The organism is Leisingera sp. G5_S3_59_S7 (assembly GCF_054968485.1).
Genome location: NZ_JBQKUH010000006.1, coordinates 1 through 108,551 on the forward strand (window position 1 = coordinate 1; position 108,551 = coordinate 108,551).

The window sequence follows — 108,551 nt, forward strand, 5'->3', positions numbered from 1 at the left end:
CCCCTCCTCCCGCAGTCAACGGTTGCGTCTGGGGAGGCTCTCGTTGGCGGTCCAGTCGTAAGTGCCCTGATCCCGCTCCTGCACCGCTTGCTTCCAGCCCGCCTCTTCCGCCCTGGCCTTGAAGTTCAGCCCTTCCGGCGAGTGCCGGGTGATGCCGTCAAAGATCGTCGCCAGCCGCTGGGTCTGCATCAACCCGGTCTGCTCAATCGCCTGGTTGATCACAAGTTTCTGCATTGCCAGCTGATTGACCGGCACCGTCGCCATCCGCGCAGCCATCTCCTCGACCGCATCGTCCAGCTGCGCCGCAGGCACAGCCTTCAGAACCAGCCCCATCTCCGCCGCCTCCTTGCCGCTGATCCGGTCGCCGGTGAACAGCATCCGCTTGGCCCGCTCCGCGCCCAGCCGGTAGACCCACATCGCCGTCGTCGGACAGCCCCAGACGCGCGCGGGCATGTAGCCGATCTCCGCATCCTCCGCCATGATCGTTAAGTCCGCGCACAGGGCAATATCCGACCCGCCCGCAACCGCAAAGCCATGAACCTTGCAGATCACCGGCTTGGCCGCCCGCCACAGGGACATGAACGCCTGAGTGTTCTCCCACATAAAGCGGTAGTCTTTGATGGGGTCCCAAGGCATCGGCTGGGTTACCTCGCCGCTGCCGTTGCCCTCGGCGTAATAGGTCAGATCATAGCCCGCGCAGAACCCTTTGCCCGCGCCGGACAGGACCATCACATGCACCTGCGGGTCCGCGTCCGCCTGCGCCACCGCTGCGGCCAGATCCCGCGGCATCTCGTCATTGATGGCATTCATCACGTCAGGCCGGTTCAGCGTGATCCGCGCGATCCGGCCGTCTCTCTCATACAGTACCGTGGACATGGGCTCCTCCTCCGCTGCGCAAAGGAGACCACAGGCAGCGTCCCCCGCATAGACGGGCCGACGCAGCGTTAGATTGCCTGGCTGCTGATGCCTAGTACGGCAGCCCGACGTAATTCTCCGCCAGCGACGCCTGCGCCGCATCCGATGAGAACAGATAGTCCAAATCCGCCCGCTGCAGCCGCAGGTCGGTCTCGCTGCCCTCCGGCGCGCGGTGCAGCAGATTGGTCATCCACCAGCTGAAGCGCTCCGCCTTCCAGACCCGCGCCAGCGCCTTTTCCGAATAGCCGTCAAGCCCCGCGCTGTCGCCTTTCAGATAATGATCCAGGAACCCGTGGTAGAGATAATGGATGTCCGAAGCCGCCAGGTTCAGCCCCTTGGCGCCGGTGGGCGGCACGATGTGGGCTGCGTCCCCCGCCAGGAACAGGTTGCCATAGCGCATCGGCTCCGCCACGAAGCTGCGCAAGGGGGCGATGGATTTCTCGATCGACGGGCCGGTCTGCAGGCCTGCCGCGACCTTCTCCGGCAGACGGCGCTTCAGCTCTTGCCAGAAGGCCGCATCGCTCCAGTCCTCCACCCGGTCTGTTAGCGGCACCTGGATGTAATAGCGGCTCAGCACCCGGCTGCGCAGCGAGCACAGGGCAAAGCCGCGTTCATGGCGGGCGTAGATCAGCTCTTCCGCCACCGGCGGCGTTTCCGACAGAACCCCAAGCCAGCCAAAGGGATAGACCTTCTCGTATTCCTTCAGAACATCTGACGGGATCGACTTGCGGCTGACCCCATGGAAGCCATCGGCGCCGACGATGAAGTCGCACTCGGCCCGCTGCGCCTCTCCATTCTGCTCCCAGGTCACAAAGGGATGCACGTCCCTCAGCGCATGAGGCTGCACGTTCTGCGCCTCGTGGATCACCGTCCCGCCCATTGCATCCCGCGCCTCATAGAGGTCGCGGGTCACTTCGGTCTGGCCGTAAACCATCACCGTGTCGCCGCCGGTGTGCTTTGCCAGGTCGATCCGGTCCAGCTGGCCCTGATGGGCGATATGGAAGCCTTCGTGGATCTCGCCCTCCCGGTCCATCCGCGCACCGCAGCCCGCCTCCCGCATCAGATTGACGAAACCATGCTCCAGCACGCCTGCCCGGATGCGGCCCAGCACGTGCTCCCGCGTGTGCTTTTCCAGCACGATGGAGCTGATCCCCTTGCGGTGCAAAAGCTGCGACAGCAGCAGCCCCGAAGGCCCGCCGCCGATGATGACAACCTGCGTCTGATGCGTGGACATGCGCGTTCCCCATGATTGCTCGGTGTATTCGTGCACGGGAATTATGCGCCGCATGCCAAGTTTTGCGAATGGACCAAGCGCGCCAGTTCTTGTATATTTCGCACATGTCACAGTCAGCCCGCATCGACAGCTACAACCTGTTTGGCGAAACCGCCGAACTGGCCGATGTTCTGCATGTGGAGACTATTCGCGCCAGATCAGAGCTGCACGATTGGGAATTGCGGCCCCACCGGCACGCCAGGCTGCATCAGCTTCTGGTACTGATCAGTGGGGACGGAGCGGCGGATCTTGACGGAAACAGACATAGCCTCCCCCCGCCCTGCCTGATCAACGTGCCCCGCGGCGTGGTGCATGGTTTCCGGTTTGGCAGCGGCACCGGCGGCTGGGTGATCACCCTGACCTCCGACCTGCTGGACCAGAACCTGACACCGGGCGAAGGGGTGCGCGCGCCGCTGGATCTGCCCGCTGTTCTGCCGCTGCCCCAAGGGATGCAGGATCTGGCGGAAAGACTGTTCCATGAATACCGCGCCAAGGCATTCGGACGGGCACAGATGCTGCGCGGACTGGCGCTCAGCCTCACAGCCTTGGCAGCCCGTACCGTGGCTGCAGGGCAGGACACCGGCGTACAGTCGCAGGGCAGCACGCTGTATGCCCGGTTCGAAGCGCTGGTCGAGCGCGACTTCCGCCTGCGCCGCCCGCTGGCGGAGTACGCAGATGAGCTGGCAGTATCACCGACCCATCTGAACCGGATCGCCCATCAGGCCACCGGCCAGCCGGCCTCGGCGCTGGTCAATGCGCGGGTGCTGCGGGAGGCGCGGCGGCTGCTGATCTACACCAATCTGACCGCGGCGCAGATCGCCTATGAGCTGGGCTTCAACGACCCGGCCCATTTCAGCCGCGTCTTTGCCAAAGGCACGGGAATGCCGCCACGGAAATTCCGCCAGCAGCTTGCCGGAAGCGGCTGAGACGGAGCAGACTGCCAGTGGCAGGACATTGCAAGGAAAGCGCCGCATGCTGCAAGGGATCCGCATTCTAGAAGTCGAGGGCCTGGGGCCAGGCCCATTTGCCGCGATGACACTGGCTGACCTCGGGGCGGAGGTGATCTGCGTGCACCGCCCGTACACCGGGCGTACACCAGGGATGCCGGAAAACTCGCTGTTGGACCGGGGCAAGCGGTCGGTCACGCTGGACCTTAAGGACCCGGAGGACGCCGAAACCTTCCTGAAACTTGCCAAAACCGCACATGGGCTGATCGAAGGGTTCCGCCCCGGCGTTATGGAGCGGCTTGGGCTGGGGCCCGAAGACTGCCACGCGGTGAACCCAGGCCTGGTCTATGGCCGGATGACCGGCTGGGGGCAGGACAGCCCGCTGGCCCATGCGGCGGGGCATGACCTCAATTACATCTCGCTGTCGGGCGCCCTGTGGTACGCCTCCGCCCCAGGCGATACGCCGCTGACGCCCGCAACACTGGTCGGTGATATCGGCGGCGGCGCGATGTATCTGGTTGCCGGCATGCTGGCGGGCATTCTGAAGGCCGGGACCACCGGCGAGGGATGTGTGGTGGATGCGGCGATCTATGACGGCTCGGCCCATATGATGAACCTGCTGATGAGCATCCGCCAGGCCGGAAACTTTGGCGTCACACGTGGAGCAAACCTGCTCGACGGGCCGCACTGGAGCCGCGCTTACGCCTGCGCCGATGGCGGCTATGTCTCTGTGCAATGTCTGGAGCCGAAGTTCTATGCGCTGTTTTTGGAGAAACTGGGGCTGGCGGAAGACGCGGAATTTCAGCGGCAGTTTGAAAAAACCAAGTGGCCCGCCCTGACCGGCCGCCTTGCCGGGATTTTTGCCAGCCAGCCGCGTGATCACTGGGCGGCGCTGTTCGAGGCATCGGACGCTTGCGTCGCCCCGGTGCTAAACCCGGAGGAGGCTTTGGCGCATGCGATGAACGCGCGCGGCACATGGGTTGAAGATCAAGGCGTGCTGCAAGCCGCCCCTGCCCCGCGGTTTTCCGGCCAACCCGACTGGCAGCCGCCGGAAATCCCGCATCGCGGCCAGCACACAAGGGAAATCCTGGCGGAACTGGGCCGGAAATAGGGTCAGTCTTCTTTCTTGGCCTTGTCGGCGGCAGCTTTCATCCGCTTAAGCAGATCGCTTTTGTCCGCTTGTTTGCCAAAGGGGTTTTTCTTGGTGCCCTTGGCGTTGTGTTCGGCGTGACGTGGCTTATTCTTGCCCATCTTGGGTACTCCAGATTTACCGTAATCCACCGTTATGTCCTCATTCGCGGCGCTTTCTACTGCGCTGATGCCTGAAACCGCCACCCGGCACAAGGCCGGGCGGCGCACAGCAGGTCAGCTGCCCCTGACCGTGTCGATCATCAGTTGCACATTGTCCGGGTCCGCATCCGGGGTGATGCCGTGGCCCAGGTTGAAGATATGCGGGCCATTCCTGAAGGCTTCGACGATGCGGCGCGTGTCGTCCACCAGATCCTGCCCGCCGGTCACCATGTGGCGCGAGGCCAGGTTGCCCTGCACGCAGCCGTCCACCTGCACATTAGCGGCAGCCCATTCCGGATCCACCGAGTTGTCCAGCGCCACACAATCCACGCCGGTTGCCTTGGCAAATCCCACATAATTTTCACCAGCCTCCCGCGGGAAACCGATCACGGGGGTGCCCGGGTGCCGTTCTTTCAGCGCCTGGGTAATCTGGCGGCAGGGCTCAAGCGCGTATTTCTGGAACGCCTCGCCCTTGAGCGACCCGGCCCAGCTGTCGAAGATCTTGACGACTTCGGCGCCAGCCTCAATCTGTTTGGACAGGTAATCAATGGTCGCCTCGGTGATCCGCGCCAAGAGAGCCTCGAACAGGGCGGTGTTTTCCTCGCGCAGCGCGTGCGCGGGCCCCTGGTCCGGAGTGCCGCGGCCCGCGATCATATAGGTTGCAACGGTCCAGGGCGCGCCGGCAAAACCGATCAGCGTGGTTTCCGCGGGCAGTTCGCGCGACAGGATGCGGACGGTTTCATAGATCGGGTTCAGCGTCTCGTGGATATCGGACGCCGGGCCCAGCTTGGCAAAATCCGCCTCGGTGGTGATGGTCGACAGCCGCGGGCCTTCGCCGGTCACGAACCACAGGTCGGCGCCCAGCGCCTGCGGCACCAAGAGGATATCGGCAAACAGGATTGCTGCGTCAAAGCCATAGCGGCGGATCGGCTGCAGCGTCACCTCGGCGGCCAGATCGGAGTTGTAGCAAAGCGACAGGAAATCCCCGGCCTCGGCCCGCGTGGCGCGGTATTCCGGCAGGTAGCGGCCCGCCTGGCGCATCATCCAGATCGGGGGCACATCCTGTTTTTCACCCGCCAATGCGCGCAGCAGCTTCTTTTGTCCGGCCATGATTTTCCTCGCTATCATTCGCCCACGTAGGTCGCCCTCTGAGGTCACGCCTGCGAGGGCGAATGTCAAGGGCAGGGGCGATCTGCCGCGCCGGGGCTTTGCGCGCCTTGTCCTATATCAAAGCCTGTGCGCGGCGCCCGTGGAACATGCGCAAAAACCGGTTTCCACCGGCACGCAATCTGATTTATGGCTTCTTCCATGACACTGACCCTGCCCTCCCCCGCTTCGCCCCTGAAAATCGGCACCCGCGGATCGCCGCTGGCGCTGGCCCAGGCGTATGAAACCCGTTCCCGCCTCGCCGCTGCCTTCGACCTGCCGCCCGAGGCGTTCGAGATCGTGGTGATCAAAACCACCGGCGACAATCAGGCGCTGATCGCGGCGGACAAGCCGCTGAAGGAATTGGGCGGCAAGGGGCTGTTCACCAAGGAGATCGAAGAGGACCTGCTGTCGGGCGCCATCGATATCGCGGTGCATTCAATGAAGGACATGCCGGTCGCGCAGCCGGAAGGGCTGGCGCTGGACACCTATCTGCCGCGGGAAGACGTGCGCGATGCCTTCATCTCGCCGTCTCTGACGTCGCTGCACGATCTGGCGGAGGGCGCGGTCGTCGGCACCTCTTCCCTGCGCCGCCGGGCGCAGCTCTTGAACCGCCGCCCGGACCTGAACGTGGTGGAGTTCCGCGGCAACGTGCAAACCCGCCTGCGCAAGCTGTCCGAGGGCGTGGCGGACTGCACTTTCCTGGCGATGGCGGGCCTGAACCGGCTGGCGATGTCCGATGTGCCCGCCAATCCGATCGAGACCAGCGACATGCTGCCCGCGGTGGCCCAGGGCGCAATCGGCATCGAGCGACGCGCAGATGACAACCGCGCGGCGGAGATGCTGGCGGCGATCCATGACCATGAGACCGGTTTGCGGCTGGCGGCGGAACGCGCATTTCTGGCGGCGTTGGACGGTTCCTGCGAGACCCCGATCGCCGGTCTTGCGGAGCTGAATGGCACCACCCTGCGCCTGCGCGGCGAGGTGCTGCGCCCGGACGGGTCCGAGGCGATCAGAGATGATCAGTCGTGCCCGGTCGAAGACGGTGCGGAACTGGGCCGGGAGATGGCGGCCAAGCTGCTGGGGAAGGCCGGCGAGGGCTTCTTTGACTGGAAGGCCTAAGCGAGGCTCTGCCTCCCGCTCCGGGATATTTGGGGCCAGATGAATAGAGGATCCCATCTTCATCTGGCTGGAAATATCCTGGGGGTGAGCGCCCGTGGCGCGAGGGGGGCAAAGCCCCCTTTTTCTTCTCTGCTAGATCGGCCCGGACCACCTGAGCCAGCTTTCCGGGCTGCCGCGGAAAGTGTTGAGGTCGACGTCGCCCGCCACCCCCGGCACTTGGCCCGTGCCGGAATACTGCCAGAAACTCCAGTTCCTGCCCGGGTAGACCTTCTGCGGGTGGCCCGCGACGGAGCGCAGCCAGAACTCGGTGCCGCTCAGCCGTCCGATGCCGGTGTCACGGTAGAAATCCACTGTTGTGTAGACTACCGGGCGCTTGCCGTAGTGGCGTTCCAGGATGTTCAGGAACTTGCGCGCCTCGGCCCGCACCGTGGCGCCGTCAGGCCGCGTGCGGCAGGTGCGGGAGCGGTGGTTCCACTCCATGTCCAGCACCGGCGGCAGGGCATTCGGATCCTTTGGCACATTGCGGATGAACCAGCGCGCCTGTTCGGCTGCCGGGCGGCAGAAGTAGTAATAGTGATAGGCGCCGCGTTTGAGGCCCGCCGCACGCGCCCCACGCCAGTTGTCGCGGAACTTGGCGTCGGTGTGATCACCGCCCTCGGTTGCCTTGACGTAGGCAAAGGAGACGCCGGAGCGGCGCACCTTGCGCCAGTCGATGTCGCCCTGATAGCGCGAGACGTCGATGCCGTGCACCGGGTAGGACCAGGGCTTGCGCCCCTCCCAGTCATGCGGATCGCGGTCGCCGAACCTCGGATAGGTGGAGAGCCCTGCCAGACGGGCATTGGCAGGTTCGGTGCGGGTCACCTCCGGTGCGCTGACGCCCCTTTCGGGCGGCCTGCCGCAGCCTGATGCCAGTGCCAATGCCAATGCCATTACTCCCAGAACCAGTCTGCGCATGTGATGTGCTCCCTGCCTCGCCTCGTGAATAACTGCTCTTTTCTTTTCCTGTTGTTTTTCACCTTAGCGCAGGCAGGCGCAAAGTCGCGCGCCCGGGAAGGTTGTCAGCAGAAATCCGCCAAAAAAACGCGCCGCGTCAGGAGCGGCGCGCTGGCAGTGTCACATGTGCGGCGGGTTCAGACCCACTTCGCCAGGGGCGGCAGGCTCATCAGCACCGCGTTGGCGTCGTGGCCGGTTTCCAACCCGAACTTGGTGCCGCGGTCATAGACCAGATTGTATTCGGCATAGAGGCCGCGGTGGATCAGCTGGGCGTCCTTGTCGGCTTCATCGAAGTCCTGCACGCGGCGCTTTTCGACCAGCGGCACGAAGGCCGGCAGAAAGGCGCGGCCGATGTCCTGAGTCAGCGCAAAATCCGCGGCCCAGCCGCCGGAATTCTGGTCGTCCATGAAGATGCCGCCGACGCCGCGGGCGCGCTTGCGGTGGGGGATATAAAAATACTCATCCGCCCAGACCTTGAGCCGCGGGTATTGGTCCTCGCCGTGCGGATCCAGGTGCTGTTTTTGGGTGGCATGGAAATGCGCGGTGTCCTCATCGTATTCAATGCAAGGATTGAGGTCCGAGCCGCCGCCGAACCACCAGGCATGCGGGGTCCAGAACATGCGGGTGTTCATGTGCACGGCCGGCACATGCGGGTTGCGCATATGAGCGACCAGCGAGATACCGGAGGCCCAAAATCGCGGATCATCCTTCATGCCCGGAATGCCCTTGCGCGCCGCCATTGCGGCTTGCGCGCGTTCACCCAGGGTGCCGTAGACCTCGGAGATGTTGACGCCGACCTTCTCGAACACCCGGCCGCCGCGCATTACGCTCATCAAGCCGCCGCCCGCGTCGGAGCCATCGTCCGAGGTGCGTTTGGTTTCGGTTATCTCGAACCGTCCAGGCTCCATATCCGAAAACGGGCCTTCGCTGTGGCTGTCCTCAAGCGCCTCAAAGGCTGCAACGATCTGGTCGCGCAGCTCCCGGAACCAGGCGGCGGCCTGGGCTTTTTCTTCTTTCATCTCAGCTGTCATGCGAAGTCTTTCCAGTCAGTGCATCGGTGCGGACACCGGGTCCAGCAGGGTGCGGCCGCCGTCAAGTGTCACCACTTGCCCGGTCATGAACCCGGAGGCATCCGAAGCCAGATACTGCGCGGTTTCGGTCAGCTCGGTCGGCGAAGCGACCCGGCCCAGAGGCGTGTGCGCCTCGATATCCTGACGGAAACTGCGGTTTTCCTTGAGCGTGTCCCGCATCGACGCGCTCATCACCGACCCGAAAGCGATGGAGTTCACCCGGATCCGGTGCGGTGCCAGCGCAACGGCCAGCGAGCGGGTCGCCTGGTCCAGCGCGGCAGAGGCGACCGAATAGGCCATCAGCTCCGGATGGGTGCGGCGCGCGGCGATTGAGGACAGGTTGATGATGCTGCCAAGCGGGCCGTCGCCCTCGCGCTCCTCGCCCTGTTTGATCATGCGCCGGGCCACCTGCTGCGACAGACGCACCGCCGGCAGCAAGCTTTGGTTCAGCAGCTTCTCCAGGGTTTCGTCCTGCGCATCCAGCGCATCGGTTGCCACCACCTGGCGGGCGCCGTTGACCAGGATGTCGATGTCATCGAAGGCGTCGATGGTGGCCGACAGCAGGTTGGCGATGGTCAGCCGCTCCCGCAGGTCGCCCGCGAAATAGCGGATGTTGCTTTCGTCGGCCTGCTCGCCCAGCTCGGCAACCAGCTGCGCCTCCTGCGTGTCGGCAAACATGACATTGGCGCCGGCATCGGCGAATTGCTTGCCGATCGCCAGGCCGATGCCGCTGGCGGCGCCGGTCACGATGGCAGTCTTGCCGGAAATGGAAAAGGACATGCGAGGTCACTCCCTGGGCCGTTTGGCAGGCACGTTAGACCGCCCCTGCCGGTTTGGAAACCGGCATTGCGCCCGGCGCGCGGTTACTTGCGGCCGCGCCTCGGTTTGGCCGCATGCAGGATCTTGAAGCGGTTATCGCCGCCTTCTTCGCGCACCTGGGCAAAGCGTTCTGCCAGTACGGTCTCATACGGCAGATGGCGGTTGGCCACCATCCACAGGCTGCCATTGGACGCCAGCACCGAGGCCGCGGCGGCGATGAAGGCATGCCCCAGCGACGGCTCCGCTGCGCGGCCGGTGTGGAACGGCGGGTTCATCACCACGGTGTTTACCGGGCCCGGCGCCTTCCAGCTGCGGGCATCGGCCCAGTGAAACTGCGTCCGCGGGTCCGCTGCATTCAGACGGGCGCAGGCCAGCGCGGCATGGTCCGCCTCAACCAAGTGAAGTTCCTCGACGCCCTCGTGTTTCAGCACCTGCGCCGAGAGGTAGCCCCAGCCTCCGCCCAGGTCGGCCACGCAGCGGCCCAGTTTCTTGGGCAGCGCCGCCGCCAGCAGGCGGGAGGCCGGGTCGATGCCGTCCGCGGAAAACACTCCGGGTGCGGTGATGAAGCCCTCAACCTGCTGCGGCCCTTCGGGCAGCCATTCGGACAGATCGGTGCCGCCTTCGATCCAGAACACCTTGCCATGTGCTTTGGACACAGGCGCCGAAGGCTCGCAGCGCTTGCGCAGATCCTTCAGGATCGAATCAATGCCTTCCGTCTTGGCGCCGTCGATCAGCACCTGGCCTTCTGTGGCCGCGGCGGCCTGCGCCACCAGCATCCGCGCCAGCGCCTTGGCCCGCGGCAGGAAGACCACGGCGGCAGCAAACGCGGCGCCCGCCTCAGGTGCCGGGACGCAGTTGTACCCCTGTCCGGCGAAATGATCGTGGTCGGGGCGGAACGGCTGCACGACCAGCAACTGCTCCTTGGGCAACGCCGACAGGTCGTGTTCGGCGCGCGGGAGGAACACGGCGATGCGGCCCTCGGACGGCACAGCAAAGCCGCCCGATTGGGCGGCCAGGGACAGGCGTACAGACATATAAGGGCCTCTTCAGTCTTCTTTTTCCATCGTGCACTGCAGCGGATGCTGGTGGCGGCGGGCGAAATCCATCACTTGCCCCACCTTGGTCTCAGCCACCTCATGGCTGAAAACGCCAACCACCGCCACGCCTTTTTTATGCACCGTCAGCATGATCTCAAACGCCTGCGCGTGGGTCATGCCAAAGAACCTCTCCAGCACCATCACCACGAATTCCATCGGGGTGTAGTCGTCATTCAGCAGCAGCACTTTGTAGCGCGGCGGACGCTTGGTTTTCGGGCGCGTCTTGGTCAGGACGCCAGCGTCCGTGTCGTCGTCTGAATGATCCGTCATCATGATGGGCTGCAGCGGCATAAGCAATTTGATCCAGTGATGCATGGAATTTCCTGTGTCGCTTATATAGCCTCTTAGCTGTTCAGGAAAAGAGACTGAGACCCGCAGATTGACACGTAATTTGACAACAATCGGCTTTGATGCCGACGATACCCTTTGGCACAACGAACGGTTCTTCCGCGTGACGCAAGACAGATTCGCCGAATTGCTGATGGATCACACACCGGACGACATCGGCCCCGGCCAGCTGGAGCGGCGGCTGCTGAACGCCGAGAAACGCAATCTGGGGCGCTATGGCTACGGGGTGAAAGGCTTTACCCTGTCGATGATTGAAACCGCAATAGACGTGACAGAGGAACGGGTGCCAGGCTCAGTGATCAAGGAGCTGATCACCGCCGGGCAGATGATGCTGTCCTACCCGATCGAGCTGCTGCCCCATGCGCGCGAGGCGGTGGAGGCGGTGGCGGGCCGCTACAAAGTGGTGCTGATCACCAAGGGCGATCTGCTGGACCAGGAGCGCAAGCTGGCGCAATCCGGCCTGGGCGAGCTGTTTGACGGGGTTGAGGTGGTCTCGGAAAAGACGCCGGAAGTCTATCTGGATATCTTTGCCCGCCACGGCGATGGCGCCGCGCGGGCTATGATGGTCGGCAACTCGATGCGCTCGGACGTGGTGCCGGTGATCGAGGCCGGCGGCTGGGGCACCTATGTGCCGCACGGGCTGGTCTGGGAGGTGGAGCACGCCGAAGCGCCGGAGCACAGCCCGCGCTATACCGAGATTGCCGATCTCGGCGGGCTGGCGGATCTGGTGGAGGGCCTCGGCTGACCGCCCCGCCCGGCGGGTGCTGGACGTCCCCGCCGGAGGCCGCTATCCCTTTGCCAAACCGCAAGGGAGACCCGGGGACATGCCGCACGCCGAGCTGAAATACTCCAGCGATCTGGAGATCGACGCGCCGTCCATCCTCACCGCAATCGAGGCAGTTATCCTGGAGCACGACGCCAGTGCCGGTGCTTGCAAGGGGCGGGCTTATCCAACGGATCAGTTCCACCATACGCATATCGCCATCAGCGTCGCCCTGCTCAGCAAGCCGCACCGGGGCGAGTCGTTTTCCAGGGCGCTGCTGGCGGATCTCGAATCCCGTATCAAGGCGCAGCTGTGCCAGCCTTGCGAATTTTCGCTCGGCCTCAGCTACTCCACGCCCTTTTATTTAACGCATTTTCACCCCGGCTTAGGCCCGTGCTGCCCCCGCAGACCGCTATAATGGCCGCCCCGGGCCGCTTCAGACCGCCTGTTTGCAAGTTTTTTTTAGTAACCCTTTATTAGCACATCCTGCATCTAGCGGCCCGGCAGGCTCAGCCCACTAGATGCCGGCACTGCTTAACGGCTGCGCCGGACTTGCCCGTTTCGCCGCTGTTTATTCCTCGTAAACCCTGTGTTACGCTTTTTCCAACAGGCAGAAACGTCAGCCGGACAACCGGCGGCACGAGGCAAACATGGCAGTGATCACGCAGGCTGGACCGGCGCAAGGTCGGCATTTCTCAACCCGTCTCTTGTGGGCAGCGGCGGGTTTCCTTCTGGCAATTCTGGTACTGGGGCTGGCGCCCCAGCGGGCTCAGGCAGCGCCATATGCGGCGATGGTTATCGACGCCAGGACCGGCGAGGTGCTGCATTCGCGCAATGCCGACACCCGGCTGCATCCGGCCTCGCTGACCAAGATGATGACGCTCTACATCGCCTTTGAGGCGGTGCGGAACGGCGAGATCACCCTGGACACCAAGGTCAAAATCAGCCGCAATGCCGCGGCGGAGCCGCCCTCGAAACTGGGGCTGAGATCCGGGCAGCGAATTGCATTCCGCTATCTGATCCGGGCGGCAGCGGTGAAATCCGCCAATGACGCCGCCACCGCCATCGGCGAGACGCTGTCGGGCTCCGAGGCCGCCTTTACCCGCCGGATGAACCGCACCGCCAAGGCGCTGGGGATGACCCGCACCACCTTCAAGAACGCTCATGGCTTGACCGCCAGCGGGCACCTGTCGACCGCCAGCGACATGACCACGCTGGGGCGGCATCTGCTGTATGACTATCCGGAGTATTACAACCTGTTCTCGCGCCGCTCGACCCATGCGGGCATCCGCGAGGTTCCCAACACCAACCGCCGCCTGCTGGCCGCCTATCGCGGCGCCGACGGGATCAAAACCGGCTACACACGCGCGGCGGGCTTTAACCTGGTGGCCTCGGCCAAGCGCGGCAATGAACGGATCATCGCGACCGTCTTCGGCGGCAAGTCCTCCACTTCGCGCAATGCCAAGGTGGCGGAACTGCTGGACCTCGGCTTCCGCCGGGCGCCCTCGCGCGCAGCGCTGCGCAAGCCGCAGCGGCCGGCCTATCAAGGTGCCGGCAATGTGGTGATTGCCGACGCCGGCAACGGCCCCTCGCACGGGGTTGCGGGTAAGACCATCCGGGTGAGCGGCCAGGTGCAGACCAGCCTGCGCCCCAAGACCCGCCCGGGTGCCAGCGAGTCGCCGGTGCTGGTGGCGGCGCTGGAGGAGGCACTGCAGACTCCGCCCGCAGAAGCCGCGGCTGCCGAATCGGAAACCGCCGGCGAGCAGATCGAAAACCTGCAGTCCGTCAGTGCGGAAGGCGCCCTGACCCGGGATGCAGTGCGCGAGAGCATCGCCGTGGCCCTGGCCGAAGCGGAGGCCGAACCGAAGCCCGCGGCCTTGGACACAACCGCCGCCGCGACAGTCATCGCTGCCGTGCAGAAGATGCCCTTTACCGGCCTCCGGCCCGTTGCCCGCCCGGCCAGCCTGGCGCTGGCAGAGGCCTCGCAGGCGCCGGAACCGGTTGTTGTCACCCGCCTGTCCACTTCCGGCGGGCGCTACTGGGGCATCAACGTCGGTCTTTATACCAGCCGCTACCAGGCAGAGAAGGTGCTGTTGCGTACCGCGATGTCGGAGCTGGAGACGCTGGACGGCTCCTTGCGCAAGGTGGCCAAGACCCGCCGCGGGTTCGAGGCGAACTTCCTTGGCATGAGCCAGGAGCAGGCGGAACTGGCCTGCCGCCGCCTGAACGCCCGTAACGTGACCTGCAACCCGATCGGCCCATCCTGACCGGCACAGCTTCAGACCAGCAGCAAAGAGGCGCCCGCACGGCGCCTTTTTTTATGCCTTGCACCTCCTGGAAGCGAACAGCGTCTCCCGCCCGTCGTCAGGCTTTTCCGGCGAAAAGCCCAACGCAGCCAAGGAGCTCTGGTCTCAGCCAGGGCACCTGCGGGGGCGGGAGTTTTTGGAATGCTGCAACCCGCTCAGGGCTTGGGCTTGTCGTCCCACTCGTCGCTCAGGATGCGGCGGGCGTCGCCTTCGGGGTCGTCATACTGGTTGCTGCGCACTGTGTAGATGAAGGCCGCCAGCCCCACCGCGCCGAGGATCAAAGAAATCGGGATCAGGTAGGTAAGGACGCTCATGGGATCAGTTCCGTGATTGCAGGCGCGCCCTCAGCGCAAACGCAGCGCGTTGAGGGAGACTGTAATAGACGAGGTAGACATCGCCAGCGCCGCAATCAAGGGCGTGGCCAGGCCGGCAACCGCCAGAGGCACCGCGATGACATTGTAGAGCGTGGCAATGCGGAAGTTCTCGCGGATCCGGCGGGTCGCCTTCTGCGCCACACCGCAAGCCTCGGCGATCGGGCTCAGGTCCTGGCCCAAGAGCACGATGTCGGACGCCACCCGCGCCGCATCCAGCGCCGAGGCCGGGGAGAGCGACACGTGCGCCGCGGCCAGCGCCGCGGTATCGTTGAGGCCGTCACCGACCATCAGCACCTTCTTACCCTCATCCGCCAGCATCTGCACCCGGGCGGACTTGTCCGCGGGCAGCGCCTCTGCCACCCATTTGGCGATGCCCAGGCGGCCAGCCAGATCCTCGACCGCACCGGTGGTGTCGCCGGAGATCAGCAGCACGTCCTTGCCCGCCTCCTTCAGCGCCTGCACAGCCTCCGCCGCGCCGGGGCGCAGCGCGTCGGTGAACAGGAAAGATTTGGCCGCCCCTGCCCCACTGTCGAGCCAGGCGGCCGTCTGGCTGCCCTGCTTGGCGCCGACCCAGGCCGCGCGGCCCAGCCGGACGCGGGCGCCGCGGTACAGGCCCTCGGCACCATAGCCCGGAACCTCGGTGATGTCCTGCACGCTGGCCGGCTTGACCCCGGCCTCCCGCGCCGCGCGGCTCAGAGCCACCGACAGGGGGTGGGAGGAGCCTTCGGCCAGCGCCAGCGCAATCTCCAGATCCGCGCGGGCGTGTTCGCCCAGATTGGTGACTTCCGGAGTGCCTGCAGTCAGCGTTCCGGTCTTGTCGAACACAACGGTGTCAACCTCTGCCAGCCGCTCCAGCGCAGTGGCGTGTTTGATCAGCATGCCCTTCTTGAACAGCCGGCCTGAGGCGGCGGTGGTGACAGCAGGCACCGCAAGGCCCAGCGCGCAAGGGCAAGTGATGATCAGCACCGCAGCCGCAATGTTCAGTGCTGTGCGGATGTCGAAGGTGTAGAGATACCAGCCCGCAAAGGCGAGCGCCGACAGGATGTGCACGCCGGGCGCATAGAGCTTGGCCGCGCTGTCTGCCAGAGAGGTGTAGCGGGAGCGGCCCGACTCGGCGATCGCGACCAGATCGGTCATGCGGTGCAGCGAGGTGTCCTCGCCCACCGCCGTGGCCCGGATCGTCAGCGGACCGGTCAGGTTCACTTCTCCAGCTGAAACCGCCAGGTCCGGTGCGGCAAACACCGGCAGCGTCTCCCCGGTCAGCAGCGAGCGGTCCAGTTCCGACTGGCCTTCTACGATTTCGCCATCCACCGGCATCCGCCCGCCGGGACGCACCAGGATCAGGTCGCCAATGGCCAGATCAGCCACCGGCACCTCATATTCATCGCCGTCCAGCAGGCGGACCGCGCGGGGCACCTCCAGTGCTGCCAGTTCCTCAGCCGCAGAGCGCGCCACCGCGCGGGTGCGATAGTCCAGATAGCGGCCCGCCAGCAGGAAGAAGGTCAGGGTCAGGGCAGCGTCGAAATAGGCGTGCTCGCCGGACAGAAAGGTCTCCCACAGCGAGGTCACCAGCGCCAGCACCAGCGCCAGCACGATCGGCACATCCATGTTGAGCCGCCGGACCCGCAGCGCGCTCCAGGCATTGGCAAAGAACGGCTGTGCCGAGAATATGATCGCCGGAAAGGTGATCGCGGCAGAGATCCAGTGGAACATGTCCCGCGTCGCGTCCGAGGCGCCGGACCAGACCGACACAGACAGCAGCATCACGTTCATCGAGGCAAAGCCCGCCACCGCCAGCCGCATCAGCAGATCGCGGCCCGCCTTGTCGTTCTGAGTGGCGGCCAGCGCCGCCAGATCCAGCTCATGCGCCTCATATCCGATGCGCTCCAGCACCGAGATCAGGTCGGCGGCGCGCACGTCCGGATCCGCCTCGATCAGGGCGCGCTTCAGGGTCAGGTTCACCCGCGCCGAATGAACTCCGGGATGGGCGTTCAACTCCCGCTCCACCGCCGAGATGCAGGCCTGGCAGTGAATGCCCGGCAGCGACAGCGCCAGCCGCGCCTCAGTTGGGGCCTGGTCTGCACTGTCGTGCGGGGCGGCAATACAGGCCGGGCAGGCCGCGAGCGAGGGGCGGAGCTGGGCGGTCATGGCGGTCAGCCTTTCACATGCAGAATCACGCGCTGGGTGAATTCGGTGCCGTTTTTGGACCGCGCCACCATGCGGATGTTCCAGTTCCCCGGGCCCAGATCGGCAGGTGCCACATAAGCCTGGCCATCAAAGGCGAACTCCGGCTGCTGGTCGTCCTGCACATGGGTCGCCCGGCCCAGGGTGGCGCTCAGCTTGGCCACCTCCACCGGGTTGCCATCGGCGTCGGTGATCTCCAGCTTGACCGTATCACCCTGCGAGGAGGCATAGACCGACCAGCCCAGCGCCTCCTGTGCAGACCGGCGCTGGTCGAATTCCTGGCTGGCGACATAGGAGTTCTTCACCTCCAGCCCCGGAAAAGTCTTCACCGCGTTCACAGCCAAGGCGATGTTTACCCCGATAATCACCGCAAAGGCGCCGCCGAACAGCATCAATGCATGCTTTCCGGTGAATTCCCGTTCGCGCTTGGCCATGGTTCAGTTCCCCTTGCCGTTAAAGGTGGTGTCCTTGTGGGCGCGTTCCCCGTTTATCAGATCCTCGACCCAGATGCGAACCGGGGTGGCGTCCGTCTGCGCGGGCGCGGACCCCTTGGCTGCGACAATATAAACCCGCTGCAGCAGCGCGGTATCCGCAGGCACGTTCACCGAGTGATAGACCGTGCCTTCCAGCTGCAGCCGCATCGCCGGATCGCCCTTGATCGACAGTTTGAACACCCGGTCCTCGCCATGCTTGTTGCGCAGGCGCACGTCATAGGTGTTGCGGATCGACCCGTCCGACAGCGTCACATAGGTCGGGTTGCGTTCCGGTGCCACGGTGAGTTCGATGTCGGAGCGGATGAACAAGGCAAACAGCAGCCCCAGACCGACCAGCGACCACAGGCTGGTGTACATGATGGTGCGCGGGCGCAGGATGTGCTTCCAGATGTTCTTGGGCGGCTTGCCCGCGCGCTCCTGCGTCTCGTCCGACAGCGCCATATAGTCGATCAGGCCGCGCGGCTTGCCGATCTTGGCCATCACGTCGTCGCAAGCGTCGATGCACAGCGCGCAGGTGATGCATTCCATCTGCTGGCCGTCGCGGATGTCGATCCCCATCGGGCAGACGTTGACGCAAGCCATGCAGTCGATGCAGTCGCCGGGCCCGGCGGCCTCGGCTGCGCCGGTTGCCGCGGTGGGGTCCGCATCCGGAGAAAGCCCCGGATACGGGGTGCCGGCGTAAGCCGCCTGGCCGGGGCCCGCCGCCTGCGCTGCCTGTTCTGCCGCTTCCGCCTCAGCCTTGCTGCGGCGGCGGACGTTGCCCTTGCCCCGAGGCTCGCCCCGCCATTCGCGGTAGCCAACGGTCAGCGTGTCCTCATCCATCATCGCCGCCTGAATGCGTGGCCAGGGGCAGGCGTAGATGCAGATCTGCTCGCGCGCAAAACCGCCGAACAGGAAGGTGGTCGCTGTCAGCACCAGCATGGTTGTATAGGCAACCGGATGCGCGTTCAGCGTCACCAGATCATAGGCCAGCGTCGGCGCATCGGCGAAATAGAACACCCAGGCACCGCCGGTGGCCAGCCCGATCAGGAACCAGGCTACCCATTTGGTCACCCGCAGGCGGGCCTTGCGGAAATCCATCTTCTTTTGCCGGTGCAGACGCAAACGGGCGTTTCGGTCGCCCTCGATCCATCGCTCCACCAGGATGAACAGATCGGTCCAGACGGTCTGCGGGCAGGCATAGCCGCACCAGACCCGGCCCAAGGCGGAGGTGAACAGGAACAGCCCCAGTCCCGCCATGATCAGCAGGCCCGCGACGAAGTAGAATTCGTGCGGCCAGATCTCGATCCAGAAAAAGTAGAACCGGCGGTTCGCCAGATCCAGCAGCACCGCCTGATCCGGCAAAGAGGGCCCGCGGTCCCAGCGAATCCAGGGGGTCAGGTAGTAGATCCCCAGCGTCACCGCCATGATGTACCACTTCAGATTCCGGAAGGGTCCGGAGACGCGCCGGGGAAAAATCGGTTCCCTGGCGGCATACAGGCTCGGGGCTGGGTTGGAATCGCTCACGGACTCTCTCCGTCTTGTGGCTGTCTGGCGCCCTTGTCACAGATGCAAAGTGCCAGAACTTTGACGTGGATCAAAAAGCGCATCACACAATCATGTTTTCGCGCCCGGCACAGCGCCTTGTGAAGGCAAAAGGCCACCTATGCCTGCGTGCGGCGCCCCGCCAGAGGCAAGTTGCCGCAGCGCAGCAGCCGCGGCAGTTTGCAGCCGCTTTCCGGTGGTGAAACGATGGCCTCAGAGCGCCTGCCGCTGCCGCCTGAGCCAAGCGATGAACTTGCGTGCCTCCGGGCGCAGAACGCCCGGGCGGGTGGCGATGTGGTAGCCGCGGCCCTCGCCTTCGGTGAAAAGCGCCAGCAGACGGCCCTCTGCCAGATCCTCCTCGACAAAGGCACGGACGCTGACCGCGACCCCCTGCCCCGCTTTTACCGCCTGCATCAGCAGGTTCCCCGGCAGCCGGGTGCGCGGGCCGCGCAGGCCTTGGCTGACACCGCGCGACTGCAGCCAGTGGCTGGCCTCCGAGGTGCCCAGCTCCTCCAGCCAGGGCAGATCCAGCAGATCCTCCGGCGCCGTCACGCTTCGTCCGTCCAGCAGCCCCGGCGCGGCAATCACCACCATTGGCGAGGCCAGCAGCTTTTCCGTTTCAAGCCCCTGCCAGTTGCCATCTCCATAGCGCAGCGCAATGTCGATGCCGCCGGGCTTCAGCTCGACAAGGCCGCCCGTGGGGTCCAGCACCAAGTCAATGCCGGGATTGTCCGCCTGGAACCCCGGCAGCCGCGGCATCAGCCAATGGGCGGCAAACATCGGCGTGCAGGTGACATGCAGCGGCCGGGCGGCACCAGCCTGGGCGATCTCCTGCACAGCCGTCTGGATCGCGCCGAAGCCCAGTTGCAATGCCCGCGCCAGATGCGCGCCTTCTGCGGTCAGCGCCAGCGCCCGCCCGCTGCGGTCCAGCAACGCCGCGCCCAGATGCGCCTCCAGCGCCCTCAGCTGCTGACTTATGGCAGCGTGGCTGACATTCAGCGCCGCACCCGCTTGGACCACGCTCCCCGTTTCGGCGAAGGACGTAAAAGCCCGCAGCGCGGCCAGCGGTGGCATATGCAACCAATCCATATGTAATTGCACCTTACACGATGTGATTTTTCTTAACTCACAGGAATCGCCCGTTCGCGCAAGCATCGGAGACAGACAGCAGGATAGGAGGCTGACCCATGCTGACCGATATCTACGCCCGCTCGATCCTGACCGCGACGCGGCAGGACTGTGTGAAGCTGCGCGAGCTTCCCGCTGCCAAAACGCTGCCCCGCGCCTACGAGGCGCCGCCACGCGGCAAGGGGCTGCTGAACCGGCTGGTTCTTTGGCTGCGCCGCCGCCCAACCAAGACGCGCTGCATACACCCGCGGAATATTTGAGGGTTTGATCCAAGGGAGAGAAAGAAAAAGCGCCGGTTTTCCAGGAAACGCGCGAACAGATCGGAAAACCGGCGCATGACCCGTTCGGCCTGCACGTCGGCCTTGCGGGATATCTTGCTGCGCTGGAGGGGATGTCTGCCAGGCAGCATTGTCTTTCACCTGCGTGTGTAGCGCGGTTCGCAGCGGTGCGGTTTGACACGGATCAAACAGGCGTAAAAATTTGCCCGCCAGCCGCAAAAAACTACCCTCATTCCATGGCCAAGGGAGAGAACGGACAGGCAGACGCCGGGAATCGCGCTCCGCTGTCGGCGGCCGAGGTCGGCGCTCTGGCGCATTTATACCGCGGCGAGGTCTATCGCAGCGTGATGTGGCGCACCCGGCTGGACATCACCACCAATTGGGCGGTGGTGACGCTTGGGGTTGCGCTGTCGATCTCCTATTCCTCGCCCGAAGCCTCGCCGCTGCCGCTGATCCTGGTCGGCATCCTGATCATTTTCTTTCTGATGCTGGAGGCGCGGCGCTACCGGTTTTACAACGTGTTCCGCGCCCGCGCGCGCTGGCTGGAGAAGCATTTCTACGCGCCGATGCTGCATGACGGCGACCTTCATCTGGAGGAAAACTGGCAGAAGGTGCTGGCACAGGATTACAACCGGCCGGACTATCATATCAACCTGCTGCAATCGATCGGGCGCCGGATCAAGCGTAACTACCTGTGGGTGCTGCTGATCCAATCGCTGGCCTATGCCGGCAAGATCGCGGTGCACCCCCGGCCCATCGTGTCCTTTGATCAGGCGCTGGAGCGGGCCGAGATCGGCCCGCTGCCGGGCAGCGTGGTGATCGCAGCGGGTGTTCTATATGTCGTGAGCTGGAGCTGCATTGCCATCTGGAGCACCCTTTACGACCAGCAGGGTCTAGGCATCCGCCCGCCGGCTGCGGGGCGCAAGCCCAAAACCCTGGCCGATTCGGCGGCGGCTCAGGCCGCCGGCCAAAGCCACCGGAGATAAGCCGCACAGCCTGCCGGCAGCATGGCACCCGCGCGCCGCGACACCCGCAGCCCAGTCCAGGCCAGTGCCAGAAAGCCAAACGCCACCAGCACCATACCGGATAGTCACAGCCCGCCCAGAAGCGGCGGCCAGAAACCGAACACGTGAGACTTTTCTGGAATGCACCCTTGGCTTCCGCAAGCGACGTGCAGTCATTGCCGGTATGCCGCCCCGGCCCTGTCCACTGCACCAGGAATTCAGCAGGCGTCACGCGCGAACGTGCGTTGCGGCGGCGCCGGTTTCAAATGGCCGCGGCGCTCAGTGTTATTGCCGCGCCGACTTGTTCCAGGCCGCAGTGCTGCACGCTGATTGTCAAGGTCCGGTGCCGGAAGCTGGCATCTGCAGGTGCAGGATGGCCCGCAGGCGGCCTGCCGTACGCAGGCGGAAGGCCGTGTACAACAGCCATTAACCGGGCGCGCGTTCCAGCTGCGGCCGCTCACCGGCGGCGCTGCACAGGCGCAGCGGCTTCCGGACTTGAACGCCGGCGCTGACACGCGGGGCCGGGCGAAATTTACGTTTCCTTATCAGCGATCGTGTATCGGTTCTTGGCATCACGCCTCTCCCATTGGCCGTGCAACCGACGAAAAATTGTTACTTGCGCGTGCTGCAGCCCGCGCCGGATAGAAAGTCAGATAAAGCTCATGGCAATACTGGATTGGGTAAAGGACCTTATCGCCAGCAAGAAAGGCACGGCAGGCGACGACCTGGTGGATGGGACCACCGGCGACGACACCATTGACGCCGGCGATGGCCAGGACACCGTCGCCGGTGAAGAAGGCCACGACATCATCGATTCCGGCGCGGGCGATGACATCGTTTACGGGGATATGGGCGACGGGTTCGAACAGGGGCTGGACGCCTCGCCGCTGGTGCTGGACATCAACAACATCCAAACGGTTTCGCACGACGGCTACACCGGATCTGAGGGTGATTACGCCGTCTTCAGCGATATCGCTGTTCTGGAAGACGGCACCAGTGTCTGGGGCAGACTTGTGCTGGTCGAAAAGTCCAACGATTACATGTCGGTGCAATTCGGGTACGAGGCTGGCGCGGAAATCCTGCTGAACGGCGACTCCCCCGGCGATCAGGCCACCTTCCGGCTGGAGTTTTTCGATCCTGTCACCGGCGAGCCGGTCTATTTGAACTCAACCGCCACCTTCAACGATATTGATGACAACAGCACCTATGGCGATGCCGAGGCCGTCATCATCGACGGCAACAGCTTCACCAGCTTCGGGGTGGCCGAGAACACGTCGCTTGGCACTGCAATCGACGGCAGCATGGTCACGGCCACCGGGTCGGAGTTGAATGACTACACGGATCAGGACGCCTGGTTCTCCGCCGGGTTCGAAGACCGGTCCTCGATCGAGTTCACGCTGCAGACGCGCGACGGCCTGGCCGGTTTCACACTGTCCGGCGATGTGATCGAAGACGCTGTTGTCACGCCCATCGAACAAGGCAACGACACCGTTCTGGCGGGGGATGGCAACGATGTGGTCTACGGCCAGGGGGGCAACGACGTCCTGTCCGGAGAAGCAGGCAATGACAGCATGGAGGGCGGCGACGGTGACGACGTGCTGGACGGCGGCGCCGGCGCTGACACGCTGATTGGCGGGGACGGCGGCGACACGCTCTCCGGCGGGGACGGCGACGACTACATCGAAGGCGGCGCCGGCAATGACAGCCTGACCACGGGCCTTGGCAATGACACGCTGATCGGCGGCGAGGGCGACGACACCCTCAGGAACTCTGCCGGCGACGACAGCCTGGTCGGCGGTGTTGGCAATGACAGCATCGTCGCGACCGACGGCAACGACACGCTGGAAGGCGGCGACGGCGACGACACCATGTACGGCGGCAACCACGACGACCTGCTGGTTGGCGGCGCGGGCGCTGACCTGATGTATGGCGAAGCCGATGCCGACACCTTCAAGATGTCGGACGGGTTCGGCAATGATACGCTGGAAGGCGGGGAAACGGGGAACGACTACGACACCGTCAACCTGTCCGATGTGACCACCGGCGTGACCGTTACCTATACCGGGGATGAGGCAGGCACGATCACCGACGGCACCGACACGATCACCTTTTCCGAGATCGAATTGCTGAACCTGACGGATCAGGGCGACATCGTGGATGCCTCTGCTGACAGTGCCGGGGTGACGATAGACGCCGGCAAGGGGGACGACACTGTCACAATGGGTGCCGGCGACGACCTGATTACAGGCGGCGAAGGCTATGACCAGCTGATCTTGACCGGCGGGGGCGGCACCGACACCGTCAGCGATTTCAGTGTCGGCGACGACGACGCCGACGGCTTTTACAACGACCAGCTGGATGTGTCCGGGCTGACCGGCGGCACCGGCCCCGGCGGCGCTGTCCGCGCCTGGGACGTCTCCGTCACCGACGATGGCTTCGGCAATGCGCTGCTGACCTTCCCCACAGGCGAGAAGCTGGTTCTGCAGGGGGTTGCGCCAGCGCAGCTCTCGACTGCGCCGCAGCTTTATTCCGCGGGCATCCCCTGCTTCACGCCCAATGTGCTGCTGGCCACACGGCGCGGTGCAGTGCCTGCCGGGCAGATCCGGGTGGGCGACATGCTGCAGACCGCCGACAATGGGTTTCAGCCAGTCATCTGGACCGGCAAGCGCACGCTCAGCCCGGCGGAACTGGCGCTGCGCCCTCATCTGCAACCCTATTGCGTCCGCCCTGGCGGCCTGCTGCGCCCGGAGCGGCCGATGCTGCTGTCCCCCCAGCACCGCCTGCTGACGGGGCCTCAGGCGTTTGACCGGGACACACCCTTCGGTGAAAGCTTCCTGTCCGCGAAACTGCTGGCGGAGATCGACCGCAGCTGCACCCTGCAGCCGGTTGCAAACAGCCCGGTCACTTATGTGCATCTGATGACGGAGCGGCACGAGGTGATCTTTGCCGAAGGCATCGCAACGGAAACCTTCTGGCCCGGCCCCGAGGCGATGCGCGGGTTGTGCGCTGCAGACAAACGGGAGCTGTTCGATCTGTTCCCCGAACTGGCGGCGGTACACGGCCTGACAGGCGAACAGGGCCGGGAACAGGTGCGCGGTGTCTATGGCGGCCTTGCCCGCCTCCCGCTTAAGCGGCGCGACCTGAAGGATCTGCGGGCCGCCTGATCCAAAGCCTTCCGGAGTGCTTCGCACCCTGCCGGGGCCGGAGCACTCTGCCTGGGCCAGAGCGCTGCGCCGCGCCCGGCCCTTTTGCCCCCTGCCCCGCTCGCTGACCCTGCCCCGGTTACCAATGATGCCGGCGCCTGCATGATGACCGCCTCTGCGATGGTCCAGCGCGGCTGCTGCGCGGCTTTTCCTTGCAAACAGTCCTTCCGAAAAAGGAAAAGGGCCGCCCGCTGGGCAGCCCTTCCCCTGTTCTGCTGAAATCCTGTCCGGCTTATTCACCGCCGCCCAGCTGGTGCACATAGGCCGACACGGCGCGGATCTGCGCTTCGGTCAGGCGGGTGTTCCAGGCCGGCATCACGCCATAGCGCGAGTTGGTCACGGTCTCGGTCAGGGTGGCGTAGTCGCCGCCATAAAGCCAGATCGCGTCGGCCAAGTTCGGCGCGCCTTGCGAGCGATCACCGGTGCCGTCTTCCATGTGGCAGGAGGCGCAGTTGTCGGCAAAGACAACCGACCCGGCCTCAACCTTGGAGGCGTCCTGCGGCTCGCCCGACAGCGACATCACGTAGTTGACCACCTGGCTGATCTCTTCTTTCTCAAGAAGCTCATCCCGGCCGAAGGCAGGCATCTCGGAATAACGCGCGTCGTCGCTGTCCTCGTTGCGGATGCCGTGGGTGATGGTGGCGTGGATGTCCTCCACCGAACCGCCCCAGAGCCAGTCGTCATCCAAGAGGTTCGGATAGCCCTTGGCACCTGCAGCACCGGAGCCGTGGCACTGCGCGCACCAGGTCTTGAACACGGCGGAGCCAGCCGAGACAGCATAGGTGTTCAGCTCCGTGTCGCCCGCGATGGCAACCAGCTCAGCCGCTTCCAGCTTGGCGTTGACCGGAGCGTTGGCCTCCTCGACTGCGGTGATCTCCGCCGCCACGTCGCCGCGGGTCGACCAGCCCAGGATGCCTGCAGTGGCCGAGTTGACCAGCGGCCAAGCCGGATAAGCGATGGTGTAGAGAACACCCCAGATGATGGTGGCGTAGAAAGTCCACAGCCACCAGCGCGGCATTGGGTTGTCGAATTCCTCGATCCCGTCCCACTCGTGGCCGGTGGTTTTCGGATCGCCCTCGAACTTTTGCGATTTCTTGCTCATGCCCTCGCCTCCTTAGTCGCGGCGGGTTTGTCGCCCCGGCGGGGCGCAGCTGCATCACTGCCCTTGCCGGGCGCAGGTGCATCAACGTGGCGGAACGGGATGTTTGCGGTATCCTCGTAGGCCTTGGTGCTGCCCGGGCGGAACGCCCAGACAATTATGCCGATGAAGACGGTGAACAGGAACAGCAGCATCCAGCTGTCTGCAAATTCCCGCAGGAGCGTATAGAGTTCCATCCTATCCTCCTTTACCGGCTTGCATCCGGGGTGAAGGTCGAGAAGTCGACCAGCGTGCCCAGCATCTGCAGATAGGCGATCAGCGCATCGGCTTCCGAGACTCCCGGCTGACCATCGAAGTTGCGCACGTTGACCTTTTCGCCATAGCGCTCCAGCAGCCCGTCATAGTCGCTGTCCGGATCCGCCTGGGCGCGGAAATCGGCCTGTGCGGTCTCGATCATGTCCTCGCTGTAGGGGGTGCCCAGCAGCGCGTTGGTGGCCATGATGTCGCCGATGTATTTGCCGTCGATCTTCTTCTCTTCGAGGAAGCCGTATTTCGGCATCACCGATTCCGGCACCACCGCCTGCGGGTCGCGCAGGTGGTCGACGTGCCACTCATCCGAGTAACGGCCGCCCACCCGGGCCAGGTCCGGCCCGGTCCGCTTGGAGCCCCACTGGAACGGGCGGTCGTACATCGACTCCGCCGCCAGCGAGTAGTGGCCGTAGCGTTCGACCTCGTCGCGCATCGGACGGATCATCTGGCTGTGGCAGACATAGCAGCCTTCCCGGATATAGACCTCGCGGCCCGCCAGTTCGAGCGGGGTGTAGGGACGCATGCCCTCCACCTCCTCGATGGTGTTTTCCAGGTAGAACAGCGGTGCGATCTGCACCAGTCCGCCGATGGTCACGACCAGGAAACTGCAGATCAGCAGGAGGGTCGCGTTGGTCTCGAGGATCTTGTGTTTGTCGAGAATTGCCATTGCTCCGGCCCTCCTTATTCAGCCGGGACCTGAACCGACAGGCTGGCCTCTTTGGCCGGGGCCCGGCGGACGGTCATCCACAGGTTGTAGCACATGATGATGGACCCCGCGAGGAACATGACCCCGCCCAGACCGCGCACCACATACATCGGGAACTTCGCTGCCACGGTGTCGGCAAAGGAGTTCACCAGGAAGCCGTTAGCGTCCACTTCGCGCCACATCAGGCCTTCCATAATACCGGTCACCCACATTGACGCGGCATAGAGAACGATGCCGATGGTGGCGAGCCAGAAGTGCCAGGACACCAGGCTGAGCGAGTACAGGCGCTCACGCTTCCAAAGCACCGGCACCAGGTAGTACAGCGCGCCAAAGGTGATCATGCCGTTCCAGCCGAGCGCACCGGAGTGCACGTGGCCAATGGTCCAGTCGGTGTAGTGCGACAGCGAGTTCACCGCGCGGATCGACATCATCGGGCCCTCAAAGGTGGACATGCCGTAGAAGCCGACGGAGATCACCATCATCCGGATCACCGGGTCGGTGCGCAGCTTGTCCCAGGCGCCCGAGAGCGTCATCAGGCCGTTGATCATGCCGCCCCACGAGGGCATCCACAGGATCACCGAGAACACCATGCCCAGGGTCGAGGCCCAGTCAGGCAGCGCGGTGTAGTGCAGGTGGTGCGGACCGGCCCAGATGTACAGGAAGATCAGCGCCCAGAAGTGGATGATCGACAGCTTGTAAGAGAAGACGGGACGTTCGGCCTGCTTCGGAATGAAGTAGTACATCATGCCCAGGAAGCCCGCGGTCAGGAAGAAGCCCACAGCGTTGTGGCCGTACCACCACTGCACCATGGCATCCTGCACGCCCGGCCAGACGATCACGGACTTGGAGCCCCAGATCGACACCGGAATGGTCGCGTTGTTGACCAGGTGCAGCATGGCCACGGTGACGATGAAGGACAGGTAGAACCAGTTCGCCACGTAGATGTGCGGCTCCTTGCGCTTGATGATGGTTCCCAGGAACACGGCCAGATAGGCGACCCAGACGATGGTCAGCCACAGATCAACGTACCATTCCGGCTCCGCGTATTCTTTGGACTGGGTGCCGCCCAGCAGGTAGCCGGTTGCCGCCAGCACGATGAACAGCTGGTAGCCCCAGAACACGAACCACGCGAGGTTGCCGCCCCACAGACGCGCCGCGGAGGTCCGCTGCACCACATAGAAGGAGGTTGCGATCAGCGCGTTGCCGCCAAATGCAAAAATCACTGCAGAAGTGTGCAGCGGGCGCAGGCGGCCGAAATTGGCAAACCCTTGCGCCCAATCGAAATTCAGCGCCGGAAAGGCCAGCTGGAACGCAATGAAGGTCCCGGCCAGAAACCCGACCACGCCCCAGAAGGCGGTTGCAATTGCACCAGCGCGCACAACGCTGTCGAAATACTCATTTTCCACACCTGCAACGGCCTTTTTCGGCTCATTGGTGTGGCGCAAAGTATAGAGGAACAGGCCGCCAGCCACGATCATCACGATGACCGCATGCACCTGGTAAGCCAGATCCCGCGCGTAATTGGTACCGATCATCGCAAACAGCGTGACCAGACCAAGCGCTATCAGCTTGATATAGTTAGACATCTTGCGTCCCTTTGCCGTGCCCCCGCGAATCCTGCGGATACGGGGACGTTAATAGACCGCGCTCTTCTTGCAAAACGCGCCTCCCTCCTGCCTTGATCTGCATCAAGACACTTCCGGGCAACATGTGACACTTCTTCCCGTGCAGTGAAAATCCCCGCGCCGGGGCCATGGGGGCCCGCGGCGCAGACCCCGCCGGGAGGTGTCATGTCCTACAAGTCCTTGCTTACTGTCCTTACGGCTGCGGAAACCGCAGCGGCGCCTCTGGCGCAAATTGCGGCCTTGGCAGAAGAATTCGGCGCCCATGCCGATGCTCTCTGCCTTGGTGTCGACCGCACCCAGACGGGCTATTACTACGCAGGCGCCAATGCGATGGTGCTGCAGGAAACCCTGGCCCGCGCGCAGGAAGAGGCCGAAGCGGTCCAGGCCGGTGCCGAGGAGGCGCTGCAGCGGGCAGGCGTGCCCTTTGCCACCGACAGCGGTGTCGCCCAAATCGCCGACCTTGGCCGCCATGTGGCGCGCCACGCGCGGTTCTCCGACCTGGTGGTGCTGGGCAAGCCCTACGGCAAGGACAAGCGCGCCGAGGCTGAGCCGATTGTCGAATCGGCCCTGTTCGAGGGCCGCGCGCCGGTGCTGGTGGTGCCGGACAAGGGCGAGCCCCTGCGTCGGCCCAAGACCGTTCTGGTAGCCTGGAACGAAAGCATCGAGGCGATGACCGCGATCCGCAGGTCGCTGCCCTTCCTGACCGGTGCCGATCTGGTGCGCATTGCGGTGATCGACCCGCCGCAGCACGGGCCGGAGCGCTCCGATCCGGGCGGCATGCTGGCGCAGATGCTGTCCCGCCACGGGGTTACCTGCGAAATCGACGTGCTCAGCAAGACGCTGACCCGGGTGTCCGACATCCTGAATCGCCACGCGGCGGATACCGCCACCGACCTGATCGTGATGGGGGCTTACGGCCATTCCCGCTTTCGCGAGGCTATCCTCGGCGGAGCCACCCGCAACATGCTGGAGCAGGCAACGGTCCCGGTGCTGATGGCGCATTGAAGCCCGGGCCTGGCCGGCCGTCCGTCCGCAAAGAAAATTAAGGCGCCCCTGCAGGGCGCCTTTTGCGGTCCGGGCCGCCAGCGGCCTAACCCGCCTTGCGGATGAGACCGATCAGGAACAGCAGGATAACCGCCCCGATCGTGGCGTGGATCAGCGACCAGAAGAAGCCGCCCCCTGCCGCAAAGCCCAGCGCCGGAAAGATCATCCCGGCCAGAAACGCGCCGACCACGCCGACGATGATATTGCCCAAAAGGCCAAATCCGCGCCCCTGCATGATCTTGCCCGACAGCCATCCGGCCAAGGCTCCGATGATCAGCATCCCGATCAGGCTTCCAAACTGCATTACTGCCTCCGCTTTTTGATACCGCCAGTAGACCACACTCTTTTTACCGGGTCACGCCCGGGCTTCAGTGCGCCCTTCAAAGAAATTTCCGCCAAACCGCCCCGTGGCTCTCCCGCCCGTCGTCCGCCCTTCCAGGCGGATGGGCTTCCTCCCGTTGGGCATGGCACCGCTGCGCGGTGCCATGCCCAAGGCCGTCAGCGGGTCCGGCGCAGCCGGGCACGCGCGGGCGCGGGAGCTCCTCGCCTGCCCTCTTGCGTCAAACGGATTTGGTCACGCGGGATTGGCCGCAGCGCAGGCCCGCGCAGGCGGGTCGCCCATAACCGGGGGCACGTGAAGCAGGGAATGACCAGACTGCCGCCTGTGCGCTTAGCCCAAGAAGCCGCCGTCGCTGTCGTCACCGGCCTCTTCCATCAGGCGGCGCATGTCGGGCACGGTCACATGCCGTTTGCCCTCCAGCTGGATGATGCCGTCCTTCTTGAGCGCCGAGATCTGGCGGCTCACGGTTTCCAGTGTCAGGCCCAGGTAATCAGCCATCGCCTCGCGGGTCAGCGGCAGATCGAATACCATCCGGTTGGTGGCACCGCCAGGCGTCAGCGTGGCATCGCGGCGGGCGATGATGGCCAGCAGGCTCGCGATCTTTTCGCGAGCGGTCTTGCGGCCGAGGACCAGCATCCATTCGCGCGCCGCGTCCAGCTCGTCCAGCGTCATCTCCAGCAGCCGGTGGGCGATATGCGGGGTGCGCTCCATCAGTTCTTCGAAGGGCTTCTTGCGGAAGCAGCACATCACCACATCGGTGGTCGCCGCCACATCATAGGCCGCGCCTTCGCGGCCAGGGCGGCCGACGAAATCGCTGGGCAGCAGCAGCCCCACCATCTGGGTGCGGCCATCCTCCATCGTCTGGGTCAGAGAGGCGATGCCGGAAACCACCGAGCCCACGAAATTCATCACGTCGCCCGACCAGATGATCGGCTGCCCCGCTTCATAGGTGCGGTAGTATTTGATGGCGTCCAGCTCCTCCAGCTCATCCGCATTGCAGCGTGCGCAGACGGCACGGTGGCGGATCGGGCAGTCCCCGCATCTGGACTGTGACAGGATAGGAGCGTTCATTTGGGGGTCCGGTTGATCTGGGTCAAGGCTTGGGCTCGCACGTTCCCTTAACGGTAATGGAATGGATCAGAAAGCTCAATTGGCCAAACTCGGTTTGTTTGACGCCAGAGTGCCGCGCTATACCAGTTACCCGACGGCGCCGCACTTTGGCAAAGCAACCGATTCCGCACAATTTTCCAGTTGGACATCCAGCATTCGCGCGGGCAGCAGCATCTCTTTGTATGTGCATGTGCCGTTCTGCCGCAGATTGTGCTGGTTCTGCGCCTGCCGCACCCAAGGCACCCAATCGGACGCACCGGTGGCGGCCTATGTTGAGGTTCTGAAGGCGGAAATCGCCCTGCTCCGCCAGCAGTTGCCCGGCGGCATCACCCTGTCGCGCCTGCACTGGGGCGGCGGCACCCCCACGCTGCTGAGCGCAGAGCAGATCCGGGACTTGGCCGCAGCGGTCACCGAAGCGTTTCCGCTGGCGCCTTATGCGGAGTTCTCGGTGGAGATCGACCCGAACGAGGTCGGCGACCGGCGCCTGGATGCGCTTGCCGAGGCGGGCATGAACCGCGCCTCTGTCGGGGTGCAGGATTTCGACAGCACCATTCAGCAGGCAATTGGCCGGATCCAGAGTTTCGAGACCACAAAGCAGGCCATCGATATGCTGCGGTCGCACGGGATCAGCAGCCTGAATGCCGATATCCTGTTCGGACTGCCGTATCAAACGCCGGAGCGGATGACCGAAAGCGTTCAGAAGCTGCTGTCGCTTACGCCGGACCGGGTGGCCGTCTACGGCTATGCCCATGTGCCCTGGATGGCCGGGCGGCAAAGCATGATCCGCTCCGACACGCTGCCGACGCCGGAAGCCCGGCTGGAGCTGTTTGAAACCGCGCGCCAGTTGTTTCTGTGGGATGGCTACCGGGAAATCGGCATTGACCATTTCTCGCGGCCCGAGGACGGGCTGGCCATTGCCCAGCGCAGCGGCCGGCTGCGGCGCAATTTTCAGGGCTATACCGACGATCCCTCGGCCGTGCTGATAGGCATCGGCGCCTCGGCCATTTCGCGGTTTCCGCAAGGTTATGCGCAGAACGCTCCCGGCACCTCGGATTACATCCGGTCCATCCGCGCAGGCAAGTTTGCCACCGCCCGCGGTCACGCCTTCCAGGGCGAGGATCTGCTGCGGGCGCGGCTGATCGAAGCGCTGATGTGCGATTTCCGGATTTGCCGCCGGGAGATCCTGTCCCGGTTCGACGTGTCCCCTGCCCGTCTCGACACCCTGCTGCGCGGCACCGCGGAGGCGTTTCCCGGCATGCTGGATCTGTCGTCTGCGGGTCTTGCCATCAAGCCGGAGGCCCGGCCCCTGACCCGGATGATCGCCCGCAGCCTTGATGCATATGAGCTGAGCAAAGCAGGGCACAGCCCGGCGATCTGATCCCCCGGCCAGCGGCGGCCATATCGGTATCGATAGCTGGCGCAGGCCCATTTCTGATTGCATAATTTGTTAGCGCTTTGGGGTTCCCCATCGCTGCACAGGCACAGGCCTTTCCTTTCTGCGTCTGCGCACGTTGTTCCTCCCGGAGCGCTGCGGGGCTGCAGCTGCAGCACACCGAAACGGGGTCTTCTCCCCCCCGACCTGGTACTCGGGCAAGAGACGGCGCCGCGATTTGAGCACCCAACCATTTGAGAAAGGCCGGGATGCCAATCCCGGCCTTTTCAAAAGTCCAGCAAGCCAGCCCTGACGGCAATTGCCAGCGCCTCCTCGCGTGTCTTTGCGCCAAGTTTGCGGCGTGCAGACAACAGCGTCTTGCGGACGGTCACCTCGGCGACTCCCAGCTCGTGCGCAATGCGGGTGTTCAGGTAACCGGCGGCCAGCAAAGCCAGCATCTGTTTTTCCCGGCCGGACAACACTTTCCCCGGCTCCTGATCCGGGAAATCGAGATACTCCTCGCCTTGGCCCGGCACGCAGATAAACGCAGCGACAGCTGTCCCCGCCTGCCGGATCTTCTCAAACTGCTCTGCCGTGAACTCCGACGCCTTTTCGCCCGCACAGAACACCACTGTCTTGCTGGTGCCCGGACAGGATCCTGCAAACCGCATCGCATATGCCAACGTGTAACCCATATCCCAGGCCGTCCAATTGAAGTCCAAATGCCGGCGGCTTGGCGCTGTCGCGCGCTCCAAGGTGCCCGTTACGTGCAAGGACGGGTAAAACGGCAGAGCAATCCCGGCAACGAACTGGTCCACTTCGTAGAATTTCTGCTGTGCGTATTCGGACAGGAATTCCCGGGTCATGCTGCTTCTCATCCAAAGAAGCTTGCGGGTTTTAATCTCAATTTCCGCCACGTTCAGGGCGATAGCTCCCAGCGAAGCCATCACCTCATTTGCAATACGCCACCGGTCAGCGCTGGTCCGTGCCGACATGAATCTTTCGTAAAGATCCATTCCCCCTTTTTGCATGGCAATATTTTCGCATAATTTTATGCTATTTAAAACTGATTAAATCTTATGCACTTTATGCGCGCAGCGTTGGCAGGATTTATGTCCGCAACCTCAAGAGGTTATCCCGCTGCAGCCAAAAGCCTTCTGGTATAGTCCTGCTGCGGACTGCGGAATAACGCATCAGCGGGCCCTGCTTCGACCACGTCGCCCTGATTCATCACCAGCACGTTGTGCGACATTGCCCGCACCACATTCAGATCGTGGCTGATGAACAGGTAGGCCAGCCCGTAACGCGCCTGCAGATCCCTCAGCAGCTCGACGATCTGCACCTGCACCGTCATGTCCAGTGCCGAGGTCGGCTCGTCCAGCACCACCAGCTTGGGCCGCAGCACCATGGCGCGGGCAATGGCGATGCGCTGGCGCTGGCCGCCGGAGAACTCATGCGGGTAACGGTCCATTGCAGCGGGGTCCAGCCCCACCTCGCGCATGACCTCGGCCACCAGTTCGCGGGTATCGCGGTGCTGGTCCACCTTGTGGATCGCCAGCCCCTCCGCGATGATCTGGGCGCAGGTCATCCGCGGGCTGAGCGAGCCGAAAGGGTCCTGGAACACGATCTGCATGTCCTTGCGCAGTTTGCGCAGGTCGCGGGTCGACCATTTGCGCAGGTCCTGGCCCTGAAAGCTGACCGCGCCTTCCGACGCAATCAGCCGCATGATCGCCAGTGCCAGCGTTGTCTTGCCGGAGCCGCTTTCACCCACAATGCCCAGCGTTTCGCCCGCCTTGACAGAGACCGTCACCGGGTTCACCGCCTTCACATGGCCCACGGTACGCTTCAGCAGCCCCCGCTGGATCGGGAACCAAACCTTGAGATCACGAGTGGCAACCAGCTCCCGGGCGCCTTGCGGCACCGGCGGCGGGGTGCCGGAGGGTTCTGCCGCCAGCAGTTTCTGCGTATAGGGATGCTGCGGATTGGCAAAGATGTCCGCTGCCGGGCCTTCCTCGACAATCACGCCGTCTTTCATCACGCAGACCCGATCGGCGATGCGGCGCACGATGCCAAGGTCATGGGTGATGAACAAAAGCCCCATGCCCTCGCTTTCCTTTAGCTCCGCCAGGAGGTCGAGGATCTGCGCCTGGATGGTCACGTCCAGCGCCGTTGTGGGCTCATCCGCGATCAGGATGTCGGGCTTGTTGGCCAGCGCCATAGCGATCATCACCCGCTGGCGCTGCCCGCCTGACAGCTGATGCGGATATGCGCTGAGCCGGCTTTCCGCATCGCGGATGCCGACCTTCTCCATCAGCTCCAGAATGCGCGCCCGCGCCGCCTTGCCGGTCAGCCCCTGGTGCAGCGCCAGCGACTCCTCCAACTGGCGCTCGATCGTGTGCAGCGGATTGAGCGAGGTCATCGGCTCCTGGAAGATGAAGCTGATGTCATTGCCGCGCACCTGCATCAGGTGCTTTTCGCTGGCGCCGACCATTTCGGTGCCGTCGTAGGTGACAGAGCCCTCGACCATCGCGCTGTCGCCCAGCAGCGACACTGTGGAAAGCGCCGAGACCGATTTGCCGGAGCCGGATTCGCCCACCAGCGCCACGGTCTCGCCGCGGCCGACGGAGAAGGAGACGCCGCGCACGGCCTGGGTGATCTTGCCGTCCTGACGGAAGGAGACGCGGAGGTTTTTGACTTCAAGGAGGTGAGCGCTCGAATTACCCATTTAGTCTGCGCCTCCGATAGCCCGATTGCCGCCCGGGTCGCTTGCGGCCCTAGTGTTCTGCATGATCATGAAAACGTCTTTCTGGGATCGAAGGCATCACGCACGCCCTCGAAGATGAACACCAGCAGCGACAGCATGATGGCGAAGGTGAAGAAGGCGGTGAAGGCGAGCCAGGGGGCCTCCAGGTTCTGCTTGGCCTGAAGGGTCAGCTCACCCAAGCTGGGCGCCGAGGACGGCAGGCCGAAGCCGAGGAAATCCAGTCCCGCCAGCGCCGAGATGGTGCCGGTCACGATGAAGGGCAGCATGGTCAGCGTCGCCACCATCGCATTCGGCAGCATGTGGCGGAACATGATGGTCATGTTGCCAACCCCCAGCGCCTTGGCGGCGCGGACATACTCCAGATTGCGGGCACGCAGAAACTCAGCTCTGACCACTCCCACCAGCGCGGTCCAGCCGAACAGAACCATCAGGAACACCAGGAGCCAGAAACTGCGTCCCAGGATCGCAAACATGATGATGATCACATAGAGCGTCGGCGTGGAGCTCCAGATCTCGATGATGCGCTGGAACACCAGGTCCAGCCAGCCGCCGAAATAGCCCTGCACCGCGCCCGCCAGGATGCCCAGCACCGTCGCGGCGCCGGTCACGATCAGGGTGAACAGGATCGACAGGCGGAAACCGTGGATCACCCGCGCCAGCACGTCGCGCTTGGTGTCATCAGTGCCCAGGAGGTTCTGGCCGTTGGGCGGCAGCGGCGCGGCACCCGGGCGGTCCACGGTGGTGTTGAAGCTGTAGGGGATCGGCGGCCAAAGGGTCCAGCCCTCCTTGAAGCCGTCCGCGGCAAAGGTGCCTGCGGAGATCTCCTCCAGGATCGCCTCAGGCTCGTCAAAGCAATCCTCGATCCCGCCGGAGCGGATCAGGCATTCCACCTCAGGGTCGCTGTAAATCGCCTCCGTCCGGAAGTCGCCGCCGAACTGGGTCTCCGGGTAGAACTTGAACACCGGCGTGTAGAGCTCGCCGCGATAGCTCACCAGGATCGGCTTGTCGTTGGCGATGAACTCGGCAAACAGCGACAGTGTGAACAGCACGGAGAAGATGATCAGCGACCAGAAGGCGCGCTTGTTCTTGCGGAAGTTGTTCCAGCGGCGCTGGTTCAAGGGGGAGAGTGCCATGGCTCAGCCCTCCCGCTTTTCAAAGTCGATTCGCGGATCCACCAGCACGTACATCAGGTCGGAAATGATGCCGACCACCAGGCTCATCAGGCCGAAGATGAACAATGTGCCGAAAATCACCGGGTAATCACGCGCCACCGCGGCCTCAAACCCCAGCCTGCCGAGGCCGTCCAGCGAGAAGATCGTTTCGATAATAAGCGAGCCGGAAAAGAAAATGCCGATAAACACCGACGGAAAGCCCGCGATCACGATCAGCATCGCGTTGCGGAACACGTGGCCATACAGAACCCGGTTCTCGCTCAACCCCTTGGCACGGGCCGTCATCACATAGTGTTTCTTGATCTCATCGAGGAAAGAGTTTTTGGTCAGCAGCGTCAGCGTCGCAAAGGCGCCGATGGTCGAGGCCAGAACCGGCAGCGCGATATGCCAGAAGTAGTCGCCGATCTTGCCCAAGAGGCTTAGCTCATGCCAATTGTCCGAGGTCAGCCCGCGCAGCGGGAATATCTGCCAGTAGGAGCCGCCGGCGAACAGCACCAGCAGCATGATGGCGAACAGGAAGGACGGGATCGCATAGGCGGCGATGATCACGCCGCTGGTCCAGGTATCAAACCGCGAGCCATCGCCCAGCGCCTTGCGAATACCCATCGGGATCGAGATCAGATAGGCGATCACGGTCGACCACAGGCCCAGCGAAATCGACACCGGCATCTTCTCCAGCACCAGGTCTGTTACCTCGATCTTGCGGAAATAGCTCTCGCCGAAGTCGAACTGAACATAGTTCCAAAGCATCGTCAGAAACCGCTCCAGCGGCGGCTTGTCCAGGCCGAACTGCTGTTCCAGCTCCTTGATCAGCTCCGGCGGCAGGCCCTGGCGGCCCGCGTAGTTTTCATTGGCGCTGATCGCCTCGGTGCCGGTGTCACCGCCGCCGCCGGCAAAACCCTCGAACACGTCGCCACCGCCTTCCAGCTGAGCGATGATCTGTTCAACGGGGCCGCCGGGCACAAACTGCACCAGGGCAAAGTTCACCAGCAGGATGCCGAACAGGGTCGGGATCACCAGAAGCAGGCGTCGGAAGATATAGGCTGCCATGTCTGTGTCTTACCGCAGTGCGCCGGCGGCTTTGAGCTCCGCCTCGCGGGACGCATCAATCCACCACAGGTCCAGCAGGCCGGTGTCATACGGCGGCAGGTTTTCCGGATGGCGGTACATGTCCCAATAGGCAATCCAGTTCACGTCCAGATACCAGGTTGGCACCATGAACCGCTTGGCGCGCAGCACCCGGTCCAGCGCACGGGCGTTGGCGCGCAGCTCTTCCTGGGTCTTCGCGTTAACAACATTGCCAATCAGTGCATCCACCGCCGGATCGGCCAGGCCAGCCGGGTTAAAAACGGAATACTCATGCGCCTCTGAGCCGAAATACTGATACAGTCCGGTCGAAGGCTCCAGCGACATCGGATAGGCATGGGAGATCATGTCGAACTCCTTTTCCCGGCGGCGGCTGGTGTACTGGGCGTAATCGACCCGGTTCAGCACCGCATCCACCCCCATGGTGCGCAGGTTGCTGATATAGGGCTGCACGATGCGCTCGATCGTCGGGCTGTCGGCAAGGAATTCGACCTTGAGCACCTCGCCATCGGCATTGCGGCGCACCCCGTCGTCACCGACGGCCCAGCCAGCCTCATCCAGCAACTTCATCGCCCGGCGCAGGTTCTTGCGGTCGCCGGGGCGCGAGGCCTTGGAGCTATGCGCCATCACCGGCTCCGAGATCAGTATGGACGGGTCGATCTGATCGCCCAACGCTTCCAAAACCTCTTTCTCGCGGCCCTCGGGCAGGCCTTTTGCCTCAAGCGGCGAGTCCTGCCAGAAGGAGGAACGGTGGCGGAACAGGCCGTATTGCAGGCTCTCGTTGGTCCATTCGAAATTGAACGCCAGCTGCAGCGCCTCGCGCACGCGGATGTCCTGGAACTTGGGCTTCAACAGGTTCATCACAAAGCCATTGGCGGCAGGCACATTGCCGTCCGGGACTTCACCCTTGATCACTTGGCCTTTATCCACGGCGGCAAAGTCATAGGCCGTGGCCCAGCTCTTGGAGTTGTTCTCGGGGCGCAGGGTATAAACCCCCGCCTTGAACCCCTCCATCGCGGCAATTGCATCGCCGAAATACTCCACCCGGATGCTGTCGTAGTTGTGGCGGCCCGCGTTCACGTTCAGATCCGCGCCCCAGTAATCCGGGTTGCGCTTGTAGACGATCCGCTGGTTCACCTCTGCGCTTTCCAGCATGTAGGGGCCGGAGCCAATGCCCGGATCCAGCCGTGGCTCATCCAGACGGCGGTTTTCCGGATCGGCTTCGAACCAGGCCTTGGAGAACACCGGCGTTCCGCCCACCTGGGTGATCATCGCCCGGCGCGGAAAGTCAGGGCTGAAATAGAACTTAACCTGGTGCGGACCCAATGCCTCAGCCTTGGGAATGCGCTTGCGCACGGCCTCGGCATAAGACTTCAGCCCCTGGTCCAGCAGGATGTTGTGGGAGAACACCACATCGTCAGCGGTGACCGGGGTGCCGTCCGAAAACGTCGCCTCCGGCCGCAAGTTGAAAATCACCCAATCCTGGCTCTCGGGGTACTCCAGGCTCTCGGCGATCAGCCCGTAGTAGGAGCCGGGCTCATCATAGGATTCCACCAGCAGGCTTTCAAAATGGTCCGACGACAGCGCCCCTGCCCGCCCCTTGCGGGTGAAGGGGTTCATGCTGTCGAAGGTGCCGACGGCAGAGATCGACAGCTCGCCGCCCTTGGGCGCGTCCGGGTTCACATAGTCGAAATGGGCAAAGCCTTCCGGGTATTTCAGCTCACCGAATTCGGCAAAGCCGTGGCTCTTGATGATGGTCTCTTCCGCCTTGGCCAGCGTCGCCGCCGCCAGTGCCAGAATTAAACCCAAGGCCAGCGCCGCCGCGGCCTGCAGCGGGTTCGACCTGTCCTTCACGCGCACGCGTGCCGCAGCTCGAGCGGTTTTCATCTGCCATGACCTCCTTTGCCCGGAACTTCGGCCCGGATTTCCGCCCTCAAGCTAATGTCCGGGGCCGGTAACATTCAAGTTGAGATTGGGTGATATCCCCCGTTCATTGGGCGCAAAGCAGCCGAAAACCGCGCCTTGGCAAGGCTGCGCTTGCGCGCAATAAAATTGCCTGCCAGCCTCAGATCACGATTGCGTTATAAAACGAGGGAGTCTGCCGATGCTGAAGTCAATGAAATTTGCCGCTCTTGCGATTGCCGGCGCCGCCGCGCTCAGTGCCTGCGCCCAGCAGGAAGAGGAAGTGGTCTACACCAGCCCGGAAGAGGCCTTTTGCGTGCAGACCGGCGGCCAGTACGTGCTGCGCAGCGGCAAGGCCGGCACCATCGGCGTCTGCATCCTGCCCGACGGCCAGGAGCGCGATGCGCTGGCCTATTACCGGGAAAACAACCCGGCCTGAGCGGGCCCGCACCCATGAGGCCATAAAAAAGCCGCTGCACATCGCAGCGGCTTTTTCATTGGATAGCTGGGACAGCGGTCCGGATCAGTCGTCCAGGCTGTCCAGATATGCAATGAGGTTCACCCGGTCCTTCTGCTTTTTCAGGCCGGAGAACGACATGGAGGTGCCGGAGGCATAGGCCGACGGCTTGGCCAGGAAGGCGTCCAGCTCTTCCGGGGTCCAGCTGCCGGGCAGGCCGGCCAGAGCGCCGGAATAGCCAAAGTCCGGAACGGCGGCGATTTCGCGGCCGACAACACCGTACAGATACGGGCCGGTGGCGTTGGCGCCATCTGCCAGCTTGTGGCAAGCGGAGCATTTCTTGAACACCTTGGCGCCTTTGGCGGCATCAGCGGAGGCCAGCAGCTCTTCGAAGCTGACTTCCGGCTCGTCGCTGCCCGCATCCTCGGCGGTGGCAACTTCGATCACATAGGAAGCCTCACCGTGGCTGTCCATGTGATACAGTACTTCTGCGCCCCATTTGCCCAGAAGGAATACCAGGAACGCGCCGCAGACGCCTGCGGTCGCTTTGGTGAGGGTCATCGTGTCAAACATGATCGCGAGTCCATTTAGCTGTCTGCAGGGGTGTCTAAGGCTTCCCCTCCCAAGTGGCAAGGTATAGACAGCGCGACGAAACGCCCAAATGTTGAAGTTTTGCACCGGAAACACACCCATGACCCGCAAGATCGCCATTCAGGGGGAGCTGGGCTCCTACAGCCACGAGGCCTGCCGCAACGCCCGCCACGACATGGAGGTGCTGCCCTGCCGCACCTTCGAGGACGCCATTGCAGCAGTGAAAAGCGGTGAAGCCGATCAGGCGATGCTGCCGGTGGAAAACTCCACCTACGGGCGGGTGGCCGACATTCACCGGCTGCTGCCGCACAGCGGGCTGCACATCATTGATGAGGCATTTGTCCGCGTCCATATCAACGTGCTGGGGGTGCCGGGGGCGAAACTGGAAGATATCCGCGAAGCGCGATCGCATCTGGTGCTGCTGCCGCAATGCGGCACCTTCCTGCGCGAGCATAACATCACCGGCCGGGTCAGCCCTGACAACGCGCGCGCAGCGCGCGACGTGGCACAGGCCGACGACAAGCATGTGGCGGCACTGGCCAGCGAGCTGGCGGGCGAGATTTACGGGCTGGAGGTGCTGGCCCGCCATATCGAGGACAATGGCGACAACACCACCCGTTTCCTGATCATGTCGCCGGAGCCGAACTACACCCGCCGCGGCGCCCACAACATGATCACCAGCTTCGTGTTCCAGGTGCGTAACATTCCGGCGGCGCTCTACAAGGCGATGGGCGGCTTTGCCACCAATGGCATCAACATGACCAAGCTGGAAAGCTATATGGTCGACGGCTCCTTTACCGCCACTCAGTTCTATGCCGATATCGAAGGCCACCCGGATGATGCCAATGTGCAGCTGGCAATGGATGAGCTGAGCTATTTCACAACCAATGTGGAAATCCTGGGCGTCTACCCGGCAGACAACGGCCGGTTCTGAGAGCAAAACGGCGGAGGGGCTTTACCCCTCTTGGCCTCACGGCCAATTCACCCCAGGATATTTTCAGCCAGATGAAGCAGCGGAACCCGCCGCGCGGCAGCGCAGCGCCGGACCCAACGGCGGCGATGCAATCGTTGATTGCACCGAAGCGGGCGGTAGGCATCCCGTTCTGCATTTTGTGCGGGGAAATAAGGTGAGAGGCTGGACATCGACCCAAGCGGGGCTCGTTGTGGCTGCTTCCTTCCGGACCTGACCAGGTTGGCGAGGCGCTTGCCCGCGCCAACCTCTCGAATCCCGATATAAGGACCGCCGCCGGAATTGGCAAGGGCCGTGCCCGGTCTGCTTTCAAAGGCTCACAAGTGCAGTTCGATCTGCCAGAATCCGCCGCTGCTGAAGCCGCGCGGCTCTGCCAGACCGGCGGGCAGTTCGTCCAGATGCGCGGCCGCCCCCGGCCCGGTCACAGCCACCGCGCTGGTGCCGGGCATCGGCGCAAGGCGCCAGGGGTACGGCGCCTCCGCCAATGGGTCCGCTGGCAGCTGCCCGGCGATATAGTCGCGCACGGCCTGGCGGATCCGCATCGGCGCCAGCGGCAGTTCATCCGCCTCGCGCAGCATCCGGAAACTGCCGCCGCCGCTGACCCGGTAACTGTTGGCGGCAACTGCAAAGCGCTGCTCCGGCGCCACCGGCCGGCCGTCCCACCTGAGGTCCACGATCCGTTGCGCCGAGGGGTTGATGCACTCTCCGGTGGCGGAATAGCGCGGCGGCTGCGACAGGCAGATCTGATAGGTCAGCCCGAAGATCACATCAAAATGATGCCCCGCCCGCTGCGGATCGGCCAGCAATGTGCCGCGGCTGCCGGGCGCGATGCGGTTGAACAGCCCCGCCGACATTTCCAGCCACTCCTGCAGCTGCGTGCCGGTGACCGCGACCACCCGCAGCTCATTGGGAAAGACCTGCAGATCGGCGATATTGCGGGCGCACAGCTCCCCGGCCGCAATGTCGGTATAGAAATGCGGACCGGATCGGCCGCCGAATTTGCACGGAGCCGCGGCAGACAGCAGCGGCAGGCCTTGCGCCGCGGTGCCTTGCAACAGCGGCCGCACCGCTGCCGCCTGGGCGCCGGCAACCAGCGCGAGGCCGCGGTCAGGCGCGAAAAAGGTAAAATAGGAATGCATTGCCACCGGGCTGTAGCCCGCAGGCTGCCGCATCCGCTCCAGGGTGCGGGCATGATCCGCCGCCAGCGCCCGGGTGAACCCGGCCGCCTCCTCCGCCAGCGGCACGGATGCGCCGGTATCGCCGTGCTGCGCCACCGGCTGCAGGCTGGCGGTGCCGCCAGCGGGCTGCCAGCCTGCAGCGCTATGCTCCAGCTCCAGGCTGATCACGCCCAGATGCGATCCATGCGCGCCCGGCATCACCACCGGCTTGGCAAAGGGATGACCCGGGTGCGGCAGCGTCAGATGGGTATGCCCCCCCACCACCGCGTCAATTTCAGGCAGTGCCGCCAGCTGCTCAAGCGCGTTCTCGCTGCGGTCCGCCCCGGTTCTGGCAGCAACCCCGGTGTGGGCCAGTGCCAGCACCACATCGCAGCCCTGCTCCTTCAACCGGCGGGACTGGGCCTCCGCGGTTTCCACGATACCCGCCGCGGCCAGCTGATCCTCCAGCGCCTTGCCGCACCAGATCAGCGTCTGCGGCGGCAGTACCGACAGCAGGCCTATCCGGACCGGCGGCAAGCCGGGACAGCCCGGGATCTGCCGCTCCAGCACCGCCGTCTGCGTGAACGGCAGGTCAATCCCCGGTTTCGCAGCAGTCAGGTTGGAGCACAAAACCGGGCACCGCACGTCTCCGAGCACCTCCGACAGCGCCTCCACTCCGAAATCGAAATCGTGATTTCCCAGGCCGACCGCATCATATTCCAGCACCTGAAAGGCACGCGCCAGAGGATGCGGCCCATTGGAACCGGGCACAATATCGCCCAGTGGCGACCCCTGCAGGCCATCGCCATTGTCGACCAGAATACAGGCCGCGCCCTGCTCAGCCGCGTCAGCACGCGCCCGGGCGATCAGGCTGGCCACCCGCGACAGGCCAATGGCCGGGTCCGGACGGTCGGCATAGTAGTCGTGGCTCAGCAGGTTGCAGTGCAGGTCCGTGGTCGCCAGCACGTGCAGCACCCCAGCGGGCCGGGCCTCCGGAGCCCCTGCCCCGCCTGTCATGTCCGAATCTCTGCTGACACCGCCTGCCCGCCGCTCTTTCCGCACCATTCGGTGCCATTCTTGATTGTCGGCCATTTGAATCAGCGTTCTAAGGATTTGCAATAACTCCTTTAAGCGGCCTGTTAACTTTTTCGCGCCACCCCCTGCCCTGCGGCACAGTTGCCTCATGGTTTGCAGGCAAAAGCCCCCGCGGCGGCCGGGAAGGTGTGGCGGCGCAGCGACAGGCAAGCGCAGATCGCAGCGGAATGCTGGCACCGCCTGCGTCACACTGTCATGGATTGCATCATTTCATCCGGCAGCCGCGGCAGCCTGCCGCCAGTCAAAGGAGAGCCGCCATGAAACGCGCAGAACAGGTGACTTTCGGCGGCGGCGGTGGACTCGACCGTGCCGCGCATCTGCGCACCGACCCGGCAGCGCTGGACGCCGCCTGGAACAGCCCGCAGTCCCAGGTGCTGCTGATGTGGCGCGGCAAACCGCTGACCCGGCGCGCAGAAGACGCCGGCCTGCCCTGCGGCCTGGCCTGGACCGCGGCTCACCATCCGCTGGCCGCCGGCCGCCGGGACACGGCGCTGTTCCTTGGCCTCACGCCTGACGGCACCCCCTGCTTTACCTGCGACATCAGCGGCTGGAAGCCAGAAGGCCTGGATAAGGACGCGCTCAACAGCTTTGCCGATGCCAGCGAACAGCAGCACCCGGATCTGCCGGACACCCATGTGTTTGCCGAGCTGCGCCGGGTGATGACCCGCCTGACACCGCTGGAGGCCGAGCTGGCCTCCACCGCCAAGGCAATGCTGGCCTGGCACCGCAGCCACCGGTTCTGCGCCTGCTGCGGTGCGCCCAGCGATGTGGCGCAGGCGGGCTGGCAACGGGTGTGCCCGGCCTGCAAGGCGCCGCATTTCCCGCGCACCGACCCGGTTGTGATTATGCTGATCACCCATGGGGATTCCGTGCTGATGGGCCGCTCCCCCGGCTGGCCCGAAGGGATGTATTCGCTGCTCGCGGGCTTTGTCGAACCCGGCGAGACACTGGAGGCCGCGGTGCGCCGCGAGGTACTGGAGGAAACAGGCGTCAGGGTCGGCCGCGTCAGCTACCTTTCCTCGCAGCCCTGGGCCTTTCCAATGTCGCTGATGTTCGGCTGCGCCGGCGAAGCGCTGAGCCGTGAAATCACCATCGACCCGTCAGAGATCGAAGACGCGCTGTGGGTCAGCCGCCAGGAGATGATGACAGTCTTTGCGGGCGATCACCCGGTGCTGAAGCCCGCTCGGGAGGGGGCAATTGCCCATTTCCTGCTGAAGAACTGGCTTGCGGACACGCTGAATTAACGCGCATATTGGCGCAAAACGACCCGAAATCAGGCGGCGCAGCTGAGGCAGGCAGATATGAAGTTTCAAAGCAACGAAGACATCGAAGCCCCGATTGCAGAGGTTTTCGGCGCAATCTCCGATTTTGAACTGCTGGAACGCTCTGCCCTGCGCCGCGGCGTCGAGCTGCAGCGCACCGGCGACCTCGCCCAACCCGAAAACGGTTTGGCCTGGGATCTGAACTTCGACTTTCGCGGCAAGCCGCGCGACATCCGGCTGACGCTGGCTTCCTATACGCCGGTTACCGGGCTGGCTCTGACTGGCAGCGGCAGCGGCATTGATGGGCGGATGGAAATCGAGCTGCTGGCGCTTTCACCGCAGCGGACGCGGATGTCGGTGCAGCTGAAGCTGTCGCCCAGCAACCTGACCGGCCGCCTGCTGGTGCAATCCCTGAAACTCGCGCGCAGCAACCTGACGCGCCGGTTCAAGCTGCGGCTGGCCGAATTTGCCAAGCTCACCGAAGACCGGCTGAACCGCACCGCCTGAACCGCCGCCCGGCGCCAGAACCGGGTCAGCCCTGCGGCAGCAGCCGCGGCCACAGCGCGGCATTTTCCCGGGCAAACGCCCCAAGGTGGCCAATTGCCTTCAGCCCCAGTTCCCGCGGAGCCAGCACTGTCCGGTGCTGCGCAGCACCGCCAAATACCTCACCCAGCCGCCACACGGCCGGCGGCGGCACAACATCATCATCGGCCACCGCAAACAGGTCGACCGGGATGCCGGTCTCTTTCCAGCGCGGCAGCGGCAGGCCCCGCCCCGTTTCCGGCAGGTAGCTGCCCCGCGTGGTGCACCAGCGCCGCCATTGCCAATAGACTCCCGCCGGCAAGTCGGCCCCGAACCCCACCGCACGCCCGGGCAGATAGCCCAGAACACGGGCCGCTAGCGGCACATGGCCGAACCAGAAAGCCAGCGCCAGCGCGCGGTAGGGCCAGGGATGATCGTGGTGATGCACCAAGCCGCCCGCAACCACGATCATGCGGGCGACGTCCTCAAGATCGTCCTGCAGGGGCATCAGCATCGCTCCCAGCGAATGGCCGATCACCCACAACGGCACGCCCGCATAGTGCCGCCGCATTTCGGCCCGGGCGGCGGGCTGATCCGCCAGCGCCCAATCGGCCATAGTGACAGTGGACCGGCGCGGATGTCCCCGCGCCGAGTCTCCGAAATCCGTGTAGTCATAGGTCAGGCAGGCGATCTGCTGCTCTGCCGCCAGCCAGCGCGCGAAATGCCGGTAAAACCGCTGCGGCACCCCGGTTGCGCCGTTCAGCACCACCGCCGCCCGCGCCGCCCCGTCCGGGCGGTACAGCCGGCCCGACAGCAACGCATCCCCGGACGCAAAGCGCAGCTCTTCCTCCCGGATACCGGCGGTATGTTCTGCGTGTCTGTCCAGCATGGCAGCCTCCTAGACCAATTGGTCCACTTCCTGACTGGACCAATTGGTCTAATACTGTCAAGCTACCGCCATGACTGACGTGACGACAGCCAGCCCGCCCCCCGGCAGCCCGGCCCCGACCCGGGAGCGGCTGATCCGCGCCGCCGCCAGCCTGTTCCGCGAAAAGGGCTACGCCGGCACCGGCCTGGCAGAGCTTCTGGCCGCTGCCGAAGCGCCGAAGGGATCGCTCTACCACCATTTCCCCAACGGCAAGTCCGACCTTGCGCTGGCGGCGGCCACATGGGCCTCGGACCAGATGCTAGCGCTGATCGACGCGGCCTTCGGCCCCGCCCCCAGCTTTCCGGCCGGGGCCAAGACGGTCTGCTACAAGCTGGCAAAACTCTTCGACAAGCAAGGCAGATGGAGCGGCTGCCCGGTCTCTGCGACCTTGTTCGCCGGGCCGGAAAACGACGCCTTCCGCCAGCACGCCGCGGACCTGTTCGAAAGCTGGATCGCCGCCACCGCCCGCCAAGCCCACCGCCTGGGCCTGCCCCGGGCTGAGGCCCGCGCAGCCGCAGAGAACTTCTATATCCTGCTGCAGGGCGGCTGGCAGCTGGCCCGGGTACGGCGCGACTCTGACGTGATCCGCGGCCTGCACACACAGATGCAGATGCAGAAAAACGATTGACGACTCGGCAGGCGAACCGCTACCGCTTGTGGTGATGGTTCCCGCGCCACAGAATCTTGTGTCCGGGATGAAAAGGGAACACGGTGCGGCCCCGCCCCAGGCAAGGCCAACTCCGCGACTGCCCCCGCAACTGTAAGCGGCGAGCGACCCCGATAGAGCCACTGGTCTGATACGAGGCCGGGAAGGATCGGGAAAGCTGCGACCCGCAAGTCAGGAGACCTGCCATCAAACGTGTAACTCGAACCCGGGCGGGGTGTCCGGACAGGGTCTGATGGCACCGCGGGTCTCCCGCATTTTCATCCGGTCTCTTGTCCCCAGAACTCCCCGCACCACGCGCGGAGGGCGCAGATATGATGTGGACGGACACAACGCATTTCTATGCGGCAACGGATTGCAAATACCTCGGGAAACCCTGCCCGGCGGCAGAGCGGATGATCGCCAAGCTGGCCGAGGCGATGACCAAGGCCAAGCCGCTGACCCAGGACGACTTTGAGATCACCGGCACCACCGCGCTGGACGGCTGCCCGCGCAACTGCCCGGCGCAGTTCGTGGCCAGCCACGACCGGATCCGGCTGTTCTGCGGTGTGGGTGAGGACGCCCCGCGCGAAGGCCTGGACCGGTTCGCCGATGCAATCCTCAGCCGCGACGGCACCGGCTTTGCCGCCTCCCGCCTGGACGCCCGCCCCTGCGCGCTGATGGAGGCGCTGCCGAAGTCGGCGGAGGCGCGGCAGGCGGAACAGATGATGGCGCTGTGAGCAAGTATTTATCCGGGCTCTGAGGGCTGCGCCCGGCCTATCGGCCGGGCGAAAGGTTACTCGATCTAACCTGCCACCTGTCCCGCGCAGGCCCAGTCCATCTGCGCTTCGGTCTCCACCGCGCAGGGCCGCACTGACCGCAGCCGCGCCAGCGCCTGCACCGGATCCTCGCCGCATTCGATCATCAGCCGCAGCACCGCCATGCCGGAGCGCCCGCAGCCGCCGCGGCAATGCACCAGCACCCGGCCGCCGCCGCCCAGCGCCTGCCGCGCCGACCGGCTGGCCGCCGGCCACTTCGCCGCCACCGCCGGCGGCGGCGTGCCGAAATCCGGAACCGGCAGATGCAGCCAGCGGCTCGCCATGCTTTGAATATCAATTCCCAGCCGCGGCGCCCCGGCGGCAACGTGCTCAGCCTCGGTGGTCATCGAAAGCACCAGCCCCGGTTTCCACTGATAGATCTGGATCAGGTCGCCCCGGTAGTCGCCTTCGGCGCCCGGCAGCCGGCACAGCGCCAGAATGCCGCCGCCCGCAGACAGCGCGTGGATGGTCAGCCCCGCTTGCGCCGCCTCGTCCGGCGCTGCTGGCTCAGAGGTTTCTTCAGATCGCATACCGCCTCCTTAGCCGCTGCGCTCCTGCGTTCCCCCGCGTTGCCCCGCCCTTGCAGCCTAACCGTTAACCACGCAATGCCAAAGCCCTTTTGCTGCTCCGCATTGCCCCCTTCTGCGGTGGACGAACGGGCTGCGCTTCAATACCCTGCGCGCAACGCGGGCGCCCCGCAAACCGAATCCGGCACGAGACATCATGAACGATACCCCCAGCGACACCGGCCAATCCCAATACCAGGTTCTGGCCCGCAAATACCGGCCCGAGACCTTTGCCGACCTGGTGGGCCAGGACGCGATGGTACGGACGCTGAAAAACGCCTTTGCCGCCGACCGCATCGCTCAGGCCTTCATCATGACCGGCATCCGCGGCACCGGCAAAACCACGACCGCGCGGATCATTGCCAAGGGCATGAACTGCGTCGGCGAACACGGCAATGGCGGCCCGACCACCGATCCCTGCGGTAAATGCGAGCATTGCGTGGCGATCATGGAAGGCCGCCATGTCGACGTGATGGAGATGGACGCGGCGTCCCGCACCGGCGTGAACGACATCCGCGAAATCATCGACTCGGTGCAGTACCGCGCGGCCTCCGCCCGCTACAAGATCTATATCATCGACGAAGTTCACATGCTGTCGACCTCCGCCTTCAACGCGCTGCTGAAGACGCTGGAGGAGCCGCCCGCGCATGTGAAATTCATCTTCGCCACCACTGAAATCCGCAAGGTGCCGGTGACGGTGCTGTCGCGCTGCCAGCGGTTCGACCTGCGCCGGATCGAGCCGGAGGTGATGATCTCCCTCTTGCGCAAGATCGCCACCGCCGAGGGCGCCGAAATTGCCGAGGACGCGCTGGCGCTCATTACCCGCGCCGCCGAGGGCTCCGCCCGCGATGCCACCTCGCTGCTGGATCAGGCGATTTCCCACGGCGCGGGCGAAACCACCGCCGATCAGGTCCGCGCCATGCTGGGCCTTGCCGACCGCGGCCGGGTGCTGGACCTGATGGACATGATCCTGCGCGGCGACGCGGCAGCGGCTCTGACAGAACTTTCAGGCCAGTATGCAGAGGGCGCCGACCCGCTGGCAGTGCTGCGCGATCTGGCCGAGATCACCCATTGGGTCTCGGTGGTGAAGATCACTCCGGACGCCGCCGAAGACCCCACCGTCAGCCCGGACGAGCGCGCCCGCGGCCAGCAAATGGCCGAGAACCTGCCGATGCGCGTCCTCACCCGGATGTGGCAGATGCTGCTCAAGGCGCTGGAGGAAGTCGCCGCCGCCCCCAACGCCATGATGGCGGCCGAGATGGCGGTGATCCGCATCACCCATGTGGCCGACCTCCCCTCACCCGAGGAACTGATCCGCAAGCTGCAGGACACCCCGCCCCCGCCGCCCCCCGGTCCCGGCGGCGGTGTGCCGATGCAGGGCATGGGCGCCCCGGCACTTGGCGGCAACGGACCCGCCAGTCCCCAAGGCGGTCCGGCCGGCGGCGCACCCGTGGCCCATGGCGGCAGCGGCACCATGATGGCGCTGGCACCGCAAGTCAGCTCCGCGCTGGCCCGCTATCCCACCTTCGAACATGTCGTCGAGCTGATCCGCACCAACCGCGATGTGAAACTGCTGGTCGAGGTCGAAGGCGGCGTGCGACTGGTCTCCTACCAGCCGGGCCGGATCGAATTCACCCCGGCGGCCCAAGCGCCCAAGGATCTCGCCGCCCGGCTCGGCTCAGCGCTGCAGAACTGGACCGGCGCCCGCTGGGTGGTCTCCATTGCCCCTGACGGCGATGCGCCCACCATTGCCGAGGTCCGCGACGCCGCAGAAAACGCCCTGCGTGAGAAAGCCACTGCGCACCCGCTGGTGCAGGCCGTGCTGGAGAGCTTTCCCAAGGCCAAGATCAAGCGCATCCGCACGCCTGAGGAACTGACCGCAGAGGTCGCCGCCGAAGCCCTGCCCGAGGTGGAGGACGAATGGGACCCGTTCGAGGACGGGTGATGCAAAAAATCCAGGGCAGCGCCTAACCTCAGGCGGGCGCACTAGCGCCGTATCAGCGGGAAGGCCGGGCGCTGCCTGGCCTGTCGACCGGGCGGTAGAGCGCTAAACTGTTCCGCGCAGATGATCCTGCCCCTTGTTTCGCGCCCCCGCGCCCCGTATCTGTCCCCCAAACCGGAATCTTAGGAGAAGACAGATGCTCAAAGGCCTCGGCGGTCTTGGCGACATGGCCAAGATGATGAAATCGGCACAGGAACTGCAGGGCAAGATGGCCCAGATGCAGGAAGACCTGCACAATGTCATGGTCACCGGCGAAGCAGGCGCAGGCCTGGTCAAGGCCACTGCATCCGCCAAGGGCGACCTCAAGGCACTGGACATTGACCCGTCGATCTTCAACGGCGACGACAAGGAAGTGGTCGAGGACCTGATCCTGGCCGCCATCAAGGATGCTCAGGCCAAAGCGGCTGAAAAGGCGCAGGAAGAGATGACCAAGCTGACCGAAAGCATGGGCCTGCCCAAGGACATCAAGCTGCCGTTCTAAGCGGCACTCATTTCCCTATGCAAAGGCGGCCCGACTGGAGCCGCCTTTTCTTTTGCCCGCCTCAGCCCGTCTCCAGCCGGAACTTCAGGAAGCGCCGGCCTTCGTACTGCACCTCCCCGGTCTGTACCGCCCCCAGCCGTGCCAGCGGGCGCAGGTGGCGGCGTGTTGGCGGCAGCAGGAAGGTAACATAGGGGATGCGCGCATCCGCGCGGGCAAATTCCAGCGCCTTGCGGGCAATGGCAGGGCCAAGGCCAAAGCAGTCCGCCCGCAGTACCAGCCCGAAATCCCACTCTTCCCCCTCTTTCTGGAAGCCGCCCCAGCCGAGATACGTATCCCCGCGCAGGAAGGCCCAGTGGCCCAGCCCGTCGCGCTGCCAGCAGGCTTCCTTGGCGGCGACGAATTCCCTGGCAGCGGCCTCATCCCAGCTCCCAGTCAGCAAGGGCATATGGTCCGCCATCCGCGGGTCGGACATATGGCGGGCAAGCTCCTGCGGCGGCACCTCCGTCAGCCGGGCAAAGCGAAGCGGCCCGGTGCCGTTTTCCGTATGCGCTGCGGCACCTCCCATTGTGATCCCTCCTCCGGCCATGCCAAGCCTTACCCCCGGACGGCAGTAAAACAAACCCCGAACATTTTACCGGCCGGCCCTTGCGCTCCCCAGCCCCGGGTGGCCTATATGGCAAGGAACCAAAGGGCCTGCGGCATGATCAAGAATTCCACCAGCGACATCGAAGACCTGATTGCCCTGATGGCCAAGCTGCCGGGTCTGGGGCCGCGGTCTGCCCGCCGCGCCGTGCTGCATCTGATCCGCAAGCGGGCGCTGTTGCTGACACCCTTGGCCGATGTGATGAGCGAGGTGGCTGCCACCGCGCGGGAATGTCTCAACTGCGGCAATGTCGGCACCAGCGAGATCTGCCCGATTTGCACAGACGACAGACGTGCCACCGGCGAACTCTGCGTGGTCGAGGATGTGGCCGACCTCTGGGCGATGGAGCGGGCAGCCGTGTTCAAAGGCCGCTACCATGTGCTGGGCGGCACCCTTTCAGCGCTGGATGCGGTGGGTCCGGAAGATCTGCGCATCCCGCGGCTGGCGGACCGGGTCGCCACCGAAAACATCAGCGAAGTGATCCTGGCGCTGAATGCCACCATCGACGGCCAGACCACCGCCCATTACATCGCCGACCAGCTGCAGGGGCAGGTGAAACTGACCTCCCTGGCCCAAGGCGTGCCGATCGGCGGCGAGCTCGATTACCTCGACGACGGCACCATCTCTGCCGCCCTTAGCGCGCGCAAGGAAATCTGACGGCGCCGCCGGGCGAAAAGTTCTTCAAAGAATTTTGGCCGCAAAATTTGCATTTTTCCGGCCCCTGCGGCTAGCCGTAGAAGCTTTTCAGCCCCTGAACCGCCCGCGCCAGCGCAGCGTCGTCAACGTCCCTATGCAGCACGATGCGGATGGCACCGGAGCTGCCGCCGCCAATGACCACGCCATCAGCCGCCAAATGCGCCCGAAGGCCGTCGTTGCGCTCATCTGCCGGCGTGAAGAACACCATATTGGTGGCCTGCACCACCTCTCCCGTGCCTAAGCTCCGCAGCACGCCGGCCATTTCTGCGGCCCGTGCGTGATCCTCTGCCAGCCGTGCCACGTTGTGCTCCAGCGCATAAAGCCCGGCGGCCGCCAGCACGCCCGCCTGCCGCATTCCGCCGCCCAGCATCTTGCGCCAGCGCCGCGCCTTGGCAATCAGGTCCGAAGGCCCCGCCAGCACCGACCCCGCAGGCGTGCCCAGCCCCTTTGACAGGCAGACCGACACCGTGTCCGCCAGCCCAGCCAAATCCGTTTCAGAACACCCCAGCGCGGTGATCGCATTGAAGAACCGCGCCCCGTCCAAATGCACGAACAAGCCCGCCGCGCGCCCGGCCCCGGCCGCAGCCGCCATTTCCGCCAGCGGCACCGCCAGCCCGTTATGGGTATTTTCCAGCGACACCAGACGGCTGATGGGCAAATGCGGATCATCTTCGCGCAGCGCCGACCGGATCTCCGCCGGGTCCAGCGCTCCATCGCCGCGCACCGCCACCGGGCACAGCGCAATCCCGCCCAGCACCGAGGCCCCCGCCGCCTCATAAGCATAGACGTGATAGCCGCGTCCGCAGATCACCTCCTCGCCGCGCTGGCAATGGGCCAGCATCGCGGTGAAATTGCTCATCGTGCCTGTGGGAACGAACAGACCCGCTTCTTTGCCCAGACGCTCGGCCAGCACCGCCTCCAGCCGGTTCACCGACGGGTCTTCGCCAAAAACGTCATCGCCCAGCGCTGCCGCGGCCATCGCCTGCAACATGCCCGCATCGGGCCGCGTTACCGTATCGCTGCGCAGATCGCAGAGGGGCGCATCAGCCCCCATCCCTGCCAGCCCAGTGTATTGGCTCATGCCGCCACCTGCTCATAGGCCAGCGCCGCCACGATGTGCACGCGCCGGGTTTCTCCCCCGTTCAATGCGGTGTGATAGCCGCGGGTGTCAGTGAAATAGACCGATCCGTCGGCTGGCAAGTGGGTAACGTGATGATTCACAACGAACAATGAGCCGGGATTGGACACCACCGGGATATGCAGCCGCGGCTCCGGGTCGCGGTGCCAGGAGTTGCAGTTGTACAGCCCTTTGGACAGCACCCGCGTCCGCCCGATCGGAAAGCGCTTGGCAAGTTCGCTGTGCACATGCTCGAAATAGGTGCCCGCAAACTTCGGATTGAACTCGGAAAACTCAACCTCCGGGACCAGATCCTCGCGCGGCTCTTCCACATAACGGTCATCGGCACGCAGCCAGTAGCGGCCGGACAGATCATTTGCGGTCCACTCGGACTGTCCCGGCCGCCGGGTCAGCGGCAGCGCGGCAAACCCCTGATCCTGCATCCCGCCCATAAAGTCCTCGCGCTTCAGGCACTCCTCCAGCGCCTCTTGCAGCAGCTTGAGGTCGAACGTCAGCTCCAGCCGCTGGATACCAGGTCCGGGCACAAAGCCCGCCACCGAGGCCGTGTCGGGCATCGTCTTCATGGCCCTAGTAACAGCCTCAACATCGGCATCATTGATCTGCGGTACAAAAGTCATGCGGCGCGCTCCTGTTTGTCGTGCTGATCGTGAGGGATGATGCGTTTGGCGCCATGGTTGCAGGCCTCTGCCCGCGAAAAAAGCCGGGATTTTGCAATCTGTATTGCAAAAAATGCAACAACTGGCAGGGTGCTCCCATGCGCCGCAAAATCCCGCCCATTTCTGCCCTGCTCTGTTTCGAGGCCGCCGCCCGCGCCGGCAGCTTTGCCCAGGGCGCCCGCACCATGAGCCTGTCGCAAAGCGCTTTCAGCCGCCAGATCCAGAGCCTGGAGGCGCAGACCGGCCAGACCTTGTTCAAGCGCGACCGGCAGCGGGTGCAGCTCACCGCGGCGGGCCATATGCTGCTGGAGGAACTTTCGCCGCAGCTGGAGGCTCTGGAAGCCACCTTTTACCGGCTGCGCACCCGCGATAACCCCTATGGCGCGCTCAACATCGGCACCTATCCGACGCTCGGCAGCCGCTGGCTGATGCCGCATCTGGCACAGCTGGCCCGGGAACAGCCGCGGCTGACGGTCAACACCATCACCTATCTCGACAATGCGCAGGTGGATGCCAGCCTCATTGATCTCGCCATCGTGCAGGGCGATCCGCCCTGGCCGGGCTTCCGCGCCGATTTCCTGATGCCGGAGACGCTGATCGCCGTTGCCGCGCCCGGCCTGCTCAGCACCCCGGTACGGGCGGCAAGCAGCCTGCTGGACTACCCGGCCCTGCAGCACACCACCCGCCCGCTCAGCTGGCAGATATGGTTCGAAGATCTGGGCGAGGCGCTGCCCGTCCGGCCCACCGGCCCGCTGTTCAGCCAGTTCGAAATGCTGATCGACGCAGTGAAATACGGCCACGGCGCGGCGATACTGCCGGAGCTGCTGGTGCGCCGCGAACTCGACGACGGCACGCTGATCCAGGCCCATCCGCACAGCTGCATCCCTGCCAGCGCCTATTACCTGCTGACCCCGCAGGCCAAGGCCGGCACCAGCCGGATCGAACGGGTCCGCAGCTGGCTGCTGGAGCACGCCGCCGCCGGTTAGGGGCTGCCGCGCCGCGCGCCAGCGCGGCGCCGGGCCCAAGGCTGCCAAGCGGCCCCGTCAGGGGCAGCTGCAGGCGCGGGAGCCCCGACCTCTGCCCGCACCGGCCCTAGCGGAACAGCGCCTTATACAGCTTTTCCTTGGTAAAGGGCTTGTCCAGCACCTGCACATCCGCCAGTCCGGGAAAGCCCGCCTCTGCCGCGCTGATGGCACAGCCGCTCATCATCACCGCATTCAGGCACGGCTGCGCCGCCCGCAGGCCGGCCAGCGTCTCCCAGCCGCCGCGCCCCGGCATGCTCATGTCGATCACCGCGCCGTCAAACGGCCCTTCCGAGTCCAGCAAGGCAAGCGCCGCGTCATATCCATCCGCCTGCGCCACCTCGCAGCCGCGCAGCTGCAGCAGCCCCGCCACCGCCCGGCGCACGGTGTCCTCGTCATCCACCACCAGGATCCGCCAAACCGCCGCGCTGCGCGCTGCCGCGGGCGGCTCCACCGCCTCTGCCGCCGCGGCACAAGCCGGGAAATAGCAGCGAATGACGCTGCCCGCCCCTTCGCGGCTCTCCACCGCCAGCCCGCCCTGATGGCGGCTGATGATCCCCATCGCCACCGCCATGCCCAGGCCGCGGCCGCCGGGTTTGGTGGTATAAAACGGGTCGAAGATCCGGGTGACCATGTCGTGCCGCATGCCGCCGCCGGTGTCGCTGACCTCCAGCAGCAGGCAATCGCCCGCCGCCATCCGGCGCCCCTTCAGCAGCCGCTGCCGCTCCGGAGCGTCCAGGCGGGTGCGCCGGGTCTTCACCGTAATGGTGCCGGCACCAGGGCCGATGGCCTCCGCGGCGTTCAGAAGCAGGTTCAGCAGCAGCTGGCGCACCTCCTCCTGGTCCAGATGCGCCGCGGGGACGCCCTCGGCCAGATCCAGCACCACCGCCTTGCCCTTCCGGCAGTCCAGGGGCACCAGTGCCAGCGCCTCCTGCACAACCGCGTTGAGGTCGCACGGCGCAGGCGCCGGGCCGTTGGTGCCCTTGGCAAAGCCCGTCAGCTGCCGCACCAGCCCGGCCGAGGCGCGCAGCCCTTCCTCCACCGCCTGCAGATGCTGCTGCGCAGGATGTGCGACCTCCAGATGCGCCAGCGCCAGTTCGGCCCTGCCCTGCATCGACGCCAGCAGATTGTTGTACTCATGCGCGAGGGCCCCTGCCAGCCGCCCCAGGCTCTCGGCCTTGTGCCGGACCAGCTGGGCCGCCTCCGCCTGCTGGCGGCGCTGCTCCGCGGCGCGGCGGCGCAGTTCCAGACCGGTGCGGGCGGCAGCCAGCGCCATCAGATCCGGCTCCAGCACATCCGTCGCGATGTCGCGGTCATGCAGCAGCCCAAGCCAGCCGGCCGCCGCGCCATCCGCATCGCGCAGCGGAAAACCGAGACAGTATTTCAATGACAGGGGCCGGGTCTGCGCCAATGCCTGCACTATCTGCCGCAGACCGTCCGGCACCTGAACGGCCTCCCAGCCACCCGGCACCTGCTTCCCGGTCGGGTCACAGCGCACGGCCCGGCCTTCCGCCGCATCCAACAACCGGCCGCCGGAACAGCACGCCAGCACCCGGCAGCGGTCCGGCCTGCCCCCACTGCAACCGGCAATGAAAACCGCCCGCACCCTAAGCGCACTTTGCAGTTCCCGCGCAATCTGCCGGAATGCCGCCCGCGGACAGGTGCTGCCCGGCCCCTCTGCCAGCGCCGCCAGGGCTGCCAGCCGCCGCAGGCCCGCAATCTCCGCGCCAAGGCGCGGCGCAAACTGCTGCATCACCGCCACGGCCCGCTGCGCCAAACCGTCGCCGATGTCCTCGCGCCAGGCAGCCTGCACCAGGCCGGACGCCGCGCCGCCAGGATCCTTCAGGGCAACGCCCGCATAGCTCTGGAGGCCTTCCTCAACGAACATCCCGCCTTCGGGATACAGCTCCTCCACCCGGCCGGGGTAAACCTGAGGCTCACCGCTCAGCACCACATCGCAGCACGGCGCCCCGCGCAAGTCATATTCAAAATCGCCCAGCGGCAGCCCGTCGAAACTGCTGGCCAGCACTCTGATGCGCGGGGTCTCCCGGACCGTCAGCTCGCCAACAGTGACCAGATCCGCGCCAGTTCCCTGCGCCAGCTGCCCCGCAAATTCCTGACAGAACTCCAGCCCGTGCAAGCCTGCCAGCGCCCCCAGATTCAAGCCGCAGCTGTCCCCCAGCGGCGGCACGCCTGATGCGTCCATATTTTGTACTCCTGCCATCCCCGTGCAGGCTGGCGTCCTGCACCCGCCTGCTGGCAACACTCATTAACATTCGTCCCTGACACAGCGGGAAACCGCCCTTCTTGGCGAGGGCGCACCCAGACTTCACTGACCGCAGGCAACCTGGAACACGATTACCCCGCAACATCATGCTGCGCAAATCAGCGGCGCGTAGTCAACATCTTGTAACCTTGAGACTCAATTCTAACAGAAAAAGCCGCAAATCCGGAGCACCGGATCTGCGGCTTTTTAATGATTTTCCGAAACCGGGACGCAAAGTCCCCTGGCGGAATCAGGGACGGGTGTCTTCTTCGTCGTCCTCGTCATCGCCGCCAGAGGGCAGGTTGAAGAAGCTGTCGGCGTCGAGGATATCCTCTTCCTTCTTCTCTTCCTCGTCGGAGGAACCGCCGCCCAGGGTGAAGGTTTCCAGCCCTTCGATGGCGCTCGGGATTTTCGGCTCCGCTTCCATCTCCAGCGACTGCTCGGTGGAGACCAGCTTGCGGCGCTCGTCGTCGCTCATCACGCCGCCTTCGGCAGCTTTCTTGGCCGCGGCCTTCTGCACCGCAGAGTCCAGCTCGGACTGCTTGCACAGGCCCAGCGCCACCGGGTCGATCGGCTGCATGTTGGCGATGTTCCAGTGGGTGCGCTCGCGGATCGACTGGATGGTCGGCTTGGTGGTGCCCACCAGCTTGGCAATCTGGCCGTCGCTCAGTTCCGGGTGGAACTTGACCAGCCACAGGATAGAGTTGGGACGGTCCTGGCGCTTGGACAGCGGAGTATAGCGCGGGCCGCGGCGCTTTTCCTCGCCGGCCGCGGCCGGGTTGAACTTGAGCTTCAGCTTGTGCAGCGGGTTGGCTTGCGCTTTGTCGATCTCGTCCTGGGTCAGCTGGTTGTTGGCCACCGGGTCAAACCCCTTGACGCCCACCGCCACTTCGCCGTCGGCGATGCCCTGGATCTCCAGCTCGTGCATGCCCACGAAATCGGCGATCTGCTTGAAGCTGATCGTGGTATTGTCCACCAGCCACACGGCGGTTGCCTTGGCCATCAACGGTTTTGCCATGTGCTCATCTCCTTAAAACACCTTGATCCCCGGATACATCTCTCCCGCCGCCTGAAAGGGCGTCCCCGGCGTGCGGGGCAGGTTTCCGTTGTCGGGGAACTTCTGCCCTATATAGTCAGCTTGATTTCATAAGGAAAGAGGCCAATGCGCAAGTTATTGCTGGGTTTGGCGGCTGTTTTGGCGGCTTTTGCCACGCTTGCGGCGGCAGAGGGCGAACCGGCCGGAGAGTTCGACTACTACGTGCTGGCGCTCAGCTGGTCGCCGAACTGGTGCGCGCAGGAGGGCGATGCCCGCAATGCGGACCAATGCGATGCCCGCCATGACCACGGCTGGACCCTGCACGGGCTCTGGCCGCAATACCACCGCGGCTGGCCCAGCTACTGCCGAAGTGCCGAGGCGCCGCCAAGCCGCGCGATGAGCCGCCAGATGGCGGACATCATGGGCAGCGCAGGCCTTGCCTGGCACCAGTGGAAGAAACACGGCACCTGCGCGGGCCTCAGCGCCCGCCAGTATTACAGCCTGATGCGCGAGGCCTACACCCGCGTCACCCGCCCCGCCGTCTTCCGCAAGCTGGACAAAACCGTCACCCTGCCCGCGTCGGTGGTGGAGGAGGCGTTTCTCAAGGAAAACCCTCCCCTGTCGCGCGACAGCCTGACCATCACCTGCCGCGACGGCGCCATCCAGGAGGCCCGCATCTGCCTGTCCAAGGCGCTTGACCCGGTGCCCTGCGGGCGCGATGTGATCAAGGACTGCACATTGAAGGACGCGCGGCTCGCACCTGTCCGCTGAACCGCCTTGGAGAAGGGGCGCTGCCCCTCTTGGCCTTTCGGCCAAATCACCCCGGGATATTTGCAGCCAGATGAATAAAGGATCCGGATCTTCATCTGGCTAAAAATATCCCCGCCCAGCTGCCCGGCAGGCGGCTTTGCCGCCGAAAGGGGAAGCCACCGCCGCCAGGCGCCGCTCTCGTCGCGCGGCAATAAACGGCCTGTGAAGCAGACTTTGCCGTGTTTCGTGCTACAATAAGCCCACGTGCCGCGCCCGGCCCTGCCTGAACGGCACTTCCGTTTTGGTCAGCGAGGAGGAGGAAGCGCATGGCAAAGACAATCGGTAACCCGCTCAGCTGGCTTCTGCAGGGTGCAGAAACCACCGGGCACCATATCGGCGAAACCGTCGGCGAAATGGGCAGCGACGGCGTCAAGGAGCTGCCGCAGGCACGCGACCTGAGCATGGATGACATCATCCATTCTTTGGCCGCGGGTCTGGAGGATTTTGCAGCCTGCCGCAGCGATGCGATGTTCCTGGTGCTGTTCTATCCGCTGATCGGCATTGCGCTGATCGTGATGAGCCTGTCGATGAACCTCTTGCCGCTGATCGTGCCGATGATCATGGGATTTGCGATCCTCGGCCCGGTCGCAGCAATCGGCCTCTATGAAATGTCCAAGCGCCGCGAAGAAGGTTTGGAGCCGCGCTGGGTGGATGCCTTCAGCGTCATCCGCTCGCCGTCCTTTGGCGCCATTCTGGTGCTGGGGCTGTATCTGGCGGCGCTGTTCGTCATCTGGCTGGTGGCGGCTGACATGATCTACAGCCGAACCCTGGGGCCGGAGCCGCCGGCCTCGATCACAAGCTTCGCCGCCGACGTGCTGACCACCCGCGCAGGGTGGACCATGGCGATTGCCGGCGGCGTGGTGGGCGCAGTCTTTGCCTTCGCCGCGCTGGCGATGAGCATCGTGTCTTTCCCGCTGCTGCTGGACCGCCACGTCGGCCTGCCGGTGGCGGTGGCCACCTCTATCAGGGTGATGCGCAAGAACCCCGTCGTCTGCATGACCTGGGGCGCGCTCGTCGGCTCAGCGCTGGTGATCGGCGCGATCCCGTTCCTGGCCGGGCTGATCATCGTCGTGCCGGTTCTGGGCCATGCCACCTGGCACCTGTACCGGCGCGCCGTGAAGTAGCAGCCGCGCAATCAAAACAGGGCCGGCGGATCCGCCGGCCCTGTTGCGTGAAACCCTAAGGCGTCAGCCGACCTTCAAAACGATCTTGCCGATATGGCCGGAGCTTTCCATCCGGGCGTGCGCTGCGGCCGCGTCCTCCAGCGCAAACTCGCTGTCCATCACCGGCGCAACCTTGCCCGCCTCGATCAAGGGCCAGACCGCCTCGGCCAGATCCTGGGCAATCTGCGCCTTGGCCAGATCGCTCTGCGGCCGCAGGGTCGAGCCGGTCAGCGTCAGCCGCTTGACCATCATCAGGGCAAAGTTCAGCTCCACCTTCGGCCCTTGCAGAAAGGCGATCTGCACCAGCCGCCCGTCTTCGGCCAGCGCCTTGACGTTGCGCGGGATGTAGTCGCCGCCAACCATATCCAGCACCAGATCGGCGCCGCCTTCCTCGCGCATCACCTTGACGAAGTCCTCGTCGCGGTAGTTGATCGCCCGCTCGGCGCCCAAATCCAGGCAGGCCTGGCACTTTTCATCCGAACCGGCCGTGGCAAATACCCGCGCCCCGAACTCCCGGGCCAGCTGGATTGCCGTCGTGCCAATGCCCGAAGAGCCGCCATGCACCAGGAACCGCTCGCCCGCTTTCAGCCCGCCGCGGGTGAAGACATTGGACCAGACGGTAAAGAAGGTCTCCGGCAAACACGCCGCCTGTTTCAGGTCCAGCCCTTCCGGGACGGGCAAGCAATGCGCCGCCGGCGTCGCCACATATTCGGCATAGCCGCCGCCGGGCAGCAGCGCACAGACCAGATCGCCTTCGCTTATGCCGCTGACACCCGCGCCCACGGCCGCAACCTCGCCCGAGGCCTCCAGCCCCGGCAGGTCGCTGGCGCCCTTTGGCGGATCATAGGCGCCGGCGCGCTGCAGCGCATCGGGACGGTTCACGCCGGCATAGGCCACCTTGATCACGACCTCGCCATGGCCCGGCTGCGGCACCGGGCGCTGGCACAGCTGCAACACCTCCGGCCCGCCGGGTTTCGTGATCTCCACCGCGCGCATCATCTCTGTCATCGGAATTTGTCCTCCTGATCCTTGCCCCTGCCTAGCATCCGGCCCGGTGCGCGCAAACAGCAAAGGCGCCGCAGTCTGGATGGTTTGCGGACACCCTCTGGCGGCTGAACACGCCGGTACTGCCCTCCCCGCCGTGTTCGAGGCAGCCCTCCGCGCATGGCAATTTGGGTTGACCCAGCTAACTTACAAATGTCCGGAAAGATGCAATTGAGGTGAAGAATGGCCGATCCGTATTCGAATCTCGGCGCTCAGGATACCGCCCTGCAAGAGCGGATCGCTGACGCAATGGAAGCCCGCTGCCTGGAACCTGCGCAGGTCGCAATCCGGAAGGCTTATCTTGAGAAGCTGGGCCTGCCCGAAAACGCCGCAGCACTGGAGCTGGGCTCCGGCACCGGGCATGTCACCAGGGACCTGTTAGAGCTGGCAGGTGCTGCAACCGCTCATGGGATTGAACCTTCACCGGTAATGGTGCGCCGGGCCCGTAAAAGCTTTGCGGACGATGACCGCCTCAGCTTCAGTACCGGGGATGCCAAAGACACGGGACTTGCAGACGAGACGTTTGACCTGATCGTCATGCACACATTGCTATGCCATGTGCCCGGCCCTGAAGAGGTTGTTCGAGAAGCGTACCGCCTCTTGAAGCCGCGCGGCATTCTGGCGGTCTGCGATGGAGACTACAGCACCGCCACAGCCCAAATCGCTGACTTCGATCCGCTGGATCAACTCATCAAGTTCATGATCAATCAGAATGTCACCAATCTTTGGATCATGCGCCGGATTTCCGGCATTCTGACCGAACACGGGTTCCAGCTCGGCGCCAGAACAGGCCACGGATACGTTGCAGAGGGCGAGGCTGCGTATTTTCTCACGGTGATCGACCGCGGCGCCGACCGTATGGTCGAGGACGGCCTCCTGTTTGCCGAAACCTCAGAAGCCCTGAAATCAGAAGCCAGGCGCAGGGTCTCTGCCAAGACGTTTTTCGGGTTCATGTCCTATGTGAGCCAGATCGCGGTGAAGCCCTGAGACTTCACACTCGTTGTGGTGCTTCCGGTCAGCGTGCGGCACCTTGTGAACCGGGTGCGATAAGGCAGCCGCCGCAAATTACACACAGCGCGGCCGGCGGAAGCACTGGCCGCTGTCAGGCAGCTGCGCGTTCCGCCTCAGCGCCGCGGGTTCAGCGATCCCGGCAGATCATCGCGGCCTTTCGGCGGCTTGATCTGCTCCGCCAGCCAGTTCGGCCCCACCAGAAACGGCTTCAGCAGCGGGTTCTTCTGCAGCCCCGCCTTCAGCTTCTCAAAGTCCATCACGTTGTCGATCCGCCGGTCCAGGAAATCCCAGGTCGCCTGATGGTCCAGGCTGTCATCGCCCAGCCAATAAAGAACCGTGGCGGAATAGACGCCCGCCAGCGACGCGCGCTTGGTGTACCAGTTCAGATCATCCGAGCCGTCGCCCAGCGCCTCCCAGATCAGATCGCAGGTGCCCCAGATCGCCTTGACCCCGTCGCCGGCATACTGCGGCAGCGTCAGCAGCGTGGTGCCGCGGCGCACCGCCTCCTTGTCGTCAACCGCCTCCAGCCGGAACCGCACCGCTGCTGCGACCTTGTCGCGGAACCGCATCCCCGACAGATCCTCCGCCTGCAGCCGCTCCAGCATCCGCGAATCGCCGCGCGCATGATAGGCCAGCGCCAGATCCACCCCGCCGCGCGGGCAGACCGCATGGGCCAGCACCTCCGGCACATCGGCGTCCTGGCAGGCGGCCCGGAACGTGACCTCCGACCAGCCGTCGAACGGCACATGCAACAGCGCCGCATCCAGCAGCTTTTCCCTGATATCGTCCTGCGCGTGATCCTGGTCTTCGGTCATCTCACCCTCCAGCTGGCAGTGTCCTGACACCCTACTAGACAAATTAGCGGCGCTTTGCTATATGGCCACTTCCTGCAATCTTCCTTGCAACTCAAAACTTAGAAAGGTGGTGAATACCACATGCAGGTTAGTGTTCGCGACAACAACGTCGATCAGGCGCTTCGTGCCCTGAAGAAAAAGCTGCAGCGTGAAGGCGTCTTCCGCGAAATGAAGCTCAAGCAACATTTCGAAAAGCCGTCCGAGAAAAAAGCGCGCGAGAAAGCTGAAGCGATCCGCCGTGCCCGTAAACTGGCACGCAAGAAAGCCCAGCGCGAAGGTCTGCTCTAAGCACACCTGGCTCTCCAGCTTTGGACAGCACTACGGCAGGTCCCCGGACCACGCCGGAACAAAAGTTCAGACAACCCCCGCGGCTCCGCCCGGGGGTTTGTCATTTGAACGGGCCGCAAACTTGGGGCGGCCTTTTTGCAGCACACGCAAAGATCGTGAAATGCTTTGAACTACATCTTTAGGGTGTATTTCTTCTTTACACTCTGCTATACAGGGTTCGCGGCCAGGCAAACCAGATGCGTTTCCCTAACCTTGCCCCGCCGCCCGGGCTTGGAACACCCGGAACACTGAAACCCGGGGCAGGCCGCGCGCCCCCCCCAATTAAACCGGCGCCCGTCTTGGTCCCTGCAAACAAGGCACGCCACTCCGGGTTTTCATTGCTGCCGGGCGCCGCCAGCTTCCCCCCGCCGGCGCCCGGCCTGCCCGATTCTTCCGTTTGCAAATCCAGCCCCGGCCGCCGCCCCCGGCAGCAACAGGGCGAATCCTGCACCGCCTCTTGCCTCTGCCCGGCGGCGGGATGGCGCCTGCCGCGGATCCGGCCTGCCTGGGCCCGCTCTGCGCGCAGGTTTCCGCGTATCGCGCCCCGGGCTTCGGGCAGAGCTTCGCCGCAAAACCGCCCTTGTGCCCAGCCGCCCTTCCAGCGCTCTGAAATTCCGTTAACCGGTTGGCGCACCGCCGCACAGCCGGCCCACTCACGGAGCAGTACACGATGTCACAGGCAAGCGAACTCGAGCGCCAGATGCTCGACCTGATCAACGCCGAGCGCACCTCGCGCGGGCTCAATCCAGTGCAGCTGGAGCTGCGCCTCAACGATTCGTCAGAAGACCACAGCGAGTGGATGCTGCAGCAGGATGTGTTCTCCCACACCGGCGCGGGCGGCTCCAGCGCCGGCGACCGGATGAAGGACGCTGGCTTTGTCTTCTCCGGCAGCTGGACCTGGGCCGAAAACATCGCTTGGCAAAGCGAACGCGGCGCGGCCGGCCTCTCCGATGACGTCGTCGACCTGCACAATTCGCTGATGAACAGCCCCGGCCACCGCGCCAACATCCTGAACGCGAATGTCGAGGTGATCGGCATCGGCATCGAGCAAGGCAACTTCAACGGCTGGGACGCCGTCATGGTCACCCAGAATTTCGCCAAGACCAGCGCCGGGCTGCAGCTCGACACCGGTAGTTCCGGCGGCGGGTCCGGCGGCGGCACCGGCACCGGTGCAACCGCCGGCGATGACAGCCTGACCCTCAGCAGCGCAGGCACCCTCGACGGTCTGGGCGGCAACGACACCCTGACCGGCAGCAGCGGCGGTGACAGCCTCAGCGGCAATGACGGCCGCGACAAGCTGCTTGGCAGAGCCGGCGGCGACGGCCTGGATGGCGGTTCGGGCAACGACGTCCTGCGCGGCGGCGGCGGCGCGGACGACCTGAACGGCGGCTCCGGCAAAGACAAGCTGTTCGGCGGCGGCGGCAACGACACCCTGGACGGCGGTTCGGGCAACGACCGGCTGACCGGCAAAAGCGGTGCCGACATCTTTGTCTTCAGCAGCGGCGACGACACCGTTACCGATTTCAACCCGAACGCCAGCGGCGAGCGTATCGACCTGGGCGCGGCGGATGGCATCGGCGGTTTCTCCGACCTAATGAGCAACCACGCCAGCCAGACCGCAAACGGCCTGCTGATCAGCGACATCGACGGCGACAGCATGCTGCTGGCAGGCATCACCGCACAGGATCTCAGCGCAGGCGACTTCCTGTTCTGATCCCCACCGGGCAAACGGTGAAAGGGCGCGCTGCGGCGCGCCCTTTTGCCTGTTCCGGCCCCGGCTTCTGGGGGCTCGAACCTCAGTAAATCTTCGGCACGTACAGCTCATCCGGCAGCACCTGCCGTTCGTAATCCGGATTGTACTTGCGGTCCGGCAGCACCACCTTCTCGCCCGGCACCTCCTCATAAGGGATCTTGGTCAGCAGGTGCTCGATGCAGTTCAGCCGCTCGCGCTTCTTGTCGTTGCCCTCGACGATGTACCAGGGGGCCTCGGGGATGTTGGTGCGCTTGAACATCTCCTCCTTAGCCTTGGTGTAATGCTCCCAGCGGATCCGGCTTTCCAGATCCATCGGCGACAGCTTCCACTGCTTCATCGGGTCGTGAATGCGCATCATGAACCGCAACTGCTGCTCCTCGTCGGTGATAGAGAACCAGTATTTCAGCAGGATGATGCCCGACCGCACCAGCATCCGCTCAAATTCCGGAACGTCCTGAAAGAACTGCTCAACCTGGTCGTCGCTGGCAAAGCCCATCACCCGCTCGACGCCCGCGCGATTGTACCAGGAACGGTCGAACAGCACGATCTCGCCGCCTGCGGGCAGATGCGGCACATAACGCTGAAAGAACCACTGGCTCTGCTCGCGGCGGTTCGGCGCCGGCAGCGCCACCACCCGCGCCACCCGCGGATCCAGACGCTGGGTGATCCGCTTGATCACCCCGCCCTTGCCTGCCGCATCGCGGCCTTCGAACAGGATGCAGACCTTCGCGCCGGAATGCTGCACCCAGTCCTGCACCTTGATCAGCTCCGCCTGCAGCCGCAAGAGGTTGCGGAAATAGACCTGCCGGTCGAGCATCTCCGGGTGCTGCTCGCGGTAGATCTTGCGGATCTCCTGGCTCAGCATCGGCTCGGAGAATTCGATCTCGATATCCTCGTCCAGCGTGTCCTGCAGCTCCGCTTCCAGCCAGTCCAGGGATGCGGTTTCAAATTCGCGGGTCACGGGCAGGGTTCCTTCCTTGTCAGGTGGTGCAAACGCTGCCTTTTACCGGCAGCATGTGAATGTTTGATGTCATCCCGCGGGAACAGCCGCGGAATACCTGGCTGCGCGCAACGGAAAACCATCTGCCATTTGCGCCTCCGGACCGGAGACCGCGGGTTGGCAGCTTCCTTTAAGGCAACCGGAAATCCCGCCGGGATTCAAGCCAAAAGCCCGGGCCCGCCCACGCAACCGGCTGGCGCATCAGCTGCCCGCTCTGGCGCGGAGGGCACTCAGGGGGTGCACAGGGGGTGTACAGACGGTGCACGCAAAACACCCCCGCCAGCGCCTCAGACCGGCAGCGCTGTGGTCTTGAACACGGTGCGCAGCGCAAAGCTCGACTGCATCTGCGCCACTCCCGGCAGGCGCGCCAGATGCTGGCGGTGGATGCGGGCGAAATCCTCGGTGTTTTCCGCCACCACCTTCAGGATGTAATCCGCTGTTCCCGCCATCAGATGGCATTCCAGCACGTCCGGGATTCTGGACACCGCCTTCTCAAACGCGTCCAGCACCTCATCCGCCTGTCCGGACAGGGTGATCTCGACAAACACCGTGGACGGCACATTCATCTTGCGCGCATCCAGCAGCGCGACATAATCCCGGATGTACCCCTCCGCCTCCAGCCGCTGCACCCGCCGGTGGCAGGCCGAGGCCGACAGGTTCACCCGCTCCGACAGGTCGGCATTGGAAATGCGGCCCTGCTTTTGCAGTACCGAAAGTATGCGACGATCTGTTTCGTCCAAAGACATTTCTCGAAGATCCTTGCTCAGTTTCGCCTGTATAGACGAAGATTCTTCGAAAGGCATGTTTTTATTCTGCCCAAAAAAGCAGCACCTTTTCCGCCGCCTGCGGCAAAATGACCGCAGACTGATTTGGAGGAGAGACTCACATGAAGATCGGCTGCCCCACCGAGATCAAACCGCAGGAATTCCGCGTTGGCATGACCCCCGACGCCGCCCGCGAGGCCGTCAGCCACGGCCATGAGGTTGTCATTCAGAAAGGCGCCGGCATGGGCGCAGGTTTCACCGACGAGGACTATGTCTCCGCCGGTGCCGCAATCCTCGACACCGCCGAGGAAATCTTTGCCACCGCAGACATGATCGTCAAGGTCAAGGAACCGCAGGCGGTTGAGCGCAAGATGCTACGCGAAGGCCAGCTGCTGTTCACCTACCTGCACCTGGCGCCCGATCCGGAGCAGACCCACGACCTGCTGGAATCCGGCTGCACCGCCATCGCCTATGAAACCGTCACCGACGACCGCGGCGGCCTGCCGCTGCTGGCGCCGATGTCCGAAGTGGCCGGCCGCCTGGCCCCGCAGGTCGGCGCCTGGACCCTGCAAAAGGCCAACGGCGGCCGCGGCGTGCTGATGGGCGGCGTGCCCGGTGTGGCCCCGGCCAAGGTTGTGGTGATCGGCGGCGGCGTCGTCGGCACCCACGCAGCCAAGGTTGCGGCCGGCATGGGCGCGGATGTGACCATCCTCGACCGATCGCTGACCCGCCTGAAATACTTGGACGACGTCTTTGGCCGCACCTTCAAGAACCAGTACTCCACCGCCGGCGCAACGGCTGAGCTGGTGCGCGAGGCCGACATGGTGATCGGCGCGGTTCTGATCCCGGGCGCGGCGGCACCGAAACTGGTCTCCCGCGCACAGCTGTCCGAAATGAAGCCGGGCGCGGTGCTGGTGGACGTCGCCATCGACCAGGGCGGCTGCTTCGAGACCTCCAAGGCCACCACTCACGCCGAGCCGATCTATGAGGTCGACGGCATCATGCACTACTGCGTGGCCAACATGCCGGGCGCCGTGGCGCGCACCTCGACCCAGGCCCTTGGCAATGCGACCCTGCCCTTCATGCTGAACCTGGCCAACAAAGGCTGGCGCAAGGCCTGCGAGGACGACCCGCACCTGCTGAACGGCCTGAACGTGCACGCAGGCCAGCTGACCTACTACGCGGTGGGCGAGGCCCTCGGCATGGACGTGCTGTCGCCGAAACTGGCGCTGAAGCAGTAAGGCCCAAGCCCGCAAGCAAAGCGCACAAGAGAAGCCCCGCCAGACCAGCGGGGCTTTTTCTTTGCGGCACCTCCAGCGCGCCGCCGGCAGCCAGCACGCCCGGTCCAGCTACCGTTCACCTGTTGGAGACAATCACCAAGGTTTGTTCCCGGCTGAGTGGTTTTTTAGCCCCGGGCAATTTTGTTAAAAATAAGGCGAATTTGTGAAAATGCGGCATGTCTGAACAGTAACGGCCGGCAGGGCAAGGCCGCTCAGCCATTTCCGGCCAAAAGGGAAACCACCCCTATGCCTGACAGCTCCAAGGTATTCACCTACGCGGTAGAGGGCCTCTCCTACACCGTCACCGTTTACGAGGAAAACGGCGAGTTCTTTGCCGATATTACGGTCGATGACGGCGCCATGGACGTGAACGCGGTCTATTTCGGCGATGATGACTTTTCCGGCTCGAGCGAGTCCCTGGGCGGCCCGCTGAACATGAACGGTGCCAGGCTGGACGGCGAAAAGGTGCAGTGGGACGAGGCCACTGAACTCAGCAGCCCCGGCCTTGGCCCGGAGGGGGAAACCAAGGAAACCTACCTGCATGCCGGGGACACAATGACGGTTGCCCTGGACATCGAAGACCTGGATGAAATCGACGTCTTCGGCATCCGCGCCACATCCACCACCACCGACTCAGGTTCCATCAAGGCCGTCAGCAGCGATCCTGAGGAGCCGGTGGAGCCGGAAGAGCCCGTCTATGGCAAGGTTTTCTTCGGGGAGGTGTTTTCCGAAACCGGCGACCCGCTGGGGGGCACCTACATTCTGGACGAAGAACCCGATCCGAACCCCTACAGTGTGCCTGCGCTTCCCGAGGGAACCGAGCCCACCTTTGAAAACTACCTGTCTTACTACCTGTCGGATGAGATTGGCGGCGATCTGGCCGCAGTGGAGAGCGTGGTCTTTTACGGCCCTGGCGAGGACGGCACCCAGGAAGAGCTGTTCCGCATTGCAGCACCGGAGGGCGGTTTCGCGGACGCCGATGCGCTGCTGGCGGCCTATGATGATGCTCTCAGCGGCACAGAGGATCTGTCCGGAGAGGACCTGATGGCAGCGCTGAGCCTGGACGATTATGCCATGCCGGAGCCGGAAACTGCTGAGGAAATGGGCGCGGACGAATTCGACCTGGTCTAACCAGCGCCCCGCCTGTCGCTTGTGTGTTCTGGCGGGGCATCCCCAGCCGCACCGGAAAAGCCCCGCCGGACCGGCGGGGCTTTTCTGTTCCCGATGCGGGCATCTCAGCCGCCCGCGGATCTCCAGAGGCTTGACCTGACGGAAAGCGAGGGACAAGCGATACGGCTGATCCTTGAAATCGCCGCAACCCTTAGTGTAGCCCCTCCTTGCCAGCACTTTTAACGACTGTGAAACTTATCAAGGGTTGAGTTCATGCCGACAATGACTGTGACCGGGTCTCTGCAAACTCAGATGGCCGGGCTTGTTGCAACTTTCAACGGTGCGCAGCTGAGCAACAAATACGACACCGGCACCTTCCTGCTGATCTACAACTACCCCTATTCTGTGAGCCTTTTCGGCGACGACCTGCGGGTACCCGGCTCAGGCAGCTATTTCATCACCGGCAGCATCACCGAATTTGAATATGCTGAGATTTCCCTGACCCCGTCGTTTCATACCATCGATAAACTGGTGCTGGACGGCGTCGATGTCAGCGCGGACGGCCTATTCGACCTGACCAGCCGCACCGCCACCACGGCCACGGGCCGGTTCGATCTCGACCAGTTTGTATCTTTCGTGAACGGTGAAGACTGGACCATCAGCGGTTCTAACGAAGACGATAACATCCGGCCCGGTCAGTACTACAAGCTGGACGGCAGCGAAACTATCGATTCCGGACGCGGGGCGGATACTGTCTCCGCCGGAGCGGGCGCCGATTCCATTTCCGGCGGCATCGGCAAAGATGTTCTTAAAGGCCGCGGCGGCAAGGATACCATCGAGGGCGGATCCGGCGCGGACAAGCTTCTGGGCGGCAACGGCAACGACAGCCTGCACGGCGGTGACGGTAAAGACGTCCTGTATGGCAACAAGGGCAACGACACCCTGGATGGCGGCGATGGCGCTGACCTCTTCGTCTTCAAGCGCGGAGACGGCTCTGACACGATCCTGAATTTCGACACCGGCGAGGACCTGATCCGGATCAAACGCGGCGCCTCCGGTTTCTCCGATCTTACGGTTTCGCAAACGGACAGCGGCGCCGAAGTCAGTTTTGCCAATGTTTCCATCACCCTCAGCGGTTTCGATGCAGAGGACGTTACCGCCGATCTGTTCCTGTTCTAACGGCAAGCAGGAGCTGCTGCCCAGCCAGCAGCTCCTGCTTGCGGTCCACAGCACATGCCGGAACTGGCTTGCGGCGGCCCCAATCCGCCCGCACAGGTTGAGCCTTCGCCGCCCGAACTTTCCCCGCTGCGCCCTATTGCCACAGCCCGGCTGTTCCACGACAGTCCGGCGCAACGAATGACAGCGCGGAGGGACAGCGGACATGGAACAGATGATGGAACAAGCAGGCGCCTATTGGCCTCTGCTGGTAAGTGGCGCCAAGGCGCTGGTGGTGCTGATCCTCGGCTGGATTGCCACCGGCTGGATCAGCAGCGTGGTGCGGCGGCGGATCAACAGCACGCCGCAGATCGACCCGACACTGGGCAATTTTGCCGCCAGCACAGTACGCTGGGTGCTGCTCCTGGTGGTGCTGGTCGCCGTCCTCAACATCTTCGGGATCGAGGCCACCAGCCTGGTCGCCATGCTGGGTGCTGCCACCCTGGCGATCGGCCTGGCACTGCAGGGCACGCTCAGCGATCTGGCCGCGGGGTTCATGCTGATCCTGTTCCGCCCCTACAAGATCGGCCAGTTTGTCGATATCGGCGGCACCTCGGGCACTGTGAAGGACCTGAACCTCTTTGTGACCGAACTGGCGACGCCGGACAACGTGCAGATCATCGTGCCCAACGGCCAGGCCTGGGGCGCGATCATCACCAACTTCTCGCACCACCCCACCCGCCGCGCCGACCTTGTGTTCGGCATCGACTATGGCGACAGCGCCGAAGAGGCCAAGGCAATCATCCTGGAGCAGGCGAATGCCGACCCCCGGGTGCTGCAGGACCCTGCCCCTTGGGTCCGGGTCACCAATCTGGGCGACAGCTCCGTCGATCTGACCGCACGGCTCTGGTGCAAGGCCGAGGATTACTGGGAGCTGAAATTTGCCCTGATGCAGGGTGTGAAAGAGGCGTTCGACGCCAAGGGCATCTCGATCCCCTACCCGCATACGGTGGAAGTCAAAAAAGAAGGCTGAGGCCCTCCCGCCCGTCTTCGGCCCCTGCGGGCCTCATCCCGTTGGGCCCGGCGCCCCGCCTGCGGCGGGGCGTCTTGCGGTTCGGCAGCAACCGGCTCAGCGCGAGCGGGCGGCCGTGGCGGCACAGGCGGCGGCCTGGCGCGCCCGCGCCGCACGGGCCCGCTCCAGCCGGCTGTCCTGCGGTGGTTCGGGCGGCCAGCCGCAGACCACCGTGCTCCCGTCCAGATCGGTAAAGGCCCACTGCGCGGCCAGCAGCTGGTAGCTTTTGACCTCCCAGCCGGAAGCATCAGGTTCAAACCGCAGCCGCCACGTGCCCCGCACCTGGACCGGCAGCCGCAACTGCTGGATCCGGGTCATCGCCTCGTGCCCGGTCATTGCCGCGCGCACCCCCTGCGCCCGCAATTTCTTCATCCGCTCCACCAGGGCTGCCGCTTCGCGCATCCGGCGCCCGGCAAAAACCACCTCAATCTCGGTCCCCGGCCGGACGACCCCCTTCACCACCAGATCCCGGCGGTTGTTGCGGCTGAACACCGGCACCAGCTCCACCGGAACATCGCGCACTTCGCGCTTGAACAGGCCCGCGTCCTCAATCTGCGGGGTGATGTGCGAGGGAGGCCTGCGGCGGTTCTTCATGGCATGTCCCGGCATCGCCCGCAGAAGCGAGCAGCTGCCCTGTCTACTGTATGGTTTCTTTTCCGGCACCCTAGGCCGCGGCGCTTAACGAAGCGTTGAATGACCGCAAAAAGGAAAAACCGGCGCAAAAATCAGCGGCGACCGAGCGAGCGGGGCACCGCCGCGCCGCGCAAGGCGCGGCGCCACGCCCAACGCTGCATGGCGCTTCCCCGGAAGCGCCTTCAGGGACGGGAGAAACCCGTCTCAGCCGCGCGCTACCACCCGTTTCATGACCAGCGCCGGGGCGCCCTTGTACACCGCTTCGCCTGCAGGCGCGTATCCCAGCTTGCGCGCCACCTTCTGAGACGCCGCGTGAGAGGGGTCAAGGAGACAGGCGGTCTCCGCCCAATCCGTGGCCTCCGCCGCCCACTGATGGATACGGCGCACCGCTTCGGTTGCCAGCCCCCGGCCGTGCATGTCGGGCGCCAGCACCCAGCCCGCTTCGGGAATGCCAACCAGCGGCGGCTCCATCGCGCGCCGGTAATCGGCAAACCCCACCTCGCCGATGAATTTGCCGCTGCCGCGCAGGGTCACCGCCCAATAGCCATAGCCCAGCGCCTGCCAATGGCCGATATAGCGCAGCAGCCGGGTCCAGCTGTCCTGCAGCGTCGAAGGCTGGCCGGAGATGAACCGCACCACCTCCGGCTCTGCCCAGAGCGCCGCCACAGCTGCAAAATCCTGCACCCTATGCGGGCGCAGGATCAGCCGCTCCGTCTCCAGAACCGGACAGGTCATCCAGGCAGCTTGCCAGTCAGAACATAGCGCAGGATCTCCACAACCTGGCGCGGCTCCTCTGCCACTGCCAGCGCGGCTGCGTGGACCTCTTTCAGCGCGTGCTGATGCTCCGGCGGGCTCAGCACGATAACCGACTTGCCCAACGCGGCGGCATAGCCCGCGTCAAAGGCCGCATTCCACTGCTTGTATTTGTCGCCAAAGCGCACGACGACCACATCAGCGTCCGAGATCCCCTTGCGGGTGCGGATCGCATTGACCATCGCGCCCTTGTGGTCGTGCCAGTACTTGTTCTCCTCGGCGCCGAGAATAGCCACGCCGCAATCGTCGCTGGCGCCGTGATCGGTAACCGGCGCGCTGAAGCTCACCTCCAGCCCCTCTGCGCCTTCAATAATCTGCTCCCGCCAATCGGTGTGAATCTCACCCGAGAGATATACCTTCAATGCCACGTCTTGTCCTTTCCTGCGCCAGCCTGCGGGGCAGCGGCCAAGGCAGCCGTGACCTCATCATCGCTGGTCTGTGCAAAATCCCTGTAATGCGCGCCGACCGCCCAGAATTCCCTGGGGCTCAGCAGGCAGACCAGAGTATCTACCAGCGGGCGCAGTTCGTCCACTGCTTCCGGCGGCGCCACCGGCACCGCCAGGATCACCTCTGCCGGCTTGCGCTCCTTAAGCCAGAAATGCGCCGCCATAAAGGTCGCGCCGGTCGCGATGCCGTCATCCACCACGATGGCTGTGCGGCCTTCCAGCTCCACCGGCGGGCGCCCTTGCAAATAGCCGGCGCGGCGGGCGGCATTTTCCTCCCGCGCCCCGGCAACCTGCGACGCGAAATCCTCCGGCTTCATGCCGGTGGCCTGCAGCAGGGCGCCGTTGAATATGGGATTGCTGCCCTCGGCCAGCGCACCCGCCGCCAGCTCCGGGTTGGAGGGCATGCCGATCTTGCGGATCAGGATCAGGTCCAGCGGCGCGTTCAGCTTCTGCGCAATGGGCAGCGCCACAGGAACCCCGCCCCGCGGCAGCGCCAGCACGACAGGGTCTGTCATCGGCAGTTCAGCCAGTTCCTCGGCCAGCTGAAGCCCGGCAGAAATCCGGTCCTCGAACATAAGGGCCTCCACCCCGTAACCTAGCGCGGCGGGGTAAAAGGCAACGCCTCAGCAGCGCCGGGCCACCAGATAGCGCCCGGGCGTGTCCGCCGGGTAGTTGCCGGTCTCGATGATTTCGAAGCCTGCGCGCTGCACCGCAGCCTCCAGCGTGCGGATATCCAGGAAATCCACATAGCTGGGCGCCTTGCCCGCCAGCCGCATCAGCGGGATGGCCACGGTATACAGCCAATATTTCCAGGATCCCCGCGCCTCGCCCAGGCAGGGTGTCTTGGAAATAAACAGCCCGCCCTCGGGCAGCTTGGCGGCAATCGAGGCCAGCGCCGCCTCCAAATCCGGCAGCAGATGCAGCAGGTTGAAGGCCATCACTGCATCAACCGGGCCGTCCGGCGCGCTCTGCACATCGCAGCAGCGGAAATCCACATTGGCAGCCGCCGCATTCCAGGCCCTCTCCCGCCCCACCTTCAGCATCTCCTCCGACAGGTCGGTGGCAATGATTTCACCCGCGTTTGGCGCCAGCGCAATCGCGGTGGAGCCGGTGCCGCAGCCCAGCTCCAGCACCCTGTCGCTGTCTCTAAGGTAAGACCGGGTCCGTTCCAGCGTGTAGCGGTAGGCGTCCAGGTCGCGGATCGGCGACTCGGCGTATTTCGGGGCAATCCTGTTCCAAAAGCGGGCGTCGGCTGTCATGGCGGCTCTCCTTGCTGGACTTGAGCCTATCCATGCAGGAACCACAGATAAATTGCCGAAATCCGCAAGGTTGTTATACATATTTGCATGGAAAACCCCGACTGGAACCATATCCGCGCCTTTCTGGCCACCGCCGAGACCGGATCGCTGTCCGCAGCCGCGCGCAAGCTCGGCCTGACCCAGCCGACGCTGTCGCGCCAGGTGGCGGCGCTGGAGGCGGAACTGGGCGTGCTGCTGTTTGAACGTGTGGGCCGCGCGCTGGCCCTGACCGAAGCGGGGCACGAGCTGCTGACTCACAGCCGCAAGATGGGCGAGGCCGCCAACGGGCTGCGGCTGGCCGCCACCGGCCAGGCGCAGTCCATCGAGGGCACGGTGCGGATCACCGCCTCGGATGTGATGTCGGCGCATGTGCTGCCGCCGGTGCTGCACCAGCTGCGCCAGCGGGCGCCGCGCCTGACGATTGACGTGGTGGCAGCCAATGACATCCGCGACCTGATGCGGCGCGAGGCCGATATCGCCATCCGCCACGTCCGCCCCGAGCAGCCCGAGCTGATAGCCCGCCTGGTGCAGGAGGCCACCGCCCGTTTCTATGCCGCCCCCAGCTATCTGGAGCGGCGCGGGCGGCCCGCCTTGCCGGCGGATCTGGCGGCTCATGACTTCGTAGGCTTTGCCGACGTGGACCGATCAATCGCCTTCATGGCGCCGCTGGGCATCCATCTGACAGCGGACAACTTCCGCATCAGATCCACCAGCGGCCTGGCCTCCTGGGAGCTGGTGAAACAGGGCTTCGGCGTGTGCCCGATGATGGACGATGTGGCCGCCGTCACGCCGGGGGTGGAGCGGCTGCTGCCGGGGATGGAGCCGCTCACCTTTCCGGTCTGGCTGACCACCCACCGCGAGCTGCACACCAGCCGCCGTATCCGCCTGGTTTTTGACCTGCTGGCGGAGTTCTTTGCCGCCAGGTGACAGAAAAGGCGGCGCCCGTCAGGTGCGCCGCCCAAAAGCTTTCCTCAAAACTTTTACCAAGGCTTTTCAAAAAAGCCTTGGTCCCGGCTCACCCCCGCAGGGTGCCACCGGTTGCCTTGGTCACCTTGGCGATGATCTTGTCGCTCACCGCCTCGATGTCCTTCTCCTTCAGCGTCTTGTCACTGGGCTGCAGCCGCACGGTGATCGCCAGCGACTTCTTGCCCTCGCCCAGGGAGCCGCCGATGAACTCGTCAAAGACGCGCACATCCTCGATCAGCGCCTTGTCGGCACCGGCGGCGGCATTGACCAGGGTCAGCGCCTCGACGTCCGCATCGACCACAAAGGCAAAGTCCCGCTCCACCGCCTGCAGGTCGCTGATCGCGAGCGCCGGCCGGGTTGCACCGGATTTGCGCGGCAGCGGCACCTCATCCGGGAAGATGGTGAAGGCCACGGCAGCGCCCTTGATCCCCATCTGCTTCACAACCTTCGGATGCAGTTCGCCAAAGACGCCCAGGGTCTTTTTCGGACCCAGGCAGATGCGGCCATGACGGCCCGGGTGCCACCAGCTGGCGCCGCCGCGCAGGATCTGCACCTTGGCCGGCGCACCGATGGCGGCCAGCACCGCCTCGGCGTCCGCCTTGGCGTCGTAGAGATCCACCGCGCGCGAGGCGCCATGCACGTCCTTGGGCCCGGTGCGGCCCACCAGCAGGCCCGCGATCTGGGTCACCTGCTCGCCCGGCTCGCCGCCGGTGAAGGCAGGGCCCGCCTCAAACAGCGCCAGGTCCATATAACCGCGCGCCTGGTTGCGGGCCGCGGCCTGCAAGAGCCCTGCCAGCAGATCCGGGCGCATGTGCGACATCTCCGAGGAGATCGGGTTGGCCAGCATCGTGGCATCATCCCCGCCGCCGAACAGCGCGGCCGAGGCCTTGTCGATAAAGCTGTAGCTGACGATTTCATTGTAGCCGAGGCTGGCGCAGGTGCGGCGCGCCATCTGCTGGCGGCGCTGCTGCGGCGTCATCACCGGCTTCGGGATGCCGTCGGTCAGCCGCGGCAGCGGCTTGCCCTGCAGCTTGGTCAGCGAGGCAATGCGCGCGACCTCCTCGACCAGGTCGGCCTCGCCCTGCACATCCGGGCGCCAGCTGGGCACATGCGCCATGTTGCCCTCCAGGCGGAAGCCCAGGCGGGTCAGGGTCTGGCGCTGGTCGCTTTCCGGGATTTCCATGCCCACCAGCGACTGCACCCGGCCGCTGTCCAGCTTGTAAGCGCGCGAATGATCCGGCACGTCGCCCGCAATCACCACCTCCGACGGCTCGCCGCCGCAGATGTCCAGGATCATCTGGGTCGCCCGGTGCAGGCCCTCGATGGTGTATTCCGGATCCACCCCGCGCTCGAACCGGTAGCGCGCGTCGGAGTTGATCTTGAGCGCCCGGCCCGCCATGGCGATCTGCACATGATCCCAGAACGCGCTCTCCAGGAACACATCCATGGTTTCCTCGGTGCAGCCGGTTTCCTCGCCGCCCATGATGCCGCCGATGCTCTCCACGCCTTTTTCGTCGGAGATCACCATATGGCCCGCACCCAGGGTGTATTCCTTCTCATCCAGCGCCACCAGCGTCTCGCCGCCCTGGGCGCGGTGCACCCGCAGGTCACCGGATACCTTGGCCGCATCGAACACATGCAGCGGGCGGTTCTGGTCGAAGGTGAAGAAGTTTGTCACATCCACCAGCGCCGAGATCGGGCGCAGGCCGATCGCCGTCAGCCGGTCCTGCAGCCACTGCGGGCTGGGGCCGTTCTTCACGCCCTTGATCAGGCGGCCGGCGAACAGCGGGCAGCCGTCCAGGGTGTCCTCGTCAATGGTCACCTTGATGGGGCTCGCGAAATCCCCGGGCACCGCCTCAAACGCGCGCGTCTTCAGGGTGCCCAGACCCCGCGCCGCCAGGTCGCGGGCAATGCCGTAAACTCCCAGCGCATCGGGACGGTTCGGGGTGATCGCGATCTCGATGACCGGGTCGACCTTGGCCGGATCGTTTTCCGCCAGCCAGTCCACGAAGCTGTCGCCAACCTTGCCGGAGGGCAGTTCGATGATGCCGTCATGCTCTTCCGACAGCTCCAGCTCGCGCTCGGAGGCCATCATGCCAAAGCTCTCGATGCCGCGGATCTTGCCGACGCCGATGGTGATATCCAGGCCCGGGACATACATGCCCGGCTTGCAAACCACCACGGTGATGCCTTCGCGCGCGTTCGGCGCGCCGCAGATGATCTGCAGCTCGCCCTCGTCGGTGTCCACCTTGCAGACCCGCAGCTTGTCGGCATCAGGGTGTTTCTCGGCGTGCGTCACATAGCCAAGCTTGAAATCCTTCAGCGCATCGGCCGGGTTGACGACCCCTTCGACTTCAAGGCCCAGGTCGGTCAGGGCGTCGGTGATCTCCGCCACCGAAGCATCGGTGTCGAGGTGGTCTTTCAGCCAGGAAAGCGTGAATTTCATCGGTCGGGGACCCCTTGGCAGACATGCAGTTTGCCAGAGGCAATGGCAAAGAATGCGCCAAGGTTCAAGGGCGCAGCGCAGATGCCCTCAAGGATAGCTGGGAGTGAGGTTCAAAAGCTCATCCAATTGCCGCCCGATCCAGCCGTGCGGGATGAAATGGCCGCCGGGGTGGGTGTCCAGCACGACCTGGCCTTGCGCGCAGCCCGCCCACACGGTGCGCTCCAGCTTCAGCCACTCCACCGCCTGCCACTGCCCCAGCACCCGCGCTGCGCCGCAGCCCAGCCGCGCCCGCCACAGCGCCACCGGATAGGTCCGCTCGCCGCCGGGGCCATAGGGAAAATCCATCACCCTGTCCTTCAGCCCGTGCACGTGGCGCACCTCGCGCGGGGCTTCAGGGCAGTCCTCGCTCTGCCGGAGGGTCCCGGCCACCGCCATCAATGCGGCCACATCATTGCCGCTGTGGCAGACATAGCGCCAGGCCATGGCAGAGCCGTAGGAGTAGCCTGAAACGTATATGCGCTCGGGATCAACGGGATAGCGCTTGGCGACGTCCTCCAGCACCCGGTCGGCAAAGGCGGCATCCTCTGTGTCAGCCGACCAGAAATCCCAGGTCTTGCGCCGTCCGTTCGGTGTCACCAGCAAGACACCCCGGCGTTTGGCCGATGCCCCAACCCGGTCGCTGTTCTGTGCATGCACCCCGGTCCGCGCCCAGCCGTGAAAATGCAGCAGCACCGGCAGCGGCGAGACCCCGTCCCAGCCCTCCGGCTCCATCACGTGATAGGAGCGGTCCCCCAGCACACAGGGCGTTGCGCCAAGGCACTCAGCCGTTTTCGGCGGCCCCATGGCGGCAGCGGCAGTGGCCCACAGCAGGGCGGCGGTGAAGGCTAGAACGGCCTGGATCATATGTGCGAGCGTAGCCGCGGAGCGGCAGCTGTCACGTCACAACTTTGTGGGATGACTTTGAACGTTTAAGCCGCGCCATCGCCTGGCCGCGGGGAGGCGATCCGACGGTGGTGTCTGGCAGTTTATGCCGGCCAACTCCGCAGGACGTCTAACTGGAGCGCCTGCGTCACCAAATCGCCTGCCCGTGCGGGCGGTCTCTCGAGCATTGCTCAGCAATGCACTGCCGACAGGCGATGGCAAGCAATCGCCGAAAGGCAAGCGATGGCGCGGCGGCCTGCGGCCTTGGTCCTGCGCTGGGGGGCATCCAATGGCAGGAATATTCCAGTCTAGAGGTACCCGTTGCGACAAATCACAGAGCATCGACCCTGCCCTGTGTGTGGGGGTAGTGCGCGATGCAAGCTTCGCTCAGCGGTATCTCATCTTGAAGTATCCGATTTAACCGAGCTCTAGACCCAACTTTTCGGCAGCCTCTTTCTTTAAGAACGCTATAGCCAAGTCTTTCATCAAAGTGAGGGTCGCTCCCCCCATTTGAGCGGCGCCATCTTTGGTTTTTTGCCAAACATTTTCGTCGCGTATCGCGTCCAGATAATCATGACCCGCCCAACTGATGGTGAGAAATTCGCCCGGAGGATCGTCCTCGTCAGCTAACGTCGCATTCCGAAGTAGCCCCGCCTCCCACATTAGCGAAATTTGGTAGTGATCATGCTCTGACCAATCAGCGCCTTTTTGTGCTCCAGCAGGGTATCCGCCTGTTGGTTTAAACCGACCGCCCGGGAGCTCTGACAATATGATCAGCAGTTCCCGAATGCGGTCGAAGTCGCGTTTCACCTGCTCAAACCGCCATGCAGCGCCGGCATATCGAGGCTCTGGAAGCCATAGTGGCGCAGCCAGCGCAGGTCGCTGTCGAAGAAGGCGCGCAGGTCCGGGATGCCGTATTTCAGCATCGCCAGGCGGTCGATGCCAATGCCGAAGGCAAAGCCCTGATAGATCTCCGGGTCGATGCCGCCCGCCGCGATCACCTTGGGGTGCACCATGCCGGAGCCGAGGATCTCCATCCAGTCGTCGCCCTCGCCGATCTTCAGCGCACCACCCTCCCAGGAGCAGCGGATGTCGACCTCTGCCGACGGCTCGGTGAAGGGGAAGTGCGAGGCGCGGAAGCGCAGCTCGACGTCGTCCACCTCGAAGAAGGATTTGACGAATTCCTCCAGCACCCACTTGAGGTTCGCCATCGAGATGTCCTTGTCCAGCGCCAGGCCTTCGACCTGGTGGAACATCGGCGTGTGTGTCTGGTCATAGTCGGCGCGGTAAACGCCGCCCGGGCAGATGATGCGCAGGGGCGCGCCCATCTTTTCCATCGAGCGGATCTGCACCGGCGATGTATGGGTGCGCAGCACATGCGGCGGACGGTTGTCGCCTTCCGCACGGTGCATGTAGAACGTGTCCATCTCGGCGCGCGCCGGGTGGTGGCCCGGAATGTTCAGCGCATCGAAGTTGTACCAGTCGGTGTCAATCCGCGGCCCCTCAGCGACGGAGAAGCCCAGTTCGGCAAAGATCGCGGTGATCTCTTCCTGCACCTGGCTGATCGGATGCAGGCTGCCTTGGCGAGAGGGGCGCGACGGCAGGGTCACGTCCAGCCATTCAGTGCGCAGACGCTCATCCAGCGCGGCATCTTCCAGCCCCGCCTTCTTGGCTGCCAGCGCCGAGTTGATCTCATCCTTCAGCGCGTTCAGCGCCGGGCCCGCCACCTGGCGTTCCTCGGGGGTCATCTTGCCCAGCTCGCGCATCTTCAGCGCCACTTCGCCCTTCTTGCCGACCGCGGCAAGGCGGATCGCCTCCAGCGCCGCCTCGTCGGCGGCCTCTGCAATCTGACCCAGGTATTTGGCTTTAAGATCGTCCATCACGGCCCCTCGAATTCTGCTGATGCCCTGCTACCACAAGGGCGCGCGAAAGCAAGAGGGCGGCGGCGGAAGCCCGGCGGGTGTGTCGCCGCGGCGCGGCCGCGCCTGAAACCCTGCCCGTTTTGTGATACACTCAGGCAAATCTTTTCAGCAGCAGCGGAGGGCACAGCCATGGCACATGTGGATTGGTATATCGAGGGCCGCAGCTTCGGGAACTGCAACTGCAACTACGGCTGCCCCTGCCAGTTCGAAGATCTGCCCACCCACGGCAATTGCACCGGGTTCGAGGTGCTGCATATCGACAAGGGGCATTTTGGCGGGACCGACCTGACCGGCGCCCACTGCGCGTTGCTTTATGCCTGGCCCGGCCCGATCTACGAGGGCAAGGGCGCATTGCAGACGATCATCGACGACCGCGCCTCTGACGCCCAGCGCGCGGCGCTGGAAACCGTGCTTCTGGGCGGTGAAACGGATGAGGAAGCCACCCACTGGTGGGTGTTCCGCGCCATGTGCGACACCGTGCACGAGACGCTGATCAAGCGGATCGACTACGAGGTGGACATTGAAAACCGCACCGCCAGGCTGGATATCGACGGGCTGGTCACCTCCACCGGCCGCCCGATCCAGGCCCCGCACGGCGGCGGCCCGCACCGGGTCCGCATTGATATCCCCGGCGGTATCGAATTCACGCTTGCGGAAATAGGCAGCGCCTCCACCACATCCAACGCAGCGATCAAGCTGGACCTGGACGACAGCTATGGCCAATGGGCCGTCATCCGCCACGGCCCGCACGGGATTGCCGCCTGAGGCAGCCTCAGCTTAGAAGCATCCAAGCGCCCATGCCCGCCATCATCAGGTTTTCGGTGAGCGAAACAAACCCTAACGGCACCTCGCTGCTGCCGCCCATGCAGGCGCATTTCAGCTCCCGCTTGTCAATATAGACCGCTTTGAACACTGAAACCGCGCCAATGGTGCCGATCACCAGCGCCAGCGGCGCCGCCAGCCAGATCAGCACGCCCGCCAGCATCAGAAGGCCCGCCAGCCCTTCGGCGAAGGGATAGATATAGGCATAGGGCACAAACCGGCGCGCCAGCAGGTCATAGTTCAGGAACATGCTGGAGAAGCTTTCCACGTCGCGCAGCTTCTGCAGCGCCAGAAGGCACATGGAAACGGCGACAAACCATTGCAGCGTGCGCCCGCCCGCAAGCGTGCCAAAGGCAGCCCACTGCACCGCCAGCGCAATCCCCAGCGCCATGGCAAACAGCGCAATCACCGGCACATAGGTGGTCTCCCCCTCGGCGCGGACCGGGACGCCGAAATGGGCGCGCAGATCCTCATAGCCGCCAATCCGCTCGCCGCCGATATAGGTCTGCGGCGTGGTTTCGACCCCCGCCCGCGCCTGAAAGCGCTCAACCTCCTCGCGGGTGGTCAGCCGGTGATCCTCAACCTCAAGCCCTTTCCAGCGCAGCAGCGACTTTGACTTCAGCCCGTAGGGGCACAGATGGCCCGGCATATCCATCCGGTAGAGTTTTGCGGTGTTGCGTGCGGCATCCGTGTGCGCGGGGTCTGCGGCGGTCATTGCGTGCTCCTGTTCCGGTCCCGGCCAATGGGTTGGCGTCACCGGCTCAACGCCGTGCCCCCGCCCTAAAGTTCCGCCTGGTTTTCCCGGGTTCGCATACCGCGGCGGAGAAACGGCATTTGGGCCGCAAGAACGGCCTCTTAGCGCTTGCCAGACGGGTACTTGCATGCGCACTTTATCCCGCAGCTTCGAAATTCGGATATATCTTCATGCCTACGCATATGGACCGCACAACGCTGACCTGGAAGGTCACCCCTGACCTTCTCGGCGTCGTCGACGCCTCTGGCATCTTCACCGACACCAACCCCGCCTGGTACACCACGCTGGGCCTGCTGCCCGAGGACATCGAGACCCGCCAGTTCTTCCATTTTGTGCATCCGGACGACATCTCCCGGACAGAGGCTGCGTTTGAGCGGGTCAAGCACGGCCATCCGGTGCTGCAGTTCGAAAACCGCTACCGGCACAAGGACGGCTCCTACCGCTGGCTGTCCTGGAACGCGGTGCCGGAGGGGGACAGGTTCTTCTGCAGCGCCCGGGATGTCACCCGCGCCAAGGAAAACGAAGCCCATCTGGCCACGCGCGAGCAGGAGGCCCGTTTCCGCGAGCAGTTCATCGCGGTGCTGGGCCATGACCTGCGCAATCCGCTGTCGGCGGTCGGCGCGGCGCTGCGGCTGCTTGAGAACGAGCCGCAATCCGCCAAGGCGCTGGAGATCCTTTCCCTGGGCCGCCAGTCCGTCACCCGCATGTCGTCGCTGATCAACGACATTCTCGATTTCGCCCGCGCCCGCCTGGGCAATGGGATCGAGATCGGCCACCCCGAAAAGACAGACCTGCGGCCGGTGCTGAGCCAGACGGTAGAGGAGATCCGGCTGGCCAACCCGGACACGGATCTGCGCGAGGAGTACAGCTTCCAGGATCCGCTCGCCTGCGACCCGGAGCGCATGGCCCAGCTGGTGTCGAACCTGCTCTCGAATGCGGTCACGCATGGCACGCCGGGCAAACCGGTCACGGTGACCGCCAGTGACGACGGCGATAATTTCATCCTGTCCGTCGCCAATGCGGGCAAACCGATCCCGCAAGAGACGATGGACCTTCTGTTCGAACCCTTCACCCGCGCTGAGATGCGGGCCTCGCAGAACGGGCTGGGCCTGGGTCTGTTCATCGCCCAGCAGATCGCCAAGGGCCACGGCGGCCTGCTGACGGCGCAATCGGACGAACAGCAAACCGTGTTCACCCTGCGGATGCCCCGAAGCTGAGCAGCACCGACAAGGCTTTTGAATGAATTTCCACGCGCGCCCAGCCGGTTGCTTATTTAACGCAATTTGAAGATATCATTTTAAAGACGAATCCTAAAGTAGATGTGCAACCTCTGATTGTTCATCATTCAGCGAAAGGGATTGCAATGGACGGCGCATTCAGCAAGGAACTTCCGGTATTTTCCCAGAACGAGATCAAGGACCTCAAACAGAGCGGCGGCAAGTTCGTCAAGCACCACATGGGCGGCGGCGGCGGCAGCCGGTTCGACCATGTTTCCCTGCGCGAGTTGCGCCTCGAATCCGGCGAACTGATTGAAGCCATCATTCTCAACGGCGAGCGCCATGGCGGCAAGGGCAAGGATAAGAGCAACTCGGTCACTCTGTCGCCAGATGTTCTCGTCCAGGATATCGGCTACAGCGTAAGCGACGGCTTTCTCAGCGGGCTCCGGTTCCACTTTACAGATGGAACAACACTTCAGGGCGGCGTCCTGAATGACGAAAAACTGCTGTCTGCGGAACTGGGCTGCTCCCAGCAGGAACTGCTTGTGATCGCCTTGGGCGGCAGCAGCGGGAAGTTCCTCGATTCCCTCGATGCCGTCTGCGTGGTGGGCTACAGCAGAAGCACGGTCCTTGCCCGGGACGTCACCGCCATTGTCGGAGCGATCACACCCGGGATGGAGCTCTCCGAATATACCGAAGTTGCCTCCCGCAAAACGGAATCCTACGAACGCGCGCTGTCCCAGACCCACAGCGTGACAACCAGCGCCTCCGTTTCCGGCACCTATTACGTCACCGCCTCGGTGGAAACCGAATACGCTTACAAGTGGTCCGACGATAGGACGATCGGCCGGGACTTCGAAGAAGTGCTCGCAAGCAAAGCAACCCAGAATATCAGCGTGCCCGAGCACGCCTGGGCCTATCTGAAAGTCACCCGGGGCGACATTATCTCACCGGACGGGAGCCCGGACAAAAGCGTGTTCATTCCGTCCGGCAACAACGCAATCAACTACCGGCTGGCCGACGAACATTCATACACCAACCTGGCTGGGCACTATGACCTGAACGGCTATTGCGCAAATCTGCCTGCGGACCGTGTTTCGACACGGCTGGACGCAACCACCGGCCTGATGATCGTGGAATGCAGCTAGGGCTCCGCCGCTGCCGACTGTGCCCCAAAACAAGAAAGGCCGCTCCAGCTGGAGCGGCCTTTCCTGATTTCAGATCCGTCTGGAGCCTTAGGCTGCCAGCGCGTCCTGTGCCTGGCGCACGATCGCACCGAAGGCTTCGGGCTCGTGCACGGCCAGGTCGGCCAGAACCTTACGGTCCACTTCGATGCCGGCCAGGTTCAGGCCGTTGATGAAGCGGGAGTAGGTCAGCGCTTCGTCGTGCGAACGCACAGCCGCGTTGATCCGCTGGATCCACAGCGCGCGGAAGTTGCGCTTGCGGTTCTTACGGTCGCGGGTTGCGTACTGGTTCGCCTTGTCGACGGCCTGACGGGCAACCTTGAAGGTATTCTTGCGGCGGCCATAGTAACCTTTGGCTGCCTTGATGACCTTCTTGTGACGGGCGTGAGTCGTGGTACCACCTTTAACGCGGGACATATCTCAATCTCCTCTTAGCGGTCGTAGGGCATGAAGCCCTTGACGATCTTTGCGTCGGGTGCCGACAGGACCGTGGTGCCGCGGGCATCACGGATGAATTTCTTGGTGCGTTTGATCATGCCGTGGCGCTTGCCGGCCTGACCTGCGATGACCTTGCCAGTGGCGGTCACCTTAAAGCGCTTCTTGGCGCTCGATTTCGTCTTCATCTTGGGCATTTCCGTCTCCTTCAATGCAGGTTCGCTAGACGCGCGACTCGGCATGCCTCGACGGCCGGCCGCGCGGAACAGAGCTGCCCTTTAAGCAATGCCCGCCCGGGGGGCAAGCGGAATCTCTGGAATTAGCGCCGAGGACCCCGGAAATACGCACACCGCGCGTCTTTCCCGGCATCCGAGCCGGGTGTCGCCGCCCGGCACAGATGCCGGACGGGCACCGCCCGCCCAAGGCGGCAGCATGGGGGGGGCTCAACGCCCCCGGCAATCAGTCCCCTGACCGGGGTATGGTTACTCCGGGTCGGTGCTGTAAATCAACCGCTCGTCACAGGGGGCGATGCGCAGAATGTTGGTGGTGCCCGGCACGTTGAACGGTACCCCCGCGGTGACCACGATCTGGTCGGTATCACCCGCATAGCCGCCCGCCCGCGCCGCCCGCGCCGCGTTCACAACCGCGCCTTTGAAGCGGTCCAATTCCGGTGTCATCACGCATTTGCAGCCCCAGCTGAGGCACAGCCGGCGGGCCGTGGCGCTGACCGGGGTCATCGCGATGATCGGCACGCCGGGGCGCTCGCGCGCGGTCAGCAGCGCTGTGGTTCCTGATTGGGTGAAACAGCAGATCGCCTTGATCTCTGTCTTCTCCGCGATCTCCCGCGCCGCGGCGACGATACCGTCAGCCACCGTGGTGCCCTTGGCCGAACGCGAGGCGGCGATGATCTGGGAATAGGTCGGGTCGGCCTCGACCTCGATCGCCACCTTGTCCATGGTCTGCACCGCCTGCACCGGATACTGGCCCGCGGCGCTCTCGGCGCTCAGCATCACCGCATCGGCGCCTTCATAGATGGCGGTTGCCACGTCAGAGACCTCGGCACGGGTCGGCATCGGGCTTTCGATCATGCTCTCCAGCATCTGGGTCGCCACGATCACCGGCTTGGCCGCCGCCCGGCACTTGCGCACCAGACGCTTCTGGATCGGCGGCACCGCCGCCACCGGCAGCTCCACCCCCAGATCGCCGCGCGCCACCATGATGCCGTCAGAGGCATCAAGGATGGCCTCGAAATCCTCCACCGCCTGCGGCTTCTCAATCTTCGACAGCACCGCCGCGCGGCCATCCGCCAGCGACCGCGCCTCGTAAACATCCTTGGCCCGCTGCACAAAGGACAGCGCCAGCCAGTCCACCCCCAGATCGCAGACAAACTCCAGATCCGCGCGGTCCTTCTCCGACAGGGCGGCCAGCGGCAGCACAACGTCGGGCACGTTCACCCCCTTGCGGTTGGAAATCGTGCCGCCGGTTTCCACCGTGCAATCGGCAAAATCCGGGCCGCAGGCGTCCACCGCCAGGCGGATCTTGCCATCGTTGACCAGCAGATGCGCCCCCGGCTCCAGCGCCTGGAAGATTTCCGGGTGCGGCAGGCACACGCGGCCGGCATCGCCCTCCGCCTCATCCAGATCAAGGCGGAACTTGGCGCCCTCCTCCAGCTCCTCGGCTCCGTTGGCAAACACGCCGACCCGCAGCTTGGGGCCCTGCAGATCCGCCAGAATGGCGATCGGGCTGTCCAGGTCCTTTTCGACCTGACGGATGATCTTGTGCTTTTCGGCAATCTCCGGGTGGCTGCCGTGCGACATGTTCAAGCGGAACACATCGGCGCCGGCCTCATGCAGGGCGCGGATGGTTTCATAAGTCTCCGAAGCCGGCCCCAGGGTGGCAACAATCTTGACATTGCGCGAGCGTTTCATAGGGGTCTACTCCTCCGGACCTGAAATATGTTATCGCAAACAGCGTTGAGCTGCTTATCCCCTAATTCCCATTTTCCCGCAACTCCCCTAAACAGCCGTCACCAAAAGATGACAGGTTCATGACATATACACCCTATTTCGTGCACGGCGCCGACCGCCCCGCCCGCTGGCTGATCACCTGCGACCATGCGACCAACGTTGTGCCGCCCTTTGCCGGCGGCGGCGATTTGGGCCTCCCGCGCGAGGATATGGAGCGCCACATCGCCTATGACGTCGGCGCCTATGAGGTGTCAAAACTGCTGGGCGAGATGCTGGACGCGCCGGTGGTGGCCTCGAATTTCTCCCGCCTGGTGATTGACCCCAACCGAGGCGAAGACGATCCGACCCTGTTGATGAAGCTTTATGACGGCACCATCATCCCTGCCAACCGCCACGCGGGCGCGGCAGAGCTGAAAAAGCGGCTGGAGAACTGCTACCGCCCCTACCACCGGGCGCTGGCGCGGCTGGCGGAACGGCCCCGCACGGTCATCGTCTCGGTCCACAGCTTCACCCGCCAGCTGCGCGGCCGCCCCCCGCGCCCCTGGGAGATCGGCATCCTGTTCCCCAAGGGCGAGCGGTTCTCCCCCTTCGTGGTTGATGAGCTGAACCGCGAGGACGGCCTCTGCGTCGGGGTCAATGAACCCTACACCGGCCACCTGCCCGGCGACGCGATTGAGACCCACGCCACCAAGCCCGGCCGCCCCAACACGCTGATCGAGCTGCGCAATGACCTGATTGCCGAATACACCGGCCAGCACGCCTGGGCCGAACGCCTGGCCCGCATCCTGCCCAGGACACTGGACGCCTCCGGTCTCTGAACCGCAATCCGGAACGCATTCCGTCTCGGAAAACACGTGATTTCCGGGCCGTTTTCCGCGCCGGAAAACGGCTGCCCGCGTTGCCGAACCGGCACCCCGCCCCCATATCTGTAACGGAAACGCGGGCAAAACCGGGAAATCGCCGTCATGACACTGGATACCCTCTCTGCCTTTTTCGGCTGGCTGACCGTGCTGCACATCGGCCTGTTCACCTTGTCCGCCGTCCTGATTATGCTGATGCACGACTGGGTGGCCGGGCTGCACGCCCGCCTGTTCGGCCTGGCGCCTGCGGATGTCAGCCTCACCCTCTACCGCTGGCTTGGCACCGACAAGATCGTGATCTTCGCCACCGCGCTGGGGCCGTGGCTGGCGCCGCAGCTGATCTGAATGCAGCCCGCCATTGCCCGTCCCTGCCGCGGCTGCTAGGCCTGTGCGCAAACGCGCTGATGACCCGAGGACTTCTTGCCATGGACAAGCAAACCGAGATCGAAATCCAGGCCGCCGCCTTCCGCCGCCTGCAAAAGCACCTGATGGAAGACCGCACCGATGTGCAGAACATCGACCTGATGAACATGGCCGGCTTCTGCCGCAACTGCCTGGCCCGCTGGTACCAGGAAGCCGCCAACGAGCGCGGCATCGAAATGGACAAAAACGAGGCGCGCGAGATCTACTACGGCATGACCATGGCGGAGTGGAAAGCCAATTACCAGACCGAGGCCAGCCCGGAGAAGCAGGCGGAGTTCGAGGTGGCGTTCAAGGAAAACGTGACCGACAAGCAGTAAGCGTCAGCCGCCCGGGGCGGAGGGGCGCTGCCCCTCTTGGCCTTACGGCCAATTCACCCCGGAGTATTTGCCCAAAGGTGAAAAGGGCCGGGCTGGCCGCCGCCCTCACTCCCTCAGCCGCAGGGTTGCGCGCGCAAGATCGGCCGGTGCGCCGTCTGCATCCATCAGCCCGACCCGCAGCGGCGCGCCGGTTTCCCGGTCCACCACCCCGACCGGCGCCGCGCCGCCGGTCACATGCGCCTCGCCCCATTGCGCCAGCGCCAGAAAGGTCAGCGCCAGCCCGCGGCCCGTGTCCGTCAGCACATAGGCCTGGCGCACCCGGTCGCCCGCCTCCTGATAGGGCTGTTTTTCCAGGATCCCGCGCGCCACCAGACTGTTCAGCCGGTCGGTCAGGGTAGAGCGCGGCGCCTTCAGGTCTTCGCGCATATCGTCATAGCGGCACACCCCGTAAAACGCCTCCCGCAGGATCAGAAGGGTCCAGCGGTCGCCCAGGATCTCGGCGGCCAGTGCCATCGGGCACTGTTCCTTGGGCACCAGGGCGCGGCGGCGGACGGCGGGCAGGGTTTCACGGGAATCAGAAGCTGGGTTTGACATACGGACCCAGATAGGGGATTTCTATCTGGGTTCAAAATTCAGACTCAGATTCGCAGACAGGAAGGACCCCCAATGACCAAGCGCCCGATGGACCAGGATGACGCGCTCGAAGATTTCGAGCCGCGCCGGATCACTCTCAACGATTCAGAGAAGACCGTTCATGTGTCCGGCCAGGGCCCGGCAGTGATTGTGATGGCAGAGATGCCGGGGATCAGCCCCCATGTGGCCCGCTTTGCCCGCTGGGTGCGGGGTGCAGGCTTCACGGTTTACGTGCCTTCGCTGTTCGGCCGTGACGGAGCCGTGGCGACGGCAGAAGACGGCGCGGAGGTGTTCCGCCGCGCGTGCGTCAGCGCCGAGTTCCGCGCCTTTGCCGGCAATGGCGCCAGCCCTGTAACCCAATGGCTGCGAGCGCTGGCGCGGCTGGCGCATGAGGAATGCGGCGGCCCCGGCACCGGCGCCATCGGCATGTGCTTCACCGGAAACTTTGCCCTGTCGATGATGCTGGAGCCCTCCATGCTGGCGCCGGTCCTGGCGCAGCCCTCGCTGCCGCTGGACAATCCCGCAGGCGTCGAAAGCCCGCCCGAAGAGCTCGCCGTGGTGCGCGAAAGGCTGGAGCGCGAGGACCTCACCGTGCTGGCCTACCGCTTCCAGGGCGACGCCTTCTGCCAAGCGCAGCGCTTTGCCGCCTACGCCGAAGCCTTGGGAGAGCGCTTTGACGCCCGCACCCTGCCGGACAGCGCCGCCGCCACCCAGGTGCCGCCGTTTTTTGCAAAGCACGTCCCCGCCCCGCACAGCGTTGTGACGGCGCATCTGGTGGATGAAGCAGGCCACCCGACCCTGCAGGCGCGGGATGAGATCCTGGGTTTCTTCAGGCAGCGCCTGACGGCGCGCGGCTGATCATACTGGCCGCAATGGCCGCCCGGCCCTGCCGCCTCAGCGCTCCAGGTCCTCGAACCAGTCCAGCGCCAGGGTGCTCCAGCCCTTGGGCAGGCCATGCCCGCCCTTGTGCAGGATCAGTTCCAGCCCGCCTGCCTCGCACTTCCAGCGCTTGCGCCAGAGCCCGTCCCGGACCTCATGGTCTGCGGCATTACTGGCGCAGGCGTTTTCACGCCGCCACAGCTGCAGCCCCTCCCAGATGTCGGCCTGCACAATCTCAGCCTCCGACCCCTGGATCACACGTCCTTCCAGCGGCACCACCTTGTCGGCAAAGCCGTGGATGTGCAGCAGCCGCACCGGGCCTTTGCAGTCCTGCGTAACCGGCAGCCAGAAGCCGCCGGCAACCGGCGCATAGGCGGCGGCAAATTCCGGCGCCTGGCACGCCACATCCCAAACCATTGAACCGCCACGGGAAAAGCCGCTCAGCAGCAGCCGGTCCCGCATAACCCCGGCGCGGGCCGCGGCATCCGCCAGCACGTCGCGCAGAAACGCGACGTCGTTGCGGGGATAGGTGTTCCAGCCGTCGCGCACCGACCAGTCGGCGGGCTTGCCCTCCTTCCAGGGCAGCCCGCTGGGGGCGATCACTGCGTAGCCGCGCCGGGTGAAAGCTGCCACCAGCCCGGAATTGGCAACCACCTTGGCGCCGCTGCTGCCGTAGCCGTGCAGGAACATCACCGCCGGCCCGCCCTGCCAGCTGTCCGGCAGGGCCAGGTGGTATACGCCGCCGTCTATCCGGCAAGCTGTTTCGCCGCCGCACTCCGCACCGCCTTCCGCGGCGGCTGCCGGTGCGGCAATCAGCACCGCTGCCAGCAGCATCCAAATCCTGTTCAGCATCTGCGCCACTCCCCCGCCTGGCTTGCCGATCAGATTAGCACATACTGCCGCTGCCTTTGCAGCCGGCCGTTTCTCAGAAGAAAAAAGGCCGCCCGATCCGGGCGGCCTTCACATAAATATCTTTAACCAATAAGCCGGTACCGGGCCGCCGTCCCGCGGCAGGGCGCGCTCCCCCCCGAGTGCGCGCCTAGCCGCGGAGACGGCCCAGCAGCCGTGCCGCCAGCGAAGGTTTGACCGGGCGGTCCGCCCCCGGCAGCCTGCCGGCAAACCAGCTCCGGCCAGCGGATGCCTGCGCAACGCCGGGATGCTCCACCTCTTCGGCGGTCAGAACCCGGCGGACGGCCGCAAGAATTTCAGCGTCGCTCGGCTCCGCAGCCTGGACTGCCGTCACCTGACCCATTTCCGGCTGAAAACATTGTCCCATCTGGCACCTCCGCAGCTTGTTACTCTGGCAGGCGGCCCGTTTCCCGGCGCCTCTTCAACTGCGTTCCAGACTATCCTATTTCGCCGTTGACGCGCCCATTTTGTATAAAATTAGTTAAAATCCTGAGCGTAAGAGCCGGGTTCTGGCGACAGTGCCGAAGCCACAGCGGCGATTGTTGACAGGCCGTGGAAAATACCGCCGACCGCACCGCTGCGCAGCCCCTGCTTTTCACGCAGTTTTACCGTCCGGGGTAACGCCGCCTGATTCCCCGAAACGCAAAAAGCCGCCCACACCGGGGCGGCCTTCCAATCCGGTCCGTCAATCCGCCTCAGACGGCTTTCTTGCGGCTTTCTTCCAGGTAGATCTCGCGCAGGCGCTTGGCGATGGGGCCCGGGGTGCCGTCGCCCAGCTGCACACCGTCGATCTCTACCACCGGCATCACAAAGGCGCTGGCGGAGGTCGTGAAGGCCTCATCCGCCTGTTTCGCTTCCTCGATGGTGAACAGGCGCTCCTCAATCTCCATCTGTGCCTCGGCGGCCAGCCGCAGCACCGCGGCGCGGGTGATGCCGTGCAGGATGTCGTTGGACAGCGGCCGGGTCACGATCTTGCCGTTCTTGACGTAATAAGCGTTGTTCGAGGTGCCTTCGGTCACATAGCCGTCCTCGATCAGCCAGGCGTCATCGCAGCCCGCCTTCTTGGCCATCATCTTGCCCATCGAGGGATAGAGCAGCTGCACGGTCTTGATGTCGCGGCGGCCCCAGCGGATGTCCTCGATCGAGATGATCTTGGCGCCCTTCGCGGCGGCAGGGCTGTCGGCCAGGCCCGGCTTGTTCTGGGTGAACAAAACCAGGCTCGGCGGAGTATCCTCGGACGGGAACACAAAATCCCGGTCACCATCGGAGCCGCGGGAAACCTGCAGATACACCAGGCCCTCTTCAATGCCGTTCAGCTCCACCAGCTTGCGGTGGATTTCCAAGAGCTCCTCCTTGGAGCAGGGCGACGCCATGTCCAGCTCTTTCAGCGAGCGGTCCAGGCGCACCGCGTGGCCATCAAAGTCGATCAGCTTGCCGTCCAGAACCGAGGTCACCTCATAAACCGCATCGGCAAACAAGAAGCCACGGTCAAAGATCGAAACCTTGGCCTCACCCTCGGGCAGGTATTCGCCATTCACATAAACGGTACGGGTCATCTTGGTCTCCTCAACCCCAAAGCGCCGGTTTCGGCGGGTGCACGCCCTCGGCGTCAAACAACAGTGGTTCCTCGCGGTCTTCGGCCAGAAGCAGCGGCCCGTCAAGATCCGTAACCGCCGCACCCTGGGCCACAAGCGTCGCCGGCGCCATGGCGAGCGAGGAGCCGACCATGCAGCCGACCATCACCTCATAGCCCTCGGCCAAAGCCTGAGCACGCAGCTTCAGCGCCTCGGTCAGGCCGCCGGTCTTGTCCAGCTTGATGTTGACCACGTCATACTTGCCCTTGAGCTTGGGCAGGCTCTCGCGGTCATGGCAGCTCTCGTCCGCGCACACCGGCACCGGACGCTCCATGCCGATCAGGGCCTCATCCTCGCCCGCGGGCAAGGGCTGCTCCACCAGCTCCACACCCAGGCGCACCAGATGCGGCGCCAGTTCGGCATAAACCTCTGCCGACCAGCCCTCGTTGGCGTCGATGATGATCTTGGCCTCCGGCGCACCGGCGCGCACCGCTTCCAGGCGGGGCATGTCGTCGGGGGTGCCAAGCTTGATCTTCAGCAGCGGCCGGTGGGCGTTCTCGGCTGCTTGCTTTTGCATGTTTTCGGGCGTGTCCAGCGACAGCGTATAGGCGGTGATCTCAGCCTTGGGTTCCGGCAGCCCGGCCAGTTCCCAGACACGTTTACCCGCCTGCTTCGCCTCCAGATCCCACAGCGCGCAGTCGACCGCGTTGCGGGCGGCGCCGGCGGGCAGCAGCGATTGCAGCTCCTCGCGGGTGAAATCGGCTGGCAGCCCCTCGATCTCGGCGGCCACGCTGTCCAGCGTCTCGTTATAACGGGCATAAGGAACGCATTCGCCCCAGCCGGTGACGCCGTCCTTTTCCACCCGCACGGTCAGCACCTTGGCCTCAGTGCGCGAGCCGCGCGAGATGGTGAAGACCTGCGCCAGTTTGAAGACGTCCGGGGTGACGGTGATGTTCATGAAACTGCCCTTTCCTGCGGCCCAGCGCGCGCAATCGGCGGGCCTTGGCATGACGCCCGGCAACCGGGGCACCTGCCTTTTCATCTTTCCAAAAATACTCCCGCCGGAGGCATCCCAGGCTGCGCCTGAACACCTCCGGCGGGGGCTGTTAGATCAGACCGCGGCCAGCGCGTCCACCAGGCGGCCGGCGCCGTGGCGGTACGGGTCAACGGCGGGCAGGCCCATGCGGTCTTCGACACCGGCCAGGTATTTCACCGCCTCGTCCTCGGACAAATGCTGGGTGTTCACCGAGATGCCGACGATCTGGCAGGCCGGGTTGGAGCGCTGCGCCAGCGGCAGGGCCACGTCGCGCAGCTCTTCCAGCGACGGCACGTCGTATTCCGGCAGGCCGCGCATATGGGTGCGGGTCGGCTCGTGGCACAGGATCAGCGCATCCGGCTGGCCGCCGTGGATCAGCGCCATGGTCACGCCAGAGTAGGACACGTGGAACAGCGAGCCCTGGCCCTCGATCAGGTCCCAGTGGTCGTCATCGTTGTCCGGGGTCAGATACTCGATCGAACCCGCCATGAAGTCGGCGATAACCGCGTCCAGCGGCACCCCGTGGCCGGTGATCAGGATGCCGGTCTGGCCGGTGGCGCGGAAGGTCGACTTCATGCCGCGCTCGCGCATCTCGTTGTCCATCGCCATGGCGGTGTACATCTTGCCGACCGAACAGTCGGTGCCGACCGCCAGGCAGCGCTTGCCGGTGCGGGGCTTGCCGTTGGCAATCGGGTAGCCGACGGTGGGCACGCGCACATCGTGCAGGGTGCCGCCGTGGGTCTGGGCCGCGGCCACCAGGTCGCCTTCGTCGCGCAGCAGGTTGTGCAGGCCGGAGGCAAGGTCATAGCCCATTTCCAGCGCTTCGATCAGCACTTCCTTCCAGGCCTGGGAAATCACGCCGCCGCGGTTGGCAACACCGATCACCAGGGTCTTGGCGCCGGCTTCTTTGGCTTCGGCCAGGGTCAGGTCCTTGAGGCCCAGGTCGGCGCCGCAGCCCGGCAGGCGGATCTGGCCAACGGCGTGGTCGGGGCGCCAGTCACGGATGCCGATGGCAACCTTGGCAGCCAGCATGTCGGGCGCGTCGCCCAGGAACAGCAGATAAGGGGTTTCGATCATGGCGGGTTTCCTCTTCACTCTTGCCGGTGAGTTTGCGGAGATTCTTGCACAAGTTCATACCTTTTCCGCCGCGCGCCGCCTTCACGACGCAAGATCCTCCTGCCAGAACGTCACTCCGCAGGAGATTCCTGCGTTATGTCATCAATGCTGACATTATTTTCCTCCTCCAGCCAGGATTCGGCCTGAAGCACCCCGGTTTGGGGCGCGCCAAGCACCGCAATCGCCTGCTGGGAGCCGGTTTCCTCCGGCGCTTCGGCCTGTCGGCGCCGCAGCGCAGCGACGCCGGCCACCATAAAACAAAGGGCTGCGAGCAGGATCAGCAATCCATTTCCGTCAGCAATGCTGACCATATTTGGAGCCGCCAGCGTGCCGGTGAACTGGCCGGCGTTCAAAAGGAACACCATGGTGCCGCTGGCAGGCACGATCTGGGAGGGCTTCAGCTGGTCGTTGGCATGGGCCGAGCAGACCGCATACATCGGCAGGCTGGCGCCCGCGAGCACCGCAAAGCCGATCACCAGCGCCTGCGGCGCGGGGCTGGCCAGCATCCACAGGCAGGCACCTCCGCCGATGAGGCCCAGCCCCACCAGCACCAGCCGCCGGTCGGTCTTGTCGCTGATCCAGCCGGCCGGATACTGCACTACCGCGCCGACCACCATCGCCACCACCAGCACCCCTGAGGCCTCTGCCGGGCTTAGCCCGCGCGACAGCGCAAAAAGCGGCAGCGCGATGAACCAGCCCGCCACCGCCGCAGCGCTGACCAGATTGCCGAGCACCGCCATCGGCGACACCCGGTACAGCATGCGCACGGACATCCGGTCCGGCACCTGATACTCCGGCGCCTTGTTGCCTGACAGCAAGAGTGGCACGATCGACAGCGAAATCAGGATCGACACCACTCCGAACAGCAGGTTGCCGCCAGGATCGGGCAGCGCCACCAGCGCGGTGCCAATCGCCGGGCCTGCCATCCAGATCATGAAATAGATCGACAGGATCTGCGCCCGGTTGCTGTTTTCGGACTTTGCCTGCAGCCAGCTTTCGGTGATCACATACATGCCGGGATAGCAAAAACCGGCGAGGAAGCGCATCGCCGACCAGGAATAGGGGTCCGAGGTTAAGAGGTGCAGGATCGCCGAGATCGACACCAGCGAGGCCAGCGCCGAAAAGGCCCGGATGTGGCCGACCTTGGCCACCATCCCCGGCGCCAGCGCCGTCCCCAGCAGGGCGCCCGCCGGATAGGCCGCCTGCATGATCGAAATGGTAAGGTCGGAAAAGCCAAGCCCCGCGCCCCGGATTGTCAGCAGGGTGACCAGCAGCCCGTTGGCCACCATCAGCATCAGCATGCCCAGAAACAGGGCCCAGTTTTCAATGAATGCACGTCTCATGCTTGCTTGCTCGCATGAGCATCCGGCGGGCGCGCGCCTGTTTGCGGCAATGTTTCCGCCGCCGCATCGCAGCGGCACTTTCTGCACGTGCAAAATTCCCTTGCATGAGGGTGCGCAACTTTCTAACACTTCACACCAGCAGAATTGAAACGTCATTACCCGGAGGATTGCCCCATGAGCTTCCGCATCCAGCCCGCCGCCCCGGCGCGCCCCAACCGCTGCCAGCTGTTCGGCCCCGGTTCCAAAGTGAAGCTGTTCGAGAAGATGGCGGCCTCGGCGGCGGATGTCATCAACCTCGACCTGGAGGATTCGGTGGCCCCGGACGACAAGGACCAGGCCCGCGCCAATGTGATCGAGGCGATCAACAGCGTCGACTGGGGCAGCAAGTACCTGTCGGTGCGGATCAACGGGCTCGACACCCCCTATTGGTACCGCGACGTGGTGGACATTCTGGAGCAGGCGGGCGACCGGCTCGACCAGATCATGATCCCCAAGGTAGGCTGCACCGAGGACGTCTATGCGGTGGACGCGCTGGTCACCGCGATTGAACGCGCCAAGGGCCGCACCAAGCCGGTGTCCTTTGAGGTCATCATCGAGTCGGCGGCGGGCATCGCCCATGTGGAGGAGATCGCCAAATCCTCCCCCCGTCTGCAGGCGATGAGCCTGGGGGCTGCGGATTTTGCCGCCTCGATGGGGATGCAGACCACCGGCATCGGCGGCACCCAGGAGAACTACTACATGATCCGCGAGGGCCAGAAGCACTGGTCCGACCCGTGGCACTGGGCGCAGGCTGCGATTGTTGCGGCCTGCCGCACCCATGGCATCCTGCCGGTCGACGGGCCCTTCGGCGATTTCTCCGACGAGGACGGCTACATCGCGCAGGCGAAACGCTCTGCGACCCTGGGCATGGTCGGCAAATGGGCAATCCACCCCAGCCAGATCGCGCTGGCCAACCAGGTGTTCACCCCGTCTGACGAAGCGGTGCAAGAGGCCCGCGAGATCCTGGCGGCGATGGAAGAGGCCAAGGCCTCCGGCGCCGGTGCAACCGTCTACAAGGGGCGTCTTGTGGACATCGCCTCGATCAAGCAGGCAGAGGTTGTTGTGGCGCAGGCCGAACTGATTGCGGGCAGCTGACGCCGGTCCGTAAGTGAAGATTTCAAGGGCGTCCCCAAGGGGCGCCCTTTTTGATTGGAGGGAGAGATGCCGGATCTGACCTTGCTGCATACGGCTGCGGTGCATGTGGAGACCTTTCGCGCGCTGGCGCTTTCATTGGCGCCGGGGGCGGTGCTGGATCAGCAGGTGCGCGCCGGCTGGCTGGAGCGGGCGCAGGGCGGGGTTGACGCGGACCTCAAGGCAGAGATTGCGGCGGCAATTGCAGCGGCGGACGGCCCGGTGCTGTGCACCTGCACCACCCTTGGCCCGGCTGCAGAGGACGCCGGCGCGACCCGCATCGACTGGCCGATGATGCAGGAGGCTGCACGCTTTGGCGGGCCGGTGCTGATGGCCTACTGCCTGGAGAGCACTGCAGAACCCTCAGAGGCCTTGCTGCGGCGGGCCTTTGGGGATCGTGATCCTGAGATCACCTGCCTGGAGCTGGGCCGGCATTGGCCGCTGTTTGAGGCCGGGGACAGCGCCGGCTTTGCAGCGGCTGTCGCGGCGGATGCGGCCGAGGCGCTGGGGACAATGGATTTTGCCTGCGTGTTGCTGGCGCAGGCCTCAATGGCCGAAGCGGCAGAGCTGCTGCGGGCGCAGACAAAGGTGCCGGTTCTGGCCTCGCCGGAGATTGCGATGCGGGTGCTGCTGCGGGACGGGTAACGCCCCCTGGGCAGGGCGCGCAAAAACCGCCGGCCAAGGCCCCTGCCCTGCCGGTATGTCTGTTCCGTTTCTGCCCGTTTCCATGTTCCGTTTCAGCGGAGGTATTATGGATTGGCGGCGCCGCCAAAATGGCGGAGATGGACGGGCGTATCCGCCCGCGTGCTGAACGTTGTCTCTGCACGGCCCCGCTGCCAGGCGGGAGTCCGGTACCAAGGATGCCGGGGAGCCAAGCCCCGGCGGGTGATCGCGACCGGTGCCAAGACTGCCAAAGGCGGCTTAAGATCCCGTGAGAGCAGCGTGCGCAGGGTTCGCAACACCTGCAGCCGCGCGTATGAAGCCAACGCAGCGCAGTGAGTATTTGGGGAAAGATGAAGCGCATCAGTCTTTCATCTTTCCCCAAATACTCAATAATCCAGTCTCAGCCAGAGATCACGCCCGCAGATCCTTGGGCGAGCCCATCACCACATAAGTGGTGATCGCGGTGACATAGGGCGAGGTGCCGAGGATATCAGTGTGGAACCGTTTGTAGCTGGGCAGGTCGGCGCATTCGACGCGCAGCAAGTATTCGATGGTGCCGGTGATATTGTGGCATTCGACCACTTCAGGCGCCGCCTGCATGGCACGCTCAAAAGCTTCCTGTGCCTCTTTGGTATGCTCCCCCAGGCCGACGCCGATATAGGTGGCAAAGCCCACCCCCAGCTTCTGCCGGTCCAAGACGGCGCGGTAGCCGGTGATGACGCCGGCGCGCTCCAGCTCCTGCACCCGGCGCAGGCAGGCGGAGGGGGAGAGGCCCACGCGCTCTGCCAGTTCCAGGTTGCTGATGCGGCCATCGCGCGTGAGTTCCTGCAATATCTGCTGATTTATCTTGTCATTTTTCGCCATTAGTTGCGAAAATACGCGCAAGGCACGGCAAAACGCAATTTCATTTGGCGGGTTTGGCGCAATGATTTTGCGCATGACTTATGAACTCCTCACCGCGCTGGCGCTGTTTGCCTTTGTCTCCTCGATCACGCCGGGGCCGAACAACCTGATGCTGATGGCCTCGGGCGCCAACTTCGGCTTCCGCCGCACCATCCCGCATATGCTGGGCGTGGCCTTGGGGTTTGTGTTCATGGTGCTGTTGGTCGGCGCCGGGCTGGTGCAGGTGTTTGATGCCTTCCCGGTCAGCTACATAGTGCTGAAAGTGGTCTCAGTGATCTACCTGCTGTGGCTGGCGTGGAAGATCGCCAACGCCGCGCCGGTGGAGGCGAAAGGGGCGGAGGGCCGTCCGATGACATTCCTGCAGGCGGCGGCGTTTCAGTGGGTGAACCCCAAGGCCTGGGCAATGGCGCTGACGGCGATCAGCGCCTACACGCCGGATCAGACCCTGGCGGCGATCCTGCTGGTTGGGGTGATTTTCGGCGCCATCAACCTGCCCTCGGTCGGGTCCTGGACGGTGCTGGGCCAGCAGATGGCGCGGTTTCTGACCAGCCCGCGCCGCCTGGTGGCGTTCAACTGGACCATGGCCGCGCTGCTGGTGGCCTCGCTTTATCCGGTGATCTGGCCGCAATAAGGCGGGGCGCTCCTCTGCCCGGCCATCGGTGCTTGCCTCTGCTGCGCTGAGGCGGCCTCTGGCGCTCTCGCACATGATCCCGGATCTTGCTGAGTTGCATCTTGGCGCAGCTAAGGCCATATAGCTGCAAACCTGCAGAGCAGAGGCAACATGACCCAGTATCTGGAATTCGAAAAACCGCTGGCCGAAATCGAGGGCAAGGCGGAGGAGCTGCGGGCGCTGGCGCGCGCGAATGAGGAAATGGATGTGGCGGATGAGGCCAAGGCGCTGGACGCCAAGGCGGAGCAGCTGCTGAAGGATCTCTATAAGGAGCTGACGCCCTGGCGCAAATGCCAGGTGGCGCGGCACCCGGAGCGGCCCCATTGCAAGGACTACATCGAGGCGCTGTTCACCGAGTACACGCCGCTGGCCGGCGACCGGAACTTTGCCGACGATCTGGCGGTGATGGGCGGGCTTGCGCGCTTCAACGATCAGCCGGTGGTGGTGATCGGCCATGAGAAGGGCAGCGACACCAAATCGCGGATCGAGCGCAATTTCGGCATGGCGCGTCCCGAGGGCTACCGCAAGGCGGTGCGGCTGATGGAGATGGCCAGCCGGTTCAAGCTGCCGGTGATCACCCTGGTGGACACAGCCGGCGCCTATCCCGGCAAGGGCGCCGAGGAGCGCGGCCAATCGGAAGCGATCGCCCGCTCGACCGAGATGTGCCTGAAGATTGGCGTGCCGCTGATTTCGGTGATCATCGGCGAAGGCGGCTCTGGCGGCGCGGTGGCCTTTGCCACGGCCAACCGGGTGGCGATGCTGGAGCATTCGATCTATTCGGTGATCAGCCCTGAGGGGTGCGCTTCGATCCTCTGGAAAGACGCGGAAAAGATGCGCGAAGCGGCGGAAGCGCTGCGGCTGACGGCGCAGGATCTGAACAAGCTGGGCGTCAACGACCGGATCATCCCGGAACCGCTGGGCGGCGCGCACCGGGATCCCAAGGCGGCGATCAAGGCTGTGGGCGGCGCCATCCAGGAGATGCTGGACGAGCTGAAGGACAAGGACGCAGGCGAGCTGGTCAAGGACCGTCGCCAGAAGTTCCTGGACATCGGCTCCAAGGGGCTGGCGGCGTAACTGCCGGAACAGCTTGGTGAATTTGAAAGCCCGGCCTTGGCGCCGGGCTTTGCCGTTTCAGGGCCTGGCCGCCGCTGCGGCAGGGGCGCGGGAACAAATCCGGGTTTGGCGCATTGAGTCAGGAAGAGCCCTCCCTTTGCCCAGCCCGGATATGATGCCATGACAACCGACAGCTTTTTCAACGACGCCCGCCGCAAGCGCCTGCAGGAAGTGGACCCGGCGGATTTCGCCTGGGCCGTGCCGATCATGCGAACCGGTTATGCGGGGCGCGCCCTGGTCTATCTGGCCGTGGCCGGTGTGTCGCTGCGCTCGATCTGGCAGGGCGGCGAGGCCAAGGGCACAGCGGCGGCGCTGGAGTGGCTGCAAGGCGGCTGGGGCACGGCGGTTATCATCCTCATCACTATCGGGCTGTTTGCCTATGCGGTCTGGCGCATGGTGGACAGTTTCTGGGATCTGGAAGCCTATGGCAGCGGCGCGAAAGGGCTGATCGCGCGCGCCGGGATGATCGTGACCGGGCTGATCCATCTGGGACTTGGCATTCTGGCGCTGTCGGTGCTGACCGGCTCCGGCGATGCCTCGGAGGGCGGCGGCGGCGGCCTGGGCGGGTATTTCGACAGCACTGCCGGGCAGGCCGCACTGGCGGTGGCTGGCATCCTGACGATCGGGTCCGGCGGGTATTACATCCGCAAAGCCTGGAAAGAGTCTTACCGCAACCACCTGCGGGCCAATCCTGTCACGCTGCATCTGAACACCGCCCTGAAGGCCGGGCTGGCGGCGCATGGGGTGGTGATTGCCATTATCGGGGGCCTGATTCTGCAGGCGGCCCTGTCTGCTTCCGGCGCGCCTGAGGGCGGCATCGGCACCGCGTTCGACTGGCTGCATGACAAGGTTTATGGCCGTATCCTGGTGACTACTCTGTGCGTTGGCCTGCTGGGGTTCGCCCTGTTCTGCCTGGTCAATGCGCTGTACCGGATCGTCCCGAAAGCCTCGGACAGCGCAACCGAAACACTGCGCGCGGCTTTGGACAAAAGCTGAGGCCCGCCCGCTAGCCCGCCAGCAGCCGCAGCCCCTGGGTGACATCGGAGCGCACGGCCAGCCGCAGGCCCGGCTCATCCCCCGCTTTGAGCGCCGCAATGATCAGCCGGTGATTCTGCGGCGGGTCGGTGCGGCGCAGGCGGCCGTAGAGCGCCCGCATGGTGGGGCCGAGCTGCAGCCAGACGGTTTCCGCCATGGCCAGCATTGCCGGCGCCTGGGCGCGCAGGTAGAGGGTGCGGTGGAACTCCAGGTTGGTGCGGATATAGCCGACCGCATCGCGTTTTGAGACCATCTCCGCCACCGTTGTGTTGATCATCTGCAGCCGGTCGATCAGCGCGATATGCGCCCGCGGTAGGGCACGGCTGGCCAGCTCCACCTCCAGCAAAGCACGCAGGGCGGCCAGCTCCTCAATCCGCTCATTGGACAGCTCCGGCGTCGACACCCGGCCCGAGGAGGACAGGAACAGCGCGCCTTCGGCGGCCAGCCGCCGCACCGCCTCGCGGGCGGGGGTCATCGAAACTTCGAACTCGCGGCCGATGCCGCGCAGGGTGAGCGCGGCACCGGGCGTGATCTCGCCATGCATGATGCGGGTGCGCAGGGACCGGTAGACACGGTCATGCGCCGGCGCAGAGGCAGAGGCGGCGTCCTGGGATGAGCGGGCAGTCAGATTCATGCCCTCATGTGATCACAAAACACGGCCCGGTCAAGCGGGCAGATCCGCGCGTGTCAGCGCGGCCCGCAGCCGCGGCGCCGGTCAGGGGCGGCCGGAGAGCCCGGCCAGGCTGAGACCCGTGCGCAGCCGCCGCAGCGGAGCCTGGGCCGCATAGGGGAAGCCTGCGGTGGCCTGGTCCAGCGTCAGCGGCGCCCCGGCAAGCCTGCCGCAGGCCGCTGCAGCCTCCTCGAAGCTGCCGAGGGCGGCAAGGCTGGCGCAGTGCAATGCCAGCGCATGCTGGGCCGCGGGTTCCAGAGCCAGCGCTTCGGCAGCGGCGGCGGCGGCCTCAGCCTCTTGCCCGGCGGCCAGCCGGATGGCGGCCTGCACGGTCAGGACGGCCGGCTGCGGCAGCGGATTGAGGCGGCGTACGTGATCCAGCACTTTCTGCGCCGCACCGCCCTGCCCCGCCAGATGCAGCAGCCAGGCGCGCGCCAGCTGGCCCGAAGCGTCGTTGGGATAATCCTGTGCCAGGGTTTCGGCGAGCTGCAGCGCATCGCCGGACTGGCCCGCGAATTGCGCTGCCAGCGCCCGCAACTGCAGCACGCCCGCCCCTGGCGGCAGGCCTGCGGTCATCTGCGCGGCCTCGGCGGCGCGCTGCGGCAGGTCCGCCAGCGGACCGGTCAGCGGATCCAAATGCCACATCGCCGCAAGCGCCTGTGCCTCCGGCCAGTCCGGCGCCATCTGCCGCGCCCGCTGCAGGGCCCGCTCTGCGCCGCTGCGGTCGCCCTGCTGCATCAGGCTGCGGGCTGTGAAGAGTTGCAAGACGGCCTCATCTGCGGCGTTGCCGGGGGCAAGCTCCGGCAGCGCCTTGCCGAAATAGCGGACAACGCTGGCCGCCAGTTCCGGGGCGAGCCCGGCAACCGTTTCCTGCGGCTGCGGCGGCAGAATGCTAAGCGGCTCTGCCCCGGCGCCTGCTTGGAGGATTTTCAGCCTGACCCCGTCCTGCAGGGCGCCTGGCAGATGACCGGTGACCACGAAATCCGCGTCCAGAAGCGCGGCCGCTTCGGCGGGCAGCAGGCCCTCGGCGGCGCGGGCGCTGGCGGGAGCGATGAGGCGGATGCCCCCGGCCGGGCCCAGGCTGCGGATCACGTCCTCTGCCAGCATAGCGGCAACAGCGGGCTGCAGATCATCAGCGGTGAAGGGCAGGACGGCGATCACCGGGCGGCCTTCGAAGGCGGCCGCAGCCGGAGAGCCGGGAGCCACCGCCGCAACGCTGTTATGCTGCTGCCAGCCCCACAGGGCAGCCGCAGCGGCGGCGGCCCCGAGCCCCCCCGCCAGCAGCAGCACGGCAGGCCGCATGCCCCGGTGCGGCTTGGCCGCCTTGGGCTTGGGCGGCGGGCTGCTGCGGTGCAGGCTGGGCAGCGAGGTCAGCTCCTGCCCCAGCGCATAGACATGCACCGGTTGCGGTATATTCTTGACCTCATGCAGGCCCATGTCCTCGAACGCATAGGGGATGCGGCCCTGCACCTGCCCGTAAGCCGCAGCCGACAGCGCCACCCCGCCCAGCGGCGCCAGCGCCTCCAGCCGGGCGGCGATATTGACGTCATCGCCATAAACATCGCCCTGGGCAATCAGCACCTCGCCCAGGGTTATGCCGATCCGGAGCTGCAGGTGGCGGTTGCGCGCAGCGCCGGCCTGCACCTCCGCCGCGGCCTCCACCGCCGAAATCACGCTGGGAAAGATCGCCAGCACCCCGTCGCCCATCAGCTTGACGATCCGGCCCTGATGGCTGCGGATCGCCGGGGCGATCAGGCTTTGCTGCTGCGCCAGCACCTGATTGAGCGTGCCGGCGTCATCCTCGGCCATCAGGCGGCTGAAGCCGGCAATATCCAGCACGAAGATGGCAGCAAGGCGTCTTTGCGGTTTGTCTGGCACGGGCTGGCCTCAGGAACCGGGGCAACTGGAAACGGAAACGTGACGCGAGCTTAGCCCGCGCAGCCCGGCCCGCAAAGCACTGAGTTTATTCGCCGAACCGGTAGCGGTGCAGGCGGGCTCCGTTTTCCCGCAGCCAGGCGCGGGGGTCCTGCCAGCGCCCGTGGATACGCTCCACCGTGTCCCAGAAGGCCTGCGAGTGGTTCATTTCCGCAAGATGCGCGACCTCATGGGCGGCGACATAGCGCAGCACCGCAGGCGGTGCCAGGATCAGCCGCCAAGAATACATCAGTCCGCCGTCCGCGGTACAGGAGCCCCAGCGCGAGCGGGTGTCGCGCAGGGTCAGGCGGCTGTACCCCTTGCCCAGCCGCGCGGCATAGAAATCCGAGGCCTCGGCCAGCCGGTTGCGCGCCAGCTCTTTCAGATAGCGCTGGAGGGGCCGTGCCGGGCTGTTCCCCGGCACGGCAATCCGGCCTGCCTCCAGCTGGATGCGCCGCCCTTGGGCGCGTTCGACCACCCGGTTCTGGCCGTCGATGGGCAGCACCGCGCCGAAATCCGCCTGCACCGCCTCGGGGTGCTTTTGCAGATGGCCGCGGATCCAGTCGGCCTTTTCTTCGGCAAAGGCCAGCGCGGCGCGCTCCGGCAGGCTTTTGGGCAGGGTCAGCGTCACCCGCCCGTCGAGCGAGGAAATCCGCAGGCTGATCCGCCGCGCCCCGGCTGACCGCCGCAGGGTCAGCGGCACCGGCGGATCTCCGGGCAGGTGATAATCGGCCATGCGCGCCCCCTTCCAGGCAAAGGCTTTGACAGTGCCCCCCTCATATGGCAAGGCACCGGAATCGTCGATACGACTCACCAGTAAATCAAGGGGATCCACATGCCCAAGGAAGAATGGGGTGTAAAGCGCGTCTGCCCTACCACTGGAAAGCGCTTTTATGACCTGAACAAGAACCCGATCGTCAGCCCCTACACCGGCGAGGTCGTGGAGCTGGATACCGGCAAGACCCGGATGATCGAGGCGGATGCCGAAGACGCGGCTACCCTGAAGGCCAAAGAGAACCTGGACACGGATGACGTGGTCCTGGAAGATGACGAAGACGTCGATGTCGATCTGGGCGACGATGTCCTGGATGATGACGATGATGACGACAACGTCTCGCTGGACGACATTGCCGACATGTCGTCGCCTGAGGACGATTCCTGAGGCCATTCAAGCTGTTCGGGGAAGCGTTTGGCCTTCCCCGGACCGCGCTCCGGCCCTGCCCGGAAAAAATTCGGACCCCGGCGCATTTTCCGCTTGCAGCCCGCGCCGCCGTCCCGTAAACGACGCTCACACCGCGAGACGGGCCGCACCGGCAACGGAACGGACACCGAAAAGCGGACAGGTTTGGGGCCTTAGCTCAGTTGGGAGAGCGCTTGCATGGCATGCAAGAGGTCAGGGGTTCGACTCCCCTAGGCTCCACCAAATCTTCACATTCCTCTTCCGACGCAGCCAACGCCTTAAAAATAAAGGCCGGTTACGCTGTTCGAAATCCTCGTTTCAGGGGAATACCGTGGCGGTTTGGCAATCAGGTGCGCAACCCTGCCTGCATGTCCCGAATGCTCCGGTTTTTCCATATTTTCAAGGGGGATTGAGACACTCCTGCGGACGCGTTCGAACATTGCAGAAGCTTTGATTGTGTGACCGCCCCGACGGCATCGGTGCGCCAAGGCGGTTTGGCAATGATTCGCAAAGGACAGCAGCCACATCGTTAGAGACATTCAGAGCCGCGGGAGACTGGAAGGTCTGCCGCCGCGGCCCTGCTTCCTGTGCTTGGGTCATTCGATACCGTTGGCCTGCTGCAGCTCCCGCACATACCGGGTGATGCCCTTGACGTCAGCATCGGTCAGCCCCTGCTGCGCAGGCATGTTGCCGAACTTCCAGTGGTGCGCGCGCACGCCGTTGCGGACCGCAAGCAAGAAGGCAGCATCGCCATGGTGCGAGGGTTCGTAAATCTTGTGAACCAGCGGCGGCCCCATGCCATTGCGGCCTGCAGCGTTATCGCCGTGGCACTCGGCACAGACCGCGTCAAATGCGCGCTTGCCGACCTTTGCGGTATCACTCAAATCCGGCGGCAGCTGAACCGCGGTAAGCGGCGCGCCGGGCTCCAGCACGGCGCGCTGCGCGGTTGCGCCATCTCTGCCTGCGCTGCTGTAGACGAAATAGGCCGCAGCGGCTGCCACGGCAGCGGCGGCTGTGATGACGAGGGGCTTTCTCATATGGGTGACTTTCTTTCATGGGTGAATGATGTGGCGCAACGGGCAGGGGCCGGGGTGTACCGGGGACGGCCCGCAGCTTGTGCAAATCCAGGCGCCCCGATGGCGGGGGCGGCAAAGGCGCGGATTTCCTGATAGCGGATCCGCACGTCCTCGCTTTGCTGGTAAAACCGGAACAGATCCTTCAGCGGCGCGGAAAATTCCTTGTGCGCCGACAGCATCGCCACAAGCGCCCCCAGCGAGACCCGTTCCTGCAGCACGAAATAGCCGCCCAGGGAATAGAACAGGAAGGGCGTCAGAGCGGTCAGGAAATTGTTGATGGCCTTGGCCAGGAATTTGAGGCGGTGGATCTGCAGGCGCAGGTCCTGCAGTTGCCGGAAACTGCGCGCGGCCGGCAGCGCGCCCTGTCCCGGCCCCCGCATGCCGCGGTCCAGGATTTCCCCCAGCAGGCGCATTTCGCGGATCCGTTTGCGGGACACCGTGTTCACCCGCCGCTGCAGCCGCGGCACAATGATCAGCTGCAAGGGCAGCACCGTCAGCGCAGCCGCGGCCAGAATCGGGTCCTGCACAAACATGAACAGCAAAATCGTGGCCAGCGTCCCGCCTTGCAGCAGCGGCACCGTCAGCATCTCCGAGGCAAAGCCGCCAACAGGTTCAACCTCAGGGCCCAGAACCGGCATAACGGCAGGCTTGCGCCATGCGGGCCGGTCCCGCCGCCACTGGCGGTAAACGGTAAGGCGGAGGCGGCGCACAAAGCGTTCGGCGACCCGGCCCTTGCTGATATTCAGCCAGTATTTGTTGAGGCCGTTGAGCGAGATCGCCGCCAGGTAAGCGCCGCACAGGAAAAACAGCAGCGACACCTGCGAGAGCTCGAAGCCAAGAACCGGAACCGCGATATCCTGGCTTTCAAAGACACGGTTCACGATCTGCTTGGGCAGTTCCAGGGTGAGGTAGAGGATCGGCATCGCAGTCAGGCTGAGCAGGACAAGGACCATCTGGTGCCGCCCGGTCGTGCGCAGGATCTGGCGCGGCAGACCGGCCCATGCGCCGCCATCCTGCCCCTGCTCAGCAGCACCGGCTGCTGGCGCAGCCTGCAACCGCCGCCGCAGCAGCCAGGCGGCCTTGGCAGCCAGGGTCACTGCCAGCAGCGCAGGGGCCAGCACCAGCACCAGATGCATCATCGGATGCAGCCAGGCCGGCGCTGTGCTGTCATAATTGAAGCCCAGCGCCGCGGCCGCGTCATGCGCAAGAGTATGGAATTCCGGCATCGGCCGTCCTTGTTCCGGTCAGCGGAAGGCGGGCAGGCCCGCCTTCCGCCACGGGCTTACTTCAGCGCGGTCAGGGTCAGCTTGCCCTTAATCCGCTCGGCAACGAATTCGATGGCATCGCCGGCCTTGAGCTGGTCCAGCATCGCGTCATCCGCCACCCGGAACACCATGGTCATCGCTGGCATCTCCAGATCCACCAGTTCCTCGTGGATGATGGTGACCTTGCCGGACTTGGGATCGACCTTCTTGACGGTGCCTTTGGTGAAGGTGCCATCGCTGCCGTCAAGCACGGCAACCGGCCCGTGCATGCCGGATTCATAGTGGCCGGGGATAAGGCAGGCGAATTCGAAGGTGCCGGGGTTGGAGAAGGTCCAGACGACCTCGCCCGATGCGCCGGGATCCAGGCGCACCGAGTTCGGGTCGTCATGCTCCATCTCCATCTTGGCCATCATCGCCTTGTGGTGGACATTGCGCTCTGCTGTATCCAGCACGAACTCATGCTCCAGCTCGCCCGCGTTGGTGATCACGAATTTGACCGTCTCGCCCTTGGCGAAGGAAAAGCTGGAGGGCTCGAACAGCATTTCGCCGTCATCGGTTTCCTTCATGATCACGGCGACCTCGCGGTTCACGTGCGCGGCCTCGCCGGGTTTGCCGACTTCCATGCCGCCGCCATGGCCGCCTCCGTGGGTGCCTCCGGCATAGGCCGGAGCTGCGGAAAGGACGCCCAGAAGGGCTGCGGAAAGGATCTTGTTCATGTCTGTCTCCTCGTCAGGTTTAGTAGAAGCCAGGGGTCAGCCCTTGGCGGATGGTTTCGGGGTAATACGGGTCTGTGCGTCTTCGGCGCGGGCGAAGTCCGGCAGTTCGCCGGTCCACTCATAGGCCTGGGTGCCAGGCGGGTTTTCGTACCAGCCGGGATCG

110 protein-coding genes, 1 tRNA gene, 1 other RNA gene and 1 riboswitch (1 of these 113 running past the window's edge) are annotated in these 108,551 nt (G+C 64.7%); of the genes, 45 read left to right on the forward strand and 67 right to left on the reverse strand.

Annotation, left to right across the window (positions count from 1 at the left end):
- Positions 1-15: 15 nt before the first annotated feature.
- Positions 16-876, reverse strand: coding sequence for a crotonase/enoyl-CoA hydratase family protein (locus tag ACTRWG_RS04895; RefSeq protein ID WP_027235198.1), 861 nt, complete (start codon positions 874-876; stop codon positions 16-18).
- A gap of 91 nt (positions 877-967) precedes the next feature.
- Positions 968-2,149: a 4-hydroxybenzoate 3-monooxygenase gene (gene pobA, locus ACTRWG_RS04900; RefSeq protein WP_027235199.1), complete on the reverse strand. Its 1,182-nt coding sequence runs from the start codon at positions 2,147-2,149 to the stop codon at positions 968-970.
- A gap of 104 nt (positions 2,150-2,253) precedes the next feature.
- Here pobA and ACTRWG_RS04905 point away from each other — a divergent pair, with 104 nt between their 5' ends.
- Both ACTRWG_RS04905 and ACTRWG_RS04910 read left to right on the forward strand, forming a co-directional pair.
- A complete protein-coding gene (locus ACTRWG_RS04905) occupies positions 2,254-3,114 on the forward strand; it encodes a helix-turn-helix domain-containing protein (RefSeq protein ID WP_036797640.1) in 861 nt (286 codons plus the stop codon).
- A gap of 46 nt (positions 3,115-3,160) precedes the next feature.
- Positions 3,161-4,246, forward strand: a complete 1,086-nt coding sequence (locus ACTRWG_RS04910) for a CaiB/BaiF CoA transferase family protein (RefSeq protein ID WP_027235201.1) — start codon at positions 3,161-3,163, stop codon at positions 4,244-4,246.
- 2 nt (positions 4,247-4,248) lie between these two features.
- Here ACTRWG_RS04910 and ACTRWG_RS04915 read toward each other — a convergent pair whose 3' ends face one another.
- Both ACTRWG_RS04915 and hemE read right to left on the reverse strand, forming a co-directional pair.
- Positions 4,249-4,386, reverse strand: a complete 138-nt coding sequence (locus tag ACTRWG_RS04915) for a hypothetical protein (protein WP_209320222.1) — start codon at positions 4,384-4,386, stop codon at positions 4,249-4,251.
- Positions 4,387-4,500: 114 nt separating this feature from the next.
- Positions 4,501-5,535, reverse strand: coding sequence for a uroporphyrinogen decarboxylase (gene hemE, locus ACTRWG_RS04920; protein ID WP_027235203.1), 1,035 nt, complete (start codon positions 5,533-5,535; stop codon positions 4,501-4,503).
- A gap of 198 nt (positions 5,536-5,733) precedes the next feature.
- Here hemE and hemC point away from each other — a divergent pair, with 198 nt between their 5' ends.
- Positions 5,734-6,693 (forward strand): hydroxymethylbilane synthase, encoded by a 960-nt coding sequence (hemC, locus tag ACTRWG_RS04925; protein WP_027235204.1) that lies wholly within the window; start codon positions 5,734-5,736, stop codon positions 6,691-6,693.
- A gap of 132 nt (positions 6,694-6,825) precedes the next feature.
- On the opposite strand, the gene ACTRWG_RS04930 is transcribed toward hemC, so the two are convergent.
- From ACTRWG_RS04930 to clpS, 5 genes are all read right to left on the reverse strand, one after another.
- Complete coding sequence (locus ACTRWG_RS04930) at positions 6,826-7,647, reverse strand: glycoside hydrolase family 25 protein (RefSeq protein ID WP_027235205.1); 822 nt, start codon at positions 7,645-7,647, stop codon at positions 6,826-6,828.
- Between the two features lie 176 nt (positions 7,648-7,823).
- Positions 7,824-8,717: an oxygen-dependent coproporphyrinogen oxidase gene (hemF, locus tag ACTRWG_RS04935; protein ID WP_027235206.1), complete on the reverse strand. Its 894-nt coding sequence runs from the start codon at positions 8,715-8,717 to the stop codon at positions 7,824-7,826.
- A gap of 15 nt (positions 8,718-8,732) precedes the next feature.
- Positions 8,733-9,536: an SDR family NAD(P)-dependent oxidoreductase gene (locus tag ACTRWG_RS04940; RefSeq protein WP_027235207.1), complete on the reverse strand. Its 804-nt coding sequence runs from the start codon at positions 9,534-9,536 to the stop codon at positions 8,733-8,735.
- 83 nt (positions 9,537-9,619) lie between these two features.
- On the reverse strand, positions 9,620-10,609 hold the full coding sequence (locus ACTRWG_RS04945; RefSeq protein ID WP_027235208.1) for a class I SAM-dependent methyltransferase: 990 nt from the start codon (positions 10,607-10,609) through the stop codon (positions 9,620-9,622).
- A gap of 12 nt (positions 10,610-10,621) precedes the next feature.
- Positions 10,622-10,945, reverse strand: coding sequence for an ATP-dependent Clp protease adapter ClpS (clpS, locus tag ACTRWG_RS04950; protein WP_036797642.1), 324 nt, complete (start codon positions 10,943-10,945; stop codon positions 10,622-10,624).
- Between the two features lie 106 nt (positions 10,946-11,051).
- Between clpS and ACTRWG_RS04955 the strand changes: the two genes are divergently transcribed.
- The 3 genes from ACTRWG_RS04955 to ACTRWG_RS04965 all read left to right on the forward strand — a co-directional run bounded on the left by ACTRWG_RS04955 (position 11,052) and on the right by ACTRWG_RS04965 (position 14,050).
- Positions 11,052-11,765 (forward strand): HAD family hydrolase, encoded by a 714-nt coding sequence (locus ACTRWG_RS04955; protein ID WP_027235210.1) that lies wholly within the window; start codon positions 11,052-11,054, stop codon positions 11,763-11,765.
- Between the two features lie 79 nt (positions 11,766-11,844).
- Positions 11,845-12,201: a hypothetical protein gene (locus ACTRWG_RS04960; RefSeq protein WP_036797215.1), complete on the forward strand. Its 357-nt coding sequence runs from the start codon at positions 11,845-11,847 to the stop codon at positions 12,199-12,201.
- A 232-nt stretch (positions 12,202-12,433) separates the two neighbouring features.
- Complete coding sequence (locus ACTRWG_RS04965) at positions 12,434-14,050, forward strand: D-alanyl-D-alanine carboxypeptidase family protein (RefSeq protein WP_027235211.1); 1,617 nt, start codon at positions 12,434-12,436, stop codon at positions 14,048-14,050.
- Between the two features lie 194 nt (positions 14,051-14,244).
- Here the strand turns inward: ACTRWG_RS04965 and ccoS are convergent, their stop codons facing one another.
- The 5 genes from ccoS to ACTRWG_RS04990 all read right to left on the reverse strand — a co-directional run bounded on the left by ccoS (position 14,245) and on the right by ACTRWG_RS04990 (position 19,754).
- Entirely contained in the window at positions 14,245-14,403 is a 159-nt protein-coding gene (ccoS, locus tag ACTRWG_RS04970; RefSeq protein ID WP_027235212.1) for a cbb3-type cytochrome oxidase assembly protein CcoS, read from the reverse strand.
- A gap of 30 nt (positions 14,404-14,433) precedes the next feature.
- Positions 14,434-16,611 (reverse strand): heavy metal translocating P-type ATPase, encoded by a 2,178-nt coding sequence (locus ACTRWG_RS04975; protein ID WP_027235213.1) that lies wholly within the window; start codon positions 16,609-16,611, stop codon positions 14,434-14,436.
- A 5-nt stretch (positions 16,612-16,616) separates the two neighbouring features.
- Positions 16,617-17,081, reverse strand: coding sequence for a FixH family protein (locus tag ACTRWG_RS04980; RefSeq protein ID WP_027235214.1), 465 nt, complete (start codon positions 17,079-17,081; stop codon positions 16,617-16,619).
- 3 nt (positions 17,082-17,084) lie between these two features.
- Positions 17,085-18,647, reverse strand: a complete 1,563-nt coding sequence (gene ccoG / locus ACTRWG_RS04985; protein ID WP_036797217.1) for a cytochrome c oxidase accessory protein CcoG — start codon at positions 18,645-18,647, stop codon at positions 17,085-17,087.
- A gap of 231 nt (positions 18,648-18,878) precedes the next feature.
- Positions 18,879-19,754, reverse strand: coding sequence for a LysR family transcriptional regulator (locus tag ACTRWG_RS04990; protein WP_462829052.1), 876 nt, complete (start codon positions 19,752-19,754; stop codon positions 18,879-18,881).
- Positions 19,755-19,852: 98 nt separating this feature from the next.
- Between ACTRWG_RS04990 and ACTRWG_RS04995 the strand changes: the two genes are divergently transcribed.
- The 3 genes from ACTRWG_RS04995 (at position 19,853) to ACTRWG_RS05005 (ending at position 24,239) form a co-directional block, all read left to right on the forward strand.
- The gene (locus tag ACTRWG_RS04995) at positions 19,853-20,053 is read left to right on the forward strand and encodes a hypothetical protein (protein WP_462829053.1); all 201 of its coding nucleotides are present in this window, start codon (positions 19,853-19,855) and stop codon (positions 20,051-20,053) included.
- Between the two features lie 254 nt (positions 20,054-20,307).
- On the forward strand, positions 20,308-21,057 hold the full coding sequence (locus ACTRWG_RS05000) for a DUF2270 domain-containing protein (RefSeq protein ID WP_462829054.1): 750 nt from the start codon (positions 20,308-20,310) through the stop codon (positions 21,055-21,057).
- 680 nt (positions 21,058-21,737) lie between these two features.
- Positions 21,738-24,239 carry a Hint domain-containing protein gene (locus ACTRWG_RS05005; RefSeq protein WP_462829055.1) on the forward strand — a complete coding sequence of 834 codons (2,502 nt, stop codon included), beginning with the start codon at positions 21,738-21,740 and terminating at the stop codon, positions 24,237-24,239.
- 271 nt (positions 24,240-24,510) lie between these two features.
- On the opposite strand, the gene ccoP is transcribed toward ACTRWG_RS05005, so the two are convergent.
- From ccoP to ccoN, 4 genes are read right to left on the reverse strand one after another with little or no spacing between them, the layout of a single operon-like run.
- On the reverse strand, positions 24,511-25,380 hold the full coding sequence (ccoP, locus tag ACTRWG_RS05010) for a cytochrome-c oxidase, cbb3-type subunit III (RefSeq protein WP_027235220.1): 870 nt from the start codon (positions 25,378-25,380) through the stop codon (positions 24,511-24,513).
- The gene (locus ACTRWG_RS05015; RefSeq protein ID WP_027235221.1) at positions 25,377-25,613 is read right to left on the reverse strand and encodes a CcoQ/FixQ family Cbb3-type cytochrome c oxidase assembly chaperone; all 237 of its coding nucleotides are present in this window, start codon (positions 25,611-25,613) and stop codon (positions 25,377-25,379) included. The genes ccoP and ACTRWG_RS05015 overlap by 4 nt, the downstream gene beginning before the upstream one ends.
- 11 nt (positions 25,614-25,624) lie before the next feature.
- The gene (gene ccoO / locus ACTRWG_RS05020; RefSeq protein WP_027235222.1) at positions 25,625-26,353 is read right to left on the reverse strand and encodes a cytochrome-c oxidase, cbb3-type subunit II; all 729 of its coding nucleotides are present in this window, start codon (positions 26,351-26,353) and stop codon (positions 25,625-25,627) included.
- A gap of 14 nt (positions 26,354-26,367) precedes the next feature.
- Positions 26,368-27,978, reverse strand: a complete 1,611-nt coding sequence (gene ccoN / locus ACTRWG_RS05025) for a cytochrome-c oxidase, cbb3-type subunit I (RefSeq protein ID WP_027235223.1) — start codon at positions 27,976-27,978, stop codon at positions 26,368-26,370.
- Between the two features lie 204 nt (positions 27,979-28,182).
- Between ccoN and ACTRWG_RS05030 the strand changes: the two genes are divergently transcribed.
- The gene (locus tag ACTRWG_RS05030) at positions 28,183-29,022 is read left to right on the forward strand and encodes a universal stress protein (protein WP_027235224.1); all 840 of its coding nucleotides are present in this window, start codon (positions 28,183-28,185) and stop codon (positions 29,020-29,022) included.
- 85 nt (positions 29,023-29,107) lie between these two features.
- Here the strand turns inward: ACTRWG_RS05030 and ACTRWG_RS05035 are convergent, their stop codons facing one another.
- Positions 29,108-29,365: a GlsB/YeaQ/YmgE family stress response membrane protein gene (locus ACTRWG_RS05035; protein WP_027235225.1), complete on the reverse strand. Its 258-nt coding sequence runs from the start codon at positions 29,363-29,365 to the stop codon at positions 29,108-29,110.
- A 366-nt stretch (positions 29,366-29,731) separates the two neighbouring features.
- Positions 29,732-30,472, reverse strand: coding sequence for a transcriptional regulator FnrL (gene fnrL, locus ACTRWG_RS05040; protein WP_027235226.1), 741 nt, complete (start codon positions 30,470-30,472; stop codon positions 29,732-29,734).
- A gap of 61 nt (positions 30,473-30,533) precedes the next feature.
- On the opposite strand from fnrL, the gene hemN reads away from it, so the two are divergent.
- Positions 30,534-31,889, forward strand: a complete 1,356-nt coding sequence (gene hemN, locus ACTRWG_RS05045) for an oxygen-independent coproporphyrinogen III oxidase (RefSeq protein ID WP_027235227.1) — start codon at positions 30,534-30,536, stop codon at positions 31,887-31,889.
- A 281-nt stretch (positions 31,890-32,170) separates the two neighbouring features.
- Here the strand turns inward: hemN and ACTRWG_RS05050 are convergent, their stop codons facing one another.
- The 5 genes from ACTRWG_RS05050 to ACTRWG_RS05070 all read right to left on the reverse strand — a co-directional run bounded on the left by ACTRWG_RS05050 (position 32,171) and on the right by ACTRWG_RS05070 (position 38,792).
- Positions 32,171-32,899 (reverse strand): helix-turn-helix transcriptional regulator, encoded by a 729-nt coding sequence (locus tag ACTRWG_RS05050; protein WP_027235228.1) that lies wholly within the window; start codon positions 32,897-32,899, stop codon positions 32,171-32,173.
- 116 nt (positions 32,900-33,015) lie between these two features.
- Positions 33,016-34,608: an ABC transporter ATP-binding protein gene (locus tag ACTRWG_RS05055; protein WP_027235229.1), complete on the reverse strand. Its 1,593-nt coding sequence runs from the start codon at positions 34,606-34,608 to the stop codon at positions 33,016-33,018.
- A gap of 65 nt (positions 34,609-34,673) precedes the next feature.
- Positions 34,674-35,780 carry an ABC transporter permease gene (locus ACTRWG_RS05060; protein WP_027235230.1) on the reverse strand — a complete coding sequence of 369 codons (1,107 nt, stop codon included), beginning with the start codon at positions 35,778-35,780 and terminating at the stop codon, positions 34,674-34,676.
- 3 nt (positions 35,781-35,783) lie between these two features.
- Positions 35,784-36,869, reverse strand: coding sequence for a microcin C ABC transporter permease YejB (locus ACTRWG_RS05065; protein ID WP_027235231.1), 1,086 nt, complete (start codon positions 36,867-36,869; stop codon positions 35,784-35,786).
- Positions 36,870-36,878: 9 nt separating this feature from the next.
- Positions 36,879-38,792: an extracellular solute-binding protein gene (locus tag ACTRWG_RS05070; protein WP_027235232.1), complete on the reverse strand. Its 1,914-nt coding sequence runs from the start codon at positions 38,790-38,792 to the stop codon at positions 36,879-36,881.
- A gap of 217 nt (positions 38,793-39,009) precedes the next feature.
- Here ACTRWG_RS05070 and ACTRWG_RS05075 point away from each other — a divergent pair, with 217 nt between their 5' ends.
- Complete coding sequence (locus ACTRWG_RS05075) at positions 39,010-39,246, forward strand: DUF333 domain-containing protein (RefSeq protein WP_027235233.1); 237 nt, start codon at positions 39,010-39,012, stop codon at positions 39,244-39,246.
- Between the two features lie 84 nt (positions 39,247-39,330).
- Here the strand turns inward: ACTRWG_RS05075 and ACTRWG_RS05080 are convergent, their stop codons facing one another.
- Positions 39,331-39,837 carry a c-type cytochrome gene (locus tag ACTRWG_RS05080; protein ID WP_027235234.1) on the reverse strand — a complete coding sequence of 169 codons (507 nt, stop codon included), beginning with the start codon at positions 39,835-39,837 and terminating at the stop codon, positions 39,331-39,333.
- A gap of 118 nt (positions 39,838-39,955) precedes the next feature.
- On the opposite strand from ACTRWG_RS05080, the gene ACTRWG_RS05085 reads away from it, so the two are divergent.
- The gene (locus ACTRWG_RS05085; RefSeq protein WP_027235235.1) at positions 39,956-40,789 is read left to right on the forward strand and encodes a prephenate dehydratase; all 834 of its coding nucleotides are present in this window, start codon (positions 39,956-39,958) and stop codon (positions 40,787-40,789) included.
- Positions 40,790-40,980: 191 nt separating this feature from the next.
- On the opposite strand, the gene ffs is transcribed toward ACTRWG_RS05085, so the two are convergent.
- Both ffs and ACTRWG_RS05095 read right to left on the reverse strand, forming a co-directional pair.
- Positions 40,981-41,079: signal recognition particle sRNA small type (gene ffs / locus ACTRWG_RS05090), an RNA gene on the reverse strand.
- A gap of 63 nt (positions 41,080-41,142) precedes the next feature.
- On the reverse strand, positions 41,143-43,074 hold the full coding sequence (locus ACTRWG_RS05095; protein ID WP_245597349.1) for a 5'-nucleotidase C-terminal domain-containing protein: 1,932 nt from the start codon (positions 43,072-43,074) through the stop codon (positions 41,143-41,145).
- A gap of 260 nt (positions 43,075-43,334) precedes the next feature.
- Here ACTRWG_RS05095 and nudC point away from each other — a divergent pair, with 260 nt between their 5' ends.
- Positions 43,335-44,321, forward strand: a complete 987-nt coding sequence (gene nudC / locus ACTRWG_RS05100) for an NAD(+) diphosphatase (protein WP_027235237.1) — start codon at positions 43,335-43,337, stop codon at positions 44,319-44,321.
- Positions 44,322-44,378: 57 nt separating this feature from the next.
- The gene (locus ACTRWG_RS05105; RefSeq protein WP_259971768.1) at positions 44,379-44,846 is read left to right on the forward strand and encodes an SRPBCC family protein; all 468 of its coding nucleotides are present in this window, start codon (positions 44,379-44,381) and stop codon (positions 44,844-44,846) included.
- Positions 44,847-44,871: 25 nt separating this feature from the next.
- On the opposite strand, the gene ACTRWG_RS05110 is transcribed toward ACTRWG_RS05105, so the two are convergent.
- Positions 44,872-45,750, reverse strand: coding sequence for an alpha/beta hydrolase family protein (locus ACTRWG_RS05110; protein WP_027235239.1), 879 nt, complete (start codon positions 45,748-45,750; stop codon positions 44,872-44,874).
- Positions 45,751-45,820: 70 nt separating this feature from the next.
- On the opposite strand from ACTRWG_RS05110, the gene ACTRWG_RS05115 reads away from it, so the two are divergent.
- Positions 45,821-46,417 (forward strand): TetR/AcrR family transcriptional regulator, encoded by a 597-nt coding sequence (locus ACTRWG_RS05115; protein WP_027235240.1) that lies wholly within the window; start codon positions 45,821-45,823, stop codon positions 46,415-46,417.
- Between the two features lie 18 nt (positions 46,418-46,435).
- A riboswitch (cobalamin riboswitch) is annotated at positions 46,436-46,658 on the forward strand.
- A gap of 109 nt (positions 46,659-46,767) precedes the next feature.
- On the forward strand, positions 46,768-47,172 hold the full coding sequence (locus ACTRWG_RS05120) for a hypothetical protein (protein ID WP_051357768.1): 405 nt from the start codon (positions 46,768-46,770) through the stop codon (positions 47,170-47,172).
- A 65-nt stretch (positions 47,173-47,237) separates the two neighbouring features.
- On the opposite strand, the gene ACTRWG_RS05125 is transcribed toward ACTRWG_RS05120, so the two are convergent.
- On the reverse strand, positions 47,238-47,780 hold the full coding sequence (locus tag ACTRWG_RS05125; RefSeq protein WP_027235242.1) for a protein-tyrosine phosphatase family protein: 543 nt from the start codon (positions 47,778-47,780) through the stop codon (positions 47,238-47,240).
- A gap of 193 nt (positions 47,781-47,973) precedes the next feature.
- Here ACTRWG_RS05125 and ACTRWG_RS05130 point away from each other — a divergent pair, with 193 nt between their 5' ends.
- Entirely contained in the window at positions 47,974-49,761 is a 1,788-nt protein-coding gene (locus ACTRWG_RS05130; protein ID WP_027235243.1) for a DNA polymerase III subunit gamma/tau, read from the forward strand.
- A gap of 193 nt (positions 49,762-49,954) precedes the next feature.
- Positions 49,955-50,299, forward strand: coding sequence for a YbaB/EbfC family nucleoid-associated protein (locus ACTRWG_RS05135; RefSeq protein ID WP_027235244.1), 345 nt, complete (start codon positions 49,955-49,957; stop codon positions 50,297-50,299).
- 61 nt (positions 50,300-50,360) lie between these two features.
- Here the strand turns inward: ACTRWG_RS05135 and ACTRWG_RS05140 are convergent, their stop codons facing one another.
- Positions 50,361-50,864: a GNAT family N-acetyltransferase gene (locus ACTRWG_RS05140; RefSeq protein ID WP_027235245.1), complete on the reverse strand. Its 504-nt coding sequence runs from the start codon at positions 50,862-50,864 to the stop codon at positions 50,361-50,363.
- A gap of 135 nt (positions 50,865-50,999) precedes the next feature.
- On the opposite strand from ACTRWG_RS05140, the gene recR reads away from it, so the two are divergent.
- The gene (gene recR, locus ACTRWG_RS05145) at positions 51,000-51,599 is read left to right on the forward strand and encodes a recombination mediator RecR (protein WP_027235246.1); all 600 of its coding nucleotides are present in this window, start codon (positions 51,000-51,002) and stop codon (positions 51,597-51,599) included.
- A gap of 70 nt (positions 51,600-51,669) precedes the next feature.
- Here the strand turns inward: recR and ltaE are convergent, their stop codons facing one another.
- Positions 51,670-52,719, reverse strand: a complete 1,050-nt coding sequence (gene ltaE, locus ACTRWG_RS05150) for a low-specificity L-threonine aldolase (RefSeq protein ID WP_084299516.1) — start codon at positions 52,717-52,719, stop codon at positions 51,670-51,672.
- Positions 52,716-53,393: a hypothetical protein gene (locus ACTRWG_RS05155; protein ID WP_036797221.1), complete on the reverse strand. Its 678-nt coding sequence runs from the start codon at positions 53,391-53,393 to the stop codon at positions 52,716-52,718. Before ACTRWG_RS05155 ends, ltaE begins: the two co-directional genes overlap by 4 nt.
- Before the next feature lie 137 nt (positions 53,394-53,530).
- Between ACTRWG_RS05155 and ACTRWG_RS05160 the strand changes: the two genes are divergently transcribed.
- On the forward strand, positions 53,531-54,418 hold the full coding sequence (locus ACTRWG_RS05160; RefSeq protein WP_027235248.1) for a LysR substrate-binding domain-containing protein: 888 nt from the start codon (positions 53,531-53,533) through the stop codon (positions 54,416-54,418).
- Positions 54,419-54,524: 106 nt separating this feature from the next.
- Here ACTRWG_RS05160 and ACTRWG_RS05165 read toward each other — a convergent pair whose 3' ends face one another.
- The gene (locus tag ACTRWG_RS05165) at positions 54,525-56,660 is read right to left on the reverse strand and encodes a two-component system sensor histidine kinase NtrB (protein WP_462829056.1); all 2,136 of its coding nucleotides are present in this window, start codon (positions 56,658-56,660) and stop codon (positions 54,525-54,527) included.
- Positions 56,661-56,970: 310 nt separating this feature from the next.
- Positions 56,971-57,738, reverse strand: coding sequence for a DUF1013 domain-containing protein (locus tag ACTRWG_RS05170; RefSeq protein WP_027235250.1), 768 nt, complete (start codon positions 57,736-57,738; stop codon positions 56,971-56,973).
- A 144-nt stretch (positions 57,739-57,882) separates the two neighbouring features.
- Between ACTRWG_RS05170 and ACTRWG_RS05175 the strand changes: the two genes are divergently transcribed.
- Both ACTRWG_RS05175 and ACTRWG_RS05180 read left to right on the forward strand, forming a co-directional pair.
- Positions 57,883-58,527, forward strand: coding sequence for a ribonuclease T2 family protein (locus tag ACTRWG_RS05175; RefSeq protein WP_027235251.1), 645 nt, complete (start codon positions 57,883-57,885; stop codon positions 58,525-58,527).
- Between the two features lie 305 nt (positions 58,528-58,832).
- Positions 58,833-59,690, forward strand: a complete 858-nt coding sequence (locus tag ACTRWG_RS05180; protein WP_260002986.1) for a DUF2189 domain-containing protein — start codon at positions 58,833-58,835, stop codon at positions 59,688-59,690.
- A 63-nt stretch (positions 59,691-59,753) separates the two neighbouring features.
- Here ACTRWG_RS05180 and ACTRWG_RS05185 read toward each other — a convergent pair whose 3' ends face one another.
- Positions 59,754-60,737 (reverse strand): NAD(P)H-quinone oxidoreductase, encoded by a 984-nt coding sequence (locus ACTRWG_RS05185; RefSeq protein WP_462829057.1) that lies wholly within the window; start codon positions 60,735-60,737, stop codon positions 59,754-59,756.
- A gap of 219 nt (positions 60,738-60,956) precedes the next feature.
- On the opposite strand from ACTRWG_RS05185, the gene ACTRWG_RS05190 reads away from it, so the two are divergent.
- Positions 60,957-61,760, forward strand: coding sequence for a class I SAM-dependent methyltransferase (locus tag ACTRWG_RS05190; protein ID WP_462829058.1), 804 nt, complete (start codon positions 60,957-60,959; stop codon positions 61,758-61,760).
- A 137-nt stretch (positions 61,761-61,897) separates the two neighbouring features.
- Here ACTRWG_RS05190 and ACTRWG_RS05195 read toward each other — a convergent pair whose 3' ends face one another.
- Complete coding sequence (locus ACTRWG_RS05195; RefSeq protein ID WP_027235255.1) at positions 61,898-62,599, reverse strand: COQ9 family protein; 702 nt, start codon at positions 62,597-62,599, stop codon at positions 61,898-61,900.
- Positions 62,600-62,719: 120 nt separating this feature from the next.
- Between ACTRWG_RS05195 and rpsU the strand changes: the two genes are divergently transcribed.
- Together rpsU and ACTRWG_RS05205 are read left to right on the forward strand one after the other, a co-directional pair.
- Entirely contained in the window at positions 62,720-62,926 is a 207-nt protein-coding gene (rpsU, locus tag ACTRWG_RS05200) for a 30S ribosomal protein S21 (protein WP_005614280.1), read from the forward strand.
- 709 nt (positions 62,927-63,635) lie between these two features.
- Complete coding sequence (locus ACTRWG_RS05205) at positions 63,636-64,679, forward strand: CAP domain-containing protein (protein ID WP_027235256.1); 1,044 nt, start codon at positions 63,636-63,638, stop codon at positions 64,677-64,679.
- A gap of 82 nt (positions 64,680-64,761) precedes the next feature.
- On the opposite strand, the gene ppk2 is transcribed toward ACTRWG_RS05205, so the two are convergent.
- Together ppk2 and ACTRWG_RS05215 are read right to left on the reverse strand one after the other, a co-directional pair.
- Entirely contained in the window at positions 64,762-65,679 is a 918-nt protein-coding gene (gene ppk2, locus ACTRWG_RS05210) for a polyphosphate kinase 2 (RefSeq protein WP_027235257.1), read from the reverse strand.
- A gap of 326 nt (positions 65,680-66,005) precedes the next feature.
- Positions 66,006-66,464: an Lrp/AsnC family transcriptional regulator gene (locus tag ACTRWG_RS05215; protein ID WP_008556791.1), complete on the reverse strand. Its 459-nt coding sequence runs from the start codon at positions 66,462-66,464 to the stop codon at positions 66,006-66,008.
- A gap of 140 nt (positions 66,465-66,604) precedes the next feature.
- Between ACTRWG_RS05215 and ald the strand changes: the two genes are divergently transcribed.
- From ald to ACTRWG_RS05235, 4 genes are all read left to right on the forward strand, one after another.
- Entirely contained in the window at positions 66,605-67,723 is a 1,119-nt protein-coding gene (gene ald, locus ACTRWG_RS05220; protein ID WP_027235258.1) for an alanine dehydrogenase, read from the forward strand.
- 285 nt (positions 67,724-68,008) lie between these two features.
- Positions 68,009-68,893, forward strand: a complete 885-nt coding sequence (locus ACTRWG_RS05225; RefSeq protein ID WP_462829059.1) for a hypothetical protein — start codon at positions 68,009-68,011, stop codon at positions 68,891-68,893.
- 252 nt (positions 68,894-69,145) lie between these two features.
- Entirely contained in the window at positions 69,146-70,051 is a 906-nt protein-coding gene (locus ACTRWG_RS05230) for a calcium-binding protein (protein WP_154667762.1), read from the forward strand.
- A gap of 202 nt (positions 70,052-70,253) precedes the next feature.
- Positions 70,254-71,060 (forward strand): mechanosensitive ion channel family protein, encoded by an 807-nt coding sequence (locus tag ACTRWG_RS05235; RefSeq protein ID WP_027235260.1) that lies wholly within the window; start codon positions 70,254-70,256, stop codon positions 71,058-71,060.
- Positions 71,061-71,156: 96 nt separating this feature from the next.
- Here ACTRWG_RS05235 and ACTRWG_RS05240 read toward each other — a convergent pair whose 3' ends face one another.
- The 5 genes from ACTRWG_RS05240 to ACTRWG_RS05260 form a co-directional block, all read right to left on the reverse strand.
- Positions 71,157-71,693: a hypothetical protein gene (locus tag ACTRWG_RS05240; protein ID WP_027235261.1), complete on the reverse strand. Its 537-nt coding sequence runs from the start codon at positions 71,691-71,693 to the stop codon at positions 71,157-71,159.
- Between the two features lie 243 nt (positions 71,694-71,936).
- Positions 71,937-72,467, reverse strand: coding sequence for a GNAT family N-acetyltransferase (locus ACTRWG_RS05245; protein ID WP_027235262.1), 531 nt, complete (start codon positions 72,465-72,467; stop codon positions 71,937-71,939).
- Entirely contained in the window at positions 72,464-72,913 is a 450-nt protein-coding gene (locus tag ACTRWG_RS05250; RefSeq protein WP_027235263.1) for a YtoQ family protein, read from the reverse strand. The genes ACTRWG_RS05245 and ACTRWG_RS05250 overlap by 4 nt, the downstream gene beginning before the upstream one ends.
- Positions 72,904-73,566: a phosphoribosyltransferase gene (locus ACTRWG_RS05255; RefSeq protein ID WP_027235264.1), complete on the reverse strand. Its 663-nt coding sequence runs from the start codon at positions 73,564-73,566 to the stop codon at positions 72,904-72,906. Before ACTRWG_RS05255 ends, ACTRWG_RS05250 begins: the two co-directional genes overlap by 10 nt.
- Before the next feature lie 48 nt (positions 73,567-73,614).
- Complete coding sequence (locus tag ACTRWG_RS05260) at positions 73,615-74,250, reverse strand: class I SAM-dependent methyltransferase (RefSeq protein WP_027235265.1); 636 nt, start codon at positions 74,248-74,250, stop codon at positions 73,615-73,617.
- Positions 74,251-74,337: 87 nt separating this feature from the next.
- Here ACTRWG_RS05260 and ACTRWG_RS05265 point away from each other — a divergent pair, with 87 nt between their 5' ends.
- Positions 74,338-75,216, forward strand: coding sequence for a LysR family transcriptional regulator (locus ACTRWG_RS05265; protein ID WP_027235266.1), 879 nt, complete (start codon positions 74,338-74,340; stop codon positions 75,214-75,216).
- Between the two features lie 88 nt (positions 75,217-75,304).
- Here the strand turns inward: ACTRWG_RS05265 and pheT are convergent, their stop codons facing one another.
- From pheT to pheS, 4 genes are all read right to left on the reverse strand, one after another.
- Positions 75,305-77,701 carry a phenylalanine--tRNA ligase subunit beta gene (gene pheT / locus ACTRWG_RS05270; protein ID WP_027235267.1) on the reverse strand — a complete coding sequence of 799 codons (2,397 nt, stop codon included), beginning with the start codon at positions 77,699-77,701 and terminating at the stop codon, positions 75,305-75,307.
- 87 nt (positions 77,702-77,788) lie between these two features.
- A complete protein-coding gene (locus ACTRWG_RS05275) occupies positions 77,789-78,604 on the reverse strand; it encodes a CE1 family esterase (protein ID WP_462829060.1) in 816 nt (271 codons plus the stop codon).
- Between the two features lie 435 nt (positions 78,605-79,039).
- Positions 79,040-79,432 carry a DUF2513 domain-containing protein gene (locus ACTRWG_RS05280; RefSeq protein ID WP_154667763.1) on the reverse strand — a complete coding sequence of 131 codons (393 nt, stop codon included), beginning with the start codon at positions 79,430-79,432 and terminating at the stop codon, positions 79,040-79,042.
- Positions 79,429-80,502 (reverse strand): phenylalanine--tRNA ligase subunit alpha, encoded by a 1,074-nt coding sequence (gene pheS, locus ACTRWG_RS05285; protein ID WP_027235269.1) that lies wholly within the window; start codon positions 80,500-80,502, stop codon positions 79,429-79,431. The genes ACTRWG_RS05280 and pheS overlap by 4 nt, the downstream gene beginning before the upstream one ends.
- A 171-nt stretch (positions 80,503-80,673) precedes the next feature.
- Here pheS and ACTRWG_RS05290 point away from each other — a divergent pair, with 171 nt between their 5' ends.
- Positions 80,674-81,309 carry a DUF1326 domain-containing protein gene (locus tag ACTRWG_RS05290; protein ID WP_027235270.1) on the forward strand — a complete coding sequence of 212 codons (636 nt, stop codon included), beginning with the start codon at positions 80,674-80,676 and terminating at the stop codon, positions 81,307-81,309.
- A 7-nt stretch (positions 81,310-81,316) separates the two neighbouring features.
- On the opposite strand, the gene ACTRWG_RS05295 is transcribed toward ACTRWG_RS05290, so the two are convergent.
- On the reverse strand, positions 81,317-82,081 hold the full coding sequence (locus ACTRWG_RS05295; RefSeq protein WP_027235271.1) for a MauE/DoxX family redox-associated membrane protein: 765 nt from the start codon (positions 82,079-82,081) through the stop codon (positions 81,317-81,319).
- A gap of 209 nt (positions 82,082-82,290) precedes the next feature.
- On the opposite strand from ACTRWG_RS05295, the gene ACTRWG_RS05300 reads away from it, so the two are divergent.
- Positions 82,291-83,337, forward strand: a complete 1,047-nt coding sequence (locus ACTRWG_RS05300; RefSeq protein WP_245597350.1) for a PAS domain-containing sensor histidine kinase — start codon at positions 82,291-82,293, stop codon at positions 83,335-83,337.
- 146 nt (positions 83,338-83,483) lie between these two features.
- Positions 83,484-84,485, forward strand: coding sequence for a jacalin family lectin (locus ACTRWG_RS05305; protein ID WP_027235273.1), 1,002 nt, complete (start codon positions 83,484-83,486; stop codon positions 84,483-84,485).
- An 87-nt stretch (positions 84,486-84,572) separates the two neighbouring features.
- On the opposite strand, the gene rplT is transcribed toward ACTRWG_RS05305, so the two are convergent.
- The 3 genes from rplT to pyk form a co-directional block, all read right to left on the reverse strand.
- The gene (gene rplT, locus ACTRWG_RS05310) at positions 84,573-84,938 is read right to left on the reverse strand and encodes a 50S ribosomal protein L20 (RefSeq protein WP_008206278.1); all 366 of its coding nucleotides are present in this window, start codon (positions 84,936-84,938) and stop codon (positions 84,573-84,575) included.
- A 14-nt stretch (positions 84,939-84,952) separates the two neighbouring features.
- Positions 84,953-85,153: a 50S ribosomal protein L35 gene (rpmI, locus tag ACTRWG_RS05315; RefSeq protein WP_008557770.1), complete on the reverse strand. Its 201-nt coding sequence runs from the start codon at positions 85,151-85,153 to the stop codon at positions 84,953-84,955.
- A gap of 285 nt (positions 85,154-85,438) precedes the next feature.
- Positions 85,439-86,884: a pyruvate kinase gene (pyk, locus tag ACTRWG_RS05320; RefSeq protein WP_027235274.1), complete on the reverse strand. Its 1,446-nt coding sequence runs from the start codon at positions 86,882-86,884 to the stop codon at positions 85,439-85,441.
- A gap of 119 nt (positions 86,885-87,003) precedes the next feature.
- Between pyk and ACTRWG_RS05325 the strand changes: the two genes are divergently transcribed.
- The 3 genes from ACTRWG_RS05325 to ACTRWG_RS05335 all read left to right on the forward strand — a co-directional run bounded on the left by ACTRWG_RS05325 (position 87,004) and on the right by ACTRWG_RS05335 (position 88,523).
- On the forward strand, positions 87,004-87,741 hold the full coding sequence (locus ACTRWG_RS05325; protein ID WP_462829061.1) for an N-formylglutamate amidohydrolase: 738 nt from the start codon (positions 87,004-87,006) through the stop codon (positions 87,739-87,741).
- Positions 87,742-87,888: 147 nt separating this feature from the next.
- Entirely contained in the window at positions 87,889-88,128 is a 240-nt protein-coding gene (locus ACTRWG_RS05330) for a DUF6868 family protein (RefSeq protein WP_462829062.1), read from the forward strand.
- A gap of 80 nt (positions 88,129-88,208) precedes the next feature.
- Entirely contained in the window at positions 88,209-88,523 is a 315-nt protein-coding gene (locus ACTRWG_RS05335; protein WP_027235277.1) for a DUF1244 domain-containing protein, read from the forward strand.
- Positions 88,524-88,628: 105 nt separating this feature from the next.
- On the opposite strand, the gene ACTRWG_RS05340 is transcribed toward ACTRWG_RS05335, so the two are convergent.
- Entirely contained in the window at positions 88,629-89,117 is a 489-nt protein-coding gene (locus ACTRWG_RS05340) for a winged helix-turn-helix transcriptional regulator (RefSeq protein ID WP_245597351.1), read from the reverse strand.
- Between the two features lie 72 nt (positions 89,118-89,189).
- On the opposite strand from ACTRWG_RS05340, the gene ACTRWG_RS05345 reads away from it, so the two are divergent.
- Positions 89,190-90,014: a dienelactone hydrolase family protein gene (locus tag ACTRWG_RS05345; RefSeq protein WP_027235279.1), complete on the forward strand. Its 825-nt coding sequence runs from the start codon at positions 89,190-89,192 to the stop codon at positions 90,012-90,014.
- Positions 90,015-90,050: 36 nt separating this feature from the next.
- On the opposite strand, the gene ACTRWG_RS05350 is transcribed toward ACTRWG_RS05345, so the two are convergent.
- The 6 genes from ACTRWG_RS05350 to ACTRWG_RS05375 all read right to left on the reverse strand — a co-directional run bounded on the left by ACTRWG_RS05350 (position 90,051) and on the right by ACTRWG_RS05375 (position 96,013).
- Complete coding sequence (locus ACTRWG_RS05350; protein WP_462829063.1) at positions 90,051-90,887, reverse strand: CE1 family esterase; 837 nt, start codon at positions 90,885-90,887, stop codon at positions 90,051-90,053.
- A 187-nt stretch (positions 90,888-91,074) separates the two neighbouring features.
- Positions 91,075-91,311 carry a hypothetical protein gene (locus ACTRWG_RS05355; protein WP_435660132.1) on the reverse strand — a complete coding sequence of 79 codons (237 nt, stop codon included), beginning with the start codon at positions 91,309-91,311 and terminating at the stop codon, positions 91,075-91,077.
- A gap of 328 nt (positions 91,312-91,639) precedes the next feature.
- Positions 91,640-92,500 carry a D-amino-acid transaminase gene (locus ACTRWG_RS05360; protein ID WP_259958327.1) on the reverse strand — a complete coding sequence of 287 codons (861 nt, stop codon included), beginning with the start codon at positions 92,498-92,500 and terminating at the stop codon, positions 91,640-91,642.
- 10 nt (positions 92,501-92,510) lie between these two features.
- Entirely contained in the window at positions 92,511-93,476 is a 966-nt protein-coding gene (gene dgcA / locus ACTRWG_RS05365) for an N-acetyl-D-Glu racemase DgcA (RefSeq protein WP_462829064.1), read from the reverse strand.
- Positions 93,477-93,629: 153 nt separating this feature from the next.
- Positions 93,630-94,631, reverse strand: coding sequence for an N-acetyltransferase DgcN (gene dgcN, locus ACTRWG_RS05370; protein WP_027235284.1), 1,002 nt, complete (start codon positions 94,629-94,631; stop codon positions 93,630-93,632).
- A 110-nt stretch (positions 94,632-94,741) separates the two neighbouring features.
- Entirely contained in the window at positions 94,742-96,013 is a 1,272-nt protein-coding gene (locus ACTRWG_RS05375; protein WP_462829065.1) for an MFS transporter, read from the reverse strand.
- A 174-nt stretch (positions 96,014-96,187) separates the two neighbouring features.
- Here ACTRWG_RS05375 and ACTRWG_RS05380 point away from each other — a divergent pair, with 174 nt between their 5' ends.
- On the forward strand, positions 96,188-97,147 hold the full coding sequence (locus tag ACTRWG_RS05380) for an L-malyl-CoA/beta-methylmalyl-CoA lyase (protein ID WP_462829066.1): 960 nt from the start codon (positions 96,188-96,190) through the stop codon (positions 97,145-97,147).
- A 66-nt stretch (positions 97,148-97,213) separates the two neighbouring features.
- Entirely contained in the window at positions 97,214-97,828 is a 615-nt protein-coding gene (locus tag ACTRWG_RS05385; protein ID WP_462829067.1) for a hypothetical protein, read from the forward strand.
- Between the two features lie 429 nt (positions 97,829-98,257).
- On the opposite strand, the gene ACTRWG_RS05390 is transcribed toward ACTRWG_RS05385, so the two are convergent.
- Positions 98,258-98,710 carry an Lrp/AsnC family transcriptional regulator gene (locus tag ACTRWG_RS05390; RefSeq protein WP_027235288.1) on the reverse strand — a complete coding sequence of 151 codons (453 nt, stop codon included), beginning with the start codon at positions 98,708-98,710 and terminating at the stop codon, positions 98,258-98,260.
- Between the two features lie 73 nt (positions 98,711-98,783).
- Here ACTRWG_RS05390 and ACTRWG_RS05395 point away from each other — a divergent pair, with 73 nt between their 5' ends.
- The 3 genes from ACTRWG_RS05395 to ACTRWG_RS05405 all read left to right on the forward strand — a co-directional run bounded on the left by ACTRWG_RS05395 (position 98,784) and on the right by ACTRWG_RS05405 (position 101,528).
- The gene (locus ACTRWG_RS05395) at positions 98,784-99,380 is read left to right on the forward strand and encodes a LysE family translocator (RefSeq protein WP_027235289.1); all 597 of its coding nucleotides are present in this window, start codon (positions 98,784-98,786) and stop codon (positions 99,378-99,380) included.
- A 150-nt stretch (positions 99,381-99,530) separates the two neighbouring features.
- Positions 99,531-100,493: an acetyl-CoA carboxylase carboxyltransferase subunit alpha gene (locus tag ACTRWG_RS05400; RefSeq protein ID WP_027235290.1), complete on the forward strand. Its 963-nt coding sequence runs from the start codon at positions 99,531-99,533 to the stop codon at positions 100,491-100,493.
- A 159-nt stretch (positions 100,494-100,652) separates the two neighbouring features.
- Positions 100,653-101,528, forward strand: coding sequence for a DUF1206 domain-containing protein (locus ACTRWG_RS05405; protein WP_462829068.1), 876 nt, complete (start codon positions 100,653-100,655; stop codon positions 101,526-101,528).
- Between the two features lie 10 nt (positions 101,529-101,538).
- Here the strand turns inward: ACTRWG_RS05405 and ACTRWG_RS05410 are convergent, their stop codons facing one another.
- From ACTRWG_RS05410 to ACTRWG_RS05420, 3 genes are all read right to left on the reverse strand, one after another.
- Positions 101,539-102,201, reverse strand: a complete 663-nt coding sequence (locus ACTRWG_RS05410) for a GntR family transcriptional regulator (RefSeq protein WP_027235292.1) — start codon at positions 102,199-102,201, stop codon at positions 101,539-101,541.
- Positions 102,202-102,282: 81 nt separating this feature from the next.
- Positions 102,283-104,076 (reverse strand): adenylate/guanylate cyclase domain-containing protein, encoded by a 1,794-nt coding sequence (locus ACTRWG_RS05415; RefSeq protein ID WP_462829069.1) that lies wholly within the window; start codon positions 104,074-104,076, stop codon positions 102,283-102,285.
- 124 nt (positions 104,077-104,200) lie between these two features.
- Entirely contained in the window at positions 104,201-104,887 is a 687-nt protein-coding gene (locus ACTRWG_RS05420; protein ID WP_027235294.1) for a M48 family metallopeptidase, read from the reverse strand.
- A 99-nt stretch (positions 104,888-104,986) separates the two neighbouring features.
- Between ACTRWG_RS05420 and ACTRWG_RS05425 the strand changes: the two genes are divergently transcribed.
- Together ACTRWG_RS05425 and ACTRWG_RS05430 are read left to right on the forward strand one after the other, a co-directional pair.
- Positions 104,987-105,313, forward strand: a complete 327-nt coding sequence (locus ACTRWG_RS05425; protein WP_027235295.1) for a TIGR02300 family protein — start codon at positions 104,987-104,989, stop codon at positions 105,311-105,313.
- Between the two features lie 185 nt (positions 105,314-105,498).
- Positions 105,499-105,574, forward strand: a tRNA-Ala gene (locus ACTRWG_RS05430).
- Positions 105,575-105,927: 353 nt separating this feature from the next.
- On the opposite strand, the gene ACTRWG_RS05435 is transcribed toward ACTRWG_RS05430, so the two are convergent.
- The 4 genes in view from ACTRWG_RS05435 to ACTRWG_RS05450 are tightly spaced (at most 56 nt apart) and all read right to left on the reverse strand, a layout consistent with a single transcriptional unit that may run on beyond the window.
- Complete coding sequence (locus tag ACTRWG_RS05435; RefSeq protein ID WP_462829070.1) at positions 105,928-106,368, reverse strand: c-type cytochrome; 441 nt, start codon at positions 106,366-106,368, stop codon at positions 105,928-105,930.
- Positions 106,365-107,633, reverse strand: a complete 1,269-nt coding sequence (locus ACTRWG_RS05440) for a 6TM ABC transporter family protein (RefSeq protein WP_462829071.1) — start codon at positions 107,631-107,633, stop codon at positions 106,365-106,367. Before ACTRWG_RS05440 ends, ACTRWG_RS05435 begins: the two co-directional genes overlap by 4 nt.
- Positions 107,634-107,689: 56 nt before the next feature.
- Positions 107,690-108,388: a copper-binding protein gene (locus ACTRWG_RS05445; RefSeq protein ID WP_462829072.1), complete on the reverse strand. Its 699-nt coding sequence runs from the start codon at positions 108,386-108,388 to the stop codon at positions 107,690-107,692.
- A gap of 36 nt (positions 108,389-108,424) precedes the next feature.
- Positions 108,425-108,551, reverse strand: the 3' end of a protein-coding gene (locus ACTRWG_RS05450) for a multicopper oxidase family protein (RefSeq protein ID WP_027235298.1). 1,232 nt of this gene lie beyond the right edge of the window; 127 of the gene's 1,359 nt are visible here — the last part of the coding sequence; its start codon lies off the right edge, out of view; the stop codon is at positions 108,425-108,427.

What these genes read in the sequence shown, in the direction of transcription:
- ACTRWG_RS04895 (WP_027235198.1), bottom strand. Translation starts at nt 876, where the DNA reads ATGTCCACGGTACTGTATGAGAGAGACGGCCGGATCGCGCGGATCACG.
- ltaE (WP_084299516.1), bottom strand. Translation starts at nt 52,719, where the DNA reads ATGAGCCAATACACTGGGCTGGCAGGGATGGGGGCTGATGCGCCCCTC.
- ACTRWG_RS05340 (WP_245597351.1), bottom strand. Translation starts at nt 89,117, where the DNA reads ATGTCAAACCCAGCTTCTGATTCCCGTGAAACCCTGCCCGCCGTCCGC.
- ACTRWG_RS05330 (WP_462829062.1), top strand. Translation starts at nt 87,889, where the DNA reads ATGACACTGGATACCCTCTCTGCCTTTTTCGGCTGGCTGACCGTGCTG.
- pheS (WP_027235269.1), bottom strand. Translation starts at nt 80,502, where the DNA reads ATGGACGATCTTAAAGCCAAATACCTGGGTCAGATTGCAGAGGCCGCC.
- ACTRWG_RS04930 (WP_027235205.1), bottom strand. Translation starts at nt 7,647, where the DNA reads ATGCGCAGACTGGTTCTGGGAGTAATGGCATTGGCATTGGCACTGGCA.
- ACTRWG_RS05105 (WP_259971768.1), top strand. Translation starts at nt 44,379, where the DNA reads ATGAAGTTTCAAAGCAACGAAGACATCGAAGCCCCGATTGCAGAGGTT.
- ACTRWG_RS05095 (WP_245597349.1), bottom strand. Translation starts at nt 43,074, where the DNA reads ATGGCCGACAATCAAGAATGGCACCGAATGGTGCGGAAAGAGCGGCGG.
- ACTRWG_RS05350 (WP_462829063.1), bottom strand. Translation starts at nt 90,887, where the DNA reads ATGCTGAACAGGATTTGGATGCTGCTGGCAGCGGTGCTGATTGCCGCA.
- ACTRWG_RS05070 (WP_027235232.1), bottom strand. Translation starts at nt 38,792, where the DNA reads ATGAAAACCGCTCGAGCTGCGGCACGCGTGCGCGTGAAGGACAGGTCG.
- pobA (WP_027235199.1), bottom strand. Translation starts at nt 2,149, where the DNA reads ATGTCCACGCATCAGACGCAGGTTGTCATCATCGGCGGCGGGCCTTCG.
- rpmI (WP_008557770.1), bottom strand. Translation starts at nt 85,153, where the DNA reads ATGCCCAAGATGAAGACGAAATCGAGCGCCAAGAAGCGCTTTAAGGTG.
- ACTRWG_RS04980 (WP_027235214.1), bottom strand. Translation starts at nt 17,081, where the DNA reads ATGGCCAAGCGCGAACGGGAATTCACCGGAAAGCATGCATTGATGCTG.
- ACTRWG_RS05385 (WP_462829067.1), top strand. Translation starts at nt 97,214, where the DNA reads ATGCCGGATCTGACCTTGCTGCATACGGCTGCGGTGCATGTGGAGACC.
- ACTRWG_RS05170 (WP_027235250.1), bottom strand. Translation starts at nt 57,738, where the DNA reads ATGGCAAAACCGTTGATGGCCAAGGCAACCGCCGTGTGGCTGGTGGAC.
- dgcA (WP_462829064.1), bottom strand. Translation starts at nt 93,476, where the DNA reads ATGAACATCACCGTCACCCCGGACGTCTTCAAACTGGCGCAGGTCTTC.
- ACTRWG_RS05235 (WP_027235260.1), top strand. Translation starts at nt 70,254, where the DNA reads ATGGAACAGATGATGGAACAAGCAGGCGCCTATTGGCCTCTGCTGGTA.
- ACTRWG_RS05410 (WP_027235292.1), bottom strand. Translation starts at nt 102,201, where the DNA reads ATGAATCTGACTGCCCGCTCATCCCAGGACGCCGCCTCTGCCTCTGCG.
- ACTRWG_RS04960 (WP_036797215.1), top strand. Translation starts at nt 11,845, where the DNA reads ATGCCGCACGCCGAGCTGAAATACTCCAGCGATCTGGAGATCGACGCG.
- ACTRWG_RS05425 (WP_027235295.1), top strand. Translation starts at nt 104,987, where the DNA reads ATGCCCAAGGAAGAATGGGGTGTAAAGCGCGTCTGCCCTACCACTGGA.
- ACTRWG_RS05080 (WP_027235234.1), bottom strand. Translation starts at nt 39,837, where the DNA reads ATGTTTGACACGATGACCCTCACCAAAGCGACCGCAGGCGTCTGCGGC.
- ACTRWG_RS04975 (WP_027235213.1), bottom strand. Translation starts at nt 16,611, where the DNA reads ATGACCGCCCAGCTCCGCCCCTCGCTCGCGGCCTGCCCGGCCTGTATT.
- ACTRWG_RS05000 (WP_462829054.1), top strand. Translation starts at nt 20,308, where the DNA reads ATGGCCAAGGGAGAGAACGGACAGGCAGACGCCGGGAATCGCGCTCCG.
- ACTRWG_RS05050 (WP_027235228.1), bottom strand. Translation starts at nt 32,899, where the DNA reads ATGGATCTTTACGAAAGATTCATGTCGGCACGGACCAGCGCTGACCGG.
- ACTRWG_RS05055 (WP_027235229.1), bottom strand. Translation starts at nt 34,608, where the DNA reads ATGGGTAATTCGAGCGCTCACCTCCTTGAAGTCAAAAACCTCCGCGTC.
- ACTRWG_RS05215 (WP_008556791.1), bottom strand. Translation starts at nt 66,464, where the DNA reads ATGTCTTTGGACGAAACAGATCGTCGCATACTTTCGGTACTGCAAAAG.
- hemE (WP_027235203.1), bottom strand. Translation starts at nt 5,535, where the DNA reads ATGGCCGGACAAAAGAAGCTGCTGCGCGCATTGGCGGGTGAAAAACAG.
- ACTRWG_RS05435 (WP_462829070.1), bottom strand. Translation starts at nt 106,368, where the DNA reads ATGAGAAAGCCCCTCGTCATCACAGCCGCCGCTGCCGTGGCAGCCGCT.
- ACTRWG_RS05390 (WP_027235288.1), bottom strand. Translation starts at nt 98,710, where the DNA reads ATGGCGAAAAATGACAAGATAAATCAGCAGATATTGCAGGAACTCACG.
- ccoN (WP_027235223.1), bottom strand. Translation starts at nt 27,978, where the DNA reads ATGTCTAACTATATCAAGCTGATAGCGCTTGGTCTGGTCACGCTGTTT.
- hemF (WP_027235206.1), bottom strand. Translation starts at nt 8,717, where the DNA reads ATGACAGCTGAGATGAAAGAAGAAAAAGCCCAGGCCGCCGCCTGGTTC.
- ACTRWG_RS05160 (WP_027235248.1), top strand. Translation starts at nt 53,531, where the DNA reads ATGCGCCGCAAAATCCCGCCCATTTCTGCCCTGCTCTGTTTCGAGGCC.
- ACTRWG_RS04990 (WP_462829052.1), bottom strand. Translation starts at nt 19,754, where the DNA reads ATGGATTGGTTGCATATGCCACCGCTGGCCGCGCTGCGGGCTTTTACG.
- ACTRWG_RS04905 (WP_036797640.1), top strand. Translation starts at nt 2,254, where the DNA reads ATGTCACAGTCAGCCCGCATCGACAGCTACAACCTGTTTGGCGAAACC.
- hemC (WP_027235204.1), top strand. Translation starts at nt 5,734, where the DNA reads ATGACACTGACCCTGCCCTCCCCCGCTTCGCCCCTGAAAATCGGCACC.
- ACTRWG_RS04945 (WP_027235208.1), bottom strand. Translation starts at nt 10,609, where the DNA reads ATGTCTGTACGCCTGTCCCTGGCCGCCCAATCGGGCGGCTTTGCTGTG.
- ACTRWG_RS04910 (WP_027235201.1), top strand. Translation starts at nt 3,161, where the DNA reads ATGCTGCAAGGGATCCGCATTCTAGAAGTCGAGGGCCTGGGGCCAGGC.
- ald (WP_027235258.1), top strand. Translation starts at nt 66,605, where the DNA reads ATGAAGATCGGCTGCCCCACCGAGATCAAACCGCAGGAATTCCGCGTT.
- ACTRWG_RS05375 (WP_462829065.1), bottom strand. Translation starts at nt 96,013, where the DNA reads ATGAGACGTGCATTCATTGAAAACTGGGCCCTGTTTCTGGGCATGCTG.
- ACTRWG_RS05255 (WP_027235264.1), bottom strand. Translation starts at nt 73,566, where the DNA reads ATGTTCGAGGACCGGATTTCTGCCGGGCTTCAGCTGGCCGAGGAACTG.
- ACTRWG_RS05195 (WP_027235255.1), bottom strand. Translation starts at nt 62,599, where the DNA reads ATGACCGAAGACCAGGATCACGCGCAGGACGATATCAGGGAAAAGCTG.
- ACTRWG_RS05240 (WP_027235261.1), bottom strand. Translation starts at nt 71,693, where the DNA reads ATGAAGAACCGCCGCAGGCCTCCCTCGCACATCACCCCGCAGATTGAG.
- ccoP (WP_027235220.1), bottom strand. Translation starts at nt 25,380, where the DNA reads ATGAGCAAGAAATCGCAAAAGTTCGAGGGCGATCCGAAAACCACCGGC.
- ACTRWG_RS05225 (WP_462829059.1), top strand. Translation starts at nt 68,009, where the DNA reads ATGCCTGACAGCTCCAAGGTATTCACCTACGCGGTAGAGGGCCTCTCC.
- ACTRWG_RS05380 (WP_462829066.1), top strand. Translation starts at nt 96,188, where the DNA reads ATGAGCTTCCGCATCCAGCCCGCCGCCCCGGCGCGCCCCAACCGCTGC.
- ACTRWG_RS05205 (WP_027235256.1), top strand. Translation starts at nt 63,636, where the DNA reads ATGTCACAGGCAAGCGAACTCGAGCGCCAGATGCTCGACCTGATCAAC.
- ACTRWG_RS05440 (WP_462829071.1), bottom strand. Translation starts at nt 107,633, where the DNA reads ATGCCGGAATTCCATACTCTTGCGCATGACGCGGCCGCGGCGCTGGGC.
- ACTRWG_RS05130 (WP_027235243.1), top strand. Translation starts at nt 47,974, where the DNA reads ATGAACGATACCCCCAGCGACACCGGCCAATCCCAATACCAGGTTCTG.
- ACTRWG_RS05305 (WP_027235273.1), top strand. Translation starts at nt 83,484, where the DNA reads ATGGACGGCGCATTCAGCAAGGAACTTCCGGTATTTTCCCAGAACGAG.
- ACTRWG_RS05065 (WP_027235231.1), bottom strand. Translation starts at nt 36,869, where the DNA reads ATGGCAGCCTATATCTTCCGACGCCTGCTTCTGGTGATCCCGACCCTG.
- fnrL (WP_027235226.1), bottom strand. Translation starts at nt 30,472, where the DNA reads ATGAACGCTCCTATCCTGTCACAGTCCAGATGCGGGGACTGCCCGATC.
- ACTRWG_RS05190 (WP_462829058.1), top strand. Translation starts at nt 60,957, where the DNA reads ATGGCCGATCCGTATTCGAATCTCGGCGCTCAGGATACCGCCCTGCAA.
- ACTRWG_RS05345 (WP_027235279.1), top strand. Translation starts at nt 89,190, where the DNA reads ATGACCAAGCGCCCGATGGACCAGGATGACGCGCTCGAAGATTTCGAG.
- ACTRWG_RS05175 (WP_027235251.1), top strand. Translation starts at nt 57,883, where the DNA reads ATGCGCAAGTTATTGCTGGGTTTGGCGGCTGTTTTGGCGGCTTTTGCC.
- ccoS (WP_027235212.1), bottom strand. Translation starts at nt 14,403, where the DNA reads ATGAGCGTCCTTACCTACCTGATCCCGATTTCTTTGATCCTCGGCGCG.
- dgcN (WP_027235284.1), bottom strand. Translation starts at nt 94,631, where the DNA reads ATGATCGAAACCCCTTATCTGCTGTTCCTGGGCGACGCGCCCGACATG.
- ACTRWG_RS05230 (WP_154667762.1), top strand. Translation starts at nt 69,146, where the DNA reads ATGCCGACAATGACTGTGACCGGGTCTCTGCAAACTCAGATGGCCGGG.
- ACTRWG_RS04965 (WP_027235211.1), top strand. Translation starts at nt 12,434, where the DNA reads ATGGCAGTGATCACGCAGGCTGGACCGGCGCAAGGTCGGCATTTCTCA.
- ACTRWG_RS05300 (WP_245597350.1), top strand. Translation starts at nt 82,291, where the DNA reads ATGCCTACGCATATGGACCGCACAACGCTGACCTGGAAGGTCACCCCT.
- ACTRWG_RS05180 (WP_260002986.1), top strand. Translation starts at nt 58,833, where the DNA reads ATGGCAAAGACAATCGGTAACCCGCTCAGCTGGCTTCTGCAGGGTGCA.
- ACTRWG_RS05060 (WP_027235230.1), bottom strand. Translation starts at nt 35,780, where the DNA reads ATGGCACTCTCCCCCTTGAACCAGCGCCGCTGGAACAACTTCCGCAAG.
- ACTRWG_RS05135 (WP_027235244.1), top strand. Translation starts at nt 49,955, where the DNA reads ATGCTCAAAGGCCTCGGCGGTCTTGGCGACATGGCCAAGATGATGAAA.
- pheT (WP_027235267.1), bottom strand. Translation starts at nt 77,701, where the DNA reads ATGAAATTCACGCTTTCCTGGCTGAAAGACCACCTCGACACCGATGCT.
- ACTRWG_RS05115 (WP_027235240.1), top strand. Translation starts at nt 45,821, where the DNA reads ATGACTGACGTGACGACAGCCAGCCCGCCCCCCGGCAGCCCGGCCCCG.
- ACTRWG_RS04995 (WP_462829053.1), top strand. Translation starts at nt 19,853, where the DNA reads ATGCTGACCGATATCTACGCCCGCTCGATCCTGACCGCGACGCGGCAG.
- ACTRWG_RS04915 (WP_209320222.1), bottom strand. Translation starts at nt 4,386, where the DNA reads ATGGGCAAGAATAAGCCACGTCACGCCGAACACAACGCCAAGGGCACC.
- ACTRWG_RS05245 (WP_027235262.1), bottom strand. Translation starts at nt 72,467, where the DNA reads ATGACCTGTCCGGTTCTGGAGACGGAGCGGCTGATCCTGCGCCCGCAT.
- rplT (WP_008206278.1), bottom strand. Translation starts at nt 84,938, where the DNA reads ATGTCCCGCGTTAAAGGTGGTACCACGACTCACGCCCGTCACAAGAAG.
- ACTRWG_RS05335 (WP_027235277.1), top strand. Translation starts at nt 88,209, where the DNA reads ATGGACAAGCAAACCGAGATCGAAATCCAGGCCGCCGCCTTCCGCCGC.
- ACTRWG_RS05325 (WP_462829061.1), top strand. Translation starts at nt 87,004, where the DNA reads ATGACATATACACCCTATTTCGTGCACGGCGCCGACCGCCCCGCCCGC.
- ACTRWG_RS05155 (WP_036797221.1), bottom strand. Translation starts at nt 53,393, where the DNA reads ATGACTTTTGTACCGCAGATCAATGATGCCGATGTTGAGGCTGTTACT.
- ACTRWG_RS05260 (WP_027235265.1), bottom strand. Translation starts at nt 74,250, where the DNA reads ATGACAGCCGACGCCCGCTTTTGGAACAGGATTGCCCCGAAATACGCC.
- ACTRWG_RS05030 (WP_027235224.1), top strand. Translation starts at nt 28,183, where the DNA reads ATGTCCTACAAGTCCTTGCTTACTGTCCTTACGGCTGCGGAAACCGCA.
- ACTRWG_RS04940 (WP_027235207.1), bottom strand. Translation starts at nt 9,536, where the DNA reads ATGTCCTTTTCCATTTCCGGCAAGACTGCCATCGTGACCGGCGCCGCC.
- ACTRWG_RS05165 (WP_462829056.1), bottom strand. Translation starts at nt 56,660, where the DNA reads ATGGACGCATCAGGCGTGCCGCCGCTGGGGGACAGCTGCGGCTTGAAT.
- ACTRWG_RS05120 (WP_051357768.1), top strand. Translation starts at nt 46,768, where the DNA reads ATGATGTGGACGGACACAACGCATTTCTATGCGGCAACGGATTGCAAA.
- ACTRWG_RS05125 (WP_027235242.1), bottom strand. Translation starts at nt 47,780, where the DNA reads ATGCGATCTGAAGAAACCTCTGAGCCAGCAGCGCCGGACGAGGCGGCG.
- ACTRWG_RS05405 (WP_462829068.1), top strand. Translation starts at nt 100,653, where the DNA reads ATGACAACCGACAGCTTTTTCAACGACGCCCGCCGCAAGCGCCTGCAG.
- ACTRWG_RS05185 (WP_462829057.1), bottom strand. Translation starts at nt 60,737, where the DNA reads ATGACAGAGATGATGCGCGCGGTGGAGATCACGAAACCCGGCGGGCCG.
- ACTRWG_RS05005 (WP_462829055.1), top strand. Translation starts at nt 21,738, where the DNA reads ATGGCAATACTGGATTGGGTAAAGGACCTTATCGCCAGCAAGAAAGGC.
- ACTRWG_RS05355 (WP_435660132.1), bottom strand. Translation starts at nt 91,311, where the DNA reads ATGGGACAATGTTTTCAGCCGGAAATGGGTCAGGTGACGGCAGTCCAG.
- pyk (WP_027235274.1), bottom strand. Translation starts at nt 86,884, where the DNA reads ATGAAACGCTCGCGCAATGTCAAGATTGTTGCCACCCTGGGGCCGGCT.
- rpsU (WP_005614280.1), top strand. Translation starts at nt 62,720, where the DNA reads ATGCAGGTTAGTGTTCGCGACAACAACGTCGATCAGGCGCTTCGTGCC.
- ACTRWG_RS05395 (WP_027235289.1), top strand. Translation starts at nt 98,784, where the DNA reads ATGACTTATGAACTCCTCACCGCGCTGGCGCTGTTTGCCTTTGTCTCC.
- ACTRWG_RS05035 (WP_027235225.1), bottom strand. Translation starts at nt 29,365, where the DNA reads ATGCAGTTTGGAAGCCTGATCGGGATGCTGATCATCGGAGCCTTGGCC.
- nudC (WP_027235237.1), top strand. Translation starts at nt 43,335, where the DNA reads ATGAAACGCGCAGAACAGGTGACTTTCGGCGGCGGCGGTGGACTCGAC.
- ACTRWG_RS05420 (WP_027235294.1), bottom strand. Translation starts at nt 104,887, where the DNA reads ATGGCCGATTATCACCTGCCCGGAGATCCGCCGGTGCCGCTGACCCTG.
- ACTRWG_RS05360 (WP_259958327.1), bottom strand. Translation starts at nt 92,500, where the DNA reads ATGACCCGTACCGTTTATGTGAATGGCGAATACCTGCCCGAGGGTGAG.
- ACTRWG_RS05295 (WP_027235271.1), bottom strand. Translation starts at nt 82,081, where the DNA reads ATGACCGCCGCAGACCCCGCGCACACGGATGCCGCACGCAACACCGCA.
- recR (WP_027235246.1), top strand. Translation starts at nt 51,000, where the DNA reads ATGATCAAGAATTCCACCAGCGACATCGAAGACCTGATTGCCCTGATG.
- ACTRWG_RS05140 (WP_027235245.1), bottom strand. Translation starts at nt 50,864, where the DNA reads ATGGGAGGTGCCGCAGCGCATACGGAAAACGGCACCGGGCCGCTTCGC.
- ACTRWG_RS05015 (WP_027235221.1), bottom strand. Translation starts at nt 25,613, where the DNA reads ATGGAACTCTATACGCTCCTGCGGGAATTTGCAGACAGCTGGATGCTG.
- ACTRWG_RS05275 (WP_462829060.1), bottom strand. Translation starts at nt 78,604, where the DNA reads ATGATCCAGGCCGTTCTAGCCTTCACCGCCGCCCTGCTGTGGGCCACT.
- ACTRWG_RS05400 (WP_027235290.1), top strand. Translation starts at nt 99,531, where the DNA reads ATGACCCAGTATCTGGAATTCGAAAAACCGCTGGCCGAAATCGAGGGC.
- ACTRWG_RS05445 (WP_462829072.1), bottom strand. Translation starts at nt 108,388, where the DNA reads ATGAACAAGATCCTTTCCGCAGCCCTTCTGGGCGTCCTTTCCGCAGCT.
- ACTRWG_RS05290 (WP_027235270.1), top strand. Translation starts at nt 80,674, where the DNA reads ATGGCACATGTGGATTGGTATATCGAGGGCCGCAGCTTCGGGAACTGC.
- ACTRWG_RS05075 (WP_027235233.1), top strand. Translation starts at nt 39,010, where the DNA reads ATGCTGAAGTCAATGAAATTTGCCGCTCTTGCGATTGCCGGCGCCGCC.
- ACTRWG_RS05085 (WP_027235235.1), top strand. Translation starts at nt 39,956, where the DNA reads ATGACCCGCAAGATCGCCATTCAGGGGGAGCTGGGCTCCTACAGCCAC.
- ACTRWG_RS05110 (WP_027235239.1), bottom strand. Translation starts at nt 45,750, where the DNA reads ATGCTGGACAGACACGCAGAACATACCGCCGGTATCCGGGAGGAAGAG.
- ccoO (WP_027235222.1), bottom strand. Translation starts at nt 26,353, where the DNA reads ATGGCAATTCTCGACAAACACAAGATCCTCGAGACCAACGCGACCCTC.
- clpS (WP_036797642.1), bottom strand. Translation starts at nt 10,945, where the DNA reads ATGATGACGGATCATTCAGACGACGACACGGACGCTGGCGTCCTGACC.
- hemN (WP_027235227.1), top strand. Translation starts at nt 30,534, where the DNA reads ATGGATCAGAAAGCTCAATTGGCCAAACTCGGTTTGTTTGACGCCAGA.
- ACTRWG_RS05265 (WP_027235266.1), top strand. Translation starts at nt 74,338, where the DNA reads ATGGAAAACCCCGACTGGAACCATATCCGCGCCTTTCTGGCCACCGCC.